At 70.8% G+C, this 110,017-nt stretch carries 116 protein-coding genes, 1 tRNA gene, 2 pseudogenes and 1 CRISPR repeat array (1 of these 120 cut by a window edge); of the genes and pseudogenes, 54 read left to right on the top strand and 65 right to left on the bottom strand.

Annotated features, from left to right (window positions below):
- From ACYVIP_RS05075 to ACYVIP_RS05050, 6 genes are all read left to right on the top strand, one after another.
- Window positions 1-1,880 carry the 3' portion of a cell division protein FtsK gene (locus tag ACYVIP_RS05075; RefSeq protein WP_460392497.1) on the top strand. Its footprint begins 289 nt before the window's first position, so 1,880 of the gene's 2,169 nt are visible here — the last part of the coding sequence; the start codon falls outside the window, past its left edge; its stop codon occupies window positions 1,878-1,880.
- 140 nt (window positions 1,881-2,020) lie between these two features.
- Window positions 2,021-2,272: a hypothetical protein gene (locus tag ACYVIP_RS05070; protein ID WP_460392496.1), complete on the top strand. Its 252-nt coding sequence runs from the start codon at window positions 2,021-2,023 to the stop codon at window positions 2,270-2,272.
- 35 nt (window positions 2,273-2,307) lie between these two features.
- On the top strand, window positions 2,308-2,826 hold the full coding sequence (locus tag ACYVIP_RS05065; protein WP_460392494.1) for a hypothetical protein: 519 nt from the start codon (window positions 2,308-2,310) through the stop codon (window positions 2,824-2,826).
- A complete protein-coding gene (locus ACYVIP_RS05060) occupies window positions 2,823-4,196 on the top strand; it encodes a DUF3631 domain-containing protein (protein ID WP_460392492.1) in 1,374 nt (457 codons plus the stop codon). Before ACYVIP_RS05065 ends, ACYVIP_RS05060 begins: the two co-directional genes overlap by 4 nt.
- Window positions 4,193-4,498: a helix-turn-helix domain-containing protein gene (locus tag ACYVIP_RS05055; protein ID WP_460392490.1), complete on the top strand. Its 306-nt coding sequence runs from the start codon at window positions 4,193-4,195 to the stop codon at window positions 4,496-4,498. Before ACYVIP_RS05060 ends, ACYVIP_RS05055 begins: the two co-directional genes overlap by 4 nt.
- A 1-nt stretch (window position 4,499) precedes the next feature.
- Window positions 4,500-5,822 carry a tyrosine-type recombinase/integrase gene (locus ACYVIP_RS05050; RefSeq protein WP_460392488.1) on the top strand — a complete coding sequence of 441 codons (1,323 nt, stop codon included), beginning with the start codon at window positions 4,500-4,502 and terminating at the stop codon, window positions 5,820-5,822.
- Window positions 5,823-5,973: 151 nt separating this feature from the next.
- A CRISPR array of direct repeats spans window positions 5,974-7,061; the repeat unit is 37 nt; unit sequence GTTGCGATCCTCGCCGGTCCCGGAGGGCCGGCGCAGC.
- 442 nt (window positions 7,062-7,503) lie between these two features.
- On the opposite strand, the gene ACYVIP_RS05045 is transcribed toward ACYVIP_RS05050, so the two are convergent.
- From ACYVIP_RS05045 to ACYVIP_RS05035, 3 genes are all read right to left on the bottom strand, one after another.
- Window positions 7,504-7,588: transfer RNA gene (locus tag ACYVIP_RS05045), tRNA-Ser, on the bottom strand.
- 23 nt (window positions 7,589-7,611) lie between these two features.
- Complete coding sequence (locus ACYVIP_RS05040; protein WP_460392537.1) at window positions 7,612-8,043, bottom strand: MarR family winged helix-turn-helix transcriptional regulator; 432 nt, start codon at window positions 8,041-8,043, stop codon at window positions 7,612-7,614.
- 569 nt (window positions 8,044-8,612) lie between these two features.
- Window positions 8,613-10,145, bottom strand: a complete 1,533-nt coding sequence (locus tag ACYVIP_RS05035) for a M28 family metallopeptidase (protein WP_460392486.1) — start codon at window positions 10,143-10,145, stop codon at window positions 8,613-8,615.
- A gap of 151 nt (window positions 10,146-10,296) precedes the next feature.
- Between ACYVIP_RS05035 and ACYVIP_RS05030 the strand changes: the two genes are divergently transcribed.
- Window positions 10,297-11,277, top strand: a complete 981-nt coding sequence (locus ACYVIP_RS05030; RefSeq protein ID WP_460392484.1) for an NAD(P)H-quinone oxidoreductase — start codon at window positions 10,297-10,299, stop codon at window positions 11,275-11,277.
- A gap of 17 nt (window positions 11,278-11,294) precedes the next feature.
- On the opposite strand, the gene ACYVIP_RS05025 is transcribed toward ACYVIP_RS05030, so the two are convergent.
- On the bottom strand, window positions 11,295-12,500 hold the full coding sequence (locus ACYVIP_RS05025) for a cysteine desulfurase-like protein (protein ID WP_460392482.1): 1,206 nt from the start codon (window positions 12,498-12,500) through the stop codon (window positions 11,295-11,297).
- A 122-nt stretch (window positions 12,501-12,622) separates the two neighbouring features.
- On the opposite strand from ACYVIP_RS05025, the gene ACYVIP_RS05020 reads away from it, so the two are divergent.
- Window positions 12,623-13,195, top strand: a complete 573-nt coding sequence (locus ACYVIP_RS05020) for a bacterial proteasome activator family protein (protein ID WP_460392480.1) — start codon at window positions 12,623-12,625, stop codon at window positions 13,193-13,195.
- A gap of 3 nt (window positions 13,196-13,198) precedes the next feature.
- Here ACYVIP_RS05020 and ACYVIP_RS05015 read toward each other — a convergent pair whose 3' ends face one another.
- Window positions 13,199-13,675, bottom strand: coding sequence for a methylated-DNA--[protein]-cysteine S-methyltransferase (locus ACYVIP_RS05015; RefSeq protein WP_460392478.1), 477 nt, complete (start codon window positions 13,673-13,675; stop codon window positions 13,199-13,201).
- Between the two features lie 103 nt (window positions 13,676-13,778).
- On the opposite strand from ACYVIP_RS05015, the gene ACYVIP_RS05010 reads away from it, so the two are divergent.
- Together ACYVIP_RS05010 and ACYVIP_RS05005 are read left to right on the top strand one after the other, a co-directional pair.
- Window positions 13,779-14,576, top strand: a complete 798-nt coding sequence (locus ACYVIP_RS05010) for an isocitrate lyase/PEP mutase family protein (RefSeq protein ID WP_460392476.1) — start codon at window positions 13,779-13,781, stop codon at window positions 14,574-14,576.
- A gap of 95 nt (window positions 14,577-14,671) precedes the next feature.
- Window positions 14,672-15,331 (top strand): hypothetical protein, encoded by a 660-nt coding sequence (locus ACYVIP_RS05005; RefSeq protein ID WP_460392474.1) that lies wholly within the window; start codon window positions 14,672-14,674, stop codon window positions 15,329-15,331.
- Window positions 15,332-15,338: 7 nt separating this feature from the next.
- Here ACYVIP_RS05005 and ACYVIP_RS05000 read toward each other — a convergent pair whose 3' ends face one another.
- Genes ACYVIP_RS05000 through ACYVIP_RS04985 form a run of 4 tightly spaced genes read right to left on the bottom strand, consistent with a single transcriptional unit; the run spans window position 15,339 to window position 17,739 of the window.
- Complete coding sequence (locus ACYVIP_RS05000) at window positions 15,339-15,830, bottom strand: DUF6328 family protein (protein WP_460392472.1); 492 nt, start codon at window positions 15,828-15,830, stop codon at window positions 15,339-15,341.
- A 40-nt stretch (window positions 15,831-15,870) separates the two neighbouring features.
- A complete protein-coding gene (locus tag ACYVIP_RS04995; protein WP_460392470.1) occupies window positions 15,871-16,584 on the bottom strand; it encodes a DUF1266 domain-containing protein in 714 nt (237 codons plus the stop codon).
- Between the two features lie 11 nt (window positions 16,585-16,595).
- The gene (locus ACYVIP_RS04990; protein WP_460392468.1) at window positions 16,596-17,069 is read right to left on the bottom strand and encodes a hypothetical protein; all 474 of its coding nucleotides are present in this window, start codon (window positions 17,067-17,069) and stop codon (window positions 16,596-16,598) included.
- 25 nt (window positions 17,070-17,094) lie between these two features.
- The gene (locus ACYVIP_RS04985) at window positions 17,095-17,739 is read right to left on the bottom strand and encodes a TetR/AcrR family transcriptional regulator (protein WP_460392466.1); all 645 of its coding nucleotides are present in this window, start codon (window positions 17,737-17,739) and stop codon (window positions 17,095-17,097) included.
- Between the two features lie 89 nt (window positions 17,740-17,828).
- Between ACYVIP_RS04985 and ACYVIP_RS04980 the strand changes: the two genes are divergently transcribed.
- The 7 genes from ACYVIP_RS04980 to phoU all read left to right on the top strand — a co-directional run bounded on the left by ACYVIP_RS04980 (window position 17,829) and on the right by phoU (window position 26,005).
- Entirely contained in the window at window positions 17,829-18,410 is a 582-nt protein-coding gene (locus ACYVIP_RS04980; protein WP_460392464.1) for a TetR/AcrR family transcriptional regulator, read from the top strand.
- Window positions 18,411-18,585: 175 nt separating this feature from the next.
- Window positions 18,586-19,131 (top strand): DUF234 domain-containing protein, encoded by a 546-nt coding sequence (locus ACYVIP_RS04975; RefSeq protein ID WP_460392462.1) that lies wholly within the window; start codon window positions 18,586-18,588, stop codon window positions 19,129-19,131.
- A gap of 77 nt (window positions 19,132-19,208) precedes the next feature.
- Complete coding sequence (gene dusB / locus ACYVIP_RS04970; protein ID WP_460392460.1) at window positions 19,209-20,342, top strand: tRNA dihydrouridine synthase DusB; 1,134 nt, start codon at window positions 19,209-19,211, stop codon at window positions 20,340-20,342.
- A 54-nt stretch (window positions 20,343-20,396) separates the two neighbouring features.
- Window positions 20,397-20,873 carry a hypothetical protein gene (locus tag ACYVIP_RS04965; protein WP_460392458.1) on the top strand — a complete coding sequence of 159 codons (477 nt, stop codon included), beginning with the start codon at window positions 20,397-20,399 and terminating at the stop codon, window positions 20,871-20,873.
- 175 nt (window positions 20,874-21,048) lie between these two features.
- Window positions 21,049-21,894: a GGDEF domain-containing protein gene (locus tag ACYVIP_RS04960; protein WP_460392456.1), complete on the top strand. Its 846-nt coding sequence runs from the start codon at window positions 21,049-21,051 to the stop codon at window positions 21,892-21,894.
- Between the two features lie 276 nt (window positions 21,895-22,170).
- A complete protein-coding gene (locus tag ACYVIP_RS04955) occupies window positions 22,171-25,254 on the top strand; it encodes an LCP family protein (RefSeq protein ID WP_460392454.1) in 3,084 nt (1,027 codons plus the stop codon).
- 85 nt (window positions 25,255-25,339) lie between these two features.
- A complete protein-coding gene (gene phoU, locus ACYVIP_RS04950; protein ID WP_460392452.1) occupies window positions 25,340-26,005 on the top strand; it encodes a phosphate signaling complex protein PhoU in 666 nt (221 codons plus the stop codon).
- 9 nt (window positions 26,006-26,014) lie between these two features.
- Here phoU and ACYVIP_RS04945 read toward each other — a convergent pair whose 3' ends face one another.
- The 10 genes from ACYVIP_RS04945 to ACYVIP_RS04900 all read right to left on the bottom strand — a co-directional run bounded on the left by ACYVIP_RS04945 (window position 26,015) and on the right by ACYVIP_RS04900 (window position 35,430).
- Window positions 26,015-26,800 (bottom strand): ESX secretion-associated protein EspG, encoded by a 786-nt coding sequence (locus ACYVIP_RS04945; protein ID WP_460392450.1) that lies wholly within the window; start codon window positions 26,798-26,800, stop codon window positions 26,015-26,017.
- Complete coding sequence (locus tag ACYVIP_RS04940; RefSeq protein WP_460392448.1) at window positions 26,800-28,446, bottom strand: hypothetical protein; 1,647 nt, start codon at window positions 28,444-28,446, stop codon at window positions 26,800-26,802. Before ACYVIP_RS04940 ends, ACYVIP_RS04945 begins: the two co-directional genes overlap by 1 nt.
- A gap of 16 nt (window positions 28,447-28,462) precedes the next feature.
- Window positions 28,463-29,029: a DUF3558 family protein gene (locus ACYVIP_RS04935; protein WP_460392446.1), complete on the bottom strand. Its 567-nt coding sequence runs from the start codon at window positions 29,027-29,029 to the stop codon at window positions 28,463-28,465.
- A 14-nt stretch (window positions 29,030-29,043) separates the two neighbouring features.
- Window positions 29,044-29,403, bottom strand: a complete 360-nt coding sequence (locus ACYVIP_RS04930) for a hypothetical protein (protein WP_460392444.1) — start codon at window positions 29,401-29,403, stop codon at window positions 29,044-29,046.
- A gap of 144 nt (window positions 29,404-29,547) precedes the next feature.
- Entirely contained in the window at window positions 29,548-30,327 is a 780-nt protein-coding gene (gene pstB, locus ACYVIP_RS04925; protein ID WP_460392442.1) for a phosphate ABC transporter ATP-binding protein PstB, read from the bottom strand.
- A gap of 21 nt (window positions 30,328-30,348) precedes the next feature.
- Window positions 30,349-31,446 carry a phosphate ABC transporter permease PstA gene (gene pstA, locus ACYVIP_RS04920; RefSeq protein ID WP_460392440.1) on the bottom strand — a complete coding sequence of 366 codons (1,098 nt, stop codon included), beginning with the start codon at window positions 31,444-31,446 and terminating at the stop codon, window positions 30,349-30,351.
- Window positions 31,446-32,426, bottom strand: a complete 981-nt coding sequence (pstC, locus tag ACYVIP_RS04915) for a phosphate ABC transporter permease subunit PstC (protein WP_460392438.1) — start codon at window positions 32,424-32,426, stop codon at window positions 31,446-31,448. The genes pstA and pstC overlap by 1 nt, the downstream gene beginning before the upstream one ends.
- Window positions 32,427-32,530: 104 nt before the next feature.
- Window positions 32,531-33,646, bottom strand: coding sequence for a phosphate ABC transporter substrate-binding protein PstS (gene pstS, locus ACYVIP_RS04910; RefSeq protein ID WP_460392436.1), 1,116 nt, complete (start codon window positions 33,644-33,646; stop codon window positions 32,531-32,533).
- A gap of 170 nt (window positions 33,647-33,816) precedes the next feature.
- Window positions 33,817-34,689: a mycothiol synthase gene (gene mshD, locus ACYVIP_RS04905; RefSeq protein WP_460392434.1), complete on the bottom strand. Its 873-nt coding sequence runs from the start codon at window positions 34,687-34,689 to the stop codon at window positions 33,817-33,819.
- Window positions 34,690-34,710: 21 nt separating this feature from the next.
- Window positions 34,711-35,430: a winged helix-turn-helix transcriptional regulator gene (locus ACYVIP_RS04900; RefSeq protein ID WP_460392432.1), complete on the bottom strand. Its 720-nt coding sequence runs from the start codon at window positions 35,428-35,430 to the stop codon at window positions 34,711-34,713.
- A gap of 156 nt (window positions 35,431-35,586) precedes the next feature.
- On the opposite strand from ACYVIP_RS04900, the gene ACYVIP_RS04895 reads away from it, so the two are divergent.
- The 4 genes from ACYVIP_RS04895 to ACYVIP_RS04880 all read left to right on the top strand — a co-directional run bounded on the left by ACYVIP_RS04895 (window position 35,587) and on the right by ACYVIP_RS04880 (window position 38,733).
- Window positions 35,587-36,477 carry an LmeA family phospholipid-binding protein gene (locus tag ACYVIP_RS04895; RefSeq protein ID WP_460392430.1) on the top strand — a complete coding sequence of 297 codons (891 nt, stop codon included), beginning with the start codon at window positions 35,587-35,589 and terminating at the stop codon, window positions 36,475-36,477.
- A gap of 353 nt (window positions 36,478-36,830) precedes the next feature.
- Window positions 36,831-37,673, top strand: coding sequence for a sulfurtransferase (locus ACYVIP_RS04890; RefSeq protein ID WP_460392428.1), 843 nt, complete (start codon window positions 36,831-36,833; stop codon window positions 37,671-37,673).
- A 9-nt stretch (window positions 37,674-37,682) separates the two neighbouring features.
- Window positions 37,683-37,994, top strand: coding sequence for a DUF1416 domain-containing protein (locus tag ACYVIP_RS04885; protein ID WP_460392426.1), 312 nt, complete (start codon window positions 37,683-37,685; stop codon window positions 37,992-37,994).
- A gap of 106 nt (window positions 37,995-38,100) precedes the next feature.
- The gene (locus tag ACYVIP_RS04880) at window positions 38,101-38,733 is read left to right on the top strand and encodes a heme-binding beta-barrel domain-containing protein (protein ID WP_460392424.1); all 633 of its coding nucleotides are present in this window, start codon (window positions 38,101-38,103) and stop codon (window positions 38,731-38,733) included.
- 6 nt (window positions 38,734-38,739) lie between these two features.
- Here the strand turns inward: ACYVIP_RS04880 and ACYVIP_RS04875 are convergent, their stop codons facing one another.
- The gene (locus tag ACYVIP_RS04875; protein ID WP_460392422.1) at window positions 38,740-39,585 is read right to left on the bottom strand and encodes an aminodeoxychorismate lyase; all 846 of its coding nucleotides are present in this window, start codon (window positions 39,583-39,585) and stop codon (window positions 38,740-38,742) included.
- Between the two features lie 48 nt (window positions 39,586-39,633).
- Between ACYVIP_RS04875 and ACYVIP_RS04870 the strand changes: the two genes are divergently transcribed.
- Genes ACYVIP_RS04870 through ACYVIP_RS04855 form a run of 4 tightly spaced genes read left to right on the top strand, consistent with a single transcriptional unit; the run spans window position 39,634 to window position 42,646 of the window.
- Window positions 39,634-40,077 carry a Fur family transcriptional regulator gene (locus ACYVIP_RS04870; protein WP_460392535.1) on the top strand — a complete coding sequence of 148 codons (444 nt, stop codon included), beginning with the start codon at window positions 39,634-39,636 and terminating at the stop codon, window positions 40,075-40,077.
- Window positions 40,074-41,177 (top strand): CAF17-like 4Fe-4S cluster assembly/insertion protein YgfZ, encoded by a 1,104-nt coding sequence (gene ygfZ, locus ACYVIP_RS04865; RefSeq protein ID WP_460392420.1) that lies wholly within the window; start codon window positions 40,074-40,076, stop codon window positions 41,175-41,177. The genes ACYVIP_RS04870 and ygfZ overlap by 4 nt, the downstream gene beginning before the upstream one ends.
- 15 nt (window positions 41,178-41,192) lie before the next feature.
- Window positions 41,193-42,020 carry a beta-keto acid cleavage family enzyme gene (locus ACYVIP_RS04860; RefSeq protein ID WP_460392418.1) on the top strand — a complete coding sequence of 276 codons (828 nt, stop codon included), beginning with the start codon at window positions 41,193-41,195 and terminating at the stop codon, window positions 42,018-42,020.
- A gap of 44 nt (window positions 42,021-42,064) precedes the next feature.
- Window positions 42,065-42,646 carry an RsiG family protein gene (locus ACYVIP_RS04855; RefSeq protein WP_460392416.1) on the top strand — a complete coding sequence of 194 codons (582 nt, stop codon included), beginning with the start codon at window positions 42,065-42,067 and terminating at the stop codon, window positions 42,644-42,646.
- A 69-nt stretch (window positions 42,647-42,715) separates the two neighbouring features.
- On the opposite strand, the gene ACYVIP_RS04850 is transcribed toward ACYVIP_RS04855, so the two are convergent.
- Window positions 42,716-43,606 (bottom strand): hypothetical protein, encoded by an 891-nt coding sequence (locus tag ACYVIP_RS04850; protein WP_460392414.1) that lies wholly within the window; start codon window positions 43,604-43,606, stop codon window positions 42,716-42,718.
- A gap of 212 nt (window positions 43,607-43,818) precedes the next feature.
- Here ACYVIP_RS04850 and ACYVIP_RS04845 point away from each other — a divergent pair, with 212 nt between their 5' ends.
- The gene (locus ACYVIP_RS04845) at window positions 43,819-44,001 is read left to right on the top strand and encodes a DUF3073 domain-containing protein (protein WP_460392412.1); all 183 of its coding nucleotides are present in this window, start codon (window positions 43,819-43,821) and stop codon (window positions 43,999-44,001) included.
- 9 nt (window positions 44,002-44,010) lie between these two features.
- Here the strand turns inward: ACYVIP_RS04845 and iolD are convergent, their stop codons facing one another.
- The 6 genes from iolD to ACYVIP_RS04815 form a co-directional block, all read right to left on the bottom strand.
- Window positions 44,011-45,870 carry a 3D-(3,5/4)-trihydroxycyclohexane-1,2-dione acylhydrolase (decyclizing) gene (iolD, locus tag ACYVIP_RS04840; RefSeq protein ID WP_460392410.1) on the bottom strand — a complete coding sequence of 620 codons (1,860 nt, stop codon included), beginning with the start codon at window positions 45,868-45,870 and terminating at the stop codon, window positions 44,011-44,013.
- On the bottom strand, window positions 45,870-46,649 hold the full coding sequence (locus ACYVIP_RS04835) for an ATP-binding cassette domain-containing protein (RefSeq protein WP_460392408.1): 780 nt from the start codon (window positions 46,647-46,649) through the stop codon (window positions 45,870-45,872). The genes iolD and ACYVIP_RS04835 overlap by 1 nt, the downstream gene beginning before the upstream one ends.
- Window positions 46,650-46,794: 145 nt before the next feature.
- Window positions 46,795-47,841 carry an ABC transporter permease gene (locus ACYVIP_RS04830; RefSeq protein WP_460392406.1) on the bottom strand — a complete coding sequence of 349 codons (1,047 nt, stop codon included), beginning with the start codon at window positions 47,839-47,841 and terminating at the stop codon, window positions 46,795-46,797.
- A gap of 11 nt (window positions 47,842-47,852) precedes the next feature.
- The gene (locus tag ACYVIP_RS04825) at window positions 47,853-48,872 is read right to left on the bottom strand and encodes a sugar ABC transporter substrate-binding protein (protein ID WP_460392404.1); all 1,020 of its coding nucleotides are present in this window, start codon (window positions 48,870-48,872) and stop codon (window positions 47,853-47,855) included.
- Between the two features lie 30 nt (window positions 48,873-48,902).
- Window positions 48,903-49,772: a TIM barrel protein gene (locus ACYVIP_RS04820; protein WP_460392402.1), complete on the bottom strand. Its 870-nt coding sequence runs from the start codon at window positions 49,770-49,772 to the stop codon at window positions 48,903-48,905.
- Window positions 49,769-50,815 (bottom strand): Gfo/Idh/MocA family protein, encoded by a 1,047-nt coding sequence (locus ACYVIP_RS04815; RefSeq protein ID WP_460392400.1) that lies wholly within the window; start codon window positions 50,813-50,815, stop codon window positions 49,769-49,771. Before ACYVIP_RS04815 ends, ACYVIP_RS04820 begins: the two co-directional genes overlap by 4 nt.
- 77 nt (window positions 50,816-50,892) lie before the next feature.
- Here ACYVIP_RS04815 and ACYVIP_RS04810 point away from each other — a divergent pair, with 77 nt between their 5' ends.
- Window positions 50,893-51,882 (top strand): LacI family DNA-binding transcriptional regulator, encoded by a 990-nt coding sequence (locus ACYVIP_RS04810; RefSeq protein ID WP_460392398.1) that lies wholly within the window; start codon window positions 50,893-50,895, stop codon window positions 51,880-51,882.
- Window positions 51,883-51,892: 10 nt separating this feature from the next.
- On the opposite strand, the gene ACYVIP_RS04805 is transcribed toward ACYVIP_RS04810, so the two are convergent.
- Window positions 51,893-53,824: an alpha/beta hydrolase gene (locus ACYVIP_RS04805; RefSeq protein WP_460392396.1), complete on the bottom strand. Its 1,932-nt coding sequence runs from the start codon at window positions 53,822-53,824 to the stop codon at window positions 51,893-51,895.
- On the bottom strand, window positions 53,821-54,135 hold the full coding sequence (locus ACYVIP_RS04800) for a hypothetical protein (RefSeq protein WP_460392394.1): 315 nt from the start codon (window positions 54,133-54,135) through the stop codon (window positions 53,821-53,823). Before ACYVIP_RS04800 ends, ACYVIP_RS04805 begins: the two co-directional genes overlap by 4 nt.
- Window positions 54,136-54,245: 110 nt before the next feature.
- On the opposite strand from ACYVIP_RS04800, the gene ACYVIP_RS04795 reads away from it, so the two are divergent.
- The 6 genes from ACYVIP_RS04795 (at window position 54,246) to arfB (ending at window position 59,545) form a co-directional block, all read left to right on the top strand.
- Window positions 54,246-54,974 carry a maleylpyruvate isomerase N-terminal domain-containing protein gene (locus ACYVIP_RS04795; protein WP_460392392.1) on the top strand — a complete coding sequence of 243 codons (729 nt, stop codon included), beginning with the start codon at window positions 54,246-54,248 and terminating at the stop codon, window positions 54,972-54,974.
- A gap of 88 nt (window positions 54,975-55,062) precedes the next feature.
- Window positions 55,063-56,574, top strand: coding sequence for an amidophosphoribosyltransferase (purF, locus tag ACYVIP_RS04790; RefSeq protein ID WP_460392389.1), 1,512 nt, complete (start codon window positions 55,063-55,065; stop codon window positions 56,572-56,574).
- An 11-nt stretch (window positions 56,575-56,585) separates the two neighbouring features.
- Entirely contained in the window at window positions 56,586-57,671 is a 1,086-nt protein-coding gene (purM, locus tag ACYVIP_RS04785; protein ID WP_460392387.1) for a phosphoribosylformylglycinamidine cyclo-ligase, read from the top strand.
- 75 nt (window positions 57,672-57,746) lie between these two features.
- Entirely contained in the window at window positions 57,747-58,256 is a 510-nt protein-coding gene (locus ACYVIP_RS04780; RefSeq protein WP_460392385.1) for a SigE family RNA polymerase sigma factor, read from the top strand.
- The gene (locus ACYVIP_RS04775) at window positions 58,253-59,107 is read left to right on the top strand and encodes a hypothetical protein (RefSeq protein WP_460392383.1); all 855 of its coding nucleotides are present in this window, start codon (window positions 58,253-58,255) and stop codon (window positions 59,105-59,107) included. Before ACYVIP_RS04780 ends, ACYVIP_RS04775 begins: the two co-directional genes overlap by 4 nt.
- Before the next feature lie 3 nt (window positions 59,108-59,110).
- Window positions 59,111-59,545, top strand: coding sequence for an alternative ribosome rescue aminoacyl-tRNA hydrolase ArfB (arfB, locus tag ACYVIP_RS04770; RefSeq protein ID WP_460392381.1), 435 nt, complete (start codon window positions 59,111-59,113; stop codon window positions 59,543-59,545).
- Window positions 59,546-59,548: 3 nt separating this feature from the next.
- Here arfB and ACYVIP_RS04765 read toward each other — a convergent pair whose 3' ends face one another.
- The 6 genes from ACYVIP_RS04765 to ACYVIP_RS04740 form a co-directional block, all read right to left on the bottom strand.
- Window positions 59,549-59,926 carry a sterol carrier family protein gene (locus ACYVIP_RS04765; RefSeq protein ID WP_460392533.1) on the bottom strand — a complete coding sequence of 126 codons (378 nt, stop codon included), beginning with the start codon at window positions 59,924-59,926 and terminating at the stop codon, window positions 59,549-59,551.
- Entirely contained in the window at window positions 59,923-60,735 is an 813-nt protein-coding gene (locus ACYVIP_RS04760) for an ESX secretion-associated protein EspG (protein ID WP_460392379.1), read from the bottom strand. The genes ACYVIP_RS04765 and ACYVIP_RS04760 overlap by 4 nt, the downstream gene beginning before the upstream one ends.
- A gap of 81 nt (window positions 60,736-60,816) precedes the next feature.
- Entirely contained in the window at window positions 60,817-62,169 is a 1,353-nt protein-coding gene (locus ACYVIP_RS04755; RefSeq protein WP_460392377.1) for a PPE domain-containing protein, read from the bottom strand.
- Between the two features lie 48 nt (window positions 62,170-62,217).
- Entirely contained in the window at window positions 62,218-62,592 is a 375-nt protein-coding gene (locus tag ACYVIP_RS04750; RefSeq protein ID WP_460392375.1) for a hypothetical protein, read from the bottom strand.
- Window positions 62,593-62,703: 111 nt separating this feature from the next.
- A complete protein-coding gene (locus tag ACYVIP_RS04745; RefSeq protein WP_460392373.1) occupies window positions 62,704-63,348 on the bottom strand; it encodes a DUF3558 family protein in 645 nt (214 codons plus the stop codon).
- Between the two features lie 9 nt (window positions 63,349-63,357).
- Window positions 63,358-65,388, bottom strand: a complete 2,031-nt coding sequence (locus ACYVIP_RS04740; RefSeq protein ID WP_460392371.1) for a putative bifunctional diguanylate cyclase/phosphodiesterase — start codon at window positions 65,386-65,388, stop codon at window positions 63,358-63,360.
- A 349-nt stretch (window positions 65,389-65,737) separates the two neighbouring features.
- Here ACYVIP_RS04740 and ACYVIP_RS04735 point away from each other — a divergent pair, with 349 nt between their 5' ends.
- Together ACYVIP_RS04735 and ACYVIP_RS04730 are read left to right on the top strand one after the other, a co-directional pair.
- Window positions 65,738-66,541 (top strand): lysozyme, encoded by an 804-nt coding sequence (locus ACYVIP_RS04735; protein ID WP_460392369.1) that lies wholly within the window; start codon window positions 65,738-65,740, stop codon window positions 66,539-66,541.
- 82 nt (window positions 66,542-66,623) lie between these two features.
- Window positions 66,624-67,799, top strand: coding sequence for a pentapeptide repeat-containing protein (locus tag ACYVIP_RS04730; RefSeq protein WP_460392367.1), 1,176 nt, complete (start codon window positions 66,624-66,626; stop codon window positions 67,797-67,799).
- A gap of 9 nt (window positions 67,800-67,808) precedes the next feature.
- Here ACYVIP_RS04730 and ACYVIP_RS04725 read toward each other — a convergent pair whose 3' ends face one another.
- Genes ACYVIP_RS04725 through purS form a run of 4 tightly spaced genes read right to left on the bottom strand, consistent with a single transcriptional unit; the run spans window position 67,809 to window position 71,665 of the window.
- Window positions 67,809-68,495, bottom strand: coding sequence for a class I SAM-dependent DNA methyltransferase (locus ACYVIP_RS04725; RefSeq protein WP_460392365.1), 687 nt, complete (start codon window positions 68,493-68,495; stop codon window positions 67,809-67,811).
- A 4-nt stretch (window positions 68,496-68,499) separates the two neighbouring features.
- A complete protein-coding gene (gene purL, locus ACYVIP_RS04720; protein ID WP_460392363.1) occupies window positions 68,500-70,767 on the bottom strand; it encodes a phosphoribosylformylglycinamidine synthase subunit PurL in 2,268 nt (755 codons plus the stop codon).
- The gene (purQ, locus tag ACYVIP_RS04715) at window positions 70,764-71,432 is read right to left on the bottom strand and encodes a phosphoribosylformylglycinamidine synthase subunit PurQ (protein WP_460392361.1); all 669 of its coding nucleotides are present in this window, start codon (window positions 71,430-71,432) and stop codon (window positions 70,764-70,766) included. The genes purL and purQ overlap by 4 nt, the downstream gene beginning before the upstream one ends.
- Window positions 71,429-71,665: a phosphoribosylformylglycinamidine synthase subunit PurS gene (gene purS / locus ACYVIP_RS04710; protein WP_460392359.1), complete on the bottom strand. Its 237-nt coding sequence runs from the start codon at window positions 71,663-71,665 to the stop codon at window positions 71,429-71,431. Before purS ends, purQ begins: the two co-directional genes overlap by 4 nt.
- 110 nt (window positions 71,666-71,775) lie before the next feature.
- On the opposite strand from purS, the gene ACYVIP_RS04705 reads away from it, so the two are divergent.
- The 5 genes from ACYVIP_RS04705 to ACYVIP_RS04685 all read left to right on the top strand — a co-directional run bounded on the left by ACYVIP_RS04705 (window position 71,776) and on the right by ACYVIP_RS04685 (window position 77,080).
- Window positions 71,776-72,717: a hypothetical protein gene (locus ACYVIP_RS04705; protein WP_460392357.1), complete on the top strand. Its 942-nt coding sequence runs from the start codon at window positions 71,776-71,778 to the stop codon at window positions 72,715-72,717.
- Between the two features lie 71 nt (window positions 72,718-72,788).
- Window positions 72,789-73,799, top strand: coding sequence for a Rossmann-fold NAD(P)-binding domain-containing protein (locus tag ACYVIP_RS04700; protein ID WP_460392355.1), 1,011 nt, complete (start codon window positions 72,789-72,791; stop codon window positions 73,797-73,799).
- A 12-nt stretch (window positions 73,800-73,811) separates the two neighbouring features.
- A complete protein-coding gene (locus ACYVIP_RS04695; protein WP_460392353.1) occupies window positions 73,812-75,362 on the top strand; it encodes a GMC family oxidoreductase in 1,551 nt (516 codons plus the stop codon).
- 40 nt (window positions 75,363-75,402) lie between these two features.
- Entirely contained in the window at window positions 75,403-76,095 is a 693-nt protein-coding gene (locus tag ACYVIP_RS04690; RefSeq protein WP_460392351.1) for a hypothetical protein, read from the top strand.
- 139 nt (window positions 76,096-76,234) lie between these two features.
- Complete coding sequence (locus ACYVIP_RS04685; protein WP_460392349.1) at window positions 76,235-77,080, top strand: hypothetical protein; 846 nt, start codon at window positions 76,235-76,237, stop codon at window positions 77,078-77,080.
- 60 nt (window positions 77,081-77,140) lie between these two features.
- On the opposite strand, the gene ACYVIP_RS04680 is transcribed toward ACYVIP_RS04685, so the two are convergent.
- Window positions 77,141-78,655 carry an aldehyde dehydrogenase family protein gene (locus tag ACYVIP_RS04680; protein WP_460392347.1) on the bottom strand — a complete coding sequence of 505 codons (1,515 nt, stop codon included), beginning with the start codon at window positions 78,653-78,655 and terminating at the stop codon, window positions 77,141-77,143.
- A gap of 73 nt (window positions 78,656-78,728) precedes the next feature.
- Between ACYVIP_RS04680 and ACYVIP_RS04675 the strand changes: the two genes are divergently transcribed.
- Window positions 78,729-79,370 (top strand): MBL fold metallo-hydrolase, encoded by a 642-nt coding sequence (locus ACYVIP_RS04675; RefSeq protein ID WP_460392345.1) that lies wholly within the window; start codon window positions 78,729-78,731, stop codon window positions 79,368-79,370.
- Here the strand turns inward: ACYVIP_RS04675 and ACYVIP_RS04670 are convergent.
- The 5 genes from ACYVIP_RS04670 to ACYVIP_RS04650 form a co-directional block, all read right to left on the bottom strand.
- Window positions 79,342-80,052: a DUF2334 domain-containing protein gene (locus tag ACYVIP_RS04670; protein WP_460392343.1), complete on the bottom strand. Its 711-nt coding sequence runs from the start codon at window positions 80,050-80,052 to the stop codon at window positions 79,342-79,344. The two genes, ACYVIP_RS04675 and ACYVIP_RS04670, sit on opposite strands and share 29 nt — an antisense overlap.
- 66 nt (window positions 80,053-80,118) lie before the next feature.
- Window positions 80,119-80,931 (bottom strand): SAM hydrolase/SAM-dependent halogenase family protein, encoded by an 813-nt coding sequence (locus ACYVIP_RS04665; RefSeq protein ID WP_460392341.1) that lies wholly within the window; start codon window positions 80,929-80,931, stop codon window positions 80,119-80,121.
- Window positions 80,928-81,149 carry a DUF397 domain-containing protein gene (locus tag ACYVIP_RS04660; protein WP_460392339.1) on the bottom strand — a complete coding sequence of 74 codons (222 nt, stop codon included), beginning with the start codon at window positions 81,147-81,149 and terminating at the stop codon, window positions 80,928-80,930. Before ACYVIP_RS04660 ends, ACYVIP_RS04665 begins: the two co-directional genes overlap by 4 nt.
- 20 nt (window positions 81,150-81,169) lie before the next feature.
- On the bottom strand, window positions 81,170-81,991 hold the full coding sequence (locus ACYVIP_RS04655; RefSeq protein WP_460392337.1) for a helix-turn-helix domain-containing protein: 822 nt from the start codon (window positions 81,989-81,991) through the stop codon (window positions 81,170-81,172).
- A gap of 141 nt (window positions 81,992-82,132) precedes the next feature.
- Window positions 82,133-82,984: a helix-turn-helix transcriptional regulator gene (locus ACYVIP_RS04650; RefSeq protein ID WP_460392335.1), complete on the bottom strand. Its 852-nt coding sequence runs from the start codon at window positions 82,982-82,984 to the stop codon at window positions 82,133-82,135.
- 122 nt (window positions 82,985-83,106) lie between these two features.
- Between ACYVIP_RS04650 and ACYVIP_RS04645 the strand changes: the two genes are divergently transcribed.
- Complete coding sequence (locus ACYVIP_RS04645) at window positions 83,107-83,886, top strand: NAD(P)H-dependent oxidoreductase (RefSeq protein WP_460392333.1); 780 nt, start codon at window positions 83,107-83,109, stop codon at window positions 83,884-83,886.
- Between the two features lie 8 nt (window positions 83,887-83,894).
- Here ACYVIP_RS04645 and ACYVIP_RS04640 read toward each other — a convergent pair whose 3' ends face one another.
- On the bottom strand, window positions 83,895-84,884 hold the full coding sequence (locus tag ACYVIP_RS04640; RefSeq protein ID WP_460392331.1) for a hypothetical protein: 990 nt from the start codon (window positions 84,882-84,884) through the stop codon (window positions 83,895-83,897).
- 214 nt (window positions 84,885-85,098) lie between these two features.
- Between ACYVIP_RS04640 and ACYVIP_RS04635 the strand changes: the two genes are divergently transcribed.
- Together ACYVIP_RS04635 and ACYVIP_RS04630 are read left to right on the top strand one after the other, a co-directional pair.
- On the top strand, window positions 85,099-85,425 hold the full coding sequence (locus tag ACYVIP_RS04635; RefSeq protein WP_460392329.1) for a hypothetical protein: 327 nt from the start codon (window positions 85,099-85,101) through the stop codon (window positions 85,423-85,425).
- Complete coding sequence (locus ACYVIP_RS04630) at window positions 85,422-86,030, top strand: hypothetical protein (RefSeq protein WP_460392327.1); 609 nt, start codon at window positions 85,422-85,424, stop codon at window positions 86,028-86,030. Before ACYVIP_RS04635 ends, ACYVIP_RS04630 begins: the two co-directional genes overlap by 4 nt.
- Here the strand turns inward: ACYVIP_RS04630 and ACYVIP_RS04625 are convergent.
- The 9 genes from ACYVIP_RS04625 to ACYVIP_RS04585 all read right to left on the bottom strand — a co-directional run bounded on the left by ACYVIP_RS04625 (window position 86,027) and on the right by ACYVIP_RS04585 (window position 92,862).
- Entirely contained in the window at window positions 86,027-86,839 is an 813-nt protein-coding gene (locus ACYVIP_RS04625) for an MOSC domain-containing protein (protein ID WP_460392325.1), read from the bottom strand. The genes ACYVIP_RS04630 and ACYVIP_RS04625 overlap by 4 nt on opposite strands.
- Before the next feature lie 20 nt (window positions 86,840-86,859).
- Entirely contained in the window at window positions 86,860-88,293 is a 1,434-nt protein-coding gene (gene purB / locus ACYVIP_RS04620) for an adenylosuccinate lyase (protein ID WP_460392323.1), read from the bottom strand.
- Window positions 88,294-88,304: 11 nt separating this feature from the next.
- Complete coding sequence (locus ACYVIP_RS04615; protein WP_460392321.1) at window positions 88,305-89,000, bottom strand: hypothetical protein; 696 nt, start codon at window positions 88,998-89,000, stop codon at window positions 88,305-88,307.
- The gene (locus ACYVIP_RS04610; RefSeq protein ID WP_460392319.1) at window positions 88,997-89,530 is read right to left on the bottom strand and encodes an RNA polymerase sigma factor; all 534 of its coding nucleotides are present in this window, start codon (window positions 89,528-89,530) and stop codon (window positions 88,997-88,999) included. Before ACYVIP_RS04610 ends, ACYVIP_RS04615 begins: the two co-directional genes overlap by 4 nt.
- A gap of 75 nt (window positions 89,531-89,605) precedes the next feature.
- On the bottom strand, window positions 89,606-90,352 hold the full coding sequence (locus tag ACYVIP_RS04605) for a hypothetical protein (protein ID WP_460392317.1): 747 nt from the start codon (window positions 90,350-90,352) through the stop codon (window positions 89,606-89,608).
- Complete coding sequence (locus ACYVIP_RS04600) at window positions 90,349-90,894, bottom strand: SigE family RNA polymerase sigma factor (protein WP_460392315.1); 546 nt, start codon at window positions 90,892-90,894, stop codon at window positions 90,349-90,351. Before ACYVIP_RS04600 ends, ACYVIP_RS04605 begins: the two co-directional genes overlap by 4 nt.
- Before the next feature lie 73 nt (window positions 90,895-90,967).
- Window positions 90,968-91,555: a TetR/AcrR family transcriptional regulator gene (locus ACYVIP_RS04595; protein ID WP_460392313.1), complete on the bottom strand. Its 588-nt coding sequence runs from the start codon at window positions 91,553-91,555 to the stop codon at window positions 90,968-90,970.
- Window positions 91,556-91,581: 26 nt separating this feature from the next.
- Entirely contained in the window at window positions 91,582-92,316 is a 735-nt protein-coding gene (locus ACYVIP_RS04590) for a hypothetical protein (RefSeq protein ID WP_460392311.1), read from the bottom strand.
- Window positions 92,317-92,331: 15 nt separating this feature from the next.
- Entirely contained in the window at window positions 92,332-92,862 is a 531-nt protein-coding gene (locus ACYVIP_RS04585) for a SigE family RNA polymerase sigma factor (protein ID WP_460392309.1), read from the bottom strand.
- A 132-nt stretch (window positions 92,863-92,994) separates the two neighbouring features.
- On the opposite strand from ACYVIP_RS04585, the gene ACYVIP_RS04580 reads away from it, so the two are divergent.
- A complete protein-coding gene (locus ACYVIP_RS04580) occupies window positions 92,995-94,038 on the top strand; it encodes a threonine aldolase family protein (RefSeq protein WP_460392307.1) in 1,044 nt (347 codons plus the stop codon).
- On the opposite strand, the gene ACYVIP_RS04575 is transcribed toward ACYVIP_RS04580, so the two are convergent.
- From ACYVIP_RS04575 to ACYVIP_RS04535, 9 genes are all read right to left on the bottom strand, one after another.
- The gene (locus ACYVIP_RS04575) at window positions 94,035-94,205 is read right to left on the bottom strand and encodes a hypothetical protein (protein WP_460392305.1); all 171 of its coding nucleotides are present in this window, start codon (window positions 94,203-94,205) and stop codon (window positions 94,035-94,037) included. The genes ACYVIP_RS04580 and ACYVIP_RS04575 overlap by 4 nt on opposite strands.
- A gap of 126 nt (window positions 94,206-94,331) precedes the next feature.
- Window positions 94,332-95,498, bottom strand: coding sequence for a pyridoxal phosphate-dependent aminotransferase (locus tag ACYVIP_RS04570; protein ID WP_460392303.1), 1,167 nt, complete (start codon window positions 95,496-95,498; stop codon window positions 94,332-94,334).
- 4 nt (window positions 95,499-95,502) lie between these two features.
- Window positions 95,503-96,273 (bottom strand): ESX secretion-associated protein EspG, encoded by a 771-nt coding sequence (locus ACYVIP_RS04565; RefSeq protein WP_460392301.1) that lies wholly within the window; start codon window positions 96,271-96,273, stop codon window positions 95,503-95,505.
- Window positions 96,263-97,495: a hypothetical protein gene (locus tag ACYVIP_RS04560; protein WP_460392299.1), complete on the bottom strand. Its 1,233-nt coding sequence runs from the start codon at window positions 97,493-97,495 to the stop codon at window positions 96,263-96,265. The genes ACYVIP_RS04565 and ACYVIP_RS04560 overlap by 11 nt, the downstream gene beginning before the upstream one ends.
- Window positions 97,496-97,502: 7 nt before the next feature.
- Window positions 97,503-98,087, bottom strand: coding sequence for a DUF3558 domain-containing protein (locus tag ACYVIP_RS04555; protein ID WP_460392297.1), 585 nt, complete (start codon window positions 98,085-98,087; stop codon window positions 97,503-97,505).
- Window positions 98,088-98,115: 28 nt separating this feature from the next.
- Complete coding sequence (locus ACYVIP_RS04550) at window positions 98,116-98,514, bottom strand: hypothetical protein (RefSeq protein WP_460392295.1); 399 nt, start codon at window positions 98,512-98,514, stop codon at window positions 98,116-98,118.
- A 56-nt stretch (window positions 98,515-98,570) separates the two neighbouring features.
- A complete protein-coding gene (purD, locus tag ACYVIP_RS04545; protein WP_460392293.1) occupies window positions 98,571-99,815 on the bottom strand; it encodes a phosphoribosylamine--glycine ligase in 1,245 nt (414 codons plus the stop codon).
- Between the two features lie 27 nt (window positions 99,816-99,842).
- Complete coding sequence (locus ACYVIP_RS04540; RefSeq protein WP_460392291.1) at window positions 99,843-100,829, bottom strand: TAXI family TRAP transporter solute-binding subunit; 987 nt, start codon at window positions 100,827-100,829, stop codon at window positions 99,843-99,845.
- Window position 100,830: 1 nt separating this feature from the next.
- On the bottom strand, window positions 100,831-102,870 hold the full coding sequence (locus tag ACYVIP_RS04535; RefSeq protein WP_460392531.1) for a TRAP transporter permease: 2,040 nt from the start codon (window positions 102,868-102,870) through the stop codon (window positions 100,831-100,833).
- Between the two features lie 157 nt (window positions 102,871-103,027).
- Here ACYVIP_RS04535 and ACYVIP_RS04530 point away from each other — a divergent pair.
- Window positions 103,028-103,564, top strand: a pseudogene (locus ACYVIP_RS04530) (glycerophosphodiester phosphodiesterase family protein); the annotation flags it as partial.
- Between the two features lie 17 nt (window positions 103,565-103,581).
- Window positions 103,582-105,168: a recombinase family protein gene (locus ACYVIP_RS04525; protein WP_460392289.1), complete on the top strand. Its 1,587-nt coding sequence runs from the start codon at window positions 103,582-103,584 to the stop codon at window positions 105,166-105,168.
- A 701-nt stretch (window positions 105,169-105,869) separates the two neighbouring features.
- Here ACYVIP_RS04525 and ACYVIP_RS04520 read toward each other — a convergent pair.
- Window positions 105,870-106,298 (bottom strand): hypothetical protein, encoded by a 429-nt coding sequence (locus tag ACYVIP_RS04520; RefSeq protein WP_460392287.1) that lies wholly within the window; start codon window positions 106,296-106,298, stop codon window positions 105,870-105,872.
- Between the two features lie 210 nt (window positions 106,299-106,508).
- On the opposite strand from ACYVIP_RS04520, the gene ACYVIP_RS04515 reads away from it, so the two are divergent.
- The 7 genes and pseudogenes from ACYVIP_RS04515 to ACYVIP_RS04485 form a co-directional block, all read left to right on the top strand.
- Window positions 106,509-106,760, top strand: coding sequence for a helix-turn-helix domain-containing protein (locus ACYVIP_RS04515; protein WP_460392285.1), 252 nt, complete (start codon window positions 106,509-106,511; stop codon window positions 106,758-106,760).
- Window positions 106,757-106,921, top strand: coding sequence for a hypothetical protein (locus tag ACYVIP_RS04510; RefSeq protein ID WP_460392283.1), 165 nt, complete (start codon window positions 106,757-106,759; stop codon window positions 106,919-106,921). The genes ACYVIP_RS04515 and ACYVIP_RS04510 overlap by 4 nt, the downstream gene beginning before the upstream one ends.
- Before the next feature lie 110 nt (window positions 106,922-107,031).
- Window positions 107,032-107,190, top strand: a complete 159-nt coding sequence (locus ACYVIP_RS04505; RefSeq protein ID WP_460392281.1) for a hypothetical protein — start codon at window positions 107,032-107,034, stop codon at window positions 107,188-107,190.
- On the top strand, window positions 107,190-107,369 hold the full coding sequence (locus ACYVIP_RS04500; protein WP_460392279.1) for a hypothetical protein: 180 nt from the start codon (window positions 107,190-107,192) through the stop codon (window positions 107,367-107,369). Before ACYVIP_RS04505 ends, ACYVIP_RS04500 begins: the two co-directional genes overlap by 1 nt.
- A gap of 1 nt (window position 107,370) precedes the next feature.
- Window positions 107,371-107,631 carry a hypothetical protein gene (locus ACYVIP_RS04495; RefSeq protein ID WP_460392277.1) on the top strand — a complete coding sequence of 87 codons (261 nt, stop codon included), beginning with the start codon at window positions 107,371-107,373 and terminating at the stop codon, window positions 107,629-107,631.
- Entirely contained in the window at window positions 107,628-109,190 is a 1,563-nt protein-coding gene (locus ACYVIP_RS04490; protein WP_460392275.1) for a UvrD-helicase domain-containing protein, read from the top strand. Before ACYVIP_RS04495 ends, ACYVIP_RS04490 begins: the two co-directional genes overlap by 4 nt.
- Window positions 109,187-110,017, top strand: a pseudogene (locus tag ACYVIP_RS04485) (hypothetical protein); the annotation flags it as partial. The gene ACYVIP_RS04490 and the pseudogene ACYVIP_RS04485, both read left to right, overlap by 4 nt.

The raw sequence follows: 110,017 nt of genomic DNA, 5'->3' as shown, positions 1-110,017 counted from the left end.
GGTCGCCGCTGTACGCGCTGCGGCTGGCCGTGCGCTCCCCACGCGGACTGTTGCTCCTCCTGGCCGCGACCGGCCGCTACGTGGGCGACGCCGAAGGGCGGCCCCTGCGGGCCGAGATGGCGACCACCGACAAGGCTGAGCTGTACCTGAAACTGTCCCAGCAACGTGACCGGCGAGTGGTGCTGCGTTGGATGCAACTCGGCCTGGTCGCCAGCTTCGGACTGGTCCTGATGCTGGTGCTCCCAGAAGTGATGCCGGGATGGGTGATCTGGGCGTGCGGAGTGCTGGCCGTCGGCCTGCTCGGCAAGCTCGGCTCCACAAAGGACAACCCGGTCATCGGCTCGCGCGCCGTGATCTCGACACAGATTCAGAAGCTCACCAGCGACAACGTGGTCCACGCGCTGTCTGTCCTGGGTATCCCGAGCATCAACCAGGCCCTCACCAAGAACCCCCACGCCATCGGCTTCACCGCGCCGATCCAGCGGGACGGCCCCGGCTGGCGCGCGGACGTCGACCTACCGCCGGGCGTCACGGTCGCCGAAGTCATCGAGCGCAGGGCCAAGCTCGCGTCCGCCCTCGGCCGGCCGCTGGGATGCGTGTGGCCAGAGGGCAACGCCGAAGTGCATCCCGGGCGGATGGTGCTCTGGGTCGGAGACGAGGACATGTCCAAGTCCCGCCAACCGATCTGGCCGTTGCGCAAGATCGGCACGGTCGACCTGTTCAAGCCGCAGCCGTTCGGCACCGACCAGCGCGGTCGTTGGGTCGAGATCACGCTGATGTTCATCTCGATGGTCATCGGCGCGGTACCGCGCATGGGCAAGACGTTCGCGCTGCGGGAGCTGCTGCTGATCGCTGGTATGGACCCGCGCGCCGAACTGCACGTCTACGACCTCAAAGGCACTGGTGACCTGTCGCCGCTGGCCCCGATCTCGCACCGCTACCGGGCAGGGGAGGAACCGGAGGACATCGCATACGCCGTCACGGGCCTACGTGAGCTGAGCACCGAACTGCGGCGGCGCGCGAAGGTGATCCGGGAACTGCCCAAGGACCTGTGCCCGGAGAACAAGGTCACGCCCGAGCTGGCCGGCAAGAAAGCCCTCGGCCTGCACCCGATCTTGATCGGTGTCGACGAGTGCCAGAAGTGGTTCGAGCACGCCGAGTACGGCGCGGAGATCGAGGACATCTGCACCGACCTGGTCAAACGTGGCCCCGCAGTGGGCATCGTGATCCTGCTGGCCACCCAGCGGCCGGACGCCAAGAGCATCCCGACCGCGATCAGCGACAACGCCGTGATGCGGTTCTGCCTCAAGGTCACCGGCCAGCCCGCGAACGACATGGTGTTGGGCACTTCCGCCCACCGCAACGGGTTCAAGGCGACCACCTTTTCCTTCCGTGACAAGGGAATCGGCATCCTGCTCGGCGAGGGCGACGAACCGCGGACCACGCTCACCGTCAACATCAACGGCCCGGACGCCGAACAGCTCGCGGCACGCGCTCGTGCGGCACGGGTGGCGGCCGGGCGACTGACCGGCTACGCGGCAGGGCTCGACCTCACGCCCGACGAGGACGAGACCGACAGCGGCACCTTGCTGGCCGACGTGCTCACCGCGATCGGCAACGCGGACAAGGCGTGGTCGGAGTCCATCGTGGACCGGCTCGCCGAACTGCGGCCAGCGGTCTACGGACCGTGGGCCGAACTGCCGACCGGCACGGCCAAGGCAACCCAACTGTCTGGCGCGCTCAAGCCGTTCGGCATCTCGACCAAACAGGTCTGGGCCACCGACCCGGAGACCGGCAAGGGCGCCAACCGCATGGGCATCACCCGCGACTCGATCGCCAACACTCTCACGGAACGTGGCCGAAACCGAGGACGCGCCTAGCTCCTCCGTTGGCTCTAGGTCTAGAGCCTGCTCCCTCTAGACCTAGAGCCCCCTCTAGACCATCAAACACCCGCTGATCAGCGCCCTAGCACCTAGAGGCGTGGGCCGATCGCGCCCAGAAACAGCCCCGGAGGCATCCGTTGAACACCCTCGGCCCGTTCCTGCTCGTGCTGATCGTTGCCGCTCTCGGTTACGCACTGTCGTGCGCCATCTACCCCTACCGCGCATGCCGCTCCTGCCACGGCGTGGGGCAGTTCCGCTCCCCGCTCCTGCGCGCCATCCGGCTCTGCCGACGCTGCGACGGCACCGGCCGCACCCTCCGCGCCGGCCGCCGCGCCTACAACGCCGCCGTTCGCGCCGGCCGCGCCATCCGCCGATCACAGGGCCGCTGACCACACACCCCGTTCCTTCGCTCGAAAGGCAATCGATGACTCCCGTCGTCATTGACCCCGAACGCCAGTTCCTCGGCTGCCTCATGCGGCTGGACACCAACCCAGCACGGCGACTGCTCGCCGGGATGCGGGCAACCGACCTCGCCGACCCGATCGCGTCCGACCTGATTGGACTCGCCATCCAGCTGGTTGCTGCCGACCACGCACCGACTCCGCTCGCCTTGCTCGACAGCGCGTGGGAGACCACCGACACGCGACCGTGGACCGGTGGCCCTCACCGGCTCCAGGTCACCGGTTCGTGGATCGCCGACACCTACCACCACGCACCACCCGCACCTGCGGCAAGCGGCCCGTGGCTCAAGACCGTCGTCCTGAAAGCCGCATGGCGTCGAGCCATCCGCGCCCACGGCCAGCGCCTGGTCCACGCCGTTGACGAGGAGTGGGCGACGACCGTCCTGCACGAGGCCGCCGACGACACCGCACGGGTTGACGACCTCTGGAGCCGCTACCGGACCGCCCGCGAACAAATCGGCAGCGAGCGGGAGGCAGCGTGAGCAGCGTTGATGTCACGCTCGCCGCGATCGACAGCGTGGTCGGCGCCGCGTGCCAGAAGTGCGGCAACCAGCTCGGCCCGGCGGCGCCATCGGCGGACTTCTGCTCGGAGGCCTGCGGCACTGCCTGGCGCGACGCCCAAGCGGACAGCGAACCGGTCGACCACGGTCGCGCACCGGATCAGGAGATGCCCGAACACGCACCGGAACGGCCGCTGTCCTGGCTCGCCCCGGTCCCCGTCGAGCTGCGTACCGGCCACACCGTGCTCGACGGCGTGACCGCGTTCCTGAACAGGTTCGTCGTGTTCCCCAACGAGCACTGCGCGCCCACGATCGCGCTGTGGTTCGCCCACACCTACGCCGCCCACCGCTTCTACATCACCCCGCGGCTGATCCTGGACTCCGCCGAACCGGGATCGGGCAAGACGCGCGTACTCGAGGTCGCGGCGCTGCTGGTGCACTCCCCGGAGTCGACCATCTCCACCACCCCGGCCGCGCTGTTCCGGCTCGTGGCGGCCAGCCGCATCACCGTCCTGTTCGACGAGGTCGACGCGGTGTTCAGCGCCAAGGGAGGCAACGAGGACCTGCGCGGCCTGCTCAACGCCGGCTACAAACAGGGCGCCACCGTCACCCGCTGCGCCGGCGACGCCAAGTCGATGAAGGTTGAACGCTTCCCCGTGTTCGCCCCGGTCGCCCTCGGCGGCATCGCCGGCAACATGCCCGCCACGATCACGACGCGCGCCATCACCATCCACATGCGACGACGACGCTCCGATCAGACCGTCGAGCAGTTCCGCCAACGCACCGCCGAACGTGACGCCCGCCCGATCAGGGAATCCCTGTCGGCCTGGATGTCGGCCATGGCCGATCAGTTGGCCGACGCGATCCCGCGCCTCCCCGAAGGTGTGGTGGACCGATCAGCGGAGATCTGGGAACCGCTGGTGGCCATCGCCGACGCCGCAGGTGGGGAGTGGCCAGAACGAGCACGCCAGGCATGCGCCCACTTCGTGCTCAGGTCCAGCCAGCCCGCCACCAACGGAATCCGACTGCTCGCCGACCTCCGCACGCTCTACGACCGCCACAACGCCACCCGGCTCGCCACCAAGGCGCTACTCGCCGACCTCACCGAGCTGGAAGACGCTCCGTGGGCCGACCTCGACGGCAGAGGCAAACAGCTCGACGGCCGCCGGCTCGCCGCCGAACTGGCGCGATACGGCATCGCACCCATCGCCTTCAAGGACGACAGCGACACCACCGTGAAGGGCTACGTCACCTACGCCACGGACCGAACCAAGTCCCAGAAAGCCCAGGTCGGGCTGGCTGATGCCTGGGACCGCTACCTGTCGGCCACCGACACCGAGGGGAACGCATGACCGCCGCCAACCCTGACGTCGCCGCGCTGCTGGCCCAGGTCGTCCAGTTGCTCGCGTCGACCGAGCCGACCAGCGTCCCAGTACCCCGCATGTCCGAGACCGAGAGCGTCATGTTGACCGTGGAAGAAGCCGCCGAACGGCTTCGCATAGGGCGGACCACCGCGTGGAGCCTCGTCAAATCCGGCGAACTCCGCTCCGTCTCCATCGGTCGACTCCGCCGAGTCCCGGCCTCCGAGGTGCAGGCCTACGCGGCCCAACTGATGACCAACGAAGGCAACACCGACGAGCCGAGGGGGAGCTGACATGGCACGCCAAAAGAAGACGCGGGCAGCGAAGGGCCGTTCCACGATCTACCTCGGCGTGGACGGGTGTTGGCACGGCCGCGTGACCATGGGCCTGCAGGACAACGGAAAACCGGAACGTCGCCACATCAAGCGCAAGGGCGACGGCGCGTACGAGGCGGTCGTGGAAGCCGTCCAGAAGCTGGAGCAAGAGCGCGAGGAAGGCGCCGCCCGAACTCCCCGAAGCGCGACACAAACAGTCGCGGAGTGGCTGACGTACTGGCTGGAGAACATCGCCCGGCCCCACATCCGTTACAAGACCTACGAGGGGTACCAGAACGACATTCACAACCACCTCATCCCGCGAATCGGCGCGCACAAGATGGACAGAATCCAGCACGAGCCCGAACGATTCGAGAAGGTCTACGCCAAGCTCGCCGAAGCCGGCCTCGGTCAGTACACCCTCCGGCACGTACACATCACCGCACGAGCCGCGTTCCGCGAGGCGAAGAAGCGCGACATCATCACCAAGAACCCTTTCGAGATCATCAAATCACCGCGCGTCGACGAGGAAGAAGTGGACCCCTACGAGATCGAGGAGGTCCAGGACATCATCAAAGCCGCACTTGACCGACGTAACGGTGTTCGCTTCGTCCTCGCATTGGCCATCGGAACCCGCAAGGGAGAATCGATCGCCTTCCGCTGGTCCTGGCTGAACCGAGGTACCAAGGTCCTCCGCGTGCGCCAGCAACGGCAACGCCACACCTACCGACACGGTTGCGCCAACCCCGTCGCCTGCGCAGCCACGCACCACAAGGTCAAGCCCTGCCGCCAGTCCTGCAAATCCCACAAGAGAACGTGCCCTCCGCCCTGCCAACCCGACTGCACCGGCCACGCGAGGTACTGCCCGAAACGAATCGGCGGCATGGTCGACGTCGACGTGAAATCCCGAGCCGGCCGACGGGGTGTTCGACTGCCGGATCAGCTGTTCAACCTTCTCATGGAGCATGAGAAGGTCCAAGCTGCGGAACGCGCGTTGGCAGAGGACCTGTGGATCGAGAGCGACTTCATGTTCACCCAGCCGAACGGCAAACCGATCGATCCACGCGCCGATCACAACGAGTGGAAGTCACTCCTGGCGGCTGCGGGCGTCCGGGACGCACGTCTCCACGACGCACGGCACACCGCTGCGACCGTTCTGCTTCTGCTCGGCGTACCGCTGCCGGTGGTCATGGAGATCATGGGCTGGTCCAACGCGAAGATCGCCAAGCGCTACCAACACGTCATCAGCTCGATCCAGGTGAACGTCGCAGCACAGATCAACACCCTTCTGTGGGGCCGCTGAACGAATTCGTGGGTCATAGCGGTCGCCAAGTCGAGTACCCCGGAATAGCCCCTGATCGGCCAACATCAGGGTGATGCCACCGTCCTTTCCGCCGGTGCGGGAAGGACGGTGCAGCCTGCACGGAGCATCTGAGCGGCCAGCCCACAAAGCAGGTGCGATCCTTGGCTATCCCGGAGGGTCGGCGCAGCCGCCGAAAACGGTGCTGTTGATCAGCATGAGCGTTTCGGCGTTGCGATCCTCGCCGGTCCCGGAGGGCCGGCGCAGCGTGACAGCGCGGGTGCTCCCCGGCGCGTGTCCGTCGGGGTTGCGATCCTCACCGGTCCCGGAGGGCCGGCGCAGCTACGGCACCATCGGGCCACACGTTTTCCATCAGCGCGTTGCGATCCTCGCCGGTCCCGGAGAGCCGGCGCAGCGCGGTGTGGATGTTCAACGTCTTGGCGTTGTCCTTGTTGCGATCCTCGCCGGTCCCGGAGGACCGGCGCAGCTCCACATCGGACGCGCTGGTGCCCATGATGTTCATGTTGCGATCCTCGCCGGTCCCGGAGGGCCGGCGCAGCGGCGCCTTGCCCTGCAGCACGTTGGTGATCGCGGACATGTTGCGATCCTCGCTGGTCCCGGAGGACCGGCGCAGCCCTGCGCCACGTAGGCGAGGCTCAGCAGGCCGAACATGGCGTTGCGATCCTCGCCGGTCCCGGAGGGCCGGCGCAGCCGCCGGTGGGCACCCACACCCAGCACGACCAGGTGTAAGTGTTGCGATCCTCGCCGGTCCCGGAGGGCCGGCGCAGCTTGCCGATGCCCATGGCCGTCGCCAGGCTGCCCCGGACGTTGCGATCCTCGCCGGTCCCGGAGGGCCGGCGCAGCACTCAGCGCATCCCACCGCGGCCGACCGACCTCCACGGTGTTGCGATCCTCGCCGGTCCCGGAGGGCCGGCGCAGCTCGCGTTGTGCGGGATGATCATGCCGGCTTGGTCGCTGATGTTGCGATCCTCGCCGGTCCCGGAGGGCCGGCGCAGCCGGGTAGCCGACTGACCGAGCAGCGCGGGGGCTTGGGTGTTGCGATCCTCGCCGGTCCCGGAGGACCGGCGCAGCGTCCACGTAGCTACGTGAGTACGTGAGGAGGTGAAAGGGTTGCGATCCTCGCCGGTCCCGGAGGGCCGGCGCAGCGCCTCGAGGAACGATTGCATGTCCCTCTCCTCCCACAGGTTGCGATCCTCGCCGGTCCCGGAGGGCCGGCGCAGCGGTTCCCGAGCTGCGACTATCACCCTCCGTCGCAGGTTCATCGGTCCTTGTATCGCACAGAAATCCTTGGTGCTTACGCCAACATCGGCGTGTCGCGCTTCGGAACCTATGGCGTGTCGCGTCACCACTTGGGGTTCCTAGATCATCTATAGCGCCGCAACGACACGAGGTTGATGAACCACTTGCGACACGTGCGATCGACCAAGTGCCCACACAGCGCGAGATGAGCACACCCAGGTTCGCTGGCTCTCCGGTTCGTTGAGGACCGTGGCCGGACCACGCGAAGTCGGACGACGGCCTCTCGACACGATCCTCGGCCACCAACCGATGCCGCCAGACGACCAGACACGGCCGCGCAAATGAGACCCTAAATGAGACCCCGCCAACCACAGGCGTGCTGACGGAAACGTCCACCAAGTACGTTTCTGCTGGTCAGACTATGCGGAGGCGGAGGGATTTGAACCCCCGGACCCGTGAAGGTCTCCTGTTTTCAAGACAGGTGCATTCGGCCGCTCTGCCACGCCTCCCTACGGGGTGCAGGGTAGCGGGCTCAGGGGTCCAGCTCCTCCAGGTGGGTGAGTACCCGCTCGAAGATCCCCGCCAGCGCCTGCTGGTCCTCGGCTGTCAGCAGGTCGATCAGATGGCTCCGTACGCCGTCGACGTGCGTGGGCGCCATCGTGCGTAGGCGGGTCATGCCGGCTTCGGTCAGTTCGGCGAACACGCCTCTGGCGTCGTCGTCGCATTCGACTCTGCGGACGAGGCCGGTGGCCTCCATGCGGGAGATCTGGTGGGAAAGTCTGCTCTTCGAGCTGGCTACCTCGCCGGCCAGTTGTGCCATCCGCATCCGGCGGCCCTCGTGTTCGGACAGGCGGACCAGGACCTCGTAGTCCGCCAGTGCCATGGCGTGACCGTCCTGCAGTTCGCGGTTCAGTTGCTTGCGGAGCAGCTCACTCCCGATCACATACGCACGCCAGGCCCGCATCTCACGCTGGCTGAGCCAACGCGTCTGTTCCTGCGCTTCGGTCACTCGACAAGGGTAGTTCGGACACCGTCGCAGCCCTACGTTGAACCTGGTCAGTCACCAGATCGCTCGATCGGGGGGCCTCCTTGTGGATCTTTCCCAGGATGGTGGCCACTGTCCGCTGCGGACAGTGACAGCGGGTTTCACCTGGTCGGGTCCGGTCGTCGGGGTTGTAACAGGGCGATCAACGGGTGCATCCTGGAGGTACGGCTGGCTCATGCGAGGCACGTCGCGGCCAGCCTGGAGAGGTCAGGTGATGCCGTGACAATGCGGAGAATCGACCGTTTGGGCCGCTGTTCGCTGCGACCCCGCGACTGAGTTGGGCACAACTCGACGTGGTCGCGCCTTTGCGGAGCAGCACCAGGCTTCGGGTGTTCTCAGCACCTCGACGAAGTTGATCCCCGCATCAGGGCTCCCAGACACGCCTGGTGGGGATCCACGCCGGTCTGGACGACAGCGTCCCCCGGAACGCCACGAACGACGCCTTCCCAACCGAGAAGGCAGGAAGACGTCGTTCGTGGCTTACTAGATCAGCGCACCGCGTGGTGGTCGTCGACCACTACCTCCGCGGCCATCGTGCGCTGGGCCGCGGCCCTGGCCTTTGCCCTGGCCGAGCGCGGTGGCACGCCGTTCACGTCCTCCGTGGAGATCGCGTAGGAGCCGAGCACCCACGCGACGCCGTCGGCCATCCTGGCGTAGGCCGCGCGGTCCACGTTGCCCAGGTTGTCGCAGGCCGTGTGGTAGCACGGGTCGTAGGTCTCGCCAGCTATGCCGCCCCACTTGTCGACCTGCTCCTCGGTCTTCACGCCATCTGCCCCGGTGAACAGGCCGCCGGCGGGGATGCCGTTGAGGATGAACTCGTTGTAGTCCGAGCGGCCGTTGAAGTCCGTGCCCTCGGTCGGCTGGCCGGTCGCGTCGAAGTAGTTCGCGAAGGCCGCCTCGATCTGGCCGGAGCCGTACGGGCCGGGGCCTGCGCCCTCACCGTCGGAGTCATCGCCGTCGAAGATGAAGTAGCCGGCGTTCGGTGAGCCGATCATGTCGAAGTTCAGGTACAGCGCGATGTTCAGCTGCTCCTCGAAATCAAGGCTCTGCACGTAGTACTCCGAGCCGACCAGGCCATGCTCCTCGGCACTCCACCAGGCGAACCGCACCGCGTTGTTGACCTTCGGCGAACCACCGAGCTGCAGCGCGGTCTCCAGCAGCGCGGCGCTGCCGGTGCCGTTGTCGTTGATCCCGGCCCCCGCGCCGACCCCGTCGAGGTGCGCGCCGGCCATGACCACGTTCTCGTGCCGGCCGGTCTGGGTCTCGGCGACCACGTTGTAGGTGGTGCGGTCCTCCATGACGCCCTGCAGATCAATAGTCACCGGTGCGCCGTTCTGCGCGACGAGCGCGGCGCCCTGCTCCTGGGTGACCCCCGCGGCGGGCGCGCTGGCCGGGTCGACCCCGCCGAGTGTGCCGTTCAGCGAACCCGGGCCGTTGTTGTAGACGATCACCGCCGCCGCGCCGACCTGGCCGGCGATCAGCGCCTTCTCCCCGAACGTGCAACTACCGCGGCTGACCAGCACGACCGCGCCCTCCGCGGCCAGTCCGTCGTAGTCCGTCGTCTCGCAACCCGGGGTGTCGTCCACCGGCACGGCCACCAGCGTGCCGGTGGCGCCGCCCTCGGGGGTGTTCTGGCTGTAGCTCATCCGGATGACCGGCACGTCAGCACCGTCGACGGTCGCGGTCTGGATCACGGTCTCGTCGTAGATGAACGGGAACTCCTGCCGAGTCACCGTGTAACCGGCGGTCTCGAGCTTGGTCGCGATGTACTCGGCGGACCGCACGTGTCCTTCGCTGCCCGCTGCCCGGTTACCGCCTGTGCTGTCGGCGATGCGCTGGAACGCGACCAGGTGACGGTTGAGGTTGGTGATCCCCACCTTGTTCACCAACTGTCGGGCCAGCGCCGGACCGTCCGGCAAGGTTTGCCCGGCGGCTGACGCGGGTATCGCGGTCATGCTGAGGCCGGTCGCGGCCGCGAGTACCGCGACTCCGACTCGGAGTGTCGTCTTGCGGGACGGCATGTGGATTTTCCTCTCCATCACGGGCGGACGCCGGCGCGCGCATCGTTCCCCCGATCGCGAGCCGCATCCGGCGAGGACACCCTCGCCGGATCACCGCCGCAGGTCAAGACCCGTACGCGGACTGTTATGGATGCCCGATTACGGTCGAGGTATGCGTGCCATCGTGATCAAAGAGCCCGGCGGTCCGGACGTACTGACCTGGACGGAGCAACCCGATCCACAACCCGGCCCAGGCGAGGTGCTCCTCGAGGTGGCGGCCACCGCGGTGAACCGTGCCGATCTGCTCCAGCGGCAGGGCGTCTATCCGCCGCCGCCGGGTGCGAGCGAGGTACCCGGGCTGGAGTGCTCCGGCGTGGTGGTCGCGCTCGGTGACGATGTGGGTGAGTTCCGTGTGGGGGACAAGGTGTGCGCGTTGCTCGCCGGCGGCGGCTACGGGCAGCTGGTCGCGGTGCCGGCAGGACAGCTCCTGCCGCTGCCGGCCGGGGTGGATCTGGTGACGGCGGCGGCGCTGCCGGAGGTCGCGTGCACGGTGTGGTCGAACGTGGTGCTGGCGGCGGGGCTGCTGGCCGACGAGCTGCTGCTGGTGCATGGCGGCGCCGGTGGCATCGGCACGCACGCGATCCAGGTCGGCAAGGCGCTCGGCGCGCGGGTGGCGGTCACCGCTGGCTCGCCGCAGCGGCTGGAGCGGTGTGCCGCCCTCGGCGCGGACGTGCTGGTCGACTACCACGAGCAGGACTTCGTCGAGCAGGTGCGGGCGGCGACCGACGGGCGCGGGGCCGACGTCATCCTCGACAACATGGGCGCGAAGTACCTGCCGCGCAATGTCTCCGCGCTGGCGCGCAACGGGCGGCTGATGGTCATCGGCATGCAGGGTGGGGTCAAGGGCGAGCTCAACGTCGGCGCGCTGCTGGGCAAGTGCGGCTCGATCTCGGCGACCACGTTGCGCAACCGGCCGCTGGACGAGAAGGCGGCCATCGTCGGCGAGGTGGCCACGCAGCTGTGGCCGCTGGTGGAGGCCGGCACCGTGCAGCCGATCGTGCACGAGGTCCTGCCGGTGGAGCAGGCCGCCGACGCGCACCGGGTCATGGAGGAGGGCGGGGTGTTCGGCAAGCTGGTCATGAAGATGCCGTGAGCGTTGGACTCGCGGGGTCAGCGGGTGGTGAGGGCGGCTACGGCGGAGGCCAGGGCGTCCACCTCGGCGGCGGTGGTGTAGTGGGCCAGGCCGACGCGGACGGCGCCGCCCACCTCGGCCACGCCGAGGGCGGCGAAGACGCCGCTTGGCACGTCGTCGGCGAAGGCGCAGATGCCGTGGTCGGCCAGGTGGACGATGGCTTCGGCGGCCTTGACGTCGGTGACGGTGAAGGCCAGGGCCGGGATGCGGCGCATGGCGTCGCCGATGACCGTCACGTGCAGCAGGCCCCGCAGCTCGGAGATCAGCTTGCCGAGCATGCCGGCCTGGTAGCTCTTGGCCGAGCCGATCGAGGTCTGCAGGCGCTCCCGGCGGCTGCCGGTCGCCGTGTCGTCCAGGTTGGCCAGGTACTCGATCGAGGCCACCAGGCCGGCCAGCAGCGGAAACGCGTGTTGGCCGAGCTCGAGGCGGCCGGGGCCGCTCAGGTTGGGTCCCAGGGCGCAGGAGGGCAGGCGGTCGAGCAGCGTCGGGTCGGTGAACGCGAGCGCGCCGACCGTCGGGCCGCCCCACGCGGTCGCCGACACCGCGACCACGTCCGCGCCCATGGCCTTGATGTCCATCGGCACGAACGGCGCCGACGACGAGGCGTCCACCACGACCAGCGCCTTCGACTGGCGTGCCAGGCCGGTGATCTTGGCCAGGTCCGGCCGGGTGCCGACCACCCCGGACGCGGCCGTGACCGCGACCAGCTTGGTGCGGCGGGAGATCAGGCTCTCGTACTGCCAGGCGGGCAGCTCACAGGTCTCGATGTCGATCTCCGCCCAGCGCACGGTCGCCCCCGCCCGCTGCGCCACGCCGAGCCAGGGCGCGATGTTCTGCTGGTGGTCCAGGCGCGAGACCACGATCTCGTCGCCGATCACCCAGTCATTGCCCATCGCCTCGGCCAGCCGGGCCAGCAGCACCGCCGGGTTGGGTCCGAGGACGACCCCGGCCGGGTCACAACCCACCAGGTCGGCGATCGCGCGGCGGGCCGCGTCCACGATCGCCTCGGCTCGCTGCGAGGCCGGGAACACGCCGCCCGGACCGGAGACCGGCGCGCGCAGGGCCGTGGACACCGCCGTGGCGACCTGCTCCGGTACCTGCATGCCGGCCGGGGCGTCCAGGTGAATCCAGCCATCACCCAACGCGGGAAACTGTCCCCGAATCGCAGCGACGTCGAACGCCATGACCACACGGTACGGAGGCGGGTCAACACGCTGCCTCCGGGGGCATCCCCCGGTATCCACCGCGCCGACGGCGGTTACCCTCGGTAGACGCACCACAGTTGAGCAGGCCCAGGATGGAGCAGATGAACCAGGCAGGCGAGAACGTCCAGCGCCCGGACGGCGAGTCCGGCCGGTCCGAGCAGTCCCCGCACGTGATGGTCATGGGCCCCGACGGCTCGCCGATCGGCGCGGCCAAGCTCCCCGACGGTCAGGACGCCATGGCCGCCGAGGCCGTCGGCGACATGGTCGAGCAGCCGGCCAAGGTCATGCGGATCGGCACCATGATCAAACAGCTGCTGGAGGAAGTCCGCGCGGCGCCGCTGGACGACGCGTCCCGCAATCGTTTGCGGGAGATTCACAAGCGGTCGATCGCCGAGCTCGAGGACGGGCTCGCGCCCGAGCTGCGCGACGAGCTGGAACGGCTGTCGCTGCCGTTCACCGAGGAGAACACGCCGTCGGACGCCGAGCTGCGGATCGCCCAGGCCCAGCTGGTCGGCTGGTTGGAAGGGCTGTTCCACGGCATCCAGACCGCGCTGTTCGCCCAGCAGATGGCCGCCAGGGGCCAGCTGGAGCAGATGCGCCGTGGCCTGCCGCCGGGATCCGGCGGCGAGGCAGGCGACGGTCAGCACGTCCGGGGCACCGGGCAGTACCTCTAGCGGTCAGGCGAGCACGAGACGGCGTTCGTGGTCGAGTAGGAAACGTTTGCGGGGCAGCCCGCCGCCGTAGCCGGTGAGCGCGCCGCCGGCGCCGATGACCCGGTGACACGGGACGATGATGCTGATCGGGTTGTGTCCGTTGGCGTGCCCGATCGCGCGGGCCGCGCTCGGCCGGCCGATCTGCGCGGCCAGCTCACCGTAGGTGACGGTCTCGCCGTAGGGCACCTCGCGCAACGCGTTCCAGACGGTCTGCTGGAAGGCGCTGCCGCGCGGCGCGAGCGAGACCGTGAACTCGGTCCGCTCGCCGCCGAAGTACTCGTCGAGCTGACCGATGATCCCGGCGAACATGGCGTCGTCGCGGTCGCCGAAGTTGGCCTCGGCCGGGCGGTACCGCTGGTCGGTCATGTACAGGCCGGACAGGTTTCCCTCGCTGCCGACCAGCGTGAGCTGGCCGACAGGGCTGTCCATGAGTGCGTGCATGAGTCCACTGTGCTGGTCGGGCCGGCCACTCGGCTGGCGGAAATCAGACATGACGGTAGGTGAGCATGGCGAACTGTCGGGGTGGCCTGCTGAGGTTAGGCCCATGACTGACGAGTTTCGAGCACTGCACCGCGGGCGGGTCCTGGTACTGGCCAACGCGTGGGACGTGGCCAGCGCGCGGTTGATCGAGCGGGCGGGCGCGCCCGCGGTGGCCACGACCTCGGCCGGCGTCGCGTGGAGCCTCGGCGCCGCCGACGGCGACCAGCTGTCCCGGGAGCGGGCGATCGACCTGGTGGCCCGGGTCGCCGAGGCCGTCCGGGTGCCGGTGACCGCGGACATCGAGACCGGCTTCGGGGCCGACGCCGCCGAGGTCGGCGACACCGTGCGGGCGATCGCCGACGCGGGCGCGGCCGGGGTGAACATCGAGGACGCGGTGCACCAAGGGCCGGCGCTGCGCGACGTCGACGACCAGGAGCGGCGGCTCGCGGCGGCCAGCGCCGCCGGCCTGTTCGTGAACGCGCGGATCGACACCTATCTGCTCGGCATCGGCCCGCCCGCCGACCGGCTGGCCGAGACCGTGGCGCGGGCGCGCGCGTATGTCGACGCCGGGGCGGCCGGGATCTTCGTGCCCGGCGTGGTCGACCGGGAGACCATCGAGGAGCTGGTCGCGCGGATCGACGCGCCGCTGAACGTGCTGAGCATGCCGGGGGCGCTCCCGGTGCCGGAGCTGGCCGCGCTCGGGGTGGCCAGGGTCAGCGTCGGCGCGCGGGTGGCGCTGGCGGCCTACGCGGTCGCGATCCGGGTCGCCGAGGAGCTGCTCGGCCAGGGCACCTACGAGTCCCTGGTCACCGACCTGACCCACGCGGACCTCAATGCCCTGCTGAGCGGACCACACAGGTAAGCGGATTGTTCCGGTCAGTCACCTAACCGAATTGGGAACCGGCATGGCGCGTCGGACATCTACCCTCAGCTGATCCATCGTGGAACGGGGGAGAAATGCCCGACATCGAGTACCGCTTCGGCACCGGCGAAGGCGACCCGAACGTGCACAGTTCCTCGGCCGACGTGGATGTCGACGGCGACGGCACGCTGGACGCCGTCGCCCTGGACTTCGACGGTGACGGCCGGGTCGACGACGTGATGTGGGACTCCGACGGTGACGGCGTCGCGGACACCGCGGTGCTCGACCTGGACGACGATGGCGTGGCCGAGGCGGAGTACTTCGACCCGACCGGTCTCGGCACCTGGAACGCGGAAGGGCGCGGCAACGGGGTGGCCGCCCAGGAGCCCACGCCGGAGCCACAGCCGTCCCCCGCGCCCGCCCCGGCCGAGCCAACCGACGAGCCGGTCGATGGCGGCGGGTACGAGCCGCGCCAGGAGGAACCGGCCGAGACCGAGGAGCCGGCCGAGCCGACGGCCGAGGAGGACACCGGCGACACGCCGGCGACCGACACCGACGGCTTACCCGGCATGGGCGGCGAGAACCCAACCGACGACCCGACCGCCGACCCCACCGACGCTGACCAGACCGAGTACGAGCCACGGCCGGACGACGACGATCAGGACGAGGAAGCCGACGACACCGAGGGCCTGCTGTTCGGCGAGGACGACAGCGACGACGCGCTCGGCGGCTGGTACGACGGCGACCTGGGCTGAGCCGCGCTCAGTCCACCGGCCGCTCGCCGTCGACCTGCCACCGCCGCAGCATCGGCAGCACGAACCACAACACCCCGAACATCAGCGCGGCACCCGCCGCGAGCACGACCGCGACCCAGTTGCCGAGCACGGCGTCGGTGAGCAGCAGCACGGTCGCGGTCATCGCGACCGCGAGGCACACCATGCCGGCCACCGCGAACCGGCTGGCGATGTCCACGATAATCGCCCGCTGCCCCTTGCGAAACAGCACCCGGTGCCACGCGACCGGAGCGCTCAGCAGCGCCACCGCCGTGATCGCGAACACCACGGCGACCAGATGCACGACGTGTTGGAAGTCGGTGCCGCGCAGATAGGGCTCGGTGAACGCGACCGCGAGCAGAAAACCGAACAAGAACTGCACCCCGGCCTGCGCGACCCGCAGTTCCTGCAGCAACTCGTTGACGTTGCGCTTGAGTCGCTCGTGTTCGGTCTCGTCGTGGGCAGTTCCATCTTCGGCCATACCGGACGAATACCTCTTGTCCCGCTTGGGGAAACCTCGCTCAGCTCGCGCCGACGGGCGCCAGCCAGGGAATCGTGCGCCACGGGCCGTCGATGTCGGTGAGCAGCCGGTGCCGAATCGCGACCACCTCGGCGTAGAACGCCTCGAAATCCCGGCCGGCAAAGGACAACAGCGCACCGAGGCTGAACGCGGCGGACAGGTCGGCCCAGGACATGTAGTGCCGCGCGCACAGTTCCCCCGCGCGCAACACCATGCGCTCGACGGTCGCCGCGTCGCCGTAGCCCGCGCGCTCGCCGAGATGGGCCGCGCCGATCGCCCGGCCCCAGTCGTAGCCGCGCAGGCTGTGCACCACGCCGTGCAACGGGATCAGGCCGTCGACCCGGAACCGGTCCTCGTAATGGGAGATCCGCGCGGCGGCCGCGAGCAGCACCGGCACCCAGGGCGCGCGCAGCCGCCCCTGATCGCCCGCCTCCCGGATGATGCGCTGCCAGCCGGCCAGGTCCGGCGGCACGGTGCGCACCACGGTCGCCTGCCAGCGAAGTTCCATCGCGAGGTCGACCCGCCGGGCACCGCGCTCGGCGAGCAGGCCGTCCATGACCCGTTGCCACTCGGTCGCATCGCGCACGCCGAACAGGTCGACGAGCCGGGCGCGCGGTTCGGCCGCGGGGACGCCGGGGCGCACCTGCGCGCCACAGGCGAGCGCGAACGCGAACTCCGCCCGGTTGGCCCGGCGCGTCCGCAGGTCTTCGGTCATCGCAACACCTTTCAGCGCAACCGCTCACCGGGAACGGGGAAGATGTGGTCGGTGCCGTCCTGGTCGGCGTGCACCACGAACGGCCGGTCCGCGCCCTTGGGCGAGGTGGTGGCGACATAGACGCGCACCCCGGGGAACGGGTCGGCGATGGCGTGGATCGGGTGCGGCCCGGCGATGGGCAGCAGGTTGTTGTAGGCGACGCCCGCCCGCCGGACGGCGCCGAGGGCGAAGTGATCCGCCTGCGCGGCAAGGACTTCCCTGACCGACCCGGCGAGCGCGCCGGTGAGCGCGAACGCCATCACGGCGTAGCCGAGCGACTCGTGCACCACGAACCGCAGCTCGTGGTTGACGTACACGCCCCGGCGCCGCGCGCTCGCGTAGATCGCGTAGGACCGCTTCGCTCTGCCAGGACCGAACATGCCGCGCATGAGCGCCTCCCAACCACGCAACTCACCGAGGCGGCAGGCGAGGGTGGATGCGTCCATGATCGTCCTTCTCGTCACATGTGGGTCAGCTGCTGGCACGGAGCCGGCCGACCGGCGGCGGTTCGGGATCGAGCAACGGCTTGGTCGGCGCCGGCAGGTGGTACAGGTCGTGCAGCCGGACCCGGATCCGCTCCAGCGGGTAGGTGTCGCCGTAGATGGTCGCCTTGACGATGACGCCTTCCAGCACGCTGCGGAACATGACCTCCTCCAGCGCCGGGTCGGCGGCTCCCCGCTCGGCGAACAGGCCGCGCAGGCTGTCCTCCAGCCGGATCAGGTCGGCGTCCTTGCCCTGTTCGGTGCTCGCGAAGATCGGGTGCGTCGAGGGGTGGGTCATCAGGCTCAGCGCCAGCCGCTGCACGGGCAGCGTGCTCGCCGCGGCGGCGATGACCGCGTCGATCGTCGCGGCCAGCCGTTCGTCCGGGGTGCCGGTGAGCGCGATCATCGCCGCCACGCCGTCGAGGTAGCGCTCCAGCAGTTTCGAGACCAGCTCGTGCTTGCCGGGGAAGTAGTAGGTGATCAGACCTCGGGACACCCCGGCCCTGGCGGTGATGTCGGAGATCGTGGCGTTGTGGAAGCCCTTCTCGGCGAAGACCTCCAGCGCGGCGCCCAGGATCCGCTCGCGGGACTGCTCGCGCAGCTGCTCGTTCGCCTGCATGGAGCGGGGGGACACGCGGTTGACTGTACATACGTCCAACCAACATGGGTAGCCAACACTCGGCTTATTTCCGAGACGGGCGTAACGTATCATAGGGTCTCCCCGTGCCGAAAGAGCCGGTCCGCGGCCGCCCGCGCAGCCATGAGCTGGACGGACGCATCCTTGACGCGGCCAGAGAACTGCTGACCGAGCACGGTTACCTCGGACTGAGCATGGAGGCGGTCGCCCGGCGCGCGGGAGTCGGCAAGCAGACGCTCTACCGCCGCTGGCCGCGGCGGCCGCTGCTGGTCTACGAGGCGTACTTCGGCGGGGTGCAGCGCACCGCCGCGCACCTGCCGGACACCGGGACGCTGGCCGGGGACCTGGCCGGCGCGACGTCGTATCTGGACCAGGTCTTCCGGCTGCCCGGCACGGTGCAGCTGGTCAGCGGCCTGGTGGCCGACTGCCTGGTCGAGCCCGAGCTGATGCGGCTGCTGCGGGAGCTGATGATGACCCCGGACCTGGAGGTCGCCGAGGTCATCTTCGCCCGCGCGGTCGCCAGGGGAGACCTGCCGGCCGACAGCGACGTGCGCGCGCTCGCGGAGATCATGGCCGGGTCGATGTTCGCCCACCATGTGCTCTACGGCGACGTCCGGCTGGGTTTCGCGGACGTACTGGCCACAACCCTGGCCAAGCTGGCGCGCTGACTTCCGCCGACAAACTGCGTTCGCCACACCCGACCAGGCCAGACGCGTCATCGAGGCGATCGGCAGCGGTGACCGCACCCACGCCAACATCGCCGCCACCGCGGGAAGCCGCCAGGGCGCCATCCCATCGGGCTCGCTGTCTCCCCTGCTCCGCCGCCTCACCGAGGAGAAGCGGGTGCTCGCCGTCGACCATCCGCTCTCGACCCAACCCGGCAAACCCGCGCGCTACCGCGTCGCCGACAGCAACCTGCGCCTCTACCTCGCGATCGGCAGGACCGTCCAGGAACAGGCCCGCCGCGGCCGACAGGACGCGGCGGTTCGCCTGCTGCGCCGCCGCTGGACAACGTGGCGCGGCCGTGCCGTCGAACCCCTCATTCGCGACGCCGTCGAACTCGCCGCGCTCACCGGCGCCCTGCCGTGGCCGGACACCACAACCGTGGGCGGCTGGTGGAATCGTCAGGTCAACCCCGAAGTCGACCTCATCGGCGCCGACGACGCACCCGTCGCTCGCCAGATCTTCTTCGCGGGCGCCGTCAAATGGCTCGGCACGCCGTTCGACAGCCACGACCTCGGCGCCCTTCAGCGCGCCGCCACCCGGATTCCCGGGTTCCAGCCGGGACAGTCCGGCCTCGCGGTCGTCTCGCTGTCCGGAATCAACGACGATCACGACCAACTCGGTCTCCGGTGGGGACCACAGGAGGTTCTCAACTCCTGGTCCTGACCGTTGCTACTCCAGGCGAACCCGCAGTGGTCGAGTTCGCGTCCGGGTGCGGTGAGGGCACGTCGTAGCCTTGGGGCGTGGTTGCTTCGACGTCCCAGCTCAGGATCGGTCCGTATCCGGTTGATCCGCCGGTGGTGCTCGCGCCGATGGCGGGCATCACGAACGTCGCGTTCCGGCGGCTGTGCCGGCAGTACGGCGCCGGGCTGTACGTCTGCGAGATGATCACCGCGCGCGCGGTGGTCGAGCGGGATCCGAAGACCCGGCACATGATGACCTTCGACGAGCACGAGTCGCCTAGGTCGGTGCAGCTCTACGGGGTCGACCCGGCGACCATGGCCGAGGCCGTGAAGATCATCATCGGCGAAGGGCTCGCCGACCACGTCGACACGAACTGGGGCTGCCCGGTGGCCAAGGTGTGTCGCCGGGGTGGCGGGGCCGCTCTGCCGTACAAGCGCAAGCTGTTCGCCAACATCATCGCCGCGACCGTGGCCGCCGCCGCGCCGCACGGCGTGCCGGTGACCGCGAAGTTCCGCATCGGCATCGACGACGAGCACCGCACCTACCTCGACGCCGGCCGGATCGCCGAGGCGGAGGGCGCCGCCGCGGTGGCGCTGCACGCGCGCACCGCCGCCCAGCGGTACTCCGGTCAGGCCGACTGGGAGCACATCGCCCGGCTCAAGGACGCGGTCACCACGATCCCCGTCCTGGGCAACGGCGACATCTTCACCGCCGCCGACGCGTTGTCGATGATGGCCAAGACCGGCTGCGACGGCGTGGTGATCGGTCGCGGGTGTCTCGGCAGGCCGTGGCTGTTCGGCGAGTTGCAGGCGGCGTTGCGCGGCGAGGAGCCGCCGCCAGGGCCGAACCTCGGCGAGGTGGCCTCGGTGCTGCGCCGGCACGCGGAGCTGCTGGTCGAGCACGACGGCCCGGAGAAGGGCATCCGCGATCTGCGCAAGCACATGGCCTGGTACTTCATGGGCTTCCCGGTCGGCGCCCAGCTGCGTCGCCAGCTGGCCATGGTCACCACCATGACCGAGCTGGACGACCTGTTGGCACAGCTGGATCCGCACGCCCCGTTCCCGGCGGCGGCGCAGGGCCCGCGCGGGCGTCAGGGCTCGCCGGGAAAGGTCACGCTGCCCTACGGCTGGCTCGACGACCCGGACGACCCGAGCGTGCCGTTCGCCGCGGACGTCATGCACTCCGGCGGTTGAGGCCGGATCCGGCAACCGCCCCAACGGCCTCGGCTGAGGCACTAGCCTTTTGCTGTGCCGTTGAGCAACGTCCGCCGGGTCTTCGTCCGGATCGCCGTGATCGCCGTCGCGTTGCTCGCCACCGGGTGCAGCACCTCGATCTCCGGGCAGGCGGTGCCGGCGGGCGCCGGCTCGCCCGAGCGGGATCGGGGACTGGTCGAGGCCTACTACGAGGAGCTCAACGCCGCGGCCGACGACGGCACGCTCGACGACTTCCTGCGCCACACCCAGCATCCCGACTATCTGGACCGGCTGTGCGACCTCAGCGGGCTGACCGTGAACGTGCTGCCGGCGATGTCGACGTTGCGCGCCGACCCGAGGTGGGTGCCGCCCGAGGAGTCCGACCGGCCCCGCGGCGCGGTGTACGTACTCGGTGTCTCGCTCAGCATCCGCGAGCAGGGCACCCTTCTGGGTGAGCAGATCGGCTCACAGCGCGTGGTGGTTCTCGACGGCCGGGCCTACGGCTTCTCACCCTGCCTGTTCGGAGAATGACCAGCCACGTCACGTTCAGGACGCCGCCTGACAGCCGGTCCTGACCGCCGGCGGGCCGTCACTGGGTTGGAGCAGTAGGCATTCCACCGGTCGAGGGAAAACGGAATCCAGCCGTCCCAACGCCTCAAGAGAACTCTCCCCTGGGACGAAGAGACCTAGGTAGGGAGGTGACGCGGTGGCCGTTCTGGACCAGGGCCTGGCGCAGCCAGGACCAGCCCGGCGCGACCGGAAGACCGGCGAGCCCACTGTACCGATGCAGCATCCGACCCGGCATCTTGACGCGCCAGAGTCGGACGAGGCGCGCCTCGTCGAGTTGCACCAGGCCATCGCCGATCTGCTCGCCTCCCGCGGCCAGTGGCGCCAGGCCTACGAACACCTGCGCCACGCACTGAACCTCGCCACCGCCGCGCGCACGCCGCGCGTGCCAGAACAGTTCCGGCTCGAGGTCGCCCGGCTGCGCCGGGAACACGCCGAGGCCCGCGAGCAGAGCATCCGGGACGGGCTCACCGCCAGCTACAACCGCCGCTACCTCGACCAGAAACTGCTCGAGGCGGTCGACGGCAGCGGGCTCGCGGTGGCGCTGGTCGACCTCGACTGGTTCAAACAGGTCAACGACACCTTCGGCCACCTCGTCGGCGACCGGGTGCTGTGCCAGGTCGTCGAGTTGCTGCAGGTCGCCCTGCCCGAAGGCGGGTTCTGCGCGCGCTACGGCGGCGAGGAGTTCGTGCTCATGCTGCCCGGGGTGGACCTCGCAACCGCCATCACCATCGCCGAGGAAGCCAGGGCGCGCATCGAGCGGTTCCCGTGGTCGACGATCGTGCGCGGGCTGCACGTGACCGTCAGCGTCGGCGTCACGCACCAGCACGCGGCGGGCGGCCGGGCGATCACCGAGCCGGAGCAGCAACTTCGCCGTGCGGACGGGCTCCTCTACGCGGCCAAGCAGTCGGGGCGCAACACCGTCGCCTATCGCGTCGGGAGCGAGGTGCGGCTGTCCGGGTCTCCTGGCGGCCAGCGACGCTGACCAAAGGACGCGACCAAAGACGGTGCGGCAGTTCGATAACGTTTGGGTCGCCGCGAGCGATAGCCCAATTGGGCTAACCCAATGAGCCCAACTGCGCACACAAAGTCGCCAAAACGAGATCCATGGTCGTCACGGGTGGCATCCATCCGTACTATCTCGGCTCGGAACCACACTATGGGTCGGAACTGTCCTAGGGTCTACAACGTCTTGGTTAAGAAAGCGGCACAGCTTCGCGTGTCGCAGCGCGAAGATGGCGCGAGGTGAAAGGAGCTGCGGGTGCCCGACGACGACCACCTTGGTGGCGCCCGCTCCGGTGATCCTCACGGACACGGCCGCAGGCACCGGCGGGATGAGCCGGACGAGCAGCCGCGGCGTCGCCGTCGGTCGATGGAGGACAACCAGGGCGGGCTCAGCGTCGCCGATCTGGTTCAGCGGCACACGGGCGTCCGCCCGATCCCCTCGCTGCCGCCCTCGGTGCCGCCGTCGCCACCGCCACCGCAGCAGCAGTCGGGCCGGCGCGCGCTGCCGCCAGGACCGGCACCCCGACGCGACGGTGCGCCCAACGGCCACCACAACGGCGAGCCCCTTGACCGACCGGCAGGACCGCCACCGGCGGAGCCGCCGCGTGGCGGCCGGGCGCCGGGCAGGCGGCCAGGTGAGGCCACTGGTGGACCGCAGGCGTGGACGGAGCAGCCTGGCGGGCCTCGGCCCGGTCGGCAGCCGTCCGGGCCGGTACCCACCGAACGACCGGCCGGCAGACCACAGGCTGGCCCGCTGCCGGGTGGTCGCGAGTCCGCCTCCCCGCCTCCGGCCAGCCGCCGCCGCGATCCTCGGCCGCCAGCGAGCCCGCCGCCTCCGGTCGACCAGGCCGGCGCACCACTTCGGCCGTCGCCAGGTCAGCGCCCGGCCGGGCAGGGTTCCGGCCCCAGCCGCCGCCTACCCGCCGACGGCGACTTCCGGCGTCATCCCGGGCCGGCAGACGACTTCCCCGGCGGTCCGCCGCCGCGTCGGGAGACCGGCGAGTTCCCCGGCGGACCGCCACAACGCCACCCCGGACCGGGCGCCGACGACTTCCCCTCATCGCCCCCGTTGCGGCGCGAGACCGGCGAGTTCCCCAGCGGACCGCCACAACGACATCCCGGGCCAGGCGCCGACGACTTCCAGTCGAACCCCCCACCACGGCGCGAAACCGGCGAATTTCCCAGCGGACCACCGCAACGCCACCCCGGGCCAGGCGCCGACGACTTCCCGTCAAACCCCCCACCACGGCGCGAAACCGGCGAGTTCCCCAGCGGGCCGCCACCGCGCCGACCCGGGCGTCCAGGGGCCGACGACTTCCCTTCCGGCCCCCAGCAACGCCACCCCAGCGTCGACGACTTCCCGTCGAACCCGCAGGCCCGCCGGCCGGGCCCGCCCCCCGGTGGCCCCGAGGCCGACCTGCCGCCCGGCGCCCGCGAGTCCGGCATCCGCCGAGCGCTGAACGGCGAGGAGATCCCCGGCCCCGGCCAACGCTCGATGCCGGCCCGCCCGCCAGGGCAGAACACCGGCCACAGCCCCGTTCCGCTGCCCCCGCCCCGCCCGTCGGGCGAGGAGGCCATCTCGATGACCACCGAGATGGAGGCCATCGGCGACGAGGTCCAGAAACGCCGCTCCATCGACCACACCCTCGCCCGCTTCTCCGCGGTGCACGACGAGCTGCAGGCCGAGGAACGGGAGAAGAAGTCCAAGCGCCGCAAGCTCCCGTGGCAGCAGCAGGACGAGGAGATGGACCGGCTCGACGAGCTGGTCAGCAACCAGACCATCGCCGTCCCGCAGGACGCCCCGCCCGCCGAGGACGAGCCGGCGGCTCGGCTGAAGGGCAGGAAGGCCCGCCGCCGGGAGAAGTCCCTGCGCGCTGGCCGGGCCTTCGCCGTGGTCGCCGCCACGCTGATCTTCCTCGGCACCGGGTTCGGCTGGGGCGTCAAGGCCTGGATCAACTCCAGCACCCAGCAGGTCGACGCGCTCGACCCGAACTCGAACGCCATCCAGGACGCCGACGCCCAACGCGGTGACGAGAACTTCCTGCTGGTCGGCTCCGACACCCGAGCAGGCGCGAAAGAGGGCGACGGCGTCGGCAGCGAGAGCGACATCGTCGGCGCCCGCTCGGACACCGTGATGATCGCGCACGTGCCGAAGAGCCGGGAACGCGTCGTGGTGGTGTCGTTCCCCCGCGACCTCGAGGTGGACCGGCCGGCGTGCGAACGCTGGAACGCCAAGACCGGCGAGTACACCGGCGAGACCGACCCCGGCGAGGACGTCGTCAAGATCAACACGGCCTACCAGGTCGGCGGGCCGAAGTGCGTGACGAAGATGGTCCAGCAGATCTCCGGCCTGGCGATCAACCACTTCATCGGCATCGACTTCCACGGCTTCAAGGAGATGGTCGACGCCGTCGACGGCGTGCAGGTCTGTGTCGAGCGGCCGCTGAATGACGAGGTGCTCGGCACGATCGTGCCGAAGGCCGGCAAGGACGTCACCCTCACCGGCGACCAGGCGCTGAACTTCGTCCGCGCGCGCAGTGTCGAGGGCGACCCAACCGCGGACTACGGCCGAATCATCCGCCAGCAGCGGTTCCTGTCCTCCCTGCTGCGCAAGGCGATGTCCTCGGAAGTGCTGCTGGAACCCAGCAAGCTGACCGGTTTCGTCAACGCGTTCGCCAAGTCGACCTTCGGGGACAACATCGACGTGGACACCCTGTTCGTGCTCGGCCAGTCGTTGCAGGGCGTCGAGGCGGGTCGGGTCACGTTCATCACCGTGCCGACCGTCGGCGAGGCGAACGACAACGGCAACGAGGATCTGCGCGTCGAGGACACCGACGCGTTGTTCGGCGCCATCCGCAACGACACACCCCTGCCCGACGAGGCCCCGGCCAAGGGCGAACAGGGCAAGGTGCCGCCCAACGCGCAGCTCACCGCCTCGTCCCGCCACCTGTTGCGCCAGGAGCCGCCGGCCACCCCGGTCGACCCGAAGACGGTGAAGATCCAGGTCCTCAACGGCGGCAACGAACAGGCCGGCATCGCCAGAATCACCGGGGATGAGCTCGCCGAACTCGGGTACCAGGTCGTCTGGACCGACACCTCGCCAGAGCAGGTCGACCGAACGGTGATCAAGTACTCCAAGGTCAAGCAGGCCCAGGCACAGACGCTGGCGGCCTCGGTGCCGGGCGCGGAGCTGGTCGAGGACCCGGCAGCGGGCGGTGCCCTGCAGCTGATCATCGGTCCCGACTTCGACGGCGAGGTCGTGTCCCCCGACGGCGGCGCGCCCCCGGCCGAGCTGCCGGACCTGTCGACGGTCAACGCGGGCGACGAGTCCTGCGCCTGAGCTGGTGGCTGATTGTGTCCTCGGGTTCATGTGGGATTCACCCTGCGATGCGGTAGTCAGCCGCATGCGGCCGTAGGCTGGCCGCATGCGTGAGGCTTATCGAGGCGAACTGGACGATCTGGCCGACGAACTGGCCGGCATGTGCTCGATGGTCGCCACGGCCATGGAACTGGCCACCAGGGCGTTGCTCGAGACCGACCTCGGTCTGGCCGAACAGGTGATCGGCGACGACGCGAAGGTCGACGACGCGCGCTCCTCCTGCGAGGAGCACGCCTACGCGCTGCTCGCCCTGCAGGCACCGGTGGCCACCGACCTGCGCACGGTGCTCGCGGCCATCCATGCCGCGGAGAGCCTGGAGCGGATGGGCGACCTCGCCCTGCACGTGGCGAAGGCGGCCCGCCGCCGGCACCCGCAGCCGGTGCTGCCCGACCAGGTGGCCCCGTACTTCCAGGACATGGGCCGGATCGCGGTCGAGCTGGCGCGCAAGGCCGAGCAGGTGATCCTGACCAGGGACGTCGACCGGGCCAACGCGCTGGAAGAGGCCGACGACGAGATGGACGACCTGCACCGGCACCTGTTCACGGTGATCATGGACAAGGACTGGCCGCACGGCGTCGCGTCGGCGGTGGACGTGACCCTGCTCGGCCGGTTCTACGAGCGCTTCGCCGACCACTCGGTGTCGGTGGCCAAGCGGATGGTGTTCGTGGTGACCGGCCGGATGCCCGGCGCGGCCCACGACGACGTGGTGTAGCGGGCCCGGCTAGCGGCGGGGAGCCACCGACTCGATCATCTGACCGAGGGAGTGGATCATCCTGCCTGAGTCGGCCGGGGAGAACGTGCTGCTGATCGAGCCGTCCTCGCCCGGCGGGCGGGCAAGCGAGAGGTACCGGCCGGCGTCGGTGTCGAACCAGGTCAACCCGCCGCCCGGCACCTCACGACCGTGGCGGCCCTTGCCGGACACGGCGAAGAACCCGGTGCCGGTGCGTGGGCGGGCCAGGTAGCTGGCCGCCATCCGCAGCCGCTGGTCGCCCCCCGACGGGCGGTTGACCGGACGGAACAGCTCTTCGTGCACGTCCCCGCCGCTGAGCCTGGCTGACACGGGTGCCGGCTGGTTGACCGTCACCGACTGCCCTGGACCGGCGTCCAGCTTGGGCAGCAGGCCGACCAGGGTGACCGCGAGCGCCGTCGGACGGATCAGCTCCAGGCGCAGCCGGCCACCGGTGAGCTGGGCGAGCACGCCGTGCTCGGTGGTGGCCGACGCCCTGGCGTAGAGCTCGTCGCGGTCGTTGACCGTGCCCATCACGGCGACCGCGACGCCGTAGTCGGTCAGCGTGCGCAGGGCCCGCTCAAGGTCGGGATCGACCTCCCCGCCGCGGATCAGCCCACGCCGGCCGAGGTCGGCGAACACCGCGCGGGCGATCCGCAGCCGGTCCACCTGCAGCTTGCCCGCACTGGGGATCTGGAAGGGGAACTGCCGGATGTTGGCGCCGAGCAGCTGCGCCAACATGTCCGCGTCGGTCAGCGAAAGGACGAAAGGTCTGGCCATCACTCACCGATCACGGATGGTGCGGTGATCTCGTCGGTACCGAACACGGCGTCCGGGTCGCCCTCGACCAGGAACGACGGCCGCTGGTGCTCATCGTCGTCCTCGCCCTGGCCGCGTGCGCCACCCATCCCGCCCATGCCACCGCCGGCGCCACCTCGGCCGCCCATACCACCGCCGCCGGGACCACCACGCATGGCGGCGTTCTCCGCCGCCATCGCGCCCGCGCCACCCATGCCGCCCGGGCCCATGCCGCCGCGGCCGAGGCCACCGGCGCCCGACCCGGAGCCGGAACCAGAGCCGAAGCCACCAGGACCGGAGCCGCCGCCAGGACCGCCGCCGGGGCCGAAACCGCGCCCGCTGCCGAAGCCGCGCCGGTCGAGGTCACCGCCGCCAGGACCGCCGCCGGGACCGATGGGCATCGGGCCGGGAGGCAGGTACGGGTTGTTGCCGCCGCCGGGCGGGTTGCCTGGCGGGTTGCCGCCGGGCGGGAAGGGGAACGGGCCAGGTCCCGGGCCGGGCAGCTCGGCGCCCGCGCTCGGGTTCGTGCTGCCGTTGCCGCCAGAGCCGTCGCCGAAACCGCCGCCCGAGCCGCCAGAACCACCCGAGCCGCCACCGGAACCACCGGAGCCGCCGGACGGGATGCTCGGCACCCCGCCGCCGGAACCGCCGCTGCCACTGCCGCTGCCACTGCCGAAGGAGCCGCCGGAACCGTTGCCGCTGCCGTCGCCGCCGCCGTCGCCCGGCTGCATGCCGACCCGGTCGATGCCGGAGATCTCGTCACTGCCGCCAGGGCCGGCCATGGTCGGCGGCTGGGTGAACGCCGGCATGGTGCTCGCGCTGCTGAGACTCATGTCGTACGTGCCGACGACCTGCGCGGCCTGCTGGTGGGCCTCCTGCTGGGCGTTGTACTGGCCCATGTAGTTGGCGTACTTGGTGACCATCTCGATCGGGTTGGTCGTGGTGCGCAGGTCCTGGTTCGCGGCCGCCGCGTCGAACTCGACCGGTTCCGGCATGGAGCGCTTCGCCTCGGAGAGCGACTCGGCCTGCAGGTTGGTCTGCGTGCCGGCGAGCTGTGCGCTCTGCCCGGCGGTGCCCACCCAGTTCCCGACGTCGGCCATGAACTGGCGCGCCGAGTTGCCGGCCGCGCCCTGCCAGTCGGCCTCGCTGTTGTTGATCGCGGTGGCGACGTTCTCCTGGAACAGGGTCATCTCGTTGCCGGCGTTGATCCAGGTGTCGCCCATCTCGCCCACCACGGCCGGGTCGACGTCGTCGGTGACCATGGTCTTGAGGTCCGGGTGCCCGTAGCTCATGTAGTTCGCGCACATCACCATCGGCGACGGGCGGGTGGTCACGCCCTCCGCGAGCTCGGCCGCCTGCGCGTTGAGCTGCTCCTCGTAGGCGGTCTCCACCCGGCCCTCGCGGGTGAACCGGTTGATGAGGGTGTCCAGCCAGTTGCCGCCCGCCTCCTGGGCATCCGCCTGCGCCTCCGCGTCCTGGCGGGTGTCGGTGCCGGTGTCCGAGGTCTGGCCACGGTCGATGTACACGCTGCTGCCGGCGTCATACGTCGGGTCGTAGTCGCCCTGGCTGTTGTAACCGTCGCTGTTGTAGTCGGTGTTGCCGACGGGCTGACGATTCTGAGGTGCCATTTCCAACCGCTCCAGATCAGGGCAACTTGGGTTCAACGAGTTCTGCGGCCTGGTTCGCGACCGTGCACGCCTTGGCGAGGTCCCCGCCGGCGACGCTGATCACGTCCACCCGGGACGTCTCGTCGAGTTCGATCGCGATCGCGCACGCGCCGAGATCGCCGGTGTACTGCACGGCCTCGTGCGAGCCGATCCGCTTCGGTTCCGGGGTGGACTTCGACTCGACGTCGGCCAGGCCGAGGCTGTCCCAGACGTCGGTGCCGACGGTGTGGCTGCCGGAGGCCTGCCAGGTGCACGACCGGGCGCCGCCGATGGTCTCCTCCTCGCCCTGGCTCACCGACAGCGTGGCCTGGTCGTCGGTGGAGAGCAGGTCGCACGGCTCGAGCGACTCGGCAGGCGAGTCGCCCCCGGAGCCGGTGGACTCCGACGGATCCGGCGACTCGGTCGGGCCATCGCCATCGGGGACCTGCAACTCGGTGCCCTCGTCCTCGCCCGACGTGGCCGAGCCCGGTGTCTCCGACGAGCAGCCGACGAGCCAGATGGCGGCCGTCGCGACCGTCGCCACGAACAGAGCCGTACGCCTCACTGGATACCTTCCCATCACGCCTGAACGAATCCCTGGCTGTGCGCCTCATCGGCGTTCTGGTAGGAGGCCATGGCCGCCTCGATGCCCTGCTTCGCCTCGTCCAGGGACGCCCGGAACTGCTGGAGGGTCGTGATGAAGCCCTCCTGGTCCTCGGCGACCTGCTGGAGGTGCGGCCGCATGGCCTCGGCGCCCTGGCTGGAGCCGAGCGGCGCCGGCTGCGCGAGCGTGACCAGCCGGCGGGCCTCGCCGTCGATCCAGTCGCTCATCCGCGTGATCGCGGACAGCAGGGCCGCTCCGCCGGTCTCGTTGACCGCGAAGGACCCCGCCATCGCCGCCTTGGCGAAGGACGACACGCCGGCGGCGATGCCGCCCATCCCGTCAACCGCATACATACTCGTCGGCCCCCACTACAGTGCCACCAGGTGATAACCCCGCACGGTACCAACTCACACCGGTGCGGGACTCCATTGTGACGAAAGTTGGCGCGACTCGGTTCCCGACTGTGAACCTCGAGTTGATCAGCCGAAGCGGCCGGAGATGTAGTCCTCGGTGGCCTTCTGGGTGGGGTTGGAGAAGATCTTCTCGGTCGCGTCCATCTCGATCAGCTTGCCCGGCTGGCCGACGCCCGCGAGGTTGAAGAACGCGGTCTGGTCGCTGACCCTGGCCGCCTGCTGCATGTTGTGCGTGACGATGACGATCGTGTAGTCCTGCTTGAGCTCGCCGATGAGGTCCTCGATGGCCAGCGTCGAGATCGGGTCGAGCGCCGAGCACGGCTCGTCCATCAGCAACACGTCCGGCTGCACGGCGATCGCCCTGGCGATGCACAGCCGCTGCTGCTGCCCACCGGACAGCGACGAGCCCGGCCGGTTGAGCCGGTCCTTGACCTCGTTCCACAGGTTCGCCCCGCGCAGCGACTGCTCGACGACCTCGTCGGCCGCGTTCTTGGACATGCGCTTGTTGTTCAGCCGCATGCCGGCGATCACGTTGGCGTGGATCGACATCGTGGGGAACGGGTTTGGCCGCTGGAACACCATGCCGATCTGGCGGCGCACCCGCACCGGGTCGACGTCGCGGCCGTAGAGGTCCTCGCCGTCGAGCGCGATCCGGCCCTCGATCCGGGCGCCGGGGATCACCTCGTGCATCCGGTTCAGCGAGCGGATCACCGTCGACTTGCCGCACCCGGACGGGCCGATGAACGCGGTCACCGCACGCGGCTCGACCGCCATCGACACACCGGCCACCGCGAGGAAGTCGCTGTAGTAGATGTTGAGATCCTTGATGTCCAGTCGCTTAGCCATCGCTGTCCTTGTCGTCGACCGTCACCGGCGGCCGGTCTTTGGGGAGAAGAAGCGGGACACGAGCCGGGCCACCAGGAACAACAGCATGACGATGATGATCAGCGTCAACGCCGCCGCCCACGCCCGGTCGTAGTTGATCGTGGTGATGCCGTTGGGCGCCAACCCCTGGCTGTACTGGCGGTACACGTACACCGGCAACGTCATCATCCGGCCGTCGAACAGGTTGTAGTTCGTCGAGTTGACCACGCCGACGGTGATCAGCAGTGGCGCGGTCTCGCCGATCACCCGCGCGATGGCCAGCATGACCCCGGTGACCAGACCGGCGGCCGCGGTGCGCAGCACGACCTTGACGATCGTCAGCCACTTCGGCACGCCAAGCGCGTAGGCGGCCTCCCGCAGCTCGTTGGGCACCAGCTTGAGCATCTCCTCCGACGCCCGCACCACCACCGGGATCATCAGCACCGCGAGCGCGACCGAGCCGACCACGCCCATCCGCACGCCCGGCCCGAACAGCAGCGCGAACAGCGCGTAGGCGAACAACCCGGCCACGATCGACGGGATGCCGGTCATCACGTCGACGAAGAACGTGATCGCCTTGCCCAGCCTCGTCGGCCCGTACTCCACCAGGTAGATCGCGGTCAGCAGGCCGATCGGCACCGAGATCAGCGTCGCGAACAACGTGATCTCGAGCGTGCCGATGATCGCGTGGTACACGCCGCCGGCGTCCATCCCGCCGAACACGCCGCGCATCGTGTACGACAGGAAGTACCCGTCGAACCGCTCGAGGCCGTACTGCAGGACCGTCCACAGCAGGCTGATCAGCGGGATCAGCGCCAGCGCGAACGCGGAGTACATCAGCGTGGTGGCCACCCGGTCGGTCGCCGCGCGGCCGCCCTCGACCACCCTGCTGGCCACCAGCAGCGCCAGCGCGTGCAGGATCGCGCCGAGGAACACCGTGAGCGGGATCGAGAACGCGTCCAGCAGCGCCAGCAGACCGCCGACCACCACCAGCGAGCCGACGAACACCGCGATCGGCGTGTACCTCGGCAGTTTGCCGTGGGTGAGCTTGCGGCCGACCAGACTCGCGTCGAGGTCCGTCGGTGCCTGGACCCTGGTCATCAGTTCGCCCCCGAGAACTCGGCGCGCCGGGACACGATCCACCGCGCGATCATGTTGACCACCAGCGTGATCACGAACAGCACCAGACCGGTGAACACCAGCACGTTGACCCCGAGGCCACTGGACTCCGGGAACTTCAGCGCGATGTTCGCCGCGATGTTCTGCTGCTGGCCCGGCTGGAGCAGGAAGATCGAGTAGGACAGGCCGGGCGAGAGGACCATGGCCACGGCCATGGTCTCGCCAAGCGCCCGGCCGAGGCCGAGCATCGTCGCGCTGATCACGCCGGAGCGGGCGAAGGGCAGCACCGCCATCCGGATCATCTCCCAGCGGGTGGCCCCCAGCGCGAGCGCCGCCTCCTCGTGCAGCGTCGGGGTCTGCAGGAACACCTCACGGGAGACCGCGGTGATGATCGGCAGGATCATCACCGCGAGCACGATGCCGGCGGTAAGGATCGTGCGCGGCGGGCTCGCGGCCGGTCCCTCGAAGATCGGGATGAAGCCGAGGTTCTCGGCCAGCCAGTCGAACACCGGGTACAGCTTGGGCATCAGCCACAGCGCGCCCCACAGGCCGTAGACCACGCTGGGGATCGCGGCGAGCAGGTCGACCACGTAGCCGAACACCTGGGCCAGCCTGCGCGGCGCGTAGTGCGAGATGAACAACGCGACGCCGATGGCCACCGGCGTGGAGATGATGAGCGCGAGCAGGGCGGCCAGCACGGTGCCGAACACCAGCGGGCCGACATAGCTGAACAGGGTGCGGTCGCCGAGCCAGCTGACCCGCTCGGCGAGTTCGGTGGAGTCGGCCTGGATCGCCGGCAGGGCCTGCGCGATCAGGAACAGCGCGACCGCGGCGAGGATGACGAGGATGAGGACGCCGGCGGATTTCGCACTGATCGAGAAGACGACATCGCCAGGTCGTTGGGGTACGCGCTGTTTTCCGGGTGGCGTGCGCGAGGTCGCCGGTTCGCCCGTTGTGGTCACGAGACAAGTCTCCGCAGCAGGGGTGGCCGGACCGACCCGGGTGGGCGGTCACCCGAAGGTGTCCGCCCACCCGGCGCTGCCGACCGTAACAAGGTGCCAGTCACTCAGCTGCCGACGGTAATGGCCTCGAGCGCGGCCTCGACGTCCGTCCGGAGCGTGTCGGAGATCGGCGCCGCGCCGGCGGCGGTGGCCGCCTGCTCCTGGCCCTCCGTGCTCGCCATGTAGCCGACGAACGCCTTCACCAGGTCACCCTCGGCGGCCTCGGGGTAGTCCAGGCACACGATCGTGTAGGAGACCAGCACGATCGGGTAGGTGCCCTCGGCGGTGACGTCCCGCTTGAGCTCGATGCCCAGGTCGTGCTCGGGGCGGCCCTCGACCTTCGGCGACTCGTCGACGACCTTGGCGGCGGCCTCGGCCGAGTACTCGACGTAGTTCTCGCCGACCTTGATCTTGGCGACGCCCAGCTCACCGGCCTTGCTCGCGTCCGCGTAACCGATGGTGCCGTCGCCACCCTGGACGGTCTGCACCATGCCCGAGGTCTGCGCGGCGGACTGCGTGCCCTGGATCGGCCAGTCACCGCTCGGCTCGTGCGGCCACGCGTCCGGGGCCACCGCGGAGAGGTACTCGGTGAAGTTCTCCGTGGTGCCCGACTCGTCGGAGCGGTTCACCGGCCGGATCGGCCCGCTCGGCAGCTGCGCGTCCGGGTTGTCCGCGGCGATCTCCGGCGCGTTCCAGGTCTTGATCTTCCCGTCGAAGATCCCGGCCACGGTCGCTGGCGAGAGCTGCAGGTTGTCGACGCCCTCGAGGTTGTAGATGACGGCGATCGGGCTGATGTAGAGCGGCAGGTGAATCGCCTCGCCGCCACAGCGCTCGTCGGCGGCGGCCTGCTCCTCTTCGTCCATCACGGCGTCCGAGCCGGCGAACGCGACCGCACCCTCACCGAACTGGGTTCGGCCGGCACCGGAGCCCGCGGCGTCGTAGCTGATGGTGGCGTCCGGATTCGACGACTGGAATCCGGCGATCCAGGCCTCCATGGCGGATTCCTGGGAGCTGGCACCGGCACCGGCGATCTCGCCGGACACGGCGGCGGCCTGCTCGCCGCCATTGCCACTGTCGCTGTTTCCGTCAGTGGATTCGACGGGGTCGTTTCCGCACGCGGACAACGCCAGCGCGCCCGCGGTGACGATGGCCGCGATGCGGCCGTAGCGGATGGGCTTCACTGTTTCCTCTCGGGTGTGTCGAAGTCACGAGACGCCCGCTCCGGGGATGTCCGGACGGCACAGCGCGGACGCTAAAGAAGGGGGGTGGACGGGCCACCCTGTAGAGGTAAACACCAGGTGAACAACCCCGAATTGTGACCTTTGTTGCTCTGGGTAACAGTCACCCGAGTTCAGCGCTGGTACGAAACATCCGTTTCGGCGATGGAAAAACCTAACCTGCTGTACACCGTGACGGCAGGTGCGTTGTCCGATTCGACATAGAGAATGATCTCCCGCATTTCGGCGGCGCGCAGATGCGCCAGGCCGACCAGGGTGAGCGCGGTGCCGAGCCCACCGCCCTGTGCCGAGGGGTCGACGCCGACGACATAGACCTCGCCGACACCGTCCGGGTGAACCTTGGTCCAGTGGAAGCCGACCAGCCGGTCCTGATCCTCGGCGAGGAAGAACCCGGCCGGGTCGAACCAGGACTCGCTCTCGGTCGCCACCAGGTCGGCGACGCTGAGCTGGCCCTGTTCGGGGTGCCAGTCGAAGGCGCGCGCGTTGACCGCGACCACCGCGTCCTCGTCCCGGCCCGGCTCGAAGGTCCTGATCAGGAGGTGGCCGGGCAGCTTGGGCTCCGGCAGCTCCCGGTCCGGGCGCAGCCGCATCTTCAGCAGCTCGCGCACCCTGGCCAGGCCGGTGCGCTCGGCCAGCCGGGCCGCGGCCGGGTGATCGCCGTGGGACCACAGGCGCAGCGGGCCGTCGACGGTGAGCACCTCGTCGACCAGCCGGGCGCCGATCCCCCGACCCCGCCGGTCGGGGTGCACGACCAGCTCGACGACCTGGTTGCCGAACGCGTCGCCCGCGGTGTCCAGATGCGCGTAGCCGACCAGGGCGCCGGCGTCGTCGGCGGCCAGCAGGTGCCGGCCGCCGCGGAACTCACGGGGCAGCGGGCCGTCGGCCGCGACCTCTGGTCTGCCGTCGTGCGCGCGTGCGGCCAGCAACAACTCCCGGACGGCGTCGGCACGGTCGGCGAGCTGGTCGAGCCAGGTCAAGGTCACCACGGACCCGACCGTACCCGCCGGTTACCGCCGAACGCTCTGCTCAGCGGCCAGGTCGTGCCCGGACGTGGCCTTCGGCGGCTGGACGAACTTGTAGCCGACGTTGCGCACGGTGCCGATCATCTGCTCGTGCTCGGTGCCGAGCTTGGCGCGCAGCCGCCGGACGTGCACGTCCACGGTGCGGGTGCCGCCGAAGAAGTCGTAGCCCCAGACCTCCTGCAGCAGCTGCGCCCTGGTGAACACCCGGCCCGCGTGCTGGGCCAGGTACTTGAGCAGCTCGAACTCCTTGTAGGTCAGGTCGAGCGGCCGGCCACGCAGCCGCGCCATGTACGTCGCCTCGTCGATGACCAGCTCACCGAGCCGCAGCGCGCCGTCCGCGCCCGGCGCCCCGGCCGGTCCGCGCGAGGTCAGCAGGCGCAGCCGGGCGTCCACCTCGGCCGGGCCGGCGGTCGGCAGCAGGATGTCGTCCACCCGCCACTCGGGGTTGACGGCCACCAGGCCGCCCTCGTTCACGATGGCCATCACCGGCACGCTGTCCCCGCCGCTGGTGAGCAGCCGGCACAGGCTCTTCGCGGCGGCCAGGTCCACCCGCGCGTCGACCAGCACGACATCGCGCGAGCCGGCGTCGAGCAGCGCGGTCACCTCTGGCGCCTGGGTGCGCACGTGGTGGGGCAGCAGCATCAGGGATGGCACTACCGCGCCCGGCGTTGGGTCCGCGGTGAGCAGCAGCAGGTCGAGGCTCATGGGCCCGCCTCTCTGGGAAGCTCTGTGGCTTTCCGGGAGAATAGCCGCTGTGCCCGCCAAATGTCCTGGTCGTGACATACGTGTCACACGAGTGCACCAACGATCGGGCGCACACCCCCTTCACCCGGACACGCCGCCCCGAGGAACATAGCTGCCATGACGACCACCACCGACCCCGGCAAGCCCCGCACGACGCCCAAGCGTCGACGGCGGACCCGCAGGCTGGTCATCTCGCTCGTGGTGCTGCTCGGCCTGCTGGTGGTGGCCGACTTCGGTGCGGCGGCGGTGTTCGAGTACCAGGTGTCCAAGCGCGCCCGCGAGCAGTTCAACCTCACCGACGACCCCTCGGTGAAGGTGCACGGCACCTCCTTCCTCACCCAGGCCATCTCCGGCGAGTACGACCACGTGGCCATCGACGCCAAGGGCGTGCCGGTGCAGGACACGCTGCGTGACCTCGAGGTGCACGTCGACCTGATGGGCGTGATCGCGCCGCTGGGCGATCTGGTCTCCGGCGAGCTGCGCGGGGTGGAGGTGCGGGAGGTCGAGGGCCAGGTGCGGGTCAAGGCCTCCGACGTCACCCGCGCCCTGTTGGAGAACGAGAACCCGCTGATCGCCTCGATCACCAACCTGACCATCGACCCGGTCACTGAACAGGACGCGCAGACCGACCCCGAGCAGCGCACCGACGAGGAGCAGGCGATCGCCGAGCGCGCGGAGAAGCTGGAGAACGAGGACGACACCACGGCCGGCACCCGGCTGTGCGCGACCATCGACCTCGGCGGCGAGGAGACCGACCTGTGCGCGTTCGGCCTGATCACCCTGGTCGACGCCAAGGCGAGCTTCGTGCCGTCGCGCCTTGAGCTGCGCAACAGCGTGCTCGGCAGCGGCCAGTTCCCCGACGTGCTCGAGGCCGACATCCTGCGGGCGCTCAAGGTCACCCTCGACCCGGGCGAGCTGCCGTTCACGGTCACGCCGACCGCGGTCAGCGTCGAGCCGGGCGTGCTGTCGGTCAAGGGCAAGGCCTGGGACGTGCTGCTCGGCGGCTGACCGCGCCGAACCATCCCCGCGACCTGCGGAAATCCACGCACTCGGCCCGTCCCACCTGGTGGACACGACTCCCAGAGGTAGGGAGCTGGCGGTAGTGTGCATGCCGTGTACTCCTTGCTGACCAGGCAACTGACGAGAAGGCGCGCGGTCGACTACTGCCGCGTCGACTCGAGCCTGTGTCTGGCTTCTGACTGACGGGCGGACCAGAAACCTCCGCCCGCGCTGGTTCCCCCATCCCAGCCGCCGCAGTCAGGGAGGTCGCCCATGCCGCGTGCACGTTCCGCCTCGGCTGCCCGATGTGCCCCTGCGTTGATCCCGCCCGAATTGTCCCCAGTGAAGGAGAGAGCGCGCCGATGAGCCGCGAAGACGTCTTGGTCACGGCCGAATGGGCCGAAGAGAACCTCGCAACCCCGGGGGTGGTGTTCGTCGAGGTCGACGAGGACACCTCCGCGTACGACGGCGGCCACCTCCCCGGCGCGGTGCGGATCGACTGGAAGACCGAGCTGCAGGACCAGGTGCGCCGGGACTTCGTCGACCGCGCGGGCTTCGAGAAGCTGCTGTCGGGCAAGGGCATCGCCAACGACGATCGCGTCGTCCTCTACGGCGGCAACAACAACTGGTTCGCCGCCTACGCCTACTGGTACTTCAAGCTCTACGGCCACCAGACCGTGCAGCTGCTCGACGGCGGCCGCAAGAAGTGGGAGCTGGACGGCCGCCCGCTGGTCAAGGACCAGGTCACCCGGGACGAGACCAACTACACCGCCAAGGAGCAGAACACCGCGATCCGCGCGTTCCGCGACGAGGTGGTGGCCGCCATCTCGGCGAAGAACCTGGTCGACGTGCGCTCGCCGGACGAGTTCTCCGGCAAGCTGCTCGCGCCGGCGCACCTTCCCCAGGAGCAGGCCCAGCGCGGCGGCCACATCCCGTCGGCGATCAACGTGCCGTGGAGCAAGGCGGCCAACGAGGACGGCACGTTCCGCAGCGAGGACGAGCTGCGCGAGCTGTACAAGGACGCCGGCATCGACGACGGCAAGTCCACCATCGCCTACTGCCGCATCGGTGAGCGCAGCTCGCACACCTGGTTCGCCCTGCACGAGCTGCTCGGCTATGCGGACGTGAAGAACTACGACGGCTCATGGACCGAGTACGGCTCGCTGGTCGGCGTGCCGGTCGAGGTCGGCCCCGGCACCAACTGAGGAGACGCGATGAGCAACGACGGATGCGGCGCACCCACGCAGACCGCGCAGCTGCCGGCCGGGATCGACCTCGACAAGGAGATCGTGTTGGGCGGCAAGGTGACCGCGGACGGCGAACCGGTCGGCGGCGCGTTCGTGCGGCTGCTGGACGCGAGCGGCGAGTTCACCGCCGAGGTCGTCTCCTCCCCGGATGGCGACTTCCGGTTCTTCGCCGCACCAGGTCAGTGGACGGTGCGCGCGCTGCACCGGACCGGTAACGGCGAGGCGAAGGTGACCGCGGAGGCTCCTGGCCTGCACCCGGTCGCCGTCACGGTCGATTGAGCAGACCTCACCCAAGAACGCGGGACGGCCGCCTGAGCGGCCGTCCCGCGTTCGCATATCCTCGCCGGGTGGAACTGATCTCGACCATGCGCGCGGGTTTGGCGCGATGACCCAGGAAGCCCCGGTCCCCGGCAGTGGCGACGCCGCGGTGCGCGCGGCCGCCGAGCGCGCGGCCATCACTCGCGGCCGCAACGTCCCGCAGTGGCCGGATCTGCCGATCCCCAACGACACGGCCAACCTGCGCGACGGTGCCGACCTGAACGACCGGCTGCTGGCGTTGCTGCCGCTGATCGGCGTGTGGCGCGGTGAGGGCGAGGTCGTGTACCCGACCATCGAGTCCGCCCACTTCGGCCAGCAGATCACCTTCGCGCACGACGGCCGCCCGTTCATCTTCTACGAGTCCAAGGCATGGCTGCTGGACGCCGACGGCAAGGTGATCCGGCCGGCGGCGCGCGAGGTCGGCTGGTGGCGGCCGCAGCCGGACGACACCATCGAGCTGCTGCTGGCCCACGCCACCGGCGTGATCGAGATCTACTACGGCGAGTCGCGGACCCAGACCTCCTGGGAGCTGGCCACCGACGTCACCATGCGCACGGCATCGGCCAAGGAGGTCACCGGCGCCAAGCGGCTCTACGGCCTGGTGAACAACGGCGACCTGGCCTATGTCGAGGAACGCGCCATGGTCGGCCAGCCGCTGCAGCCGCACACCTCGGCGCTGCTGCGCCGCGTCGCCGGCTGAGCCGGCTCAGGCGTACTCGGACTCGTACAGCGCGTTGAGCTCGGCGTGCAGCTCGGTCGCGTCGGCCAGCTGCCGGCCGTCCAGCGCGCGCACCTTGGTGATCTTGCGGACGCTGGAGGCGAGGAACACCGCGTCCGCCGAGGTCAGGTCGTCGAGGTGGAGCGGTTCCAGCTTGGTCACCCAGCCGGCGGCCTCGGCCGCGCGGAACAGCGCGCCCTGGGTCGTGCCGCGCAGGATGCCGTTGCTCGGCGGCGGGGTGCGCAGGGTGCGGCCGTGGACGACCACCACGTTGGACGTCGGGCCCTCGAGCACCGACCCGTCGGCGGCGATGAAGATCGACTCCTCGGCGTCGTGCGCCTCCGCCCAGCGCAGCGCGGCCATGTTCACCGCGTAGGACAGCGTCTTCGCGCCGAGCAGCAGCCACGGGGCGCGGGCGACGATCTCCGGGTCGAAGCCCCGGTCGAGGGTGACCGCGCGCACCCCGGCGACCCGGTTGCGCAGCACCTTCTCCGAGATCGCCAGGCCCATGGCGTAGCCGGTCGGCGTGCCGTCGCCGAACTCCGGGCCCCGGGTGTAGACCAGCTTGAGCGCCATCTCGGCCGGGCCCTGCCAGGCGTCGATGACCGTCCGCGCGCAGCGCTCCCAGGCGGCGCGGTCGGGGTCGGGCAGCGCGAGCGTCCGCGCGGAGTGGGCCAGCCGGTCGAGGTGCGGGCCGAGCTCGCGGGGTTTGCCGTCCACCACCAGGACGGTCTCGAAGATCCCGTCACCCCGGGTCAGCCCGAGGTCATCGACCCGGATGTGCAGCCCGTCCGGGTCGGCCAGAGTTCCGTCCAACATCGCAAGCACCCGCATGCCGGCAGCCTACTCGGCAACCGGCCTACGATTCGTGGGGTGGAGACCGTGAGCGCCCGCAACCTCGAGGCCGAACGCGCCCAGCTGAAACAGACCCTGCACCAACGTGGGATGCGGATGACCCCGCAACGTCAGCTCGTCCTGGACGCGCTGCTCGAGCTGGCGCACGCCACCCCGGAACAGGTCTGTCAGCGGGTGCAGCGCAGCACGCCGTCGGTCAACATCACCACCATCTACCGCACGCTCGAGCTGCTGGAGAGCCTCGGCATCGTGCGGCACACCCACCTCGGCCACGGCGCGCCCAACTACTCGGTGCACGAGCACGGCCACGTGCACCTGGTCTGCCACCACTGCGGCGCGGTCATCGAGGCGCCGTGCGAGGTGATGGACGGGCTGGCCGGAACACTGCGCGACTCCCACGGGTTCGCACTGGACGTGAGCCACCTCGCCCTGTCGGGAACCTGCCGGAACTGCTCAGGAGACCAGCCATGACCTCACCCATCCTCGACGTCCCTGGCGCGGTGCCGCCGCCGGACGGTTGGCCGGACCAGGGCGTGCCGTGGCACTTCGGCGACCCGTACGCCGAGCAGCGGGCCGCCGCGCGCAAGGTCGCCGTCGTCGACCGGTCCGACCGGGAGGTGATCGCGGTCACCGGTCCGGAGCGGCTCGGCTGGCTGCACCTGGTCATCTCCCAGCACGTCACCGAGCTGGCCGACGGCGCGGGCACCGAGGCGCTCGTGCTGGACAGCCAGGGCCGGGTGGACGCGCACATGAACCTCGCGCACCTGGACGAGGTGGTCTGGCTGGACACCGAGCCGGGCGCGGACGCGTCCGGCGCACGGGGCGGGCGGGAGACGCTGCTCGGCTACTTCGAGTCGATGGTCTTCTGGTCCAAGGTCGAGCTGCGGGACGCCACCGCCGAGCGCGCGGTGCTGTCGGTGGTCGGCCCGGACACCGACGCGCTGCTCGGCGCCGCCGGCCTGCCGGTGCCCACCGAGCCGTACGCGGTCGCCGGCGGCCTGGACGTGCTCGTGCGCCGGATGCCGCTCGGCGTCGACCTGCTCGTGCCGCGCGCCGAGCTGGTCGCCTGGTGGGACCGGCTGACCGGACACGGCGCCCGGCCGATGGGCAGCTGGGGCTACGAGGCGCTGCGGGTCGAGGCCAGCCGCGCCCGGCTCGGCGTGGACACCGACGACCGGACGATCCCGCACGAGGTTGGCTGGGTACACGTCGCCGCGCACGTGGCGAAGGGCTGCTACCGCGGCCAGGAGACCGTGTCGAAGGTGCACAACGTCGGCCGGCCGCCCCGGCGGATGCTGCTGCTGCACCTGGACGGCTCGCCGGAGGTACTGCCAGAGACCGGTGACCCGGTGCTGCTCGGGGAGCGGACCGTCGGCCGGGTCGGCTCGGTCGCCCGCCACCACGAGCTGGGGTCGATCGCGCTCGCGCTGGTCAAGTACTCGGTGCCGTTGGACGCCGAGCTGCTCGCCGGCGTGGACGACCGGGTCGTGCAGGCCGCGATCGACCCGGACTCGGTGCCCGCGGACACCCCGGCGCTCGGCCGCGAGGCAGCCAGGAAGCTGCGCGGCTGACTACCATCCGGGCCCATGACAGGGACCCTGATCACCGTCGCGCCGACCGGCGCCGAACACGCCAAGGTGGACGTGCCGAACCTGCCGGTCACCCTGGACGAGCTGGTGGCCGAGGCGGTGGCCTGCGAGGCGGCCGGCGCGGCCATGATCCACGTGCACATCCGGGGCGCGGACACCACGCCGACGCTTGACCTCGGGCTGCTCACCGACACGGTCGCCGCCCTGCGGGAACACACCGACCTGGTCGTCCAGCTGTCCACCGGCGGCGCGGTGACCGATCCGGAGGCCGACCGGCTGCGCGTGCTGGAGGCCATGCCGGACTCCGCGTCCTGCACGATGGGCACGGTCAACTTCGGCGACGACGTGTTCCTGAACCGCTGGGAGTTCGTGGTCGAGCTGCACCGGCGGATGCGTGAGCGCGGCATCGTCCCGGAGTACGAGATCTTCGACGTCGGCCAGCTGACCAGCCTGCGCAGACTGCTCGACGAGCACGGCCTGCCGGCGGGCGGGAAGGTGCACGTCGACCTGGTGATGGGCGTGCCGGGCGGGATGCCGGGCGACACCGCGACGCTGGTCGCCGCGCTGCGCACGCTGCCGGCCGGCGCGAGCTTCTCCGCGACCGGGATCGGGCGGGCCACGCTGCCGGTCATGCTGGCCGCGCTGTCGGCCGGCGGGCACGTGCGGGTCGGCATGGAGGACACGGTGTCCTTCGCCAGAGGCGAGCGGGTGCGCGACAACGCCCAGCTGGTCGCCAGGGCCGCCGAGTTCGCCACGTTGGCCCAGCGGCCGCCGCTTCGGCCGACCGAGGTGCGGGAGCTGATCGGGGTAGTGCTAAGCAACTGATACCGGGTTTGTCGGCGAGGGTGTCAGTACCGGAGGATGAGCACGTGATCGAAGTCCGACCAGGTGGTCGCAGGCGAATAGACCGTGTGCTCGCGCCCGACTACGTCGCCGGGCTGGCCGAGCTCGACCTGAACGAGGTCCGCGCGCGCCGCGACGACGCGGCGCAGGAGGAGACCGACCTGTCCTACCTGCGCCGGCTGCTGCACGCCAGGATCGACATCGTGAAGGCGGAGCGGAAACGCCGCGCCGAGGGCGGCTCCAGCTCGGTGGTGGAACGGCTGGCGGAGATCCTCGCGGACAACGCGGTCGGCCGGGCACCCGCCGGCTCCGGGCGCCACCAGACGTTGGAGCCCTCCCGCGCGGAGGCACACCGGCGCCACGTCGAGGCGCTGGTGTCGGACACCGACCTGTCGGACGTGGCCACGCTGCCCGACGAGCGGCTCGACCTCGCGCTGCGGACCTATGTCGCCGAGGAGGCGTCGGTCTCCCAGCGCAGGCGCGAGGTACAGCGGGTGATGGACGTGTTCAACGACCAGATCGCGCGCCGCTACCGCGCGGGCAGCGCCTCGGTCGACCAGCTGCTGGCCGCCGAACGCGGCGAGGCCCCGGTCGACGACAAGCCCTGAATGCCCCATTCGGGACGGTGAACGTCGCCAATGCCTCATTCAGGGCGTTGGGCCCGGGCCGGAACCGGACTAGTTGAAGCGTTCGCGGACGGCCAGGTCGCTCCAGAACTCGCGCAGGGTCTCGAACCTGGCGGCGATCTCCTCGACGTCCTGACGTTCCAGCGCCGCCACGATGGCCTGCACGTCCGCGGCCGAGGTGTCCTCGGTCAGCTCCTCGTCGTCGAGTAACTGCACCAGGCCGCCGTAGTCCAGCTCGACCGCCGAGTGCGGGTGGAAGTGCTCCAGCCACCGGCCGGTGTCCTCGAGGACCTTCGTCGGGCCCTGGTCGCCGAGCACCCGCTCGGCCAGCGAGTGCGCCTTGGCCACCCGCCTGCGGGCGTCGGCCATCGCCACCCGCCAGCAGACCTGCCGGCGCGGGTCCTCCCGGGTGGCCAGCACGAGGTGCCGGTGGCCAGGGTCGACCAGGGTGAACCAGGGCAGCGGCACCGTCCAGGTCGTGGACACCACGTGCACCGCGCCGCCGGGCAGGTCGGAGAGCACCTTGGCGGCCCGCTCCCGGACCGTGTCCACCGACTCCGACAGCGCCACCGCGCGCAGTGCCGGGTGCGACGAGGTCAGGAAGCCGACCAGCGCGGCGGCCGAGCGGGCGCGCACGTCCAGCGGGCACACCAGCGGGCCGGGACCGACGGTCGCCTGGTCGACGGGTACCTCGGCCGGGTCGAGCACCAGCAGGTCCCGCGACGCGCGCGGCGACGGGTCGCCGTTGGCCAGCTCACCGGGGAGCATGGTCGACGGCTGGGACAGTTGTGATCTGAGCCACATGTCCCGCTCGCGCTCACCGACGCCCGCGTGGTCGAGGTGGCCGGTCTCCAGCGCCTCGCGCAGTGGTTTCGCGGCGTCAGCGGCAAAGGAGGACAACGGTTCGTACACCCTGAGGTAGGCGACGAACGGTCGGGGCACGAGAGGCATCGTGTCACGGAACGCCGGAGGGGTGGTCACGGGGCGATCAACGGCGTGACCGAACTCGCCAGAAGAAGGTGCCGACCAACACCAGTGCCCCTTCGCACAGAACCCGGTCGGCACGGTACGGTAGTTACCAGGAACCAGTATTCGAGATCTGCGGGGCCGCCGATTCCCCCGGCCGCCCCGTCACTGTGCGAGGGGGTCGAGCCATGGGGCGCGGCCGGGCGAAGGCTAAGCAGACCAAGGTAGCCCGAGAGCTCAAATACAGCACTCACGACACGGACTTCGACGCTCTGCAACGGGAGCTGTCGAGCCAGGCACCTTCGGACGGCAACGGCGGAGAGCGGTTCGATGACGATGACGACTTCGACGACGGCACCTACCGTCGTTGAGCGGCTGGTTCAGGAGCGGCCCAGGTAACGCACCTGGTCCGTTTTGGCCTTGGCCAGCTCGTCACGGGCGTTGACCACGTCGGGGTAGGTCGAACGCTCGGGTATGCCGATCTCCCACCATGCTTCGGCGTCTGTCCATGCCGAAGCGTGGGTGCGGATCACCACGACGGCCACTCGGCCGTGCCGTGCGTGTTCGCGTGCCGTGGCGTAGGCGGCTCGTAGTTCGTCGAGGTCGCTGGCGGCCAACACGGCGCAGCCGAGCGACGCCGCGTGGGAGGCGAAGTCGACCCGTGGCGTATCGGCCTGCCGTGACCGCACGTCGGCGTACATGTTGTTGAACGCGGGCGCGCCGTTGCCCCGTTGCAGCCGGTCGATGACCGCGTAGCCGTCGTTGTCGCACACGACGGCGACGAACCCGTGGCCGGCGAACGCGGCGGAGAACAGCTCGGAGTTCAACATCAGGTACGAGCCGTCGCCGACCAGCGCGGTGACCACCCCGGCCGGCCGGGCGAGCGCGGCACCCCAGGCGCCGGCCAGCTCGTAGCCCATGCAGGAGAACCCGTACTCGACGTCCATCGACGGGCCTGCCCCGTCGGCCCGCCAGCCGCCGATCAGCTCCCCCGGCAGGCCGCCGGACGCGGTCAGCACGTAGTCGCCGGACTCGCTCGCCTCGTTGACCACGCCGACCACCTGGGCGTAGGTCGGCAGTCCCGGTCCCGGCGCGCGCAGGCCGTCGATGTAGGCGTCCCAGCCGGCCAACTCCCGCGCGGCGCGCGCCGACCAGTCCTGGTCCGCCCGCCAGCCGGCCACCAGTTCGGCCAGCTCGGCCAGCGCCTCGTCGGCGTCGGCGACCAGCGCGATCGCGCCGTGCTTGACCGCGTCGAAGCGCGCGGTGTTCACCGCGACCAGCCGCACGTCCGGCGCGAACAGCGACCAGGACGCCGTGGTGAAGTCCTGCAACCGGGTGCCGACCGCGAGCACGAGGTCGGCCTCGGCGGCCAGTGCGTTGGCCGACGCGGAGCCGGTGATGCCCAGCGGACCCGCGTGCAGCGGATGGTCGTGTGGCACGAGGGTGCGCCCGGCCGTGGTCTCGGTGACCGGGATGCCGTGCGCCTCGGCGAAGGCCAGCGCCCGGCCGGCCGCGCCGGAGTACCGCACGCCGCCGCCGAGCACCACCAGCGGCCCGGCGGCGGCGCGGACCACCTCGGCGGCCCGGCCGATCGCGGCCCGGTCCGGCCGGGGCCGCGACGGGTGGTGGACCACCGGGGCGAACAGGGCGTCCGGGAAGTCGAAGGTCTCGGCCTGCACGTCCTGGGGCAGCGCGAGGGTGACCGGGCCGCAGTCGGCCGGGTCGGTGAGCACCCTGGCCACCTGCGGCAGGGTGGCCAGCAGCTGTTCCGGTCGGGTGATCCGGTCGAACCAGCGGCTCACCGCGCGGAAGGCGTCGTTGGCCGTGGCCGTGCCGTCGCCGAACGGCTCCACCTGCTGCAGCACCGGGTCGGGCGCGCGGTTGACGAACGTGTCGCCGGGCAGCAGGAGCAGCGGCAGCCGGTTGGCGTGCGCGACCCCGGCGGCGGTGACCATGTTCAACGCCCCCGGCCCGATCGACGAGGTGACCACGCCGACCTGGCGGCGGTGGGTCGCCTTCGCGTAGCCGACGGCCGCGAGCGCCATGCCCTGCTCGTTGTGCCCGCGCCAGACCGGCAGCGCGTCGGCCTGTTCGGACAGCGCGGTGCCAAGGCCAAGGACGTTGCCGTGGCCGAAGATCGCGAACACCGAGGGGAACAGCGGCGCCTCGGTGCCGTCGAGCAGCACCGTCCGCTGGGCCACCAGCCAGGCGACGATGGCCTGCGCGGTCGTCAGTCGCACTAGCCAGACACCTCGCGCAGCTCGTGCTCCAGCGCCGCCAGCTCGGCGCCGCCGGCCATCTGGCGGGTCAGCTCCTCCAGGGTGATCGCCGACTTCTCCAGCGAGCCGACGCTGGCCCCGCGTTTGAGGATCAGGAACCGGTTGCCGACCGGGTAGGCGTGGTGCGGGTTGTGGGTGATCAGCACGACGCCGAGGCCCCGGTCGCGCGCCTGGGCGACGTAGCGCAGCACCACGCCCGACTGCTTCACCCCGAGCGCGGCCGTCGGCTCGTCCAGGATCAGCACCTTCGCGCCGAAGTGGATCGCCCGCGCGATCGCCACGCACTGCCGCTCACCGCCAGACAGCGTGCCGACCGGCTGTTCGACGTCGCGCAGGTCGATGCCCATCTCGGCGAGCGCGGTGCGCGCGATCTCCTTGCCGCGTTTGCGGTCGAGCCGGCGCAGCGGGCCCGCGCCGACGGTCGGCTCCGAGCCGAGGAAGAAGTTGCGCCACACGCTCATCAGCGGCACCACGGCGAGGTCCTGGTAGACGGTCGCGATGCCGAGGTCCAGCGCCGCCCTCGGCGAGGACAGCCGCACGTCCGCGCCGTCGACCAGGAACCGCCCGGTGTCGTGTTGGTGCACCCCGGCCAGGATCTTGATCAGGGTCGACTTGCCGGCACCGTTGTCGCCGAGCACGCAGGTGACCTCGCCCGCGTTGACCACGGTGGACACCTCACGCAGGGCGACCACGCTGCCGTAGCTCTTGCCGATCCCGTCGACCTCAATGAGGGGACTCACGACTCCCCCTCGCAGGCTCGGTCGAGCCGCTCGCGGTCGCCCTGTGACATTGATTCGCTCGCAAGCTCGCTCATGACCGTCCCTCGCAGGCTCGGTCCGGCCGCTCGCGGTCGCCCGGTGTTGATTGATTCGCTCGCAAGCTCGCTCATCGCCGCACCCTTTCCGCCCGGCGCCGGAAGGTGTTGTTCACCAGCACCGCGCCGAGCAGCATGATGCCGAGGAAGAGCATGAACCAGTCGGAGTTCCAGTTGGCGAACACGATGCCCTGCCTGGCCATGCCGAAGATCAGCGCGCCGATCGCGGCGCCGATGGCCGAGCCGAACCCGCCGGTGAGCAGACAGCCGCCGATCACCGCGGCGATGATGAACTGGAACTCCAGCCCGATGCCCTGGTTGGCCTGCACCGTGGTGAACCGCAGGATGTTGATCGAGCCGACCAGCCAGCCGGCCAGCGCGGTCGTCATGAACAGCAGGATCTTCGTGCGCGCCACCGGCACGCCGACCGCCCGCGCGCTGGGCGCCGAGCCGCCGACGGCGAAGGTCCAGTTGCCGAACCTGGTGCGCACCAGGATCCACGCGGCCACCGCGGCGAAGCAGAGCCACCACAGGATCGAGATCTGGAACGAGGTGTCGCCGATGGTGATCCAGGAGGCGAACACGAACCCGGCGGACTCGTAACCGTCGGCCGCGCGCATCCCGGACACCTGCACCGAGCCGGTGACCAGCCGGGTGACGCCGAGGTTGAGGCCCTGCAGGGCGAGGAACGTACCGAGGGTCACGATGAAGCTCGGCAGCCCGGTGCGCACCACCAGCCAGCCGTTCAGCGCGCCGACCCCGAGCGCGAACACCAGCGACAGCAGCAGCGCCAGCCACACGTTCAGCCCGACCTCGGTGGCCAGGATCGCGGTGACCAGCGCGGTGGACGCGGTCAGCACGCCGGCGGACAGGTCGAACTCGCCGCCGATCATCAGCATCGCCACGGCCACCGCCATGATGCCCAGCGTCGCCGAGTCGTCCAGCCAGGTCGCGACGCCGCCCGCGGTGAGGAACTTGTCCGCGACGAGGGAGAAGAACACGAACACCACGAGCGCGCCGATCAGCGCGCCGATCTCCGGCCGCACCACCAGCCGGTTCACCAGACCGCCGGGCGCGAGCCGTTCGTCGGTCAGTACGGGTTCCCTGGTTGTCGTCATTCCCCGGCTCCTCAGCGCGTGCCGCGTTCGGTGTACGGACGCACCAGGTCCGCGTTGGACTCGTCGACGAAACCGGGGCCGGTGAGTACCGGCTGCCCGCCGCCCAACGTGTTGCCGTTCTGCCGGTACAGCTTGAGCATCGTGATCGGCAGATAGCCCTGCTGGTACTGCTGCTGGTCGACGGCGAACAGGATCCGGCCGTCGCGGATCGCGTCCACCACGTCGGTGTTGAGATCGAACGTGGCGACCTCGGCGGTCGAGCCGACCCCGGTCGCCGCGGTCACCGCACGGTCGGCGACCTGGGAGTTCAGCGTCAGCACGGCGTCGATGTCGGGGTTGGTCTGCAGCGCGCCGCGCAGGCGGGCCTCGATGTCGGTCGGGTTGGCGATGTCGACCTGGAGGTTGGTCACCTCGCCGCCGAAGCCGTCGCGGGCGCCGTCACAGCGGTCGTTGAGCCCGGAGTTGCCCGCCTCGTGGATCACGCAGAGCAGCCGCTTCTTGCCGGCCGCCTTCATCCGCTCGCCGGCGGCCCGGCCGGCGATGTCCTCCTCCTGGCCGACGTGCGCGAGCGCGCCGAACTCCACGCTGCGGTCGGCGCCGGAGTTGATCGTGATCACCGGGATGCCGGCGGCCACCGCGGCCTCGATGGACGACTTGAGCGCGTCCGGGTTGGCCATCGAGACCACGATGCCGGTCTTTCCCTGCGCCACGGCGTTGTCGATGAGCTTGGCCTGGGCGCTCGGGTCGCCGTTGGCGGTGTAGGTGACCTCGACGCCGAGGTCCCGGCCGGCCGCCTCGGCGCCGTTCTTGACCACGCTCCAGAAGGCGTCGCCCTCGCTGCCGTGGGTGACCACGGCGAAGTCGAGTGCCGCAGCCGGGTCGAACTCGCCGCCACCACCGCCCCCGCCGGGCGCACTGGTGGTCTCGGCGGACGGCCCGGTACACGCGCCGACCGCCAATGCGGTGACCAGCGCGGTCGCCGCCAGCGCGGCGGCGCGTAACGGGGGCCTTCGGCGCCCTCGGTCAGACATCGTTGTCTCTCCTATCAGGGCCGTATGTCCTCAGTAGACTGAATGGAGGAAGGCAAGACTACGCGCGGTGGCCTGCCGGGGGGTGTCGTCCCCGCCGCTGCCGTCCTCGGGCAGCGCGGTGTCCTGCTCGAGCACGTACCAGCCGTGGTAGTCGTTGTCCCGCAACAGTTTCAGCAGACCGCCGAGGTTGACATCACCGTCACCGAGCGGCACGTAGATGCCGCCGGCCACCGCCTCGGTGTAGCTGAGCACGCCGGCACGCACCTGCTCGGCGAGGTCGGCGCGGACGTCCTTGAGGTGCACGTGGCCGACCCGGTGCGGGTGCGCCCGGACCAGCTCGACCGGGTCGGTGCCGCCGATCAGCAGGTGGCCGGTGTCCACGCACAGCGGCAGGTCGGAGTCGGCGAGGAACCGCCGGACCTCGGCCGAGGTCTCCACCTGGGTGCCGACGTGCGGGTGGAGCACGGTGCGCACGCCGACGCGCACCGCCGCGTCGCGGATCAGGCCGGCGGTGTCGACCAGGGTGTGCCACTGCGCCTGGTTCAGCGGCGGGCGCTCGTCGTAGCCGTCGATGCCGGTGGCGGCGGCGAGCACGAGCACGTCGGCGCCGACCGAGGCGAGCAGCTCCGCCTGCTTCGCCGCTCTGTCCACAATGGACTTCTGCTGGTCGGCATCGTGCAGCACGACGGCGAGGAAGCCGCCGACCAGGCCGAGGCCGTGCCGGTCGAGGGTCGTGCGCAGGGTGTCCGGGTCGGCCGGCAGGTAGCCGGGTGGACCGAGCTCGGTGGCCGCGAGGCCGAGTTCGGCCATCTCGCGCAGGACGGTGTCCTGGTCGAGCAGCCGGCCCCAGCCGGGGACCTCGCAGACACCCCAGGAGATGGGTGCGGCGGCGAGTTTCATGTGTCGCTCCCCTCTTCCGGGCGAACCGGCTCTCCGGTGCGCCGCGACCGTTCACATGCCTGCGCCAACCGCAGGCTGACCAAGCTGTCCCTTGCCGGCGACGGGTTGGCCGAGGTACCGGCGATCACGCCGGTGAACACGCTCATCTCGTTGACGTAGGCGCGCCGGAACCGCTGGGCGAAGCCGGGGTAGGCGTCCACGGCCGTCGGGCCGTCCTGGTCGAGCGAGTTGAGCGGGGTGCGCGGGTCGAGCCCGACGGTGACCGAGTCCCGCGCGCCGAGCACCTCGATGCGGTGGTCGTAGCCGAGCGGGTCGTGCCGGCCGGCGGCGAGCACCGCGTGCGCGCCGCCGGCGAAGCGCAGCAGCGCCACCGCGTTGTCGACGTCGTCTGCCAACGCGAAGGCCTCGTCGACCAGCACCGAGCCGGACGCGTAGACCTCCACGACCGGCTCGCCGACCAGCCACGGGACCGCGTCCAGGTCGTGGATGAGCAGGTCGCGGAAGATGCCGCCGGAGGAGGGCAGGTAGCCGAAGTCGGGCGGTTGGGCGTCGAAGCCGACCGCGCGCACGTGGTAGATCGTGCCGAGCTCGCCGGTGCTGATCCGCCGGTGCAGCTCGGTCATCGCCGGGTCGAACCGGCGCTGGAAGCCGACCAGCACCGGCACGTCCGTCTGCTCGATCTCCTCGACCAGCGCGGACATCTCGGCGAGGTCGGCGGCGATCGGCTTCTCGCACAGCGCGGGCACGCCCTCGGCCAGGCAGCGGCGGACGAGGTCGGCGTGGGTGGTGGTCGGGGTGGCGATCAGCACGCCGTCGGCCAGCCGCAGCAGGGTGTCGAAGTCGGCCACCGCGCGGGCGCCGTCGCGGCCGGTGGCGCTGGCCCGCCCGCCCGCGCCGCCCGCGCCGTCGACGGACTCGGCGGCCCGCTCCGCCCGGCCGGGAACAGGGTCGAAGAGGAGGACCTGATCGACATGGTCCAGCGCGGCGAGATGTCTCGCGTGCATGGTGCCGATCCGGCCGACTCCGGCCACGCCGATGCGCATCCGCGACCCCCTGCGGTTGGAGCGCTCTAATTCGGCACATCCTGTAATGTCGCTCACAGGTGTGTCAAGGAGGCGCGGTGCCCCGACCAACGATCGAGGACGTCGCGGCCAGAGCAGGCGTGTCCCGCGCGTTGGTGTCGCTGGTGCTGCGCGGCTCGCCGAAGGTGAGCGACACGCGGCGGGCGGCCGTGCTCAAGGCGGCCGACGAGCTCGGCTACTCCCCACATCTGATGGCGCGCTCGCTGGCCAGCCGGACCTCGCACGTGCTCGGCGTGATGGTGTCGGACCTGCACAACCCGTTCTGGGCGGAGGTCGTCGACGGGCTGGACGCGACCGCCAGGGCGGCCGGGTTCGAGCTGGTGATCAACACCGGCGGGCGCTCGCCGACGCGGGAACGCCAGGCGCTGACCGGGCTGTTGTCCTTCCGCCCGGCGGGCATCGCGTTGCTCGGTCCGGTGCTGCCGGCCGGGTCGATCACCGGCGCGGCCACCCACACGCCGGTGGTGCTGGTCTCCCGGTCGTCCAGGAGGCCGACCGTCGACACGGTGAACGACGACGGCCGGGTCGGCTCGCGGATGGCCGTCGATCACCTGGTCTCCTTGGGGCACAAGGACATCGCGCACATCGACGGCGGTGGCGGCTCGCAGTCCGCGCCGCGCAGGACCGGCTATGTCGCCGCCATGCGCCGGCACGGGCTGACCCCGAGGGTGGTGCGCGGCGAGTACACCGAGGCGGCCGGCGCGACGGCGGCACGCGCGCTGCTCGACCAGCGCCCGCCGACGGCCCTGCTCGCGGCCAACGACCTCAACGCGGTCGGCGTGATCTCCACGCTGGAGGAGGCCGGCCTGTCGGTGCCCAAGGACGTGTCGGTGGTCGGCTACGACAACACCTGGCTCGCCGCCCTGCGCCACGTGTCCCTGACCACCATCGACCAGCCCCGCGCCGAGATGGGCAGACTGGCCGCGGAGGCACTCGTGCAACGTGTCCGCGGCACCCGCACCGCCCCGGCCCGCCACCTGCTCCCACCCCGCCTGGTCATCCGCACCACCACCGCACCCCCACCCTGACCTCGCCGGGTTAGAAGAGGCGGCCGATGGTGGACTCGTAGAGGTCGCGGGTGCCTTCCACGGCGTCGCCGATGGTGCCGAGGACGGCGTCGCCGGCGTCGTTGACGAGTTCACCGCCGGTGTCGGTCAGCTCGTTCCAGGCGGCGTCCCAGTCGCCGTCCAGGGCGTGGCCGCCGGCGTCGATCAGGCCGCCGCCGACGTCCTCGACGATGTCCACCGCCTCCCGGCCGGCGTTGACGGTGGCGTCGATGACCGGGCCGATCACCGGGAGGTTGGAGCCGGGGGCCTCCGGGGGCAGTGGGGAGTCCTGCCAGCGCGGGTCGGACACCTCGGCGTAGTTGCCGGTGGCGATGTTGGCCAGGTTGTGCAGGGACTCCGAGCCGGGGCTGTAGTAGTTCGAGTGCGCGTGCAGCGCGTTGCCGCCGTCGGCCGCGCCGAACTGGTTGGCGCCGAAGGAGCTGTCGTACGGTCCGGTCGAGGAGCCGTCGGCGGTGAACCAGTCGCCGCTGGTGCCCTGCACGACCGGGTCGTGCTCGGTGGCGCCGGCCCACACGTGCCCGTCGCCGGCCGACAGCTGGTCCACAGTGGACGCGCCGACGCCGGGCGAGCCGATGAACGCGATGTCGTCGGCGGCCAGGCCGTTCATCCCGGCGTAGCCGACGGTCACGCTGCCGTAGCTGTGCCCGATGACCGAGATGTGCTGCTGCCCGTCGGCCGCCGCGCGGTAGCCGTCCACATCGGCCACCAGGTTTCCCGCGCCGCCGACCGCGTTGTCCTTGGTCGCCACGCTCAGGTCCCAGGCAGGCGCGTCGTAGCCGAGCCAGGCGACGGTCACGTTCTGCTCGCCGGGCGCGGCGGCGTTCATCTCCGCGCGCAGGTCGGCCGCCGAGCCGTTCGGGAAGCCGTTCTCCAGCGTGGTCGCCGTGCCGGGGACCACGACCGCCAGGTTGTCCGCGGTGTCCGGGTTGCCCAGCGCCACCGCGAGCAGGCCCTCCTGCGCGCCGGGGCCGACCGGGTCGTAGGACAGCACGTAGGCGCCGTCCGGCGACAGCGCCGCCGCCTCGGTCACCCGGTCCGCGGCCGCCGTCGCGTTGGCCAGCCAGCGGTCGGTGTCCTGGCGCTGGTCGAGCAGGTCGGCGAGCTCGGGATCGGCGCGCAGCGCGCTCTCGTCCTCGAGGTCGATGCCCAGCTCCGCCGCACGCTGGGAGATCCGCGCGTCCAGGTCGGCGCCCTTCGCGGCGAACTGCGCCTGGTCGACCTCGATCCGCCGCCGGTTGGCGTCGTCGAGTACCTCGGCCGGCAGTCCGCGCAGCCGGCCGAGCGCGTCGAACTGGGTGGCCAGCAGCTGGTCGCGCTCGGTCTCGGACAGCCCGCGCCACCACTGCGCCACCGCGCGCGGGTCGGTCCCCGGCGGCGGCACGGTCAGCCCGGCGCGCGGCGCGGTGGCCGCCCACGACGGGTCGCCGGCCGCGGTCTCGGCGAACGCGGGTGCGAGCCCCGACAGCGCGCCCGCGTAGGCCCGCAGGGTCCGCTCGTAGCCGTCGCGCACCGTGCCGAGGGCGTCGTTGACCCTGGTGGCGAGCGCTTCGAGGGCGGCGTCGTCGAGATCGGCCGGCCGGGAGCGCCAGGCCTGGATCGCGTTGTCCGCCCCGCCGCGCATCGTGCGGTACGCGCCGGCGGCCGCGGTCACGATGTCGCCGGCCTGCGCCAACCGGTCGGCGGCCGAGGTCGCCGCCGAGCCGGACACGCTCGCCCTGGACGCGAACCCGCTGGCCGCAGTGCCCTCCCAGCCGGAGGCCGCCGTCGACCCGCCGCCGTCGATCGCCGAGCGAGCCCTGGTCAGCGCCGAGCGGGCCGAGCCGATCGGCTCGAGCACCGCGCTGATCCGGCCGGCGTCCCCGCTGGCCAACTTGCCGTACAGCACCTCGGGATCGGTGGTCATGAGCCGGCCGCCGTGACGTCGACGGCGGCGGTCTGGTCGCCGTGCTCGTAGTCGTCCGCACTCGCGACCAGCCCGTCGGCGGCGGCGTTCACCCACACCGAGCCGTGCCGCAGGTCGTCGCCGTGCCGGGTGACGAAGTCGGTGAACGCCGTGGCCAGCTCGTCGGCCGCGGCCACCTCGCCGAGTGCGGCCGGCACCAGCTGGGCCACCGACAGCAACGCCGCCGCGTCCCCCACCGCGTCCGAGCCCTCGTAGATCTTCGTCGACGCGCCCCGCAGCGTCGCCGGGTCAACCTGGTAGCCCTCTGGCACGTGACCTCCTCGGTTTGGCGCGAAAACGACGCTAACGCCAGACCTGACCGCATAGGGTGTTTTCGCGCGCACTGTGTGCATGTGCGCATGACGTGGGAGGGAGCGGCGGCGTGGCGGACTGGGGCCCTCGGCGGTGGACCGAGGTGTTCGACGAGCAGTCGACCGACTTCCGCAGGGCGCTGCGCGCGGCCGACCTCGGCGCGCGGGTGCCGTCCTGTCCCGGTTGGACGTTCACCGAGCTGACCCTGCACGTCGGCCGGTTCCTCGACCAGGTCACCCGCTACCTGACCAGCGGCAGCCCGCTCCAGCTCCGCGCGCGGCCGCCGGCGCCGGTGGCCGACCCGGTGGCCTATCTGGACACCGCGCTGGCCGCCGCGGCCGCCGCACTGGCCGACACCCCGGCCAACCGTCCGGTGTGGACGTTCTCGCCGGCGGCCCCGGACCTCGCCTGGGTCTGGCACCGCCGCGCCGCCCACGAGCTGAACCTGCGCCGCTGGGACGCCCAGGCCACCCTGCGCACCCTGGAGCCGACCGGCCACGACCAGGCCGTCGACGCCATCGACGAGCTGCTCGGCACGCTGCTGGCCGCCCGCCAGCTCGGCGACTCCCCGCCCCAGCACCGGGGAACGGCCATCGTGTCCACCACGGACGGTCCGCGCGCGTGGTTCGTCCGGTTGGTCCCTGGCCAGGTGCCCGAGGTCCGCCCGGCGGCGCCCGGCGAGCAGGCGGACGCGCTGCTCGAAGGCCGGGCCGAGAACCTGCTGTACCAGCTCCGCAACCGGATGCGGCTCACCGGCACCGGCGACGAGCAGGTTCTCCGCGGACTGCGAATGAGCTGATCGCCACGTCGGTCGGGCGCCATGCCCGCGGTGCGGGCCACCTACACTGGCGGCTGGCACCTGACACCGTCCGCAGGGAGTTGACTCGGTGGTCACCGACCAACATGACGTGCCGGAAACCGAGCCCCGTGAAGAATGCGGTGTGTTCGGCGTGTGGGCCCCAGGCGAGGAAGTCGCCAAGCTCACCTACTACGGGCTCTACGCACTGCAACACCGCGGCCAGGAGGCCGCCGGCATCTCGGTCTCCGACGGCCAGCGAATCGTGGTGTACAAGGATCTCGGCCTGGTCAGCCAGGTGTTCGACGAGCAGGTGCTCTCCTCGCTGCGCGGCCATATCGCCGTCGGCCACTGCCGCTACTCCACCACCGGGTCCACGACCTGGGAGAACGCGCAGCCGACCTTCCGCAACACCGCGGTCGGCAGCGGGCTGTCGCTGGGTCACAACGGCAACCTGGTGAACACCGCCGAGCTGCGGGAGCGGGCGCGGGCGGCCGGAGTGCCGACCAACAACGGCGCGACCACCGACTCGGACCTGCTCAGTGGGCTGCTCGCGGCGGCCACCGCCGACCGGGGCATCGAGCAGGCCGCGATGGAGCTGCTGCCCGACGTCCGCGGCGCCTTCTGCCTGGTGTTCGCCGACGAGACCACGCTCTACGCCGCCCGCGACCCGCACGGCGTGCGCCCGCTGGTGATCGGCAGGCTGGAGCGCGGCTGGGTGGTGGCCAGTGAGACCGCCGCGCTGGACATCGTCGGCGCGTCGTTCGTGCGCGAGGTGGAGCCGGGTGAGCTGCTGGCCATCGACGCCGACGGCCTGCGCTCCGCGCGTTTCGCCAACCCCGAGCCCAAGGGCTGCCTGTTCGAGTACGTCTACCTCGCCCGGCCGGACACCACGATCTCCGGCCGCTCGGTGCACGCCACCCGCGTCGAGATCGGTCGCCGCCTGGCCAAGGAGGCGCCGGCCGAGGCCGACCTGGTCATCCCGGTGCCCGAGTCCGGCACCCCGGCCGCGATCGGCTACGCGCAGGGCTCGGAGATCCCCTACGGCTCCGGCCTGGTGAAGAACGCCTACGTCGGCCGGACGTTCATCCAGCCGTCGCAGACCATCCGCCAGCTCGGGATCCGGCTCAAGCTCAACCCGCTCAAGGACGTCATCCGGGGCAAGCGGCTGGTGGTCGTCGACGACTCGATCGTGCGCGGCAACACCCAGCGCGCGCTGGTCAGGATGTTGCGCGAGGCCGGTGCGCTGGAGGTGCACGTGCGGATCGCCTCGCCGCCGGTGCGCTGGCCCTGCTTCTACGGCATCGACTTCGCCTCCAGGGCCGAGCTGGTGGCCAACGGGCTGGAGCTGGACGGCATCCGCCGCTCCATCGGCGCGGACTCGCTCGCCTACGTCTCGCTCGACGGTCTGGTCGCGGCCAGCGAGCAGCCGCGCAGCCGGCTGTGTATGGCCTGTTTCAACGGCGATTACCCGATCGAGCTGCCGGAGGAGACCAAAATCGGCAAGCACCTGCTCGAAGGGTTGGAGAAAGGCGTCGCAGGCTCCGCCGCCCCGGTGGCGGCGGCCGGATATGGTGCCGGGGACGCACTCCGGCGACCCTGAGCTTGGACACGATGACCGACACCAGCGCCAACTCCCCACACGCGACCTACGCCGCGGCGGGGGTGAATATCCAGGCCGGTGAACAGGCCGTGGAACAGCTGAAGCCGTTCGCCGCGAAGACGACCCGACCGGAGGTCATGGGCGGCATCGGCGGCTTCGCCGGCCTGTTCCGGCTTCGCCTCGACCGCTGGCGGGAGCCCATCCTCGCCTCCTCGACCGACGGGGTCGGCACCAAGATCGCGGTCGCCCAGGCCCTCGACGTGCACGACACCGTCGGCGTGGACCTGGTCGCCATGGTGGTCGACGACCTCGTCGTGTGCGGGGCGGAGCCACTGTTCCTGCAGGACTACATCGCGGTCGGCACGGTCATCCCGGAGCGGATCGCCGCGCTGGTCAAGGGCATCGCCGACGGCTGTGTGCTGGCCGGCTGCGCGCTGCTGGGCGGCGAGACCGCCGAGCACCCCGGCCTGATGACCGACGGCGCCTACGACCTGTCGGCCACCGGCGTCGGCGTGGTCGAGGCCGACGCGGTGCTCGGCCCGGAGCGGGTCCGGCCGGGCGACGTGGTGATCGCCATGGGCTCGACCGGCCTGCACTCCAACGGGTTCTCCCTGGCCAGGCACGTGCTGCTGGAGATCGGCCGGATGCCGCTGGAGGGCCAGGTCGAGGAGTTCGGCCGCACCCTGGGTGAGGAGCTGCTCGAACCGACCAGGATCTACGCCAAGGACTGCCTCGCGGTCGTCGCCGAGGCGGAGGTGCGCACGTTCGCGCACGTCACCGGCGGTGGCCTGGCGGCGAACGTGGCCAGGGTGATCCCGCCGGGACTGCGCGCGGTGCTCGACCGGGGCACCTGGACGCCGGCGCCGGTGTTCTCCATGATCGGCCAGCGCGGGCGGGTGGCGCGGCTGGAGATGGAGCGCACGTTCAACATGGGCGTCGGCATGGTGGCCGTGGTGGCGCCGGAGGATGCCGACCGGACCCTCGCCGTGCTGACCGCCCGGCACGTGCCGTCCTGGGTGCTTGGCGAGATCACGCCGATCGGCGACGATCCGGACGCCGCGCGCGCCGTGCTGGCCGGGGACCATCCTCGGTTCTGAGCGGCAGCGCACGCTGGGGCAACCCGCCGGGGTGGTCCCGCCGTATCACGGGGCGACCGAGAGGACCACAGGTTCGTGTACGACCGCGATGCGGAGTTCGGGGAGTATCTCGAGAGCCGTGCCGTTGTCATGCGCCGAACCGCCTACCTGTTGTGTGGAGGCGACTGGCATCGAGCAGAGGACCTCGTGCAGACCACGCTGACGAAGATGTACGTCGCGTGGTCGCGGATCCGCCGGGACGGCAGCGTCGACGCGTACTCGAGAAAGATCATGGTGCGCGCCGCGATCGACGAGTCCCGGCGGGCCTACCGGCGGCGCGAGTCCGTCGTCGAGGTGCTGCCGGAGAACGAGATCGGGCCGGGCGGCATCGAGGAGGCGGTGGACGTGCGCCGGGCGCTGGCCAGGCTCCCGGCCGGTCAACGGGCGGTGGTCGTGCTCCGGTACTGGGAGGATCTGTCCGTCCAGGACACCGCGGTCGCGCTCGGCAAGAGCGAGGGGACGATCAAGAGCCAGTCGGCCAAGGGCCTGGCGGCCATGCGCCGAATGCTGTCCAGCGACGAACCGGCGGGAGCGGGTGAGGGATGACCGACGACCCGAACAGCGACCTGAACGGCGACCCGAACGACGACCTGAACGACGCCGACGTGCGGCGCTGGCTGGACGGCGCGCTGGCCGGCGAGCCACCGCTGTCGCTGGACCGGGCGGGGATCGTCCGCGACGGCAAGCGCGGACTGCGCAACCGCAGGCTGTTCCAGACCGGTGGCGCGGTGGCCGGCGTGGTCGCCGTGGTGCTCGGCACGGTGCTGGTGAGCAGCCTGGTCACGGAGAACCCGACGATCCCGCCCGCGGCCGGTGAGCCCCCGACGGGTCCGGTGCGGACGCCCACCCCGAGCGCGCCGGACTCCACGAAGACCACCGTCTCCCCACCCTCGAGCACGTCGGCGGACGAGTCCGCCGACCGGACCGTCGCCCGGCTCGCCGCGGTGCTCTCGGAGCCGGGAGTGCTGCCGACCGGTGCCGACCTCCAGCCGTTGCTCGGCGCGAGCGGCCCGGAGTTCTACGAGGTCGAGACGGGCGTTTACCAGCTGGAGGCGGACCTCTACACCTCCGACGGGTCCGGTCAGCTGTGGCTGACCGTCGAGCGGGGCGCGGCCGGCAGCGCCGACTGCACGGACATCATCGACTCGGTCACCCGGTGCGAGGTCCGGGAGGAGTACGGCCACCCGATGGCCATCGGCCAACAGGAGTTCGCGGACGGCCAGTTGCGGCGGGTGGTGCGCGCGGTCCGGCCGGAAGGCGGCTACGTCACCGTCACCACGTCCAACATCACCTCGATCGACGAGTACAAGGGCAGGCGGCCGCAGTCCAAGGCGACGTCGCTCTCCGAGTCGACGATGATCAAGCTCGCGGTGCAGCCGGACCTGGTCGTCAGGTAGCGCGTGGACGTCACCGACGACCTGGTGGTCTCGCCACAGCTGGTCATCCCCGCCGACGAGCTCCGGGAACGGTTCTCCCGGTCCTCCGGCCCTGGCGGCCAGGGCGTGAACACCACCGACAGCCGGGTGGAGCTGTCCCTGGACATCGCCAGGTCACCCGCGATACCGGGCTGGCTGCGGGAGCGCATGCTGGCCGCGTTGAGCAGCAGACTGGTCGACGGCGTGCTCACCATCGCCGCCAGCGCACAGCGTGCCCAGCTCGCGAACCGGGTGGCGGCCAGGGAGCGGCTGGTGTCGGTGCTGCGCGCGGCCGCCGCGCCACCACCACCGAAACGCCGGGCGACCAAGCCGAGCCGGCGGGCGAAGGAGCGCAGGCTCACCGCCAAGCGCCACCGGGGCGAGCTGAAGCGCGGCCGGCGGGCGGGGCCGGAGGACTGAGCCTCAGAACCGCAGCAGCGGCAGCTGGGCGGACAGGTCGGCCCGGCTGCCCGACGCGGTAACCCGGCCGGCGGCGACGGCATCGAGCCAGGTCAGCGCGCCGATGGCCAACTCGAGCCAGGTTCGGGGATCGGTCTCCACCACATTGGGCGGGGTTCCCCTGGTGTGCCGGGGTCCCTCGATGCACTGCACGGCCGCGAACGGCGGCACGCGCACCTCGACGCTGCGACCGGGAGCGTCCGTGGCCAGGGTGCGCAGGCTCAACCGGACCGCGGCGGCCAGCACCGGCCGGTCCGGCTGGTCGGCATCGCCGGTCAACCACGGGTGCACCGCCGCGACCGCGGCCCGCAGCTCGTGCGGGTCGACCGGCTTGGCGGTCAGGAGGCCACCTCGGTGAGGATCTCGGCGAGCATCTCCTCGACGTAGTGGATCAGCTTGCGGGCGTCGGCCGGCGAGATCGTGGTCCACATCGTCCCGTCCTGGGACGGGCGGCGGATCTGCACGTAGCGGCCGTCGTCGGTGTCGAAGAAGGACACCACCCGCTGGGCCCGGCGGCGGCGGCCGAGCTTGTCGCGCGCCGCGGCGCCGAAGTTGCCCATGCCGGAGACGTCCTTGATCATCTCGGTGAGCGCGGTCGCGTCGTCGTGGCGGATGCCATGGCCGACCAGGGCGTGCAGGAACCCCTCCTTGGTGCCGCCACCCGCGTTGGCCGCGGCCTCGAAGTCCGTGGTGCGCAACGTGACCGACTGCCCCGGCCCGGCGGACTTGCTGACCAGCGAGCCAAGCACGGCGCTGGCCAGCCCCGACGGCGACGCGTGCCGCAGCACGATCTGGCCGTCGGACAGCTCGGCCACCGCCGCCGACGCACCGACCGCGGCGGCCAGCGCGCGGACGTTGCGGCCGGCGTGCGCGCGGACGTCGACCTCGCGTTCCGGCCGCGCGATCAGCGTCAGGATGGACTCGACGTCCGGGTGCAGGTCGACCGGCCGGCCAAGGCCCCTGCTCTCCAGCGCCGCCCACGCCTGCCGTTCGAGCTGTTCGCGCTCCTCGAACGTCCGACCGGGCGACGGGACCTTGACCACCAGCGGCAACTGGCCAAGACGCAGGTGCTCCCACAACACGTCGAACTCGAGCGCGGAAAGGGTGATCGGCTCGGTTTCCCGCTCACCGATGGAGAACGTGCTGGTCACAACGCACAACCTTAGCTAATAAGACAGGCGGAGCGGGTGCCGCGAATGCGGCCCCCGCTCCGTCCGTCGTTCTAGGTCAGCTCACTGTTGCGGCGAAATCTCGCCAATCACAGTCGGTGCCACGCGCAGGTCGGTGTCGCCCCACACGTCGTCGGTCTCCATCAGGTAGTCGGGCGCGAAGTGCTCGTCGTCGTCCTCGCCCTCCGCGCGCCGGCCACCGGCACCCATCGGGCCACCGGCACCGCCACGACCGCCCGCGCCGGCGGGACCGCCCGGGCCCATGCCGCCACCGCCGGGCAGTCCGCCCATGGGGCCGCGGCCAAGCTGCGAGCCGGCCCGGGTGCCGTCGGCACCGAGACCACCGGCACCACCAGGACCACCGAGGCCACCGGTACCGCCGGGGCCGCCGCCAGGAAGACCGCGCAGGTTCTGCGCGCTGCGGGCGACATCACTCGCGTTGGGCCCACCGCCGGGACCAGTGATCGGCAGGCCGTTGGGCGGGTTGCCCGGCCCGAACGGCGGGTTGCCGTAGGGCGGCTGGTTGCCGGGGAAGGGCGGGTTGCCGGTGATCGGCGGGTTGTTGCCGATCGGCGGGAAGTTCGCCGGCGTGGTGATGGGCGGCGCGGTGCCCGACGGAGTGGTGTACTGCGGCGGCGGGAGCAGGCTGCCGTTGCCGCCACCACCACCCCCTCCACCGCCGCCTCCGCCACCACCGGTCGGGATGGTGGCGCTGCCACCGCCGCCGCCGGACGTGCCGGAACCGCTGGGCACGGTGTGCCCACCGACGCCGCTACCGACGCCGCCTGCGCCACCGCCGAGCTCGCCGACACCCGCGACCGAGGGCAGCGAGGCCGGCTGCGGGGTGGCCACCACGACGTCCGGGGGCGCGACGAACGTGCCGAGCGTCTCCCGGTTCCAGGTGCTGCTCGACTCGTAGCTCTGCATGGTCTGGATCGCGCGCTGCTCGGCCTCGTTCTGCGCGGCCTCCTGCGCCTCGTGATCCTGTGCCTGGTTGGCCACGGCGACCGCCGGGCCGATGTTGCCGGTGAGCGCGGACGCGGCCGCCCCCGCGACTGCCCAGCCGGACGGCGACGGCGTGGTGACCGGCACCGGCTCTGGCATGTTGGACCGCGCGTCGGCGACGTAGCCGCCCTGCAGCTCGGCCGAGGTCTTCATTACGGTGCTCGCCGACTGCGCGTCGTTGGCCCACTCGGCCAGCGGGGTCAGCCCCGACTGCGCCCGCTCGGCCGCGGCACCCTCCCAGGTGGCGTTCAGGCCGGTCAACTTCGTGTTGAGCGCCTGGTCGGCCTCGGTCAACTCCTTGGCGAGGTCCTGCCAGTACGTGGCCTGCGGATCGGACGCCGCCGGCCCGGGGCCAGCGTTGATCATCTTGTGGAGCGCGGGATGCCCGTACCCCGCCCAACGGTGTGTCATGGAGATCAATCCCTCTGCACGCGAATCAGCATGCGTAGCGCCAGCGGTCTAGGCGTAGGTGCCCCAGCGTTCGCTGTTGGTCCCCTCGGTCTGGATGTAGGCCTGCTCGGTGAGTTCCAGCGACTCGATCGCGTTGGCGAGCTGGCGCTGGTAGCCGAGCAGGCACTCGTACGCGGAGTCGCTGCCGCCACCGTTGGTGCGCTCACCGAACAGCTTCGCCGTCTCCCCGCTCACCGGGTCCCCGGCCCACTGCGTGATCGGCAGGCCGCCCAGTTCGCTGACCTTGCGAGTGACCCGGTCATAGGCCTCACGGAAGGCCTCGAGCGCGCCCGGGATCGCGGCCGGCTCGATGCGCAGGCTCTGCGTGCCCGAGTAGGTCGGGCCGGTCGGGACGGATCCACCGCCACCGTCAACAAGGAACACGACTCGTTCTCCTCAGTCTGTGCAATCGCGACGACCTTAGCTCTGATGTGGACACGAGCGAAGCGGTTCCACCAAACGCGCCAAGATCCCACCGTTACCGACTCGTTATGATCAGCCGAGCGCGCCGACCACGGCCGTGGCGATCTCCGGCACGGTACGGCAGAGATCGGCCTGCGGCGTCGCCGGCTGTCCGGCCGGGTTGCCGAGGCCGTAGGAGAGGTAGAGCAGCTGCCCGTCGTGCACGTCGAGCACGCCCATGCAGTTGGCCGGCGCCTGCGGGGTGAGCACGGTCAGCGGGTAGCCGGCGGCCTCGGTGTCGGACTTCGCGGCGACGTTCGCGAACTCGGTGAAGTCCTTGGCGCCCTGGTCGGTCACCGCGACCACCAACAGCGACACGTTGTGCTCGATGCCGTTGACGAAACAGTCCTTCGCGCCGGGGAACAGGCTCGACTCGCCCGCGAGCGGCGGCCGATCACCGTCGAGTTTGAAGGTGGGCAACGGGAGCGCGGCGAGGACCTGGCAGATGTCGACCGTGGTGAGGTCGATGGGCTTTGGCCGGTCCACCGGCGGGGCGTCGTCGGCCGGCGGGGTCGACGGCGGGGTCGACGGCTCGGTCGACTCGGCTGGGGACTCCGGCTGCTCGCTGGTGGCCGGCGGGTCGTCGGCGACCGGGGTTCCCCGCTCGGCCGACGAGCAGCCCACGACCCCGAGCAGGCCAACGAGCAGCGACGTGAGCACGATCCGTTGGGTCGGCATGGGTCAACGCTAGGCGAGCCAGCGACTGATCTCCTCGGGCGGTCCCGGCTTCGCGTACAGCCAACCCTGCGCCGAGTCGCAGCCGAGCGCGGTCAGCCGGTCGGCCTGGTCGCGGGTCTCCACGCCCTCGGCGACCACGTCCAGCTTGAGCGTGTGCGCCAGCGAGACCAGCGCGCGGACGATCTGCGCGTCCACCGAGTCGGGTTCGTCGGCGCGCAGGCCCTCGACGAACGACCCGGCGATCTTCAGCGCGTGCACCGGCAGGTGCCGCAGGTAGGCCAGGTTGGAGTAGCCGGTGCCGAAGTCGTCGATGGCGATCCGGATGCCGAGGTCGACCAGCTTGTGCAGGGCGCCGAGCGGCTCGCCGGTGGTGCCCATGATCGCGCTCTCGGTCAGCTCGAGCTGCAGGCTCGTCGGCGGCAGGCCGACCGAGCGCAGGATCTGGTCGACGTCGTCGACCAGGCCGGGTTCGAGCAGCTGGCGGGCGGCCAGGTTCACGCTGACCGTCGGCTCCGGCCCACCGGTGGCGGCCGCGTCGGCGGCCCAGGCGGCGGCCTGGGCGCACGCCGTGGCCAGCACCCAGCGGCCGAGCGGGACGATCAGCCCGGTCTCCTCCGCGAGCCCGATGAACCGGTCGGGACCGAGGCGACCGAACTCCGGGTGCGCCCAGCGGACCAGCGCCTCCACCCCGAGCAGCGCGCCGTCGGACAGCCGCACGATCGGCTGGTACTCGACGTAGAACTCGTCGCGCTCCAGGGCCGCCGGCATCGCGGCGGACAGCGTGATCCTGGCGATCTCGCGGGCGTTGCGCTCCGGGTCGTAGCAGGCCCAGCGGTTCTTCCCGTCGACCTTGGCCCAGTGCAGGGTGACGTCGGCGTCGCGCATGGTGTCGGCCGGGTTGGCGGTGGCGACCGCGCGCTCCACGATGCCGACGCTGGCCGACACGGTCAGCCGGTGGCCGCCGACCAGCACCGGCTGGCTCACCTCGGCCAGCAGCAGCTCGGCGAGGTCGGTCAGCTCGGCCATCCCGTCGGTGTGCTCCACCAGCACGACGAACTCGTCGCCGCCCATCCGCGCCAGCACCCGGCCGGGGGCCGACACCAGCCGGTGCAGCCGGTCGGCGATCTCCACCAGCAGCTGGTCGCCGACGACGTGACCGAGGGTGTCGTTGATCGCCTTGAACCCGTCGAGGTCCAGGTAGCACAGGCCGATGCGGGCGTCGCCGGTGGCGAAGGCGGCGTGCAGCCGGTCGGTGAACAGCGCGCGGTTGCCCAGCCCGGTCAGCGGGTCGTGGTTGGCCTGGTGACGCAGCTTCTCGGAGAGCACGTGCCGCTCGGTGTTGTCCTCGACCATGCCCACGAGCAGCTGCGGGGCGCCGTGCTCGTCGCGCACCAGCGACACGGTCAGGTTCGTCCACAGCGCCGAGCCGTCCGAGCGGAGGAAGCGGCGTTCGATCCGGTAGTGGTCGCGCTGGCCGGTGATCGTCTCGTCGAAGTAGTTCTGCAGCTCCGGCGGGTCGTCGGGGTGCAGGAACTCCTCCAGGGTCCGACCCTGCATCTGCTCTGGCGACAGGTCGAGCATCTGGGCCATCGCGGAGTTGATCTCCAGCAGGCGGCCGGCGGTGTCGGTGATGCCGATGCCGATGGCGGCGTCGGAGAACATCGCGCGGAACCGGGCCTCGCTCTGCCGCCGCGCGGCCTCCGCCCGGTCGCGGGCGTCCAGCGCGGCGTGGCGCAGCATCTCCTGTTCGCGGAAGATCCTCGCCTGCACCGCGCGGACGAACCCGCAGGTCAACGCGGCCTGCACGGCGGCGAGCCGACCGTTGTCGCGGCTGGCCAGCAGGTCGCCGACCAGCCGGATGGTCGCCGCGAGCGCCTCCGGGGCGATGAACCGCAGCGTCACCAGCTCGGCGCCGACCCGTTCGACGGGTTTCGGCTCGAACGGGTTACGGCAGATCTCCGCCACCAGGATGTCGGTGAGCTCGCCGAGCCGGTGGCGCAGGTCCGCCCGTTCGGTGGCGACGAACGCGGTATCAGACAACGCATCGGCCCACGTGGCCGCGAACGTGTCGCGAGCTGAGCCAGTCGCGCCTACCACCGTCACACCTTTCGGCCTTCGAGGTCCCCCGAGGATAGAGCCGTCCGCACGCTCCGTCCATGTCCAGATTCTGGACGTTATGCCTGGTCACGTACGAAACGTTACCGAACTCGCCGTTAGGAATTCACCAGACCGGGTGACAAATCGGTAGCCCGCGACGACAATCTGTATCTTGGCAGCTCCGGACCGTGAGCTGCCGACGCGAGGGCAATCGGAAAGGGCCATCACCATGAACCGTATCTTCCGTGGCCGGGGCCGCGGACTGCTAGGTGCGGCCGTCGCACTCACGATCATGACCACGACAGCCGTGCTCGCCAGCCCGGCGGCAGCGAGCCAGGACGCCACCCCTGCCGGCGACCAGGCCGCGATGGACGCGTTGGTACACAAGTACGACCACCCGATGGGTTCCCAGATCCGCAAGCACGAGGACACCTCCCTGATGCCGCGCACGGTCGACCCGCGCGACGTCGGCGTACTGGCATCGGTGCCCGGCATCGACGTCAGCGGCTGGCAGGGCAACGTCGACTGGGCGGCCCAGTGGAACGCGGGCAAGCGGTTCACCTGGGTCAAGGCGACCGAGGGGACCGGCTACACCAACCCGTACTTCAACCAGCAGTACGGCGGCTCCTACAACCAGGGCTTCATCCGGGGCTCGTACCACTTCGCGCTGCCGGACAGGTCCAGCGGCGCCACCCAGGCCAACTTCTTCTCCAGCAACGGCGGCGGCTGGTCCGGTGACGGCAAGACGCTGCCGGGCGCGCTGGACATGGAGTACAACCCGTACGGCGCGACCTGCTACGGGCTGTCCAAGACGGCCATGACCAACTGGATCCGCGACTTCAGCGACACCTACAAGGCGCGCTGGAACAAGTACCCGGCGATCTACACCTCCACCAGCTGGTGGAACCAGTGTGTCGGCGCGAGCTTCGGCTCGACCAACCCGCTGTGGGTCGCGCGGTACGCGTCCACCGTCGGCACGCTGCCCGTCGGCTGGAGCATGTACACGGTGTGGCAGTACAGCTCGTCGCCGATCGACCAGAACACGTTCAACGGTTCCTACGACCGGCTGGTCGTGTTCGCCACCAACAGCGACTGAGTTCGACCAACCACCGGGGATCCTCGCGCCGACGGTGCGAGGATCCCCTTTCTACGTTCGCTGGCGCCTGGGGAGTTGCTGGATGTCCAACGTGCTGTTCATGGTGGTCGGCGCGGCGGCGATCGCCAGTGGGGTCGCGGTGTTCGTGGTGTGGACGGTGCGCGCCCGGCGGTCGCGCGCCGGCATGGAGAACCTGCGGCTGATCGGCACGGTGCTCCTGGCCGGCGGCGCGTTGGCGCTGGTCACCGGCTGGTTGCTGACCGGGGAGAACCCCAGCCGGGCCGACGCGCTGCGCACCGGCGGGCTCGCGGCCGGGTCGATCGTGGCGCTGTACGCGTTGTGGCTCAACGACCGCAGGCGACGAGTGGACGAGGACCGCCAGGACCTCGACCGCAGCCGCCAGGAGTTGGAGAGCGCCCGCGCCGAGCACGACCGGGAGCGGGCGGCCGACGAGCGGTTCCTGCGGGCGGTGGAGCTGCTCGGCAGTGACGCCGACCAGGTGCGGGTGGGCGCGCTGCACGCGCTGGCCGGGCTCGCGCGCAGCCGGCCGGCGTACACCCAGGACGTGCTGGATGTGATCTGTTCGTACCTGCGCCGGCCGTTCGACCATCCCCGGCACGCCAGGACAAGGGACAAGCCGTGGGACGCCGAGCGGCCGACCGAGGAGGCCGACCTGTGGTTGCAGGTGCGGTTGACCGCGCAGCGGCTGATCGCCGACCTGCTGCCCGACGCCGACGCGGAGGGCGCGGTCGCCTACAACCTGGACCTGCACGGCGCGACGCTGGAGTACTTCGACCTGTCCGGGAAGGTGATCGGACAGCTGCGGGCGCGCGAGGTGAACCTGTACGAGTCGAACTCCCTGCGGGGCTGTGTGGTGCGCGGGCCGGCGTGGTTCACCGGGGGACGCACCTGGGGCCGGCTGTTCCTGGAGAACATCGTGTTCGAGCAGCGGTCGTGGTTCAGCCGGTTCACCGCGCGCGGGGCGGTCGACCTGTCCGGCACGCGGTTCCACGGCGAGTCCAAGTTCGCGCGGTCCAGGTGGGACAGTCCGGTGACATTCCGCAACGCGGTGTTCGACCAGAACGTGGACTTCACCGAGGCCAAGTTCGACGCCGGGATCGACCTCCGGGTGGCCGGCGACACGCTGACCGGCCGCACGTTCGGCATGCGCGTGTCCACCGCCCACGAGAACCACCTACCCCCGAGCTGGCACGTCGACACCACCCGGGAACCCGACTTCGGCATCGTCCGCCCGTGACCGTGGCGGCTACCGGACCGCGCGCAGGAACAGGAACACCGGTTGGGTGGCGAGGATGCCGGCGACCTCGTCGGGGATGTCCTGGTTCGGTTCCGGTCGCGGCTCGTCGACCACGTCGACGGTGAACCCGGCGGTGCGCAGGTCGCCGAAGATTCGGGACAGGGGGCGGCGGTACATGGTGGCGGTGACCCACCGCTCGCCCCAGTCCCAGTCCTCGGTGATCAGTTCGGTGCGGTGGTAGTCGGTGCGGTCCGAGAGCAGCCAGCCGGTGATCGGGTGGTGCACGGAGAACACCAGTGCGCCGCCCGGGGTCAGGCAGCGGTGCAACTCGGTCAGTAGTGGCGTCCAGTCCTCCAGGTAGTGCAGGACCAGGGAGGCCACGACCACGTCGACGCCGCCGGTGGACACCATGGTCAGCGGGCGGGCGAGGTCGGCGACCTCGAAGCGGGCGCGGTCGCCGAGCCGCTGTCGGGCGACCTCGACCAGGCGGGGTTCCCGGTCCACCCCGAGCACGTCGGCTCCCCGGTCGACCAGCAGTTCGGTCAGCGAGCCGCCGGCGCAGCCGAGTTCGAGGACGCGCTTACCCCGCAGGTCACCGGCCAGGCGCAGGATCGCCGGGCGGTCGTAGTGCGCGTTGACCGGCCCGCGTTCGGCCCACCGCGCGTAGGTGTCGGGGTGGGCCTGGAACGGGTCCATCCGCTCAGCCGAACAGGGCCGGCAGGGTCGCCTCCCAGGCGGTACGTAGTTCGGTGAGCGGCAGTGCCGGTAGGCCCTCGATCGCCACGTGCTCGGTCGCGGTCACGGTGCCGAGGTGGTGGCATGGCACCTCCGCGTCGGCGCACCTCGCGGTGAACGCCTCGGTCTGGTCGGCCGGGACGCAGACCAGCACCCGGGCGCTGGACTCGCTGAACAGGGCGACGAACGGGTCGGTGCCCGGCAGGGTCACCTCGACGCCGACGCCGGCGAGCAGGCTCGCCTCCACCAGTGCCTGGGCCAGGCCGCCCTCGGACAGGTCGTGGGCCGCGGCCACCCCGCCGGACCGCAGCAGGTCGGCCAGCCGGCGTTCGCGGTCGAGGTTCACCACCGGCGGGCGGCCACCGAGGTGGCCGTGCACCACGTGGGCCCACTCCGAGCCGCCGAGCTCCGGGGTCGTGTCGCCGAGCAGCAGCAGGGTGTCGCCGGGGGCGCCGAGACCGGTCGGGATCCGCCGGCGGACGTCGTCGATCACGCCGAGCACGCCGACGACCGGCGTCGGCAGGATCGGGGTGTGGCCGGTCTGGTTGTAGAAGCTCACGTTGCCGCCGGTGACCGGGATGCCCAGCTCGGCGCAGCCGTCGGCCAGGCCGCGGACGGCCTGTTCGAACTGCCACATCACGCCGGGGTCCTCCGGCGAGCCGAAGTTCAGGCAGTTGGTGACGGCCAGCGGACGGGCCCCGCTCACCGCGACGTTGCGGTAGGCCTCGGCCAGCGCGAGCTGCGCGCCGGCGTACGGGTCGAGGCGGGTGTACCGGCCGTTGCAGTCACACGAGATCGCGACGCCCCGGCCGGTGGCCTCGTCGACGCGGATCATGCCGGCATCCGCCGGCTGGGCGAGCACGGTGCCGCCACGGACGTACCGGTCGTACTGCTCGGTCACCCAGGCGCGGGACGCCAGGTTGGGTGACGCGGCCATGCGCAGGATCTCCGCGCGCAGCGCGTCCGGGGTGTGCGGGCGCTCCAGCACCACCGGGTCGTCGGCTTCGAGGTCGGTCTGGTCTGCCGGGCGCACGATCGGGCGGCGGTAGACCGGGCCCTCGTGCGCGACCGTCCTGGGTGGCACGTCGACGACGGTCTCGCCGTGCCAGTCGATCACCAGCCGGTCGCCGTCGGTGACCTCGCCGATCTCGGTGGCGATCACGTCCCACCGCTGGCAGACGCGCATGAAGTCGGCGACGTCGGCCGGGCGGACGACCGCGCACATCCGCTCCTGGGACTCCGAGGAGAGGATCTCGGCCGGGGTCATCCCCGTGGCGCGCAACGGAACCCGGTCCAGCTCGACGCGCATCCCGCCGTCGCCGGCCGAGGCCAGCTCGCTGGTCGCGCAGGACAGGCCGGCGCCGCCGAGGTCCTGGATGCCGACCACGAGCCCGGCGCCGAACAGCTCAAGACAGCACTCGATCAGCACCTTCTCGGTGAACGGGTCGCCGACCTGGACGCTGGGCAGCTTCTTGCGGCCGGCACCGCCCTCGTCGCCGGCGAAGGTGTCCGAGGCGAGCACGGACACCCCGCCGATGCCGTCGAGCCCGGTGCGGGCGCCGAACAGGATGACCTTGTTGCCCGTGCCCGACGCGTGCGCCAGGTGCAGGTCCTCGACCCGCATCGCGCCCACGCACAGCGCGTTCACCAGCGGGTTGCCCTGGTAGGACGGGTCGAAGACGACCTCGCCGCCGATGTTGGGCAGGCCGAGGCAGTTGCCGTAGCCGCCGACCCCGGCCACCACGCCGGGCAGCACGCGGCGGGTGTCCGGCGCGTCGGCCGCGCCGAAGCGCAGCGGGTCCATCACCGCCAGCGGCCGGGCGCCCATCGCGAGGATGTCCCGCACGATGCCGCCGACGCCGGTGGCCGCGCCCTGGAACGGCTCGACATAGGAGGGATGGTTGTGCGACTCGACCTTGAAGGTCACCGCCCAGCCGTCGCCGATGTCGACCACGCCCGCGTTCTCGCCGATGCCGGCGAGCATGGACGCGCGCATCTGGTCGGTGGTGGTCTGACCGAAGTAGGCCAGGTGCACCTTCGAGGACTTGTAGGAGCAGTGCTCGCTCCACATCACCGAGTACATCGCCAGCTCGGCGTCGGTCGGCCGGCGGCCGAGGATCTCGCGGATGCGGGCGTACTCGTCCGGCTTGAGGCCCAGCTCGCGGTAGGGCTGCTCGAGGTCGGGCGTGGTCGCGGCGAGCGCGACCGTGTCGACCTGGGTGGTGGCGGTCATGCGAGCACCGACCCGAGTACCGAGGTGAACAGGCGCAGACCGTCGGCGCTCGGCCCGGTCAGCTCGTCGATCGCGTGCTCCGGGTGGGGCATCAGGCCGACGATCCGGCCGTCCGCGGAGCTGATGCCGGCGATGTCGTCGAGCGAGCCGTTGGGGTTTCCGTTGACATAGCGGAAGACCACGCGACCGGAAGCCTCCAGTTCGTCCACAGTGGACTTCGCGGCGGTGTACCTGCCATCCATGCTCTTCACCGGGATCACCACCTCGGCGCCCTCGGCGAAGCCGCTGGTCCACGCGGTCGACGTGCGCTCGACGCGCAGCGTCTGGTCGCGGCAGACGAAGTGCAGCCCGGCGTTGCGCAGCAGCGCGCCGGGCAGCAGGCCGGCCTCGCACAGGATCTGGAAGCCGTTGCAGATGCCGAGCACCGGCAGCCCGCCGCGGGCCGAGGTGAGCACCTCGCCCATCACCGGCGCGAACCGGGCGATGGCACCGGCGCGCAGGTAGTCGCCGTAGGAGAAGCCGCCGGGCACGACCACCGCGTCCACTCCGCGCAGGTCGGCGTCGCCGTGCCAGAGCGCGACCGGCTCGGCGCCCGCGTAGCGCACCGCGCGGACCGCGTCGGCGTCGTCGAGAGTGCCGGGGAAGGTGATCACCCCGATCCTCACGGCAGCCTCCGGACCACGAAGTCCTCGATCACCGGGTTGGCCAGGAAGCCTTCGGCGAGCTTGGCGAGCGTCTCGTCGTCGACCGAGTCGTCGACCTCCAGCTCGAAGTGCTTGCCCTGACGGACATCGGAGATCCCGGTGAACCCGAGACGGGGCAGCGCGTTGGCCACCGCCTGTCCCTGCGGGTCCAGAATCTCGGGTTTCGGCATGACATCGACGACGACTCGGGCCACGACAGGCTGCTCCCAAGGTGCGTGGTGGCGGTACTGCCGAAGACTACCTGAGCTGGGGGTTCGCCCGATCGGGGCGGGCGGTGGCCCTGCGGAGGCAGCAGAATCGAGCCATGCGTCCACTACTCGCGCTGCTCACCGCCGCGCTGCTCACCGGCCTCGCCGTCCCGGCCAAGGCCGCCCCGGCCGGTTCCGGTGGCCTGCCGGACCTGCTGCGACCGGCCGTGGCCAACCTGTTCCCCGAAGGCGTGGCCTACGACCCGAGCCGGCGCGCGCTGCTGGTCGGCTCGGTCGGCACGGTGGCCGGCGGGCGGCCGGCGGTGATCTCGGCGGTCGGCCGGGACGACGTGGCCCGCCCGGTGGTCTCCGACGCCGAGATCCCGACCTTCCTCGGCCTCAAGGTCGACGCGGTGCACCACCGGATCGTCGCCGTCTACGGCAGCCAGGACCCGGCGGTGTCCGGCGGGCTCGCGGTCTACGACCTGCGCACCGGCGCGCGGCTGTCGAAGACGGAGCTGCCCGGCGCCCCCAACGACGTCACCGTCGACCGCCACGGCACCGCCTACGTGTCCGACACCAACGGCGCCATCCACCGGGTGACCCTGGCGGGCACCGCCTCGACCGTGATCAGCGATCCCCGCCTCGGCCCGACTCTCGGCGCGAACGGCATCGCCTGGCATCCGCGCGGCTACCTGCTGGTCGCGCACTACCAGACCGGCCAGCTGTTCCGGGTCGACGGCATCGACAACACCGCGAGCCTGCGCGAGCTGCGGCTGGCCGAGCCGCTGATCGGCGCGGACGGGATCGCACTGCGCCCCAACGGCACCCTGGTCGTGGTCACCAACTCGCTGCTGCCGCAGCCCGGCGCCCGGGTCGCGGTGCACGAGCTGGTGGTCGGCGACCGGTACGCGCGGCCCTTCCGGGTCACCGACTGGCCAGATCCCGCGCCGACCACCGTCGCGGTCACCCCGTTCGGCGACTACGTGCTCGACGGCCACTTCGACGTGCTGCTGGCCGGCGGCACCGCGAGCGACTTCGTGCTGCGCCGGCGCTGAGCCGGCACTGAGCACGTTCACCCAGCGCGAGACCGGTGGCGGCAACCAGGCAACCCGGCCATGGTGGCCCTATGAGACTTCTCGTGCTTGGTGGAACGATCTTCGTCGGTCACGCGGTCGCCGCCGAAGGGGTACGGCGCGGGCACGAGGTGGTGTGCGCGGCCCGCGGCGAGTCCGGGCCGGTCCCCGACGGCGCCCGGCTGGTCCGGGTGGACCGGGACGCCGAGGGCGGCCTGGCGCCGCTGGCCGACACCGACTTCGACGCCGTGGTCGACGTCTCGCCGCTGTCCTACCAGTGGGTGGACCGCGCGCTGCGCACACTGGGCGACCGCGCGGGCCACTGGTCGTTCGTGTCCACGATCAACGTCTACGCCGACACCGAGACCCAGGGCCAGAGCCCGGCCACCGGTGAGCTGGTGCCCGCCCTGGCCGAGCACTCCGACCGCGCGGCGATGGCCGCGGCCGGCGAGGACGGCGTGCTGCTCTACGGCGGCATCAAGGTCGCCAGCGAACGGGCCGTGGTGGCGGCCATGGGCGAGCGCGCGTTCATCACCCGCCCCGGGCTGATCACCGGCGCGGGCGACCGCAGCGACCGGTTCGGCTACTGGCCGGCCCGGTTCGCCATCGGCGGCCAGGTGCTCGTGCCGAACGCGCCCGACCAGCCGATCCAGTCCATCGACGTGTTGGACTACGCGTCCTGGATCGTGACCGCCGGCGAGCGGAACATCGCCGGCATCTACGACGCGATCGGCCCGATCCAGCCGCTGCCCGAGCTGCTCACCGGCATCGCGCAGGCGGTCGGCACCGAGGTCGAGCTGGTCGGCGTCACCTCCGAGCAGCTGATCGAGGCCAAGGTCAACCCGTGGAGCGGGCCGCGCTCGCTGCCGCTGTGGCTGCCCGCCGACCTGCACGGGCTGCCCGCCCACGACCCGGCGCCGGCGGCGGCCGCCGGGCTCACCGTGCGCCCGCTGGCCGACCGGGTCGCCGACGCGCTGGCCAGGGAACAGGAGCTCGGCCTGGACCGGCAGCGCAAGGCGGGCCTCAATCCCGACGAGGAACTGGAGATCCTCGCCGACCTGTAGCAGGCTCGGCGGATGGCCTTCGACTACATCGTGGTAGGCGCCGGCAGTGCCGGATGCGTGCTGGCGAACCGACTCACCGAGGATCCGAACCGCTCGGTACTGCTGCTGGAGGCGGGCGGCGAGGACGACGCCGACGAGCTGCACATCCCGGCCGCGTTCGCGACGCTGTTCAAGACCAGGTTCGACTGGAACTACGAGACCGTCGAGCAGAAACAGCTCGGCGGGCGGCGGGCCTACTGGCCGAGGGCCAAGGTGCTCGGCGGCTGCTCGTCGATGAACGCGATGATCTACATCCGGGGCAACCGGGCCGACTACGACACCTGGCGCGACGCGCACGGCGCCGATGGCTGGGGCTACGACGACGTGCTGCCCTACTTCGTCCGGGCCGAGCACAACTCCCGGCTCGCCGGCCCGCTGCACGGCACCGACGGCCCGCTGCACGTCGAGGACCGCCGGTTCACCCACGAGCTGTCCTCGGCATGGGTTGACGCCGCCGTGGCGTGGGGCCTCAAGCCGACCGACGACTTCAACGGCGCCACCCAGGAGGGCGCCGGCCAGTACCAGGTCACCTGCCACAACGGCCGCCGCTGGTCGACCGCGGACGCCTACCTGCGCCCGGCGCTGGCCAGGCCGAACCTGACCGTGCACACCCACGCGCTGGCCGAACGGGTGCTGTTCGACGGCACCCGCGCGGTCGGCGTCGCCTACCAGCGCCACGGCGTGCCCGAGGTGGCGCACGCTGAGGCCGAGGTGATCCTGGCCGGCGGCGCGGTGAACTCCCCCCAGCTGCTGATGCTGTCGGGCATCGGCCCGGCCGAGCACCTGCGCGAGCAGGGCATCGACGTGCTGGTCGGCCTGCCCGAGGTCGGGGAGAACCTGCACGACCACCCGGCGGCGGGCATCCTGTGGCGCACGAAGGGGACCACCGACCTGGTGAACGCGGCCACCCTGCCCGGGCTGCTGCGCTGGAAGCTGACCGGCCGGGGGCCGCTGTCGTCCAACGTCGGCGAGGCGGGCGCGTTCTACGCCATCGACGGCGACCTGCCGGACATGCAGTTCCACGTGGCGCCGACCATGTTCTACGACAACGGTATGCGGGAGCCGACGGTCAACGGGTTCACCGCGGGCGCCACCCTGATCGCGCCCAAGAGCCGGGGCAGGCTGCGGCTGCGCTCGGCCGACCCGAGGTGGCGCCCGGAGATCGACCCGGCCTACTACGCCGACCCCGACGACCTGGAGGTCATGGTCACCGCGCAGCGGCACGCGATCGAGATCGGCGCCCGGCCGCCACTGGCGAAGTACCTCGCCGGGCCGCACCTGCCGGCCAGCCACGACATCTCCGACGCCGACCTGGCCGAGCACATCCGGGAGTACTCCCAGTCGCTCTACCACCCGGTCGGCACCTGCGCGATCGGCACCGTGGTCGACCCGGCCCTGCGGGTGCTGGGCACCGAGCGCCTGCGGGTGGTCGACGCGTCGGTGATGCCGGTCGTGCCAAGGGGAAACACCAACGCGCCGACGATCATGGTGGCGGAGAAGGCGGCCGACCTGATCACGTCCTGAACCGGGACCGGTCCCCGGCCATCGCGGCTAACGTCGCCCCATGGTGGGTAGAGCGGTCGCCGCGATGGCCTTGGTACTGCTGGTCTCCGGCTGCGGGTCGACGCCGACGATGGCACCCGGCGAGCTGTTCCTGGAGTACGCGCGGTCCACCGACGTGGTCAACGACCGGTTCCCCACCACCGGCGAGAGCAGCGGGGACCGGCTGGCCAACTTCGCCTCCTTCGGCAACCCACAACAGATCCAGACCCTGCTGTTCACGAGCTTCGACTGCGGGCTCGAGCACGGCGAGTTCCCGGTCAGCCGGTGCGTGCTCGGCACGCCGGTGAAGAAGGCGGCCGAGTCCTTCGGCGGCAAGCCACACGGCCGCACGATCGTGGTCAAGCACGCCGACGGGTCGATCGAGCTGGTCACCCTCTACGTCCTGGTGGACGGCGACCGGACCGCGCTGACCGACCAGGACGGCCAGACCTACACCGGCCTGGAGGACTTCCGCGCCAACAACGACCTGCTGGACTCCGACGACCTGGTGCTCACCCTGCGGGACATCACGTCCGTGCCGGGCGAGGGCGAGTTCGTCGTGGTCACCGGGCACACCCCGGCGACCTGGCAGTGGTGGCTGCTTGGCGGGCTGGGCGTCCTGGTCGTGGTGCTCGCCGCCGGCATCGTCATGCGGCGAGTGCGGCACCGGCCAGCACCCCCAGCACCAGAAGGACCAGACAGAACCGAAGTATGAAGCCGATCGAACAGTAGATGTGCATGGCGTCCTCCCCGCTCACCGAACCTGATGAGAACCTTGGTACGGCAACAGGACCATCGGGCGACACGACCGGGCAGGACCTCCCGGTCGGGAGGTCCACGGGGGAGGACGCGCGTTGGAGGGCAACACCGACGGCAACACCGACGAGAGCGACGACCTGGCCGGCGTGGTGCTCAACGTGCACCGCAGCACCCCCGAGGCGACCAGGCGGCTGGCCAACCACCCGCTCACCCGGGCCTACCTGGAGGCCGGCCTGCGGATTCTGGAGCGCGAGCTCAAGGCAGGTCCGGCCGGTGACGAGGACCGGCTGCTGCGCCCGTTGGCGACGCTGACCAGGGACACGGTGATCACCGAGGTCGCCGGCGGCCCGGCCGAACTGCCCCGGCAGGGCACGGTCGGCTCGTTCCGCGACCGGTGGGCCTACTTCCCGGACTATGTCTCGGATCTGACCAGGTACGTGCTGCGCCCCCGGCGGATGCCGTGGGACGCGCTGCTGGCCGAGCAGGCGCAGGACGCGCTCGCCGCCGGCGAGTTCTCCGCCGGCGTCCACGAGGTCGCGTTCCGCCGGATGATGATGTCTGTGCACTCGACCACGCTGCGGTTCCGGTACTCCGCGGTCGCGCTGGCGATGCAGGACCAGCGGCTCTACCGGGCGATGTCGTCGATGTACGAGGACGTGACCGGGGTGTGGCAGCGGCTGGTCGAGTCGGTGCTCGCGGGCAGGAACCTGACGCTGCGGCCCGGGATCACCGCCAGGGACCTGGCGGTGATGCTGACCGCGCTCAACGAGGGCCTGGCGTTCCGGATCGCGGGCGACCCGAGCCACCAGGTGCTCGACGAGCAGACCAGGCGCGGCCTGCTGGGCACCGGCGCGCTGGCCATCGTCGCCGCGTGTGTGGACACCGGCGACGGCGCCTCGCTGGAGGACCTGGCCGACCAGATCACCCGCGAGGCGCCGTAGAGCCCTGAATGGGTCATTTGGGACGTTGAACGTCCCGAATGAGGCATTCAGGGCTTTGCGTCAGCGGCGTTTGCCGTGTAGGAGGGTGATCAGTTTGGCGACGCGGGCGTCGGTTTTGGCGGTGCGGGTGAAGGTGGTCAGGTTCAGTGGCGGGCGGAACCGCTGCCGGGCGATGGCCTTGGGGCGGGCGAACTCCTTGAGCCCTTCGGGTCCGTGGATGCGGCCGAAGCCGGAGTCGCCGAGCCCGCCGAAGGGCAGCGACGGGATGCCGGCGAAGCTGATCACGCTGTTCACCGCGGTCATCCCGGACCGCAGCCGGCGCGCCAGCTCAAGGCCGCGGGCCTTGGCGAACACGGTCGCGCCGAGGCCGTAGGTGGTGTCGTTGGCCTTGGCCACGGCCTCGTCCATGTCGCGGACCTTGGCGATGGTCAGCGTCGGGCCGAAGGTCTCCTCGCGCACGGCGGCCGAGTCCTCCGGGACATCGACCAGCACGGTCGGCTGGACGAACCGGTCGCCGACCGCGTCCGCGCCGCCGAGCAGCGCCCGGCCGCCGCGGGCCAGCGCGTCGTCGATGTGCCGCTTGATGATCGGCAGCTGCTTGGGCATGGTGATCGGCCCGATGGCGGCCTCCGGGTCGGCACCCGCGCGGACCGTGCCCGCGATGTCGACCACCTTGGCCACGAAGTCGTCGTAGACCTTCTCGTGCACGTAGACCCGCTCGACGCCGACACAGGTCTGGCCGGCGTTGGACATCCCGCCCCACACCGCCGCGTCGGCGGCCGCGGCGACGTCCGCGTCCTGGTCGACCAGCAGCGCGTCCTTGCCGCCCGCCTCGATCAGCACCGGGGTGAGCGTCTCCGCGCAGGCGGCCATGATCTTCTTGCCGGTGGCGGCCGAGCCGGTGAACGCGATCTTGTTGACCCCGGACCGGCACAAGGCGGCGCCGGTCTGGCCGTAGCCGGTGATGACCTGGAGGATCGGGTGCTCCGGCACCACGTCGGCCAGCGTCTCGGCCAGCCACACGCCGACGCCGGGGGTGTACTCGGACGGCTTGAACACGACCGCGTTGCCGGCGGCGAGCGCGTAGAGGATGGACCCCATCGGGGTGAACATCGGGTAGTTCCACGGGCCGATCACCCCGACCACGCCCAGCGGCTGGAACTCGACGGTGGCCGCCTGGTTGGCCATCAGCAGGCCTGCCGGGCGGCGCTTGCGGCCGAGCACCTTGGGCGCGTTGCGCGCGACCCAGGCGGCGTGGTCGACCGACAGCACGATCTCGAGCATGGCGTCGGCGTGCGGTTTGCCGGTCTCCGCGTGCACCAGCTCGGCGAGCTGGGCGCTGCGCCGGGTGAGCACGCCCTTCCAGCGCTGCAGGCGCTCCGCCCGGCCGGCGAAGCCAAGGCCGGCCCACCAGTCGGCGGCCACCCGCGCCCGGTCGACGGCCGCATGGACGTCCGCCGCGGTGTCGATGGGGTAGGTGCCGACGACCTCGTCGGTGGCCGGGTTGAGCGAGTCGAACGTCTCCCGCGTGGCCGCGGCGCCGGTAGTCGCGGACTCCGCGTGAACCGTGGTCATGCTGACCTCCCTGGTCGGCTGCGGGTTCCACGTTACCGGTCGGTAAGCGATCCTGACGAGTAGCGTGGCCCGGGTGCGACTGGTTCACTTCGGACACTCGTGTGTCCTGATCGAGACAGGTTCGGCCCGGCTGCTGTTCGACCCGGGCACGCTCTCCAGCGGATTCGAGGAGTTGCGAGACCTCGACGCGATTCTCATCACCCACCAGCACTTCGACCACTTCGACAGCGAGCGGCTACCCGCGCTGGTCGCGGCGAACCCGAAGGCCACGCTGGTCACCGACGCCGCATCGGCCGAGGAGTCCAGCAAGCTCGGCCTGAGCGCCGAGCGGGTCGCCCCCGGCGACGCGCTGACACTGGGCGGCGCGGCGGTGAACGTGACCGGCGGCGAGCACGCGGTCATCTACCCCGGCCTGGACCTGCCACCGAACGCGGCCTACGTGGTCGACCACGGCGCGTTCTACCACCCCGGCGACTCGCTGTTCGTGCCCGCGCAGAAGATCGACGTGCTCGGCCTGCCGACGATGGCGCCCTGGCTCAAGCTGCGCGAGGCGATCGACTTCTTCCGCGAGGTGTCGCCGAGGGTGGCGGTGCCGATCCACCAGGGCCTGCTCAACGAGAACGGCCTCGGGTTCTCCTACAACGTGTTCGGCAACCTGGCGCCGGATGGCAGCCAGGTGCGGGTGCTCACGCCGAACGAGCCGGCTGACGTGTGAGCTCCGGGTAGGTGGTCGGGTGCGCACCGTGGTGCAGGGCGATGTCCACGGCGTCGAGCATGGCCTGGCGTGGGCCGGGGCGGGCGAGGTCCGCGGTGTCCACGGCCAGGCGCACCAGGCCGCCCCGGCGGGCGATCCTGGCCGCGCCCATGACCAGCGCGAAACACCACCACGGCTCGGCGAGGTCGCTGATCCCGAAGCCCTGCACGCGTCCTCTGTGGACGGTTCCGGTGCGGAGTTCGCGCACGCCCATGACGTCCGCGCACAGGTTGACCCCGCGCCGGCGCAGCGCGGCCAGCGTGCCGGGCGAGGCGACCCAACGGGGCGGCACGAACCCACGCGGGGCGAAGCCGAGCCGGTCCATGGCCGCGCCGGCGGCGACCAGCCGCAGCCCGGCCTCGTGTGCCGGCAGCGCGGCGAACTCGGCGCGGCGGCGGCTGTGTGGGGCGGCGGCCGGGTCGAAGCCGTGTTGTAGGAGGGCGGTGTCGGTGGCGGTGACGCGGTCGCGGACCCAGTCGAGGACCGGTGCCGGCGGATCGATGCCGGCGATGCGGGGGGCGAGCAGCACCGTCAGTGGAACTGCTCTCGCGTCAAGCTCCGAGGTCAGGGAGGCGGCGTGATCGAGGCCGCGCGGGGTGAGGCCGGACAGGGAAACCAGTAGTCGAGCGCGCACGCGCACCATGAGGCCATGCTGGGATGAGCGCCTGCTGGCCGACGGGTGACACGCCGACACCGGTCGGGCGAACGCTCAGGGGCGGGCGAACAGCAGCAGGACCTGGTCGCCGATGGTGGCGTCGAAGTCGGCCGCGGCCGAGCCGCCGTTGACCGCGAGCGCGACCCGGCCGGCGGAGTCGACGAACACGACGAACGCGTCCACTCCCGCGTCGCCGAAGGTGCGGGCGACCACCGCGTTGGCCGAGCGACCGCGGAGGTTCACGTGCGCGGAGGTGCCCGGGGTGGCGCCGGCGGCGTCGAGGTCGGCGCCGGTCGCGGCGAGGGCGACGTTGCCGAAGCTGTCGATGGCGTACACCTCGGTGGTGAGCTTTCCCTGCTCGGCGAGGGTTTCCGGTTCCGGAAGGCGGACCAGGGTGGCCAGGTCGATCGGTTGGCCGAAGTTCTCCGGGGCGACGCCGGCGGCCAGGTGCGCGGCGGCCGGGGCGAAGATGTCGCGGCCGTGGAAGGTCGCCGAGACGCGGGAGAGCTGGTAGGCGGGCTCGGTGAGGTGGTAGGCCGCGCGGATGCCGCCGAGCGCCTCGGCGGCGGGGATGAGCAGGCCGTTGTCCGGGCCGACGAGCAGGCCGTCGGCGACCACGAGGATGATGCCGCGCCGTTCGGTGCCGACCCCGGGGTCGACGACGGCGAGGTGCACGGCCGGCGGGAGGTAGGGGACGGTCTGGGCGAGCACCGCGCCGCCCCGGCGGACGTCCTGGGGTGGCACGGTGTGCGTGATGTGCAGGACCCGGGGCGCCGGGGCGGTGCGGGCGATCACGCCCTCACAGACGGCGACGAAGCCGTCGTCGGTGCCGTAGTCGGTGGTGAAGGAGATCCAGTCGAAGCTCATCGGTTCCCGACGAAGATGTGCCACACGGGGGCGGGGAAGGTCAGCGGCGGCACCTCCGGGTTCTTGGAGTCCCGAACCCCGACCAGCACCGGCGACACCGCCACCTCAACGCAGTTGGTGTTCTCGTCGCTGAAGCTGCTCTTGCGCCAGGCGACCTCGACGCAGTTGGTGTTCTCACCGCTGAAACTGCTCTTGTGCCAACGAGTCCAGTCGCTCATCGTCCGGCTCCCTCCTCGACTCACTTCATGCCCGCGGCGATCCGCCGCATCAGTTCCATCGAGTGGTCCGGCGGCAGGGCGACCTCGGACAGCCCTCTGTAAGCGAGCTTATACGTCTCGACGTCCGCTTTTTCCTCCAGATACAGACTCGCGACCTTGTTCTCGATATGCACCAGGCTGGCGAGCACCGGATAGTCCATGATCACGAACGGGCCTTCCATACCCGGATGAGCACCGACATCGGCCGGCACCACTCGAACGCGGATATTCGGCCGCCGCGCGGCCTCCATCAGCGAGTTCAGCTGGTCACGCATGACCTGGACCCCACCAACCTTCTGCTGCAGGGCTGCCTGGTGCAGGATCACGCACAACCGAGGTGGCCGTTCCCCCCGCACCAGCGCCTGGCGCGCGATCCGGGCCTGCACCCGCTTGTCGATCTCCTCCTCGGTGCGCGGCACGACGCCGCGCCCGATCACCGCCTTGGCATAGGCGAAGGTCTGCAGTAGGCCAGGTATCAGGAGCGGCTCGTAACTGCGAATCTCGGTCGCGTCCTGTTCGAAGCCGATCCACTGGAACAGGTCGTCGTGCACATCCAGCTCGCCGCGATCGACCAGACCCGGTTCATCAACCTTGTCGTGCAACTCCAGCAATGCCTTACGCAGCTTGCGATTCACCTGATAGATCACCATGAGCCCCACCAGGTCGTCCCGGCGCACTCCCCGCTGCCCCGACTCGATCCGGGAGATCAGGCTCGGGTTCACCCCCAACCGTTCGGCCGCCGTCACCGTGTTCAGCCCGGCCTCTGTCCGCAGTTGCTTCAACGCCCTGATCAACCTGCGCATGCGCGCACTCATCCGCTGTGGATCCACCGGCACACTTTTTCGCGTCGAGCAGCGTGTACGCCATTACCCGAAGTGGCGATTGCATGCCAGCCTGGCATTCACCTACCTCAGGTCAACCCCGCCATTTCTGTGCCAGATCCGTCACGACGACAACGAAATCCCGTCCCCGACCGCCACCCGTCCAGGGGACTCCGCCGCCAGGCCCGCGAGCAGCCGCAGCCCGTCCTCGGCGTGACTGCCGGGGGCCGCGGACAGCACCACCAGCTCCATGCCCGATTCGTCCGGTAGCGCGAAGTTCTCCTGGTGCAGCTCCAGCAGGCCGACCAACGGATGCCGGTAGGCCTTGCGGCCATGGGTGCGGGCGCGCACGTCCGCGCGGGCCCACAGGCGGCGGAAGCGCTCACTGCCCATCGCCAGCTCACCGATGAGCGAGGCCAGCCGGGGGTCGTCGGGGTACTTGCCGGCGGCCAGCCGCAGGTGCCCGACCACGTCGAGGGTGCAGTTCTCCCAGTCGGCGTAGATGCCGCGCTCGGCCTCCGCGAGGAAGATGTGCCTGGCGGTGTTCAGTCCCGGCATCGGCAGGCCGTAGAGCAGCCGGGCGAGCCGGTTGCCGGCGAGCACGTCCAGCCGGTGGTCCATGATCAGCGCGGGCGCGTCGGTGACCAGGTCCAGGACGCGCAGCAGCTCCGGCCGGACCCGCCCACCCGGCGTCTTCGCGCGGCGGCGGCGCTGCCTGGCGAGCCGGTGGAGATGCCCGCGTTCGGTGTCGTCGAGGCCGAGGACGCGGGCCAGCGCGTCGAGAACCTGCTCGGAGGGCTGGGTCGCGCGGCCCTGCTCCAGGCGGACGTAGTAGTCGACGCTGACCCCGGACAGGTGCGCGACCTCCTCGCGGCGCAGCCCGGCGACCCGGCGATGCCGGTCGGTGGGGATGCCGACGGCCGCCGGGTCGACCCGGGAACGCCGGGTCCGCAGGAAGCCCGCGAGATCGTCCATCCCTCCAGTATCACCTCGGTGATGCCCGTGCAGGTGGTCCTGCGGATACCAGGAAGACCCGTCCCTGAATGCCAGGCGTCGCGGCGCCCAGGATCGAGAGCACCCGATCCGAAGGAACGCCCATGAAGACGCTGATCGTCTACGCCCACCCGGAGCCGAAGTCGCTCAACAGCTCACTGCGTGACCTCGCGGTGTCCACATTGGAGAGCGCGGGGCACGAGGTACGGGTGAGCGACCTGTACGCGATGAACTGGAAGGCGGTCGTGGACGCCGAGGACTACGGCCCCGAGGCGTCGAGTCCGTTGAAGGTCGCCAGGGACTCGGGCCGGGCCTTCGACGCCGGGACGCTCACCTCGGATGTCCGCGCCGAGCAGGAGAAGCTGCTGTGGGCCGACACGATCGTCTTCCAGTTCCCGCTGTGGTGGTACACGATGCCCGCGATCCTCAAGGGCTGGGTCGACCGGGTGTTCACCTACCACTTCGCCTACGGCGTCGGCGAGCACAGCGACACCCGGTACGGCGAGCGCTTCGGCGAGGGCACCCTCGCCGGCCGCCGGGCGTTGCTGTCGGTGACCGCCGGCGGTCCGGAGTCGCACTACGCCGCGCGCGGGATCAACGGCCCCATCGACGACCTGCTGTTCCCGATCCAGCACGGCATCCTGTACTACCCGGGCATCGAGGTGCTGCCGCCGTTCGTGCTGTACGGCACCGACCGGATGACCACTGAGGACTATCCGGACGTCGCCAAGGCCTGGGAGCACCGCCTGCGCACCCTGGAGTCGACCGAGCCGATCGCGTTCCGGCGGCAGAACTTCGGCGACTACGAAATCCCCTCGCTGAACCTGAAGGCGGGACTGGAGCCAACGGGCCGCACCGGTTTCGGGCTGCACGTGCGCGGCTGACCAGGTGGTCATGGCCGATAGGTGGAGACCAGTTCGATGGTGAACTCCTTCGTGCGCTTGGGCACCTGCTGGTGGATGATGTGGCCGACCGGGCAGGCGTCACCGGACTTCTCCCGCGACCGCGCGGACCAGATGATCTCGAGGTAGATGCAGCGGGAGTCCCGGTCCAGATCGGCGACGTTGAACTCGATGGTGTCGGCGCACTCGGTCAACCGGACCGAGCCCGACGCCTCCCGGTTGCCGTTGTCGACCACGGTCACCCGCCCGGCACACTGGTCGCGCCCGAGTGCGATCTCCTCGGCGGTCGGCCGCATCACCGGGATCCGGTACTCGGGCACCTCGTCCGCCGACACCTGCGACGGGGACGGCACATCGGTGCTGAGCCCGACCGCGACCAGCACGGTCACCACGATGAACGCGCCCACGACGATCGGCCCCCGGCGCCGGCGTCCCCGTCCGCTCGCGCTCGGCCCGCGCCGACCGAGACGGCGGTGTGCGAGCACGGCGCCCGTTGGCTCATCCTCGGCCGAGTAGCCGGACAGGGCGGCGGGGTCCACGAGACCGGTGTCGGCGCGACGGACGAGTTGGGCCTTGCCGAGCCGGTCGTCGGCGGCGTGCGCCTCGGCGACGAGCACGGTGATGCGCTGGCTGGCCGCGATCAACGCGTGGGTGTCGTCGATGGTGAGTTCGTCACCGGTGATGGCACAGCAGGCGCGCGCCACGGCGAGCACCAGAGTCGGGTTGGTGAGGTAGACCAGCTTGCCGCCGAGCAGCGCGCCGATCATGTCCTTGTCCGCGCCGAAGTACCAGCGGTTGCGCCGGATCACCTCGTCGAGGTGGCGCAGGGAGCCTGGTCTTCGTCGGGTCACCGTCGACCCGGGTAGCGGTGTGTAGGCGCCGTGGCTGCGTGCGCGAGCGGCCAGGCCGCCCAGGAACGACGTCAGCAACTGGCGGGCCTCCTGCACCTCGACCCACCACTGGTCCACGTCGTCAGCCACGGTCCGATCCCCCTGTTCGTCGACATATCCGCTGGTCACGCTGTCCCCCAACCTGCGTCGGCACCACCCCCGGTGTCTGTCGGGGACAACCGAGCAGATAGTTCCGACAGCAAATAGTTCCACAGAGGGTAACTGACCTGTCACTGTTCCCCTCGGATGCCGCGATCCGGCGGCACCGGAGCGAAGGGAAATCACCATGTCCAGGTGGAGCGTTGTGCGGAGGACGGGCGCGGCGGTCATGCTCGCGGCGACCCTGATGGGAATCTCGACGGTCCAGGCCCAGGCGGTGGGCGGGCGGGAGGTCTACCGCCACTGCGGCAGCAACTACATCGAGAGCGGCATGGACGGCGGTGCCAGCTGGGCGCTGACCCGCAAGGCGTCCGGCACGTGCGCCGGGCAACTCGGGGTCGGCTTCCGGTGGACCAACGGCGCGTGGGGCCCGACCTTCTGGGCTGACAACGAGATCCAGATCTGGACCGACCAACCGATCGCCGGCGGCCATCACTACGGCTGCGACACCTGCAACGTGTCGACCACGTGAGGCGGGCCGTTGTCGTCCGCTGGCTGCTCGCCACCTCGGCGCTGGCCAGCCTGCTGTCGGCAGGATGCGGGACGCAACGGCCTGACTCGACTGCTTCGCCGGCCGCGCTCGCGGCCGGCGAAGCGGGTCGGCGCGGTTTCGTCGAACAGCAACGCATCCTCAGCGACGGCGTCGTGCGGCCCGAGGAGTACCGCGCCGCGGTCACCGGTCAGATCGAATGCCTGCGACAGCGGAAGCTGCGCGTGCCGGCACCGACCCTCAATCCCGTCGACGGCCTGCTGCTGCTGGTCGATCCCCGGCGCGACGGGGTCCCGATCGAGGACTTCAACGCCGCCATCGGCGAATGCGGGCTCCGGCACCTCTCCTACGTGGAGAAGATCTACGTCGACACGCACGAACCACGGATGGACGGACACGTCCGCGATCAGGCCGTCGCCTGCCTGCGAGACCGAGGAATACCGATACGCGGGCACGTGACCAGCGCGCCGGACCTGCTCACCGCGGCCGGAAATGACGCGAAATCCGAGGTCACCGACTGCATCGGGCAAGCCGCGACCGCCCTGTATCCCGACCTACGGACACTGCCGATCGGGCTCGCGCGCTAAGGGCTGCACGAGAGTTCGTCGCCGACCGCGATCCGGCCGGGGGACTCGACGCGCAGTTTGACGCCGAAGCTCACGCCGCCTTCCGGCTCGCGGCGGAACGACGCCAGCGTGCGCAGCGGCTCCGGGCCGGCCGAGGCGCCCACCTCCTGGTCGACCATGGTGACCGCGCACCGTATGTCCGGCTTGACCCAGCGCAGCACCGCCCCGCCGACCTCGTAGGTCCGCACGTCGTCCTCGGCGAACGGGCTGGGTAGGCCGGACACCACGATGTTGGGGCGAAACCGTTCCATCGGCACCGGCTCGGCGCCGCGCTCCAGGATCCGCGCGTTCAGGTCGTCCAGCGAGGACAGCGAGGTCAGGTGCAGCGGGGTCGAGTCGGTGAACGTGATCCAGCCGTGGCGCTCGTCGAGCATCCGTTCGTGGTCCGGTGGCACCCGCACCAGCCGCAGCGGCTCGCCGATCAGCTCGCTGGCCCAGTCGGCCGCCTCCGGCCCCTGGTCGACCCCGTCGCCCTGCCACATGCCGTGCACGTCCACCAGGCGGCGATCGCCGTCGGCCACCACGTCCACGGTCAGCTCCGGGACGCCCGGCGCGGCCAGCGTCAGCTTGGCGCCGTCGTGCACCAGCGCCGGCCGGATCACCGCGAGCCGGGGTGTGCGGCGCTGGCTGCGGAACAGGCCGTCCTCGGCGCGCACGAACATGAACGTGCGGTCGTGGGCCGGACCGGCCGGCGTGATCTCGAACTCGGGCACGGAGACGCCGGCACAACCCTTGACCGGGTAGTACCTCAGCGCGGATACGGTCGCCACCGCACGAGGGTAACCGCCCGTCAGAGAATCGCCGCCGGTGAATACCCGGCCGCCTCGGGGAACCTGGCGACCACGTCCGCGACCCGTTTGACCACCGAGGCCACCTGCGCGCCGGCCACCCCGGTGAACGACAGCCGGTCGGCCAGCAGCTCGGCCAGGGCCGCCCGGTCGAGCGGGATCCGCTCGTCGGCGGCCAGCCGGTCGAGCAGGTCGTTGCGCTCGACGCCCTGTTCACGCAGGGCGAGGGCGACCGCGACCGCGTGTTCCTTGATCGCCTCGTGCGCGGTCTCCCGGCCGACCCCGGCGCGCACCGCGGCGATCAGCACCTTGGTCGTGGCCAGGAAGGGCAGGTACCGGTCCAGCTCGCGGGCGATCACCGCCGGGTAGGCGCCGAACGAGTCGAGCACCGTGAGGAAGGTCTCGAACAGGCCGTCGATGGCGAAGAACGCGTCCGGCAGTGCGACCCGGCGCACCACCGAACAGGACACGTCGCCCTCGTTCCACTGGTCGCCGGCCAGCTCGCCGATCATCGACGCGTAGCCGCGCAGGATCACCGCGAAGCCGTTGACCCGTTCACTGGACCGGGTGTTCATCTTGTGCGGCATGGCCGACGAGCCGACCTGGCCGGCGCGGAAGCCCTCGGTGGCCAGCTCGTGGCCGACCATCAGCCGGATCGTCTTGGCCAGGCTCGACGGTGCGGCGGCCAGCTGCACCAGCGTGGAGACCACGTCGTAGTCCAGCGAGCGCGGGTAGACCTGGCCGACGCTGTCGAACACCGTGGCGAAGCCGAGGTAGCTCGCGATCCTGCGCTGCAACGTGTCCAAAGTGGACACATCGCCGGCGAACAGGTCGAGCATGTCCTGGCCGGTGCCGACCGGGCCCTGGATGCCGCGCAGCGGGTAGCGCTCGATCAGCCCGTCCAGCCGGGCGAAGGCGACCAACAGCTCCTCGGCCGCCGAGGCGAACCGCTTGCCCAGCGTGGTGGCCTGCGCGGCGACGTTGTGCGAGCGGCCGGCCAGCACCAGATCGCCGTGTTCGGCGGCCAGCGCGGCGAGCCTGGCCAGCACCGCGACCGCCCGGTCGCGCACCAGCACCAGCGAGTCGCGCAGTTGCAGCTGCTCGACGTTCTCGGTCAGGTCGCGGGAGGTCATGCCCTTGTGCACGTGCTCGTGCCCGGCCAGCGCGTTGAACTCCTCGATGCGGGCCTTGACGTCGTGCAGCGTGACCCGCTCGCGCGCCGCGATCGACTCCAGGTCGACCTGGTCGACCACCCGCTCGTAGTCCTCGAGCACCCCGTCCGGCACGGCGACTCCCAGCTCACGCTGGGCCCGCAGCACGGCGAGCCAGAGCCGCCGTTCCAGGACGATCCGGTGTTCTGGCGCCCACAGGGTGGCCAGCTCCGCGGAGGCGTAGCGGCCGGCGAGCACGTTGGGGATACGCGGCTTGGCTGTCACGTTTGCCCAGCCTAGCGGTCCGTCCCGCCGATCTCGTCGGTCATGGCGGTGACCATCTCGTTGGTGCCGACCAGTTTGTCGCCTCCCACAGCCGTCACCATGATGCTGAGTTCATTGCCCTGAACCCACTGGCCCATGATGGTCCGCGGTGTCCCGGGCACCTCGGGCTCGAACACGAAGACCAGCAGGCGGGCACCGCCTGGCCGCTCCTCGTCGATGACGGGTTGGCTCGTCTCGCTCGGCCACACGGTGAGAACTCCGGGCCCCGTGCCACAGGTCACATCGACGGATTGCTGGTCGTCATGGGTCAGGCTGAACCTTTGCTGGCGCGTGGGGTCGGTGTGTGCCGACAGGGCCGGCTTGAACTCGACGTCCGAAAAATGCCTGGCCAACAGGGGCGGCACGACGTCGGACAGCGAGAATGGACACGGCCCGTAGATCGCGGTCAAGTCCGGCACGTTCGTGTCGGGCGGGCTCGGCGAAGAGCCCCGTGGGTTGGCCGCCGACTGGCCGCTCGGCGGGTCAAGGTGGCCGACCGCGACCGCGCTCACGGCCACCAGGACAGCCGCGGCCCCGGACGCCGCGGCGAGCCGGCTTCGGCGACGACGACGGACGGCGCCGTCGATCACGACGTCGGGATCGAAGTCGAGCGGTGGCTCGTCGAGCACTGCCAGGCTCATGTCCGCGGCGAGTTGCTTCTCGTTCACAGGAACTCCCTCATCGCGGTCGCGGACCGGCTGTCGATGCCGGTCCGCAGCGCGACCAGGCCTCTGGATGCCTGGCTCTTCACCGTGCCCTCGCTGCAGCCGAGCACCGCCGCGGTCTCGGTGACCGACAGCGACTCGAAGAACCGCAGGACCAGCACGGCGCGCTGGCGCGGAGGCAGCGTGTCCAGCGAACGGAACAGCTGCGCGCGCAGGACCGCCCGCTCCTGCCGCTCGTCCGGACCCGGGGAGTCGTCGGCGGTGTCGGGGACCTCGCCGTCGCGCAGCTCGGCCCCGCGCCACACCCGGCGGCGCTCGTCGAGCCAGCACCGCAGCAGCACCTTGCGCGCGTAGCTGACCGGTTGGGCGACACACTCCAGCCGGGTCCAGGCGCGATAGAGCTTGATCAGGGTCTGCTGGGTGAGATCGGCCGCCAGATGCCAGTCGCCGCTGAGCAGATAACCCGTGCGGCGCAGCGCGGCGGACTGCTCGCGGGCGAACTCCCGGAACCGTCTCTCCTCGGATTTCCGCATCGCGCCCCCTACGGCTCTGCTCCGGTTCTGTCACTGCATACGCGCGCTGCGGCGGAAGGGTTGAGAAGTTTCTACTCAGAACCGGAGGATCGGGTCGGTGAGCAGATCGCCCATCTCCTCCACCGTGACCTCGCGGTAAACCCCATCGGCCTCCCTCGGCCCGTTCAAGAACACCTCGGCGACGAACCCGTTCCTGTCGTGCCGGGTGCCGCCTTCGACGCTTCCCGGCAGCTCGATCTCCGTCACGCTCATGTTGCCCCGGTAGACGCGGACCAGTGAGCCATCGACGACGAACTCGTCCTTGACCGACCTTGTCTCTCCCTGAAAGCCCTCGCCCGGCGAGAGCTCGTCGAACTTGTGGGACAGCCGAACCAGGACGGTCAACCCGGCGTCGGTCGACCGGTAGGTGCCCATCAGGCTCGGTGAGCAGCCGCGGCGTCGCATGCCGTCCAGGACGGGCTTGAACTCCCACTCGGGGAAGTGATCCGCCAACGCCTTCGGGATCTCCCTGTTCAGCCGGTCGATGTCGCGCTGCGCGTCCGGGTAGGGGCGCGGCGCACTGCCGTCGAAGTCGACGTCTCCGCAGGTCACGACCTCGCGTTCGGAAGGCGGGTCAGCCACCGTCTTGTGGTCGTTCGGCGCGATCACCACCGCGGCCACGATGCCGAACACGGTGACGGTCGCGGCGACCGCGGTCAGCGCCAACCCGCGCTGCCGGCGCCGGCGGCGGGCACGGCCGGCGATCTCGTCGGGGTCGAAGCCAAGCGGCGGCTCGTGGTCCACCGCCGCCAGCATCCGGGCGGCAAGCTGCTGCTCGATCACAGGTACTCCTTCATCAGGGCGGCGGCACTGAGCGACGACGTGCGATCGAGCACGGCCCGCGCGGCGGCGAGGCCACGGGTGGTCTGGCTTTTCACCGTGCCCTCCGAGCAGCCGAGCACGTCCGCCGTCTCGGCGATCGACAGCGACTCGAAGTAGCGCAGCACCAGCACGGCACGTTGCCGGGGCCCGATCTCGGACAGCGTGCTGAACAACTCCGCGCGCAGGCTCGCCAACTCCTGTCTGATGTCCGGTCGCAGTGACTCGTCCGGCTGCTCCGGCAGCTCACCGTCGCGCCGCTCCGCCCGGCGCCACGGCCGGCGGCGCTCGTCCAGCCAGCAGCGCAACAGGATCTTGCGGGCATAGCTGACCGGTTGGGCCTCGCACTTCAACCGCGTCCAGGCGCCGTGCAACTTGATCAGTGCCTGTTGGGTGAGGTCATCGGCAAGGTGCCAGTCACCGCACAGCAGGTACGCCGTGCGTCTGAGCGGGACCGCCTGTTCCCGGGTGAACTCCCGGAACCGGTCCTCGTCGGCCTTACGCATCCAGGCTCCTTCCGGCGCTTCCTGCTGGGCGCTGCCACTGCTTACGGGCGCGCGGCCGGAAGGGTTGCCTGGCTCAGGGAGCGAGTACCTCGTGCAGTGCCCGACGGGCCACCCCGCGCGGGTCGGGGTCGATCTCGATCAGCGCGTTCACCACCGTGCCGTCGACCAGGGCGATGAGCTGCTCGAGCCGGCGGCGGTCGACGTCCATGCCCGAGCGGGTGAACACCTCGAGCAGCAGGCCGCGCAGCTCACCGCCGAGGGTGTGCATCAGCGGGCGCAGGTAGGGGCGGCGGAAGGTCGCGACCAGGCGCTCGTAGCGCAGCAGCACCAGCTCGGCGTCCCGGTCGCCCGCCGGTGGGCCGAGCAGCTGGTCCAACACCAGGTCGATGACCGCGTCGACGCCCCGGCGCTGGGTCGGCAGCGCCGCGAGCAGTGCCGCGCCGCGGTCCAGCTCGGCTCGGCCGTGGTGCTCGACGGTGGCGGTGACCAGGTCGTCGAGGGAGTTGAAGTAGTAGGTCGTCGAGGCGAGCGGCAGGCCGGCGCGCTCGGCGACCGCGCGGTGGCGGACCGCCTCGAAGCCACCCTCGACCAGCAGCGCCACCGCGGCCAGCACCAGGGCCTGGCGGCGGCGTTCGCCCTTGGGTGTGCTGGCGGCCGTCATCCGGACAGATCGTGCCAGGTCAGCGCTCAGTACTGGTCGGCAACCCGGTCGGCCAACGCGTCGAGCTCGTCGGCCAGCGGCACCGGGCCGGGCTCGGGCGCGGAGCTGAAGAGCACGAGCCGACGGCCGTCGGCGGTGGTGGCGTCGGCGGTCTTCACCGTCATGCCCTGCTCGTCCCCGGAGCCCAGCATGGTGTTCGGGGCGAACAGCATCGCGGTGACCACACCACCGTCGTCCAGCCTGAATGTGACGTTTGTCACGTCGGGTTGGCAGGTGAAGTCTTCGGGGAGTGCGGCGGCCGGGAGCTCGCCCGCGAGGGCAGCAGCGAGCTCCCGGTCCGCCTGGTCGCACCCGCTAGGGGTGCTGCCGGGCCCCGCAGGCCCGGCTTCCTCATCCGAAGTGCGGCCCTGCTTCCGCGACTCCGGAGAGGAGTCTGTGTCGTCGCCACCCACCGAAGCGGGGGCGTCGGCCGCTCTCTCTTCCTCTAACTCGTATGGAGCAGCGGATCCGTTACCGGATGCATCGCCGCCTGATGCGGCATTGGGCTGACCGGACGAGTTAGTCCCTGTCCACAATGCCACGCTCAGCGCAGTCGCGCCCGCCAGAAGGGCTACGCCAAGTGCCGAACCGGTGAGAACGCCGTTCCGTACGCGCACCCGCTGTCGCTCCGACGCGCGGGTGACGCCGTTGTGGTCGAACGTCGGAGGCGGCGCGTCGGCGACCGCGTCACGCAGCAGTTCGGAAAGTTTGTGCTCGTCCATCGACGTCCTCCCTCCTCATGTCGCCGACCGCAGGTCGTCGAGTGTGTCGCCGAGAGCCTCGCGCAGCGCGGTGAGGCCCCGCGAGGTCTGGCTCTTCACGGTGCCCTCGGAGCACTTGAGCGCCTCCGCGGTCGCGGACACGTCCAGTCCTTCGAAGTACCGCAGCACGAGTACCGCCCGTTGTCGGGGTGGCACCCGCCGCAACCCGTCGAGCAGTGCGGTCCGGTTCGCGACCGTCTCGCCGACCTCGCCGGCACCGTCGTCGCCGGGCCGCGCCGTCTCGGGCAGCTCGTCGACGAACCGCTCCCGGCGCCAGGGACGCCGGGACTCGTCGATCACCGCGCGCACCAGGGTCTTGCGGACGTAAGCGTCCAGCGCTGCTCGATCGCGGACCTTGCGCCATCTCCGGTGCAGCGCGACGAACGCGGTTTGGGCGAGGTCGTCCGCACGGTGCCAGTCACCGCACAGCAGGTACGCGGATCGCCGCACGGCGTCACGCCGGGCCGCGAAGTACTCCGCGAAGTCCTCCTCGTCGCGCTGTTCCACGCGGACTCTCTCCGCTCGTCGTCTGCTTAGGTGGGGACGGAAGCTGTCGGGTCAACGGTTGCATGGACGCTCGCTGAGATCTATGCCACCCCCTAGGACGCCCAAGGTGCCAACGGGGATGCCTCCAACGGCATGTGGTGTGATCGGATCGTGACATACACGAGGCTCATCGATCTCCGCTCGGACACCGTCACCAAACCGGACGAGGCGATGCGGGTCGCCATGGCCAGAGCCGAGGTCGGCGACGACGTGCTCGATCGGGACCCGACCATGCGCCGGCTGGAGGAGCGGGTCGCCGAGCTGCTCGGGGTGGGCGCCGCGCTGTGGGTGCCAAGCGGGTCGATGGGCAACATCATCGCGCTGACCGTGCACCTGAGCCGAGGGGAGAAGTTCATCGCCCCCCGGGGCGCGCACGTGCTCAACGACGAGCTCGGCGCGGCCGCGTGGCTGTCGGGCGGCATGCCGGAGGCCGTCGACTGGGGCACCCGGCCGGGGCAGCTCCCGGTGTCGGCGGTGCGCGCGGCCGGTGGTGGGGAGAGTCCGTACTACGCGCTGCGCACCACGCTGGTGTGCCTGGAGAACACGCACAACGCGGCCGGCGGCGTGGTCACCCCGCCGGACGAGCACGCGCAGCTGGTGGCCGCCGCGCGGGACGTCGGCCTCCGAGTACACCTGGACGGCGCGCGGCTGTGGCACGCCTCGGTGGCCCTCGAGGTGCCGCCCGCCGCGCTGACCGTCGGCGTGGACACCGTGCAGGTGTGCCTGAGCAAGGGCCTCGGCGCGCCGGTCGGGTCGGTGGTCGCCGGCTCGGCGGCGTTCGTGGAGCAGGCGCGGCGGGTGCGCAAGATGCTCGGTGGCGGCGTGCGGCAGGGTGGGGTGCTGGCGGCCGCCGGGCTCATCGCGCTGGACCGGATCCCGACGCTGGCCACCGACCACACGCACGCGGCGAAGCTGGCCGCCGGGCTGCGGTCGCTCGGCTGGGAGGTCGAGGAACCGGAGACGAACATCGTGCTCGCGGCCACCCCCGATGCCGGCGCGACGCTGGAAGCGCTGCGGCGGGTTGGGGTGCTGGCGGTGCCGACGCTCGGCCGGATCCGGTTCATCCCGCACCGGGACATCAGTCAGGCCGACATCGCCACCGTGCTCGACCGGGTGGCCGGCATGGGGGCGCGCTAGCGGCCGATCTGTTTGCGGGAGCTGCCCTTGATGGCGGCATAGCCGATGGCGCCGACCGTAAGCACGCCGGCGACGATCAGCAGGGTGCCGAGCACCTTGAACACGAAACCGAGCACGGTGAACGCCACCCAGATGACGATGATCGCGCCGATGATCTTCAACAGCATGGTGGGTGCAACCTCTCCCCGAAACCGGCCAAGGTGGCCATGCCGGGTGAACGAACGACGCTCGCCGACGGTTCCGCGCCACCGAGTCTGGCAGGCGGGTGCGGCCGGCACATCAGGGAAGTCCCCTCAGGGCAGCCAGCCGCCCAGCCTGCGCAGCGCCTCGTCGATGTCGGATGACGGGCCGGCGAAGGACAGCCGCACGCAGTGGTGGCCCTCGACCGGATCGAAGTCGATGCCCGGCACGATCGCCAGCCCGGTGTCGGCCAACAGGCGCTGGCAGAACGCCATCGAGTCGCCGGTGAGGTGGGCGATGTCGGCGTAGACGTAGAACGCGCCGTCGGCCGGGGCGAGCTTGGTGATGCCGAGCGCGCGCAGGCCGGCCACCAGCTCGTCGCGGTTGGCCCGATACCGCGCGACATGCGCGTCCAGCTCGGGGTAGGCGTCGAACGCGGCCGCGCCGGCGTACTGGGACAGCGCGGGCGCGCAGATGGTGAAGTTGCCGGTGAGGCAGTCGATCGCGCGGTGCAGCTGGCTCGGCGCCAGCAGCCAGCCCAACCGCCAACCGGTCATCGCGAAGTACTTGGAGAACGAGTTGACCACCACGGCCTCGCGGGAGAACTGCCAGGCCGACACCGGTTCCTCGGTGCCGTAGCGGATGCCGTGGTAGATCTCGTCGCTGATCAGCCGCACGCCGTGCGCGGCACACCAGCCGGCGATGGCGGCCAGCTCGCCTGCCGCGAGCATGGTGCCGGTCGGGTTCGCCGGGCTGGCCACGACCAGACCGTCCAGCCCACCCTGCGCCGCCGCCGCGTCGAGCTGCTCGATCGTCGGCTGGAAGCGGGTCTCCTGCCCGCACGGCAGCTCGACGACCGTGCAGCCGAGCGCGCTGAGGATGTTGCGGTAGGCCGGGTAGCCGGGACGGGCCAGCGCCACCCGGTCGCCGTGGTCGAACGCGGCCAGGAAGGCGAGCAGGAACCCGCCGGAGGAGCCGGTGGTGACCACGACGTCGTGCGGCTCGACGGCCAGCGCGTAGCGGCGTTCGTAGTGGTCGGCGATGGCCTCGCGGAGTTGGGGGATGCCGAGCTGCTCGGTGTAGCCGAGCGGGCCGCGTAACGCCTCGGTGGCCGCGGTGAGCACCTGTCGAGGGGCCGGTGCGGAGGGTTGGCCGGCGGCCAGCGAGATCACGTCGCCCCTGGCGCGCTGCTGGTCGTTGGCCGAGGACAGCACCTCCATCACGTGGAAGGGCGGGACCGCCGCGCGCTCGGCGACCTTCAGCAGCCGCGCCTCGGTCATCGGCTCATACCTCGTCGAGCAGTTCTCGGATGAGCATCGCGAGGCGGCGGTTGTCCGCGGGGGTGACGGTGCTCCAGCTGCGGCCGTCGTTGTTGGGTTTGGCCAGGTAGGCGTACCTGCCATGGGGGGTGTCGTGGAAGGCGACGATCCGGCCGCCACGGGTCGGGCGGCCGTCGCGCTGGGCCCGGCTCACGCCGAACTGGCCGCGCAGGTCCATCCCGGTGACCATGACGGCCAGGTTCTTCGCGTCGGAGTTCGGCACGCCCCGGCGGATCAGCGCGGCCGACAGCTCCCGGCTGTCACCGCCGGCCTCGGCGTCCGCGGCGGTCAGCACGTCGGTCGGCAGGCTCACCGACATGCCGGGGCCGGCCGGGGCCTCGCCGCAGACCGACACCGCGGACTCGGCGACGGCGGTGTCCCGCGCGGGGATCAGCCACACCTCGTCGCCCTCGACCACCGCGAGCACCGCCTGGTTGCCGGTGACCGCGGTGAGCGCCCTGATCTCCCGGTTCGACCACACCCAGCTGTCGATGCTCAGCTGGGGGCGGGCGAGCAGGTCGAGCTTGTCGAACAGCTCACCGGTGACGCGATCGCCGACCACCAGCCCACGCGCGCCGAGCTCGGCCAGCACCTTCGCGACCAGCTCGGCACGCTCGGTGTGCGTCTTGCCTGGGCTGGGCACGGCGATCGCCTCGTGCTTGCGCGGCAGGCGCGCACGCTCCCACAGCACGTCGAACTCGAGCGTGGAGAGCTTGACGGTCCCGCTAGTGGTCATCCGGCTCGTCGCCGATGGACTCGGGTGCGACCACGCGGTCGTCGTCGAACACGTCGGCGGAGTCGATCCCGTAGCGGCGAACGTGCTCCTTGTCCTCCTCGCCGTCGGCCGTACGCCCACCGGCACCGGCCGCGGCCGGCTGCATGAGCGACGACCCTGGTCGGCCGGTTCTGGCGCCGAACTTCTCGGCGTTGCGGGCCGCGCGGGCCTCGTCGGCCGGAGCGGCACCGATCTGCACGCCACGACCGGGGGCGACGCTCTTGGCGCCGCCGCGAACCGTGCGGTCCCCGTCCGCGCCCGCGCTGGCGCCGCCAGCGCCGCCGGCGGCCATCAGCGCGGCGTCGCCGACCGGGATGGGGCCAAGGGGTGGGCGGAGGGCGTTCAGACCGGGGTTCTGGCCTGGCTGCAGTGCCGGGTTGATCGGCGGGGTGGAGCCGAACTGGCGGCCGGGCGGGCCGTCCGGCGGCACGCCGTTGGTCGGCAGCGGGTTGTTGCTGCCCGGGCCGCTGGTCGGCAGAGCAGGGTTGTTGCCGCCGGGACCGGAGAAGTTGTTCGAGCCGGGGAACCCGTTGGACCCGGGAACGCCGTTCGGACCGGTCCCGCTGCCACCGTTGAGGCCAGAGGCCCCCGTGACCCCAAGCTCGGTCTCGACGGGCTGTGCGACCAGATTCATACCGGGCGGCACGGGCAGGTTTCTGGAGCGGTTGAGTGCTTCAGAACTATTCGACTGGTAGCCGTTGAGGCCGTCGATGGCCTGGTCCCGCGCCTGGCCGGTGGCCTGGACTTCCTTGGCGTGATCGGTCGTGTGGCCGAAGAAGCCGGCCACCCGGTCGCCGAAGTTCTCCTCGCTCGGCCCGCGCAGGGTGCCGGACTCAGGGGCGGAGTTTCGGGTGGTGGTGAAGCTGTCGCCCTGCTCGTTGATGCTCTTCGCCGAGTCGGTGACCGGTGTGGTGGCGTCCTCGGCGTAGATGGAGGCGGACTGGGTCGCCAGGGTGGCGTCGTCGGCGGCGGTCCCCTCCCAGCTCACACCGATCTCGGCGAGTTGCTCGCGCAGGATGCGGTCGGTGTCGGCCAGACCATCGGCGATCTTGACCAGCGCCCGGACGGCGCCATCCATGCTCTCCGGGCCACTGCCGTCCCGCAAACCGTCCACCTGACTGGCGAGGTCCTCGTTCGAGTACCCCTCGAAGCGCAGGTCGCTGAGTCCGTAGTCCCCGTCCATTACTCCCTCACCTCAACGTCTTCAGCGTCTCGGTCGCCATGGTGGCGATCCGTTCGGTGACCTTGCACAGCTCCCGGTAGTCGATTGATCCCAGGGGCGGATAATTGACCATGAGCTGCTGGTTGTCCGCGACGCCGACTGACGTCGAGCACTCCTCGTCGTCGGTACCGGCGAGCTTGAAGCTGACCGCCGGATAATCCGCGATCGTCACCGGCCAGGAGTCCACGTTGTTGTCGTCGCCAAGCCACTGCTCGATGCCCTTGTTGGTGATCAGCAAGATGTCGACGGCCTGGAAAGGCTCCGCCGACTGCTCGACCGTGCAGAGCACATCGCCTTCGCCCTTGTACGGCTCGGGCGGCTTGTCGAACTTGAACTCCGTGGCGAGCTGATCGACCTGTGTCTGGGTGAGCACCGAGCACGGCTCCAGCCCGTCCAGGCTCAACTCCTTGGGACGTTGCGGAAGATCGACCGTCGGTTCCCCGCTGTCTGAGGACGGTTGGGGCTCGTCGCTTGTCCCCGTGTCGCCACCGCCGTTGCCGACGGCCTGACCGCCAGTGGCGTCGGTACACGCCCCGGCGACGGCGATCGTCAACAGGCAGACGACCGCGAGGACGAACGTTCTACGCACTCTGTCCCCTGAATGCGGCCTCGATCTGCTCTTCGCTGTAGCCGTAGGCCTTCGCGGTGTCGCCGAGTTGGACCGCCAGCTTCCGCAGACCGCCAACGTACTGCTCGATCCGAATGGCGTAGGAGTCCTCGTCGTCAACGAGCCGGTCGTTCCACGCCGGCGCGATACGGGTACTGACGTCATCGCCGCCCGGCGGGCGGACCAACAACTCCCGCCTGGCCCGACGGAACGTCCTCGACATCCTGTCCGCCTGGTTCTCGATGATCCGGGCGGCGGCGAGGACATTGTCCTTGTTCACCGTGAACGTGCCTGAGCGAAGGGATCTGGTGGCCAGATCCACCTGGCGGAAGGCATCAGTGATACCGCTTCCGAACTCGCCGGCGATGAGCATCCCGTCGCCCCCAACTGGTTGTGATTAACCCGGTCCCAGTTTGGAGGCTACCAAGCTCACGTGGTCGCGGAAGCGCGTTCGGCGATGTCGGTGCGGTAGTGCGAGCCGGCGAGGTGTACGGCGCCGACCTTGCGGTAGGCGTCCGCGCGGGCGTCGGCCACGGTCTCCCCCGTGCCGACCACCGACAACACCCGTCCGCCCGCCGACACGATGGCGCCGTCGTCGCGGCGGCGGGTGCCGGCGTGCAGTACGCCGTCGGTGTCCGCGCCGGTGATCACGTCACCGGAACGGGGGTAGCCGGGGTAGCCCTCGGCGGCGATCACCACGGTCACCGCGGCGCCGTCGGACCACTCCAGCGGTGGCTGGGCGGCGAGGGCGCCGGTGGCGGTCGCGTGCAGCAGCCTGGCCAGCGGGGTGCGCAGCAGGGCGAGCACCGCCTGGGTCTCCGGGTCGCCGAAGCGGCAGTTGAACTCGATCACCTGTGGCCCGGCGTCGGTCAGCGCGAGGCCGACGTAGAGCAGGCCGGAGAAGGCGCAGTCGCGGGCCGCCAGCTCCTGGACGACCGGCGCGACGATCTTGGCGACCACCTCGTCGACCAGACCGGGCGCCGCCCACGGCAGCGGGGCGTAGGCGCCCATGCCGCCGGTGTTGGGGCCGGCGTCGTTGTCGCCGACCCGTTTGAAGTCCTGCGCCGGCCGCAGCGGCACCACGGTCGTGCCGTCCACCAGGCAGAACAGCGACGCCTCCGGACCGTCCAAAAAGGACTCCAGGAGGACCGGGTGGCCGGCGTCGAGCAGGGTCATCGCGTGCGCGCGGGCGGCCGCGAGGTCGGTGGTCACCGCGACGCCCTTGCCGCCGGCCAGCCCGTCGTCCTTGACCACCCAGGTCGGGCCGTACCGACGCAGGGCGGCATCGAGCCTGGCCGGGTTGTCCACGATCTCGCTGGTCGCGGTCGCCACCCCGGCCGCGGCCATGACCTCCTTGGCGAACGCCTTCGAGCCCTCGATCCGCGCCGCCGCGGCCGACGGGCCGAAGCACGCGATGCCCGCCGCGCGGACCGCGTCGGCGGCCCCGGCGACCAGCGGCACCTCCGGCCCGACCACCACCAGGTCGGCCCGCCACTCCACCGCCAGGTCGGTGACCGAGGTGGGTGAGGTGACGTCGACCCCGTAGGTCTCGGCCTGCGCGGCGATGCCGGCGTTTCCGGGCGCGCACGCGAGCGCGCCGACAGTCGGGTCGTGCGCGAGCGCCAGTACGAGGGCGTGCTCGCGCGCACCTGAGCCGATAACCAGGACTCGCACGAACGAAAGCGTAGATGCCCGGGGGACCTACTTGGTGTTCAGGGCCTGTTCAGCGCCCGGGTGCAGCGGAACCGGGTCGGTCTCGGTGGCCTTCCCCGCGTCCAGTTCCTCTGCCGCCCGGTGCACCTGGACGAGGTCGGCCTTCTTGTCGAAGATCAGGCTGGTGATCGCGCACGCGTCGTTGTCCGGGAAGTCGCTGCGGACCAGCAGCATGTTGGGCACCACGATCGTGGACACGTCGGCCGGCAGCTTGTAGGTGTCGGCGGTCAGCGTGCCCTCGTCGTAGACCGGGTTGATCTCCTGCATCGCCGGCAACAGGTCGGTGATGTCGATGAACTTCACGTCCTCGCCGAGCGAGGTGGTCAGGTCGGTGATCTCCGGGGTCGGCAGGCCGCCGGACCAGAACAGCCCGTCGATCTGGCCGGACTTCATCTGGTCGACCGTCTGGCGCAGGGCAAGGCGCTGGGCGGAGAGGTCGGCGGCCGGGTCAAGGCCGGCGGCCGCCAGCAGCCGGTTGGCGATCACCTCGGTGCCCGACTTCGGCGAGCCGGTGGAGATGCTCTTGCCGCGCATGTCCGCGACCGTCTCGATGCCGGCGTCCGCGCGCACCACGACCTGGGTGTAGTTCGAGTAGATCCGGGCGAGCGCGGCGACGTCCTGCGGCTTGCCGTCGAAGGAGCCGCTGCCGTTCACCGCGTCGGCCGCGGTGTCGGCCAGTGAGAACGCGATGTCGTAGTCCCCGGCCACCAGCTGCTGGATGTTCTGCACCGACGCGCCGGTCTCCGCCGCGCCCGCGTTGAGGTCGGTGTTGTCGCTGATCACCTGGGCGAGGCCGCCGCCGAGGGTGTAGTAGACGCCGCCGGTGTTGCCGGTGGCGATGGTGATCCGGCCCTCGGACGCCTCGCACGACCCGGCGTCGCCGCCAGCCGCCGGTTCCCGCTCCTGCTTGCCGCCACAGCCGGCCGCGACCAGCGCCACGGTCAACGCGCCGGCGACGATCCTCGTCGATCGCATGTCAAGCTCCTTGTCCGGTAACGGTTTGCTTCGAGCGGGTGGCCAGGTGCACCACGACCGCGACGACCACACAGCCGGCCCCGAGCGCGACCGAGAGCGGCTGCAGGTACAGCAGCAGCACGGCGCCGAACCCGCACAGCACGCGCTCTGGCCAGCGGGCCGGGCCGAACAGCCACGCCCCGGTGACCACCGCGAGCGCGGCGACCCCGAGCGCGGACGCCGCGAACACCCACAGCACGGTGCCGACCGGGCGATGCAGCAACAGCGCGGACCCGTTGTCGGTGAGCACGAACGCGATCGGCACCAGGAACGCCGGCAGGGTGTACTTCCAGGTCTGCCACATCGTGCGCATCACCGAGCCGCCGGTGATCGCGGCCGCGGCCACCGACGCGAGCGCGGTCGGCGGCGTCACCTCGGAGAGCACGGCGTAGTAGAAGATGAACATCGCGACCTCGGGCTTCGCGACGCCGAGGTCGATCAGCGCCGGCCCGAGCACGACCCAGGCGATGATGAACGACGCGGTCACCGGCACCGCGAGGCCGAGCACACTCACCGCCACCGCCGCGAAGATCGCGGTCAGCGTCAGGATCACGGCCGGGTCGGACGCGAGCGCCTGCGCGGCGTCCACGAGCGCGTCGGCGAGCTCCTGGCCGAGGCTGGTCTTGGCGATCGTCGAGGTGATCATGCCGGCCGCGGCGCACACCGCGATCACCGGCAGCGCGCCGCGAATGCCCGTGGCGAGGGAGTCGGCCATGGCCCGCACCCAGCCGAGCAGGCCGGCGGCCAGTCCGTCGTCCCTGGCCGCAACCAGCCGGGCGACCAGCGCGAACACCGCCGCGACTCCGGTGGCGTAGACGACCGCGGCGAACGGTGGGATGTCCAGAGCGAGGAACACCACGATGATCGCCAACGACAGGAAGTGGTAGCCGCCCCGCAGCAGCACCCTGCCGACCGGCGGAGTCTCCACGTCCACCGGTTTGGCGCCGAATCGCCGGGCGTCGATCTCCACCGCGAACACGATCCCGAGGTAGTACAGCAGCGTCGGCACGATCGCCCACACCAGCACCGACAGGTAGTCGACCCCGAGGTAGTCGGCGATGATGAACGCCGCCGCGCCAAGGGTCGGCGGCGACAGGATGGCGCCGATGCCCGACGCCGCGAGCAGCCCGCCCGCGTTCTCCTTCGGGTAGCCGGCCTTGCGCAGCACCGGCCAGGTGATCGCGCCGAGGCTCACCGTGGTCGCCGTGCCGGAGCCGGACACCGTGCCGAGCAGGAAGCCGGACAACGCGGCGGTGCGGCCGGGGGCGGTGCGCGAGCGGCGGAACAGCGCGAAGCTCAGGTCGACGAAGAACGTGCCGGCGCCCGATGAGGCGAGCACCGCGCCGTAGATGGTGAACAGCACGATGTAGGTGGCCGCCACGTCGATCGGGGTGCCGTAGAAGCCGGTGTCCTCGTTGTACAGCCCGTTGATGATCTGGTCGTAGTCCACGCCGGAGTGCGCGATGCCTAAGCCCTCCGGTAGGTAGCCGCCGTAGTAGGAGTAGGCCAGGAACGCGAGGCACACCACCGGCAGGACCAACCCGGTGGTGCGCCTGGTCGCCTCGAGCACCAACAGGAGCAGCAGCGTGCCGGCCACGATGTCCGCGGTGGACAGCATGCCCCGGCGGTTGAGGAACGCGTCGTAGTCGCCGCCGAAGTCGGCGATCGCGAGCGGGATCAGCGGGTACAGCCCGACCAGCAGCGCGGCCGTGGCGAACGCCCAGTCCAGCGGACCGGGGTTGTCGGTCTCGGACTCGCTCCTGCGCCCGCGCGGCCGGTAGCACAGGAACACCAGCGGCAGCGTCACACCGAGGAAGATCACCAGGTAGTACTGGCCGCCCTGGGCGAAGGGCAGGAAGACCTGTTTGAGCACCAGCAGGGCGACCGCGATCGACGCGGCCCAGACGAACAGCTCCCACCGTCCCGACAACCGGCGAGCCGGGCGTTCCTCGTCGTGCTCCCCGACCTCTACCGGCGTGTCGGCGCGCTCCGCACCGCTGATCACCCAAGCAACCTACCCGTGGCGACGGTCACACAGAAGTGATCAGCTGGGTTTCCCCACCGTTCCCGCGTGGTCTTGATGCCGTTTGCCCGCGTCGGTCAGCATGCGCTGGCCACATCTAGCGAGGAGGAACCCCGTGAGTCCGAAGTTCCTGCGCATGACCGTCGCCGCGGCGGCCGCGCTGACCCTGGTCGGCGCCGCGCCGGCGACCGCGGACCGGCCGGCGAGCACCGGCGCGTCCGCCAGCCGAGGAGACGACTTCCTGATCGTCGGTCACCGCGGTGCCTCCGGCTACCGGCCGGAGCACACCCTCGCCTCCTACGAACTGGCCGCGCGGCTTGGCGCCGACTACATCGAGCCCGACCTGGTGATCACCAGGGACGGCGTGCTGGTCGCCAGGCACGAGCCGGAGATCGGCGGCACCACCGACGTCGCCGCGCACCCGGAGTTCGCCGACCGCAAGACCACCAAGGACCTCGACGGCGTCGCGGTGACCGGCTGGTTCACCGAGGACTTCACCCTCGCCGAGCTGCGCACCCTGCGCGCCACCGAGCGCATCCCGGACGTGCGCCAGCGCAACACCATCTACGACGGCCGCTACCAGGTGCCGACCTTCCAGGAAGTGCTCGACCTGTCCAAGCGGCTCTCCCGCGAACTCGGCCGCCAGGTCGGCGTCTACGCGGACACCAAGCACCGTTATACACTGACTTAGTGGGCAACACCAAGGACAAGACGGCTCTGATCTACGCGCTCGAGGACGAGACTGGCCGGAGACAGCCCGACGGCCCGGCGTTGATCTACGGCCGCAACTCCCAACTCGCGAAGCGCGGTGGCGGTGCGACCGGTGCGCCGTCCCTCTCGGTCGACTCGCAACTCGACGAGTGCGACCGGCGGGTTGACCGCCAGGATTGGCCTCTCGTCGAGGCCGACGGCAAGGGTGGCCGTGGCCGATTCCGCGATGACGGCATCTCAGCAAGCGAGTACGCCCGCAGGAAGACTCGGCCGGACTGGCAGAAGGTCATGGAGCTGATCAGCCAGGGCAAGGTCGGTGTCCTGGTCACATGGGAGGTCTCTCGAGCGACCCGAGATCGGCCCGTCTGGGCAGCACTGATGGCCGCGTGCATTGAGAACGACGTGCTGATGGACGTAGGCGGGAAGACCTACGACCCGTGCGACCCCGACGACGCGTTCATGCTCGACCTGCAGGCCAGCCTCGCCGTACGCGAGTCCGGCATCACGCGTAAGCGTGTCGGCCGCCTGGTGCGCGCGCGAGCGCAGGCCGGCCAGCCTCATGGGCTGAAGAACTACGGTTACCGGTCGGTGTATGACGAGGCCACGGGGAAGCTGCTCCGGCGCGAGACTTGGCCGGAGCAGGCCGCGATCGTGCAGGAGATCGCGCGGCGGATCCTGGCGGGAGAGTCTCGTTACTCCATTGCGAAAGACCTAAACAAACGAGATATCCCTAGCCCTGGGGGCGGGGAGTGGACAGGTAGCTCCATGGGACAGATGATCGTCCGTCCTGCGTACGCTGGGCTCCGAACTTTTCGGGGTGAGGTAGTCGGCGATGCTACTTGGCCACTGATTATTTCCAAGAAGAATCATTATCGTCTCATCGCACTTACAAACGACCCAGACCGGGACAAGTACCGCCAGGACAGCAGGGTCAAGCACCTCCTGGTAGGAATTTCCGAATGCGGTAAATGCAAGGCGCGAACCCGCGCCGTCCCCATCCCTAAAAAACCCTCTTCCTTCGTCTACAACTGCGCAAAGAATTACTGCTTCGCGCGCCAGGAGGACCGAGTAGACGAGCTCGTCGAAAGCCTGATGAAGGCATGGCTGTCACAAGACGACGTCCTCGAGCAACTCGCAAGCCTCGATACGTCCGGGGAGGCTGGCGGCGCCGCAGCAGAGGTCGCCGAGTTGAAAACGAGACTCCAAAAATTTTACAGCCAAGCAGCCAAAGGCACTTTATCGGAGATCGGTCTGGCACACATCGAAGCCGAGCTGCTCCCCATGATTGCCAAAGCAGAAAAGCGAGCAAAACCGAGCATTCTGCCGTCGCTCGTATATGACGTGGCCGGCCCCCAAGCAGATGAACTCTGGGATGGACTTGGCTTACTTGAGAAGCGCACCATAATAAGGGCGCTCTGCCGAGTGATCATTCACCAAACCGGGAAGACTGGACGGGGTGTCTTCGATCCCCGGTACATCGAGGTCCTCTGGTTGGCTGAACGTCAGGATGGAGAGCAGGCAGACTCGCACGTGGGCGAGCTCGCCAACGACGACGTCAAGGTCTAGCAACCCGGCGCATGGGTCGACCGGCTCGGGCGGGTCGTCGACCGGCGGTTCATCCGCCGGCGGGTCGTCGCCCGGCGGTTCCGTCGCCGGTGGCGTCGACTGCGGGACCTCCGCTGGGGGCGGCCGGTCAGGTCTCGGCGCATCGGCTGGTGCCGAGCTCGGTTGCGGGGTGGTCGGTTCCTCGAGGATCGGCTCGGCGCTCTGTGTAAACGGTTCGGCGGGTGCAGGCACGGGCACCGCGGAACTCGGCAAACTCGGCGGTGTCGCCGTAACGGGTGGATCCGCTGCCGGCGGCCTCGCCGACTCCGGCAAGGCGATCGCGATAGCGGCCATCACCCCTGCCAGAGCAACGAGGCCGAGGGACGTCGCCGGTCGTTCGCGGAGCCATTCCCCCACGGCCACCACGGCCGCTACCACGGGCACGGCCCGTAAGTGTCTTCGCGGCTTCCCGCTGTCGCCCTGCCCGCCGTCCCCGTTGTGTCTAGCAGCGACGATGCGGGCCATCCCCTCGAGGTACGCCTCGACCTTTCGGCGCTCGCGTCGAATCCACCACATGCCGTATCCGACGAAGGCGACTGCGAATGTGAGAATTATTACGGAAATGATCAAGATGGAGATAGGCACACGCTCCACACTCGCCACGAACATAAGTTCGAGAAAGCAGTGTTACGCCTTCGTTATTGAAAAACCCCCGATCGGCCCTACCCGGTTTTCTTCTGACCTAACTCATCAGAGTCACTCGGTTGCAGTTGGTCACCGCGATACGCGTTTATGAGCAGCCACGCTCCGCGCTCCCCGAGATCGCGGGACTCCGCGAGCCGCCAGAGGTCGCGCTCGACATCGTCACGCAGAACCGGCTCGGCGGGCGCGTCCAGTTCATCAGCCGCCTGACGACGGAGCTTGACGAGTAGTTGGTCGATATAGCGGACGTCCCACTCGAGGCCGCGCTCGAGCGCACGCCTGGTTTGGGCAGTGATCCGCTTGCTGTCGCCCTTCCTGGCAGCCCGGACGGTCTCGTAGGAGATGCCGCCGTCGCCCGCTATCTGACGCCAGTTCTTACCGAGCTCGTCGGCTCGGTCCTCCAGCGCCCCAGCGAGCAGTTTGCGTAGGCGGTCGTCGGTGTCGTTCATGCCGGTCACCTCGGCTTTGCGTTAGCCCCCGAACTAGTGCATCCGCGCCACAGCATAACGCAGAACAACGCAAATGTGCACAGAGTGTCCACTATTTGTCCACAATCTGTGGCATAACACCGGCATCTCTGCTGCGTTCCTGCGATCCCTCTGCGTAACACCTGCGTTATTCTGTTGCCTTCTGCGACTTCTCTGCGTATCTTCTGCGTCATGGCACACGGCCGACTTTCAACCGCGTTCGACGGTGACAGCCTCCGCAAGCTGCGTGAGCGGGGCGGCATGTCGCTGCGAGCGCTGGCCGCGCGGTGCAAGACCGCCGGTACCCCGGTGAGCGACTCGCAGTTGTCCAAGATCGAACGAGGTGTTTGCCGCCCGCGTCCGGCGCTGATGGCGACGCTCGCGACGGTCCTCGAGGTCAAGGTCAACGCGCTCATCCAGCAGGACAAGGACCAGGCCGCATGAGCTCGCCCGCTCCTGACCGCCCCGAGACCGTCGCCGAGTGGGTCGCCCGCCACATGGCTGCTGCGCCCTCCTGGCGGGACCTGTCCAGCGCACAGCGCGACCAGTTGCAGCACACCTTCGGCAGGTCCTCGAGCCGGCTCGAGCGGGAACCCGCGGCCTGACCCCCTGACCCCCGGCGCTCACGCCGGTGGAACCCCCCCACAAAGCGCGGGCCTATCGCTCCCGGCAAAGAGACGCGACAGGCCCGCAGACCACAGGAGAGATACCTCCCATGACCGACCAGCAGCCTACCGACCGCGCGGTAACCAACGAGGTCATCGCCCCAGCAGTGCTCGAGGCAGTCGAGAAGTACGAGAAGGCGACCAAGGTCGCGCGCGGTCTCCGCGACACGAGGAACCTCCGCCAAGCGGCCAGAGGGGAAGGCCGGTGATGGGACGCCACGAACTCAACCCCGCCCGCCGGGCACCGATCGGCGCCGCGTTCGAGGGAGCCCGCCAGGCCCGCGCCGAGCGGGCCGAGAGGCTCCGCCAGCAGGCCGCCCGGCTGAGCCCGCAGGAGCTCGTCGACGGCCTGCACCAGGCCCTCAACGACACCGACGAGGAGGGCTGACGTGCTGACCGACCAGGACCAGCACCGACGCGACCTCGAGACGGTCGAGGCGAGTTTCGCCGCCGTGCCCCGGCTGCTCGACCAAGGCGGCCCGGACGACTGCCGCCAGCCCGGTTGCCACCACGTCGCGTCCTGGTTCGTGCGGTTCCGGCGCGGTGCCACGCACCGGCCCGCGTACCGCCGGCTCTGCACCCGCCACGCCGCACGCCGCATCCGTCGCCGCAACCACACCTCGACCACCCGAAGGGACCAGACCAGGTGACCACCACCTACCAGCCCACCCCGGAGCAGCAGGCCGTCATCGACGCCTGCCGCTCCGGCGGCAACCTCGTCGTCGAGGCCGCCGCCGGCGCCGGCAAGACGAGCACTCTGCGACTGGCGGCCGCCGAGATGCCTGGCCGCATCCTCTACGTGGCGTACAACAAGGCGGCCGCCAACGAGGCCGCCGCGTCGTTCCCGGCGCACGCCCGGTGCAGCACCGTGCACGCGCTGGCGTTCGGCGCGGTCGGTCGCACCTACGCACGTCGGCTCAAGCTGCCCCGCCAGACCAACACCGAGACCGCCCGTCGGCTCGGTGTGCGCGACCACGTCGAGATCGGCCAGCACCTCGCCCTCACTCCCGCCCACGTCACCCGGCTGGCGCTGGCCACCGTGCAGCGGTTCTGCCAGTCCGCCGACGACGAGCTCGCCGAGAAGCACCTGCCGCAGCTGCCCGGCACGCCGAGCGTGGCCGAGCTCGCGCGGTGGCACGCCCAGATCCCGCTGTTGCGTGGTTCCGGTGAGCACCAGGTCGCCGGCGAGTTGCTCGCTGCGTGGGAGGACGGTCTCCGCGCGCGGAGGGACCTGGCGGCCGCGGTGCTGCCGGTCGCACGCCGGGCATGGGCCGACCTGCGCGACCCCGAGGGCCGCGCGGTGCGGTTCGAGCACGACCACTACCTGAAGATGTGGCAGCTCACGCGCCCGCGCTTGTCCTACGACGTGGTGATGCTCGACGAGGCCCAGGACTCGAACCCGGTCACGGCCGACGTCGTGACGTCGCAGCAGGGGCAGCGGGTCGCGATCGGCGACGGGTGCCAGCAGCTTTACGCCTGGCGCGGCGCGGTCGACGCGCTCGCCACCTGGCCCTCCGACGTCCGGTTGTTCCTGACGCAATCGTGGCGGTTCGGTGAGGCGGTCGCCCGTGAGGCGAACAAGTGGCTGTCGATCCTGGACACCCCGATGCGGGTGCGGGGCAACCCGTCGTTGCCGACCACGATCGGTGTGTTGTCCGAGCCGGACGCGGTCCTGTGCCGGTCCAACGCCGGCGCCGTCGCTCGCGTGATCGCGGCGCTCGACGCCGGCCGCCGGCCGGCGCTGGTCGGTGGTGCTGGCGAGCTGGTGCGGCTCGCTGAGGCCGCCGAGGAGCTGCAGGCCGGCCGCCGCACGTCCCACCCGGAGCTATTCACGTTCGAAAGCTGGCGACAGGTTCAGGAGTACGTCGAGGAGGGCGGTTCGGACCTCAAGCCGTTCGTGGATCTCGTCGACAAGTACCGCCCGGCGAAGATCATCAACAGTCTGTCGCGCACGGTCAGCGAGGACCAGGCCGACGTCATCGTCAGCACCGCGCACAAGTCCAAGGGCCGCGAGTGGCCGCGCGTCGAGATCGCCGACGACTTCCACGAGCCGAAGCCTGACGCCGACGGAAGCCCTGGCCAGGTGCCGCGCGCTGACGCGATGCTCGCCTACGTCGCGGTGACCCGCGCCAAGCTCGCGCTCGACCGGACCGGCCTCGCGTGGGTCGACCGTTACGTGCCTGTTGCTGGGCTCGGTGGTGCCGCGTGACCGGCACCGAGATCGTCCGGCACGGCGGCGCCAGCCTGCAGGACAAAATCACGTACGCGAAGGCCCTCGCGGACTCCGGCCTCCTGCCGAGCGCCTACCGCAAGCAGCCGGCGAACGTGCTCTACGCGACCGAGTACGGCGAGATGCTCGGCCTCGCTCCGCTGGCCGCGATCAACGGCCTGCACATCATCGAGGGCAAGCCCACCGCCTCGGCCGGGATGGTCTCGTCGCTGGTGCGCAAGGCCGGTCACCGCCTGCGGTCCGGCTACGACGCTGCCAAGGGGGCCGGCTGGTGCGAGATCGTGCGCCACGACGACCCGGAGTTCACCTACCGGGCCGAGTGGACTATCGAGCGCGCGATTGCCGCTGGTCTCGTCGAGCGGAAGCACGGCCAGTTGTGGGCGCGCGACAGCAAGGGCAAGCCGAAGCCGTGGGAGCGCTACCCCGAGGCGATGTGCAAGGCCCGCGCGGTCACCGAGTGCGCGCGCGATGCGTGCGAGGAGGCGCTCAACGGCGTGCACTACACGCCGGAGGAGCTCGGCGCTGACGTCGACGAGTCCGGCGAGCCGATCCGCGCGACGGCCGAGCGCACAGACCAGCCCGCACCAGTCCCGGCACCGGGCGAGCCGGCACCGGGCGAGCCGGCCGCCGAGCCGGTCGCCGAGCCGGTCGACTGGCAGGCGTTGCTCGATCAGTCCGCGGGCGACTACGACGCGCTCCGCGCGTTGTGGACCCGCGCCGCGCAGGCCGAACCGGACAACGCCGAGCTGCTGCACCGGATCGGCGAGGCCGGCAAGGCTGCAGCGGCCGCCGCCGAGGCACCGGTC

Source organism: Actinophytocola sediminis (assembly GCF_054779715.1).
Note: the sequence above shows the minus strand (reverse complement) of the source record. Positions and strands in the feature narration are given on the sequence as shown.

What these genes read in the sequence shown, in the direction of transcription:
- ACYVIP_RS04540 (WP_460392291.1), bottom strand. Translation starts at nt 100,829, where the DNA reads ATGCGATCGACGAGGATCGTCGCCGGCGCGTTGACCGTGGCGCTGGTC.
- ACYVIP_RS05000 (WP_460392472.1), bottom strand. Translation starts at nt 15,830, where the DNA reads ATGGCCGAAGATGGAACTGCCCACGACGAGACCGAACACGAGCGACTC.
- ACYVIP_RS04730 (WP_460392367.1), top strand. Translation starts at nt 66,624, where the DNA reads ATGTCCAACGTGCTGTTCATGGTGGTCGGCGCGGCGGCGATCGCCAGT.
- ACYVIP_RS05010 (WP_460392476.1), top strand. Translation starts at nt 13,779, where the DNA reads ATGACTGACGAGTTTCGAGCACTGCACCGCGGGCGGGTCCTGGTACTG.
- pstA (WP_460392440.1), bottom strand. Translation starts at nt 31,446, where the DNA reads ATGACCAGGGTCCAGGCACCGACGGACCTCGACGCGAGTCTGGTCGGC.
- ACYVIP_RS05025 (WP_460392482.1), bottom strand. Translation starts at nt 12,500, where the DNA reads ATGGCGTTCGACGTCGCTGCGATTCGGGGACAGTTTCCCGCGTTGGGT.
- ACYVIP_RS04990 (WP_460392468.1), bottom strand. Translation starts at nt 17,069, where the DNA reads ATGGACGCATCCACCCTCGCCTGCCGCCTCGGTGAGTTGCGTGGTTGG.
- ACYVIP_RS05050 (WP_460392488.1), top strand. Translation starts at nt 4,500, where the DNA reads ATGGCACGCCAAAAGAAGACGCGGGCAGCGAAGGGCCGTTCCACGATC.
- ACYVIP_RS04610 (WP_460392319.1), bottom strand. Translation starts at nt 89,530, where the DNA reads ATGCGGAAATCCGAGGAGAGACGGTTCCGGGAGTTCGCCCGCGAGCAG.
- ACYVIP_RS04860 (WP_460392418.1), top strand. Translation starts at nt 41,193, where the DNA reads ATGACAGGGACCCTGATCACCGTCGCGCCGACCGGCGCCGAACACGCC.
- ACYVIP_RS04500 (WP_460392279.1), top strand. Translation starts at nt 107,190, where the DNA reads ATGGGACGCCACGAACTCAACCCCGCCCGCCGGGCACCGATCGGCGCC.
- ACYVIP_RS05065 (WP_460392494.1), top strand. Translation starts at nt 2,308, where the DNA reads ATGACTCCCGTCGTCATTGACCCCGAACGCCAGTTCCTCGGCTGCCTC.
- ACYVIP_RS04645 (WP_460392333.1), top strand. Translation starts at nt 83,107, where the DNA reads ATGAAGACGCTGATCGTCTACGCCCACCCGGAGCCGAAGTCGCTCAAC.
- ACYVIP_RS04880 (WP_460392424.1), top strand. Translation starts at nt 38,101, where the DNA reads ATGACCCAGGAAGCCCCGGTCCCCGGCAGTGGCGACGCCGCGGTGCGC.
- ACYVIP_RS04815 (WP_460392400.1), bottom strand. Translation starts at nt 50,815, where the DNA reads ATGCGCATCGGCGTGGCCGGAGTCGGCCGGATCGGCACCATGCACGCG.
- ACYVIP_RS05030 (WP_460392484.1), top strand. Translation starts at nt 10,297, where the DNA reads ATGCGTGCCATCGTGATCAAAGAGCCCGGCGGTCCGGACGTACTGACC.
- ACYVIP_RS05015 (WP_460392478.1), bottom strand. Translation starts at nt 13,675, where the DNA reads ATGCACGCACTCATGGACAGCCCTGTCGGCCAGCTCACGCTGGTCGGC.
- ACYVIP_RS04995 (WP_460392470.1), bottom strand. Translation starts at nt 16,584, where the DNA reads ATGACCGAAGACCTGCGGACGCGCCGGGCCAACCGGGCGGAGTTCGCG.
- ACYVIP_RS04665 (WP_460392341.1), bottom strand. Translation starts at nt 80,931, where the DNA reads ATGAGCTTCGACTGGATCTCCTTCACCACCGACTACGGCACCGACGAC.
- ACYVIP_RS04580 (WP_460392307.1), top strand. Translation starts at nt 92,995, where the DNA reads ATGTGGTGTGATCGGATCGTGACATACACGAGGCTCATCGATCTCCGC.
- ygfZ (WP_460392420.1), top strand. Translation starts at nt 40,074, where the DNA reads ATGACCTCACCCATCCTCGACGTCCCTGGCGCGGTGCCGCCGCCGGAC.
- ACYVIP_RS05020 (WP_460392480.1), top strand. Translation starts at nt 12,623, where the DNA reads ATGAACCAGGCAGGCGAGAACGTCCAGCGCCCGGACGGCGAGTCCGGC.
- ACYVIP_RS04900 (WP_460392432.1), bottom strand. Translation starts at nt 35,430, where the DNA reads ATGAGCCTCGACCTGCTGCTGCTCACCGCGGACCCAACGCCGGGCGCG.
- ACYVIP_RS04680 (WP_460392347.1), bottom strand. Translation starts at nt 78,655, where the DNA reads ATGACCACGGTTCACGCGGAGTCCGCGACTACCGGCGCCGCGGCCACG.
- ACYVIP_RS04705 (WP_460392357.1), top strand. Translation starts at nt 71,776, where the DNA reads ATGCGTCCACTACTCGCGCTGCTCACCGCCGCGCTGCTCACCGGCCTC.
- purL (WP_460392363.1), bottom strand. Translation starts at nt 70,767, where the DNA reads ATGACCGCCACCACCCAGGTCGACACGGTCGCGCTCGCCGCGACCACG.
- ACYVIP_RS05040 (WP_460392537.1), bottom strand. Translation starts at nt 8,043, where the DNA reads ATGCGGGCCTGGCGTGCGTATGTGATCGGGAGTGAGCTGCTCCGCAAG.
- ACYVIP_RS04695 (WP_460392353.1), top strand. Translation starts at nt 73,812, where the DNA reads ATGGCCTTCGACTACATCGTGGTAGGCGCCGGCAGTGCCGGATGCGTG.
- ACYVIP_RS04830 (WP_460392406.1), bottom strand. Translation starts at nt 47,841, where the DNA reads ATGACGACAACCAGGGAACCCGTACTGACCGACGAACGGCTCGCGCCC.
- ACYVIP_RS04550 (WP_460392295.1), bottom strand. Translation starts at nt 98,514, where the DNA reads ATGCTCATCGCCGGCGAGTTCGGAAGCGGTATCACTGATGCCTTCCGC.
- ACYVIP_RS04700 (WP_460392355.1), top strand. Translation starts at nt 72,789, where the DNA reads ATGAGACTTCTCGTGCTTGGTGGAACGATCTTCGTCGGTCACGCGGTC.
- ACYVIP_RS04875 (WP_460392422.1), bottom strand. Translation starts at nt 39,585, where the DNA reads ATGCGGGTGCTTGCGATGTTGGACGGAACTCTGGCCGACCCGGACGGG.
- ACYVIP_RS04515 (WP_460392285.1), top strand. Translation starts at nt 106,509, where the DNA reads ATGGCACACGGCCGACTTTCAACCGCGTTCGACGGTGACAGCCTCCGC.
- phoU (WP_460392452.1), top strand. Translation starts at nt 25,340, where the DNA reads ATGCGTGAGGCTTATCGAGGCGAACTGGACGATCTGGCCGACGAACTG.
- ACYVIP_RS04725 (WP_460392365.1), bottom strand. Translation starts at nt 68,495, where the DNA reads ATGGACCCGTTCCAGGCCCACCCCGACACCTACGCGCGGTGGGCCGAA.
- ACYVIP_RS04755 (WP_460392377.1), bottom strand. Translation starts at nt 62,169, where the DNA reads ATGACACACCGTTGGGCGGGGTACGGGCATCCCGCGCTCCACAAGATG.
- ACYVIP_RS05035 (WP_460392486.1), bottom strand. Translation starts at nt 10,145, where the DNA reads ATGCCGTCCCGCAAGACGACACTCCGAGTCGGAGTCGCGGTACTCGCG.
- ACYVIP_RS04670 (WP_460392343.1), bottom strand. Translation starts at nt 80,052, where the DNA reads ATGGTGCGCGTGCGCGCTCGACTACTGGTTTCCCTGTCCGGCCTCACC.
- ACYVIP_RS04600 (WP_460392315.1), bottom strand. Translation starts at nt 90,894, where the DNA reads ATGCGTAAGGCCGACGAGGACCGGTTCCGGGAGTTCACCCGGGAACAG.
- ACYVIP_RS05055 (WP_460392490.1), top strand. Translation starts at nt 4,193, where the DNA reads ATGACCGCCGCCAACCCTGACGTCGCCGCGCTGCTGGCCCAGGTCGTC.
- ACYVIP_RS04940 (WP_460392448.1), bottom strand. Translation starts at nt 28,446, where the DNA reads ATGGCACCTCAGAATCGTCAGCCCGTCGGCAACACCGACTACAACAGC.
- purM (WP_460392387.1), top strand. Translation starts at nt 56,586, where the DNA reads ATGACCGACACCAGCGCCAACTCCCCACACGCGACCTACGCCGCGGCG.
- ACYVIP_RS04650 (WP_460392335.1), bottom strand. Translation starts at nt 82,984, where the DNA reads ATGGACGATCTCGCGGGCTTCCTGCGGACCCGGCGTTCCCGGGTCGAC.
- ACYVIP_RS04560 (WP_460392299.1), bottom strand. Translation starts at nt 97,495, where the DNA reads ATGGACGGGGACTACGGACTCAGCGACCTGCGCTTCGAGGGGTACTCG.
- ACYVIP_RS04590 (WP_460392311.1), bottom strand. Translation starts at nt 92,316, where the DNA reads ATGGACGAGCACAAACTTTCCGAACTGCTGCGTGACGCGGTCGCCGAC.
- ACYVIP_RS04655 (WP_460392337.1), bottom strand. Translation starts at nt 81,991, where the DNA reads ATGCGCAGGTTGATCAGGGCGTTGAAGCAACTGCGGACAGAGGCCGGG.
- ACYVIP_RS04660 (WP_460392339.1), bottom strand. Translation starts at nt 81,149, where the DNA reads ATGAGCGACTGGACTCGTTGGCACAAGAGCAGTTTCAGCGGTGAGAAC.
- ACYVIP_RS04775 (WP_460392383.1), top strand. Translation starts at nt 58,253, where the DNA reads ATGACCGACGACCCGAACAGCGACCTGAACGGCGACCCGAACGACGAC.
- ACYVIP_RS04805 (WP_460392396.1), bottom strand. Translation starts at nt 53,824, where the DNA reads ATGACCACCGATCCCGAGGTGCTGTACGGCAAGTTGGCCAGCGGGGAC.
- ACYVIP_RS04745 (WP_460392373.1), bottom strand. Translation starts at nt 63,348, where the DNA reads ATGCCGACCCAACGGATCGTGCTCACGTCGCTGCTCGTTGGCCTGCTC.
- ACYVIP_RS04885 (WP_460392426.1), top strand. Translation starts at nt 37,683, where the DNA reads ATGAGCAACGACGGATGCGGCGCACCCACGCAGACCGCGCAGCTGCCG.
- ACYVIP_RS04510 (WP_460392283.1), top strand. Translation starts at nt 106,757, where the DNA reads ATGAGCTCGCCCGCTCCTGACCGCCCCGAGACCGTCGCCGAGTGGGTC.
- ACYVIP_RS04890 (WP_460392428.1), top strand. Translation starts at nt 36,831, where the DNA reads ATGAGCCGCGAAGACGTCTTGGTCACGGCCGAATGGGCCGAAGAGAAC.
- ACYVIP_RS04520 (WP_460392287.1), bottom strand. Translation starts at nt 106,298, where the DNA reads ATGAACGACACCGACGACCGCCTACGCAAACTGCTCGCTGGGGCGCTG.
- ACYVIP_RS04895 (WP_460392430.1), top strand. Translation starts at nt 35,587, where the DNA reads ATGACGACCACCACCGACCCCGGCAAGCCCCGCACGACGCCCAAGCGT.
- ACYVIP_RS04570 (WP_460392303.1), bottom strand. Translation starts at nt 95,498, where the DNA reads ATGACCGAGGCGCGGCTGCTGAAGGTCGCCGAGCGCGCGGCGGTCCCG.
- ACYVIP_RS05005 (WP_460392474.1), top strand. Translation starts at nt 14,672, where the DNA reads ATGCCCGACATCGAGTACCGCTTCGGCACCGGCGAAGGCGACCCGAAC.
- ACYVIP_RS04595 (WP_460392313.1), bottom strand. Translation starts at nt 91,555, where the DNA reads ATGACGGCCGCCAGCACACCCAAGGGCGAACGCCGCCGCCAGGCCCTG.
- ACYVIP_RS04845 (WP_460392412.1), top strand. Translation starts at nt 43,819, where the DNA reads ATGGGGCGCGGCCGGGCGAAGGCTAAGCAGACCAAGGTAGCCCGAGAG.
- ACYVIP_RS04690 (WP_460392351.1), top strand. Translation starts at nt 75,403, where the DNA reads ATGGTGGGTAGAGCGGTCGCCGCGATGGCCTTGGTACTGCTGGTCTCC.
- ACYVIP_RS04735 (WP_460392369.1), top strand. Translation starts at nt 65,738, where the DNA reads ATGACCACGACAGCCGTGCTCGCCAGCCCGGCGGCAGCGAGCCAGGAC.
- ACYVIP_RS04505 (WP_460392281.1), top strand. Translation starts at nt 107,032, where the DNA reads ATGACCGACCAGCAGCCTACCGACCGCGCGGTAACCAACGAGGTCATC.
- ACYVIP_RS04565 (WP_460392301.1), bottom strand. Translation starts at nt 96,273, where the DNA reads ATGACCACTAGCGGGACCGTCAAGCTCTCCACGCTCGAGTTCGACGTG.
- ACYVIP_RS04945 (WP_460392450.1), bottom strand. Translation starts at nt 26,800, where the DNA reads ATGGCCAGACCTTTCGTCCTTTCGCTGACCGACGCGGACATGTTGGCG.
- ACYVIP_RS04825 (WP_460392404.1), bottom strand. Translation starts at nt 48,872, where the DNA reads ATGTCTGACCGAGGGCGCCGAAGGCCCCCGTTACGCGCCGCCGCGCTG.
- ACYVIP_RS04820 (WP_460392402.1), bottom strand. Translation starts at nt 49,772, where the DNA reads ATGAAACTCGCCGCCGCACCCATCTCCTGGGGTGTCTGCGAGGTCCCC.
- pstB (WP_460392442.1), bottom strand. Translation starts at nt 30,327, where the DNA reads ATGGCTAAGCGACTGGACATCAAGGATCTCAACATCTACTACAGCGAC.
- ACYVIP_RS04930 (WP_460392444.1), bottom strand. Translation starts at nt 29,403, where the DNA reads ATGGGCGGCATCGCCGCCGGCGTGTCGTCCTTCGCCAAGGCGGCGATG.
- ACYVIP_RS04575 (WP_460392305.1), bottom strand. Translation starts at nt 94,205, where the DNA reads ATGCTGTTGAAGATCATCGGCGCGATCATCGTCATCTGGGTGGCGTTC.